Origin of the sequence: [Bacillus] enclensis (assembly GCF_001456935.1) — a bacterium.
Lineage (GTDB): Bacteria > Bacillota > Bacilli > Bacillales > Bacillaceae_B > Rossellomorea > Rossellomorea enclensis.
The window spans coordinates 341,628-456,970 of record NZ_KQ758485.1 but is presented as its reverse complement, the minus strand read 5'-3'; the positions used below and the strand labels follow the sequence as shown (position 1 = coordinate 456,970).

The following is a 115,343-nucleotide window of genomic DNA, read 5'->3' as shown; positions in this document are numbered from 1 at the left end:
GCCGTTCCGCCGAAGATGGCAATCCAAAGCAGGGCGATCATCGGCGGGATGACCAGCACCCCGATGATGAATTCCCTGATCGTCCTGCCCCTTGAGACGCGGGCGACGAACGCACCGACGAACGGAGACCAGGCGATTGCCCATGCCCAGTAGAAAATCGTCCAGTCCTGCACCCATGACCCACCCTGATAAGGGGTGAGGCGCAGGCTGTACCGGATGAAGTTGGTGATATAATCACCGATCCCCAGTGTGAACGTATTGAGTATGAAAACGGTCGGCCCTGCAATAAAGACGAACAGCATGAGCAGGAGCGCGAGTGACAGATTGAGATTGCTGAGCCACTTGATCCCCTTGTCTAGCCCCGTCGTCGAGGAAGTCAGGTAAAGGATCAGCAGTACAAGCACAATCAGCAGCTGGCTGAGGGTGCTGTCATCCATCCCGAATACGGTGTTCAATCCGCCGTTGATCTGAAGGATCCCAAGTCCCAGCGACGTGGCCACCCCCATGACGGTTGCGATGACGGCAAGGATATCGATTGTATTCTTGATGCCTTTAGCCCGTTTGCGTTTGCCGAACATCGGGGAAAGGGAAGTGGAGATCAAGCCGTTTTCCCCTTTCCTGAACTGGAAGTAAGCGATGATCAGGCCGACAATGGTGAAGACGGACCATTGGCTGACGCCCCAATGGAAAAAGGAATACGCCATCGAAAGCCGCGCTGCTTCTTTTGTCAGCGGTTCCGTCGAAGGGTAAGGCGTTTCGAAAAAATGGCTCATCGGTTCGGCTATTCCCCAGAAGACGAGTCCAATCCCGAATCCGGCTGAAAACAGCATCCCGATCCAGGTGAAGAATGGGTACTCAGGCCTTTCATCATCACGTCCAAGCCTGATTTTCCCGTATTTGCTTATGGCCAGTGCCACTAAAAATAAAACAAAAATAAGTACGGATAATAAGTAAAACCAGCCGAATGCATATGTAGTGAACCCGAATGCTGCATTTGCCCCTTTTGCAAACAGTTTGGGAAAGACGGCACCGAAAACAACTAAAATGGCGATTGCAACCGCCGAAATCCAAAAAACTTTATTTAAATTTTTACGATTCTCCAAATTAAGAATCCCTCCTTATGTTTTTTCTGCACACCTGCCTATTATTCTCATACCCCAATCACCCCCCTGTCATGCATGAACATTCAATATTTCTGTATAAAAGGCGCGAGAATGTCAAAAACAGGAGCGTTCTGATACAATGACTAAATAACAAATGCACAGAGAGCAAATGCTAAAGAAGAATAGAATGACAGCATGTGAAAAATACAGAAATGAAAGGTGTAGGATCATGATTACGAGCATTACAAGCGATATGGATGGAACATTATTAAATGAAAACCAGGAAATCTCGGAAGCGAATAAACAGGCGATCCTTGACGCTCAGAAGCAGGGAATCGAAGTGATCGTGGCAACGGGACGTTCCTATGAAGAGGCGCGTCACGTGCTTAAGGATGCCGGAATATCCTGCGATATCATCTGCGTGAACGGGGCGGAAGTCAGAAGTAAAGAAGGACAGATCGTCCATCAAGCGGGCATAGAGTCCTCTCATGCAAAGCAAATCGCAGCAGCCCTCAATGAGACTGGCATATACTTTGAAGTTTACACCGACAAGGGTACGTACACGGAAAACTATGATATGGGAATCGAACTGATCGTGGATATCTTTACGACAGCGAACCCCGATGTGACGGAGGAACAGGTGAGACAGGCGGCGCGTGAACGTTTTGAAAATGGTCATATCAGGCTCGTCGACGATTACGGTGCGATTTTCAATGACGATTCCCAGCTTGTTTATAAATTCCTCGTCTTCTCTTTTGACGATGAACAGCTGAAGGCAGCGAATGAAAAGCTGAAGAACATCGACGGAATCGCGGTCAGCTCATCCGGGAAAGAAAACCTTGAAGTGAACAGCATCGAGGCGCAGAAAGGCGTTGCATTGGAGAAAGTGTTAAAGGAAAAAGGACTTTCCCCGGAGGACGGGATGGCAATGGGGGACAACCTCAATGACCTGTCGATGATGAAAGTGGTCGGCCGTCCGGTCGCGATGGGCAATGCGCTCGCTCAAATCAAGGAATTCTGCACGTACCAGACAGCGGCAAACCGTGATGACGGAGTGGCAAAAGCCATCAGGGAGGCCATTCAATCTCCAGTGAAATAGGTTGAATTCTTCAATGGTTGTCCATACTGATGAAAAAATGATAAAGGAGACAGCGGCCGATGAGATCTTTTTTTAGTAAGAAAAGAATGATCCCGATGATCGGACTTCTGCTCATTCTCACATCATGCGGAGGACAACAGGAAGAAGAGAGCGAGTCGGTCAGCAAGCGTGAGACCCAACATAAAATACTTGCAGAGAACCTCTCCATCCCCTGGTCGATTGTGAAGGACGGGGGCGATTTCTACCTGACGGAGCGGACCGGCGGCATCGTGGAAATCAAGGAAGGCAGGCAGGCCAAGGTGAAAGTGAATCTCTCCAAGCCGCTTGCCAGCCAGCCCGAGGCAGGTTTCATGGGACTCGTCCCCCACCCTGATTTCAAAGAGAATCAACAGGCATTCGCCTACTATACGTACAACGCGGAGGACGGGACCCCCTATAACAGAGTCGTGGTGCTGAAAAGGTCGGGGGATGCGTGGGATGAAACCCGTGTACTCCTCGATAAGATCCCGAGCGGGGCACAGTACCATCACGGCGGCCGGCTGAAGATCGGCCCCGACGGGAAGCTGTATATCACGACGGGTGACGCCACGCAGGAAGAAAAAGCCCAGGAACTTTCCTTCCTCGGAGGCAAAATCCTGCGCATCAACCTCGACGGCAGCATTCCGGATGACAATCCGTTCGCTGATTCCCCGGTGTACACATATGGCCACCGCAATCCCCAGGGACTTGCCTGGAATGAAGCCGGGAAACTGTACGGAACGGAACACGGGCCGAACGGCTACGATGAGGTAAACCTGATCGTAGCCGGGAAGAATTACGGCTGGCCGGAGATCACGGGTGACGAAAAAGCCGAAGGCATGGTCTCACCGCTTGCCCATTCGGGAGAACCTTCATGGGCTCCGTCGGGTGCGGATTTCTGGAATGATAAGCTTGTGTTCGCGGCCCTTGGCGGCCAGAGCGTGAAGCTGTTTGACCCGGGGACGAAAGAGGTCAAAACTCTGATCAAAGGGTTCGGGCGTATCCGGGACGTGCTCGTGGAAGGGGACACTCTTTATTTCGTGTCAAATAACACGGACGGCAGGGGGCTCCCGAAAGAGAATGATGACAAGCTATATCAAGTGGACATGAATTCTTTAACACTGGAAGAATAAGATAAGAAAAGCCTTTCCCTTAATGAGCGGGAGAGGCTTTTTTGGTTGAAAAAACAACTTGTCCAGAAAATCAAGAAAAGTCACTGGACGGCCAGTTCAGAGGGGAGCCGGCGGGGTCATTCTCTTGTCAAAATGTCTAACAGATGGGCAGTGAAACGTTCGATGTTAAATGTGAAAGAAATCTTGGCGCGGCCTGTGCCGGTGCTGGTTTTATACATATTATGACCTCCTTTTATTTTATGATAAATAAGGAAGAAAGGCTTGTTTGAAAGTACTAGAATCTAGTAAAAGAGTTCTTTATATTTTCGTATAAAAAAAGAGAGGGAACCGGATTTGGCTCCCTCTCTTTTACAAGGCGGAAATACTATTTATCGCTCTTGCCTTCCTGTTTGGAGAAGGCTTTCGACAAGGCGTGGATGGCAAGCTCGAGCTGTTCGAGTTTCTTCTCAAGCTTGACGAGCAGAAAGAGAGTGACTGCAATCGGAAAACCGAAGTTACCCAGCAATTGTATGAACACTGAATATTCCATTGCGAGACCTCCTTAAAGATGGTGTGTGGTGCGGGGCCGGGGATAGCCTGTATAGGGGTTTAACTACCCGGAGCCAGGTCATAATCTAAATCAAGGCTGCAGGTTGACTGCTTTGGCGATCCCTGAGGCAATCGCCACGGCAAGATCCTGGATGAACGAGGCATTTTTTAAAAGTGAAGCATCGCCCTCATGGTCAATGAACAGATTTTCAAGCAGGATCGCAGGCATCGCGGTTTCCCTGAGGACGGCGAAGTTGGCTTCCTTCTGTCCGCGGTCACGGAGTCCGTAGCCCCCATAAAACTTCATGATTTCAGCATGAAGGACGTCCTGGCGCCTTCCTGTTTCCGTGCCCGACGTGCCGGGATAGATATAGCTTTCAAACCCGGTCCCGCCGCCGGCGTTGTGGTGGAAGGAGACGAAGTAATCAGCTCCGATTCCATTTGCGAACTGGGCCCGCTCTGATAGTCCGACATAGACATCCGAGGTCCGGGTCATGATGGCGTCCACGATATATTGTTCTTCAAGAAGTGTTTTTACCTTTGAAGCGATGGTAAGTGTCAGCTGTTTCTCCTGGAGACCGTTACCGGCTGCCCCGGGATCGTTCCCGCCGTGTCCGGGATCAAGTACAATCGTTGGCATACTGATCATCCTCCCTTCCTACGCCCAGTACCAGAATTGAGATCCGTATGGATATTCGATGCGGCTGTCGACATGGACGAACGTATTGTATTTGATGATGCCGCTGAATCCGCATGTTTTTGCGATTTCGGCTGTCTGGGAAGGCGTTTTTCCTGAAGGGTTTGTATCGGATGCCACGCCGTACAGGTGCATGCTGTTCGATGCGCCGCCTACGCTGCTGTTGTGGCTGATGCTCCTGAATCCTGAGTTGATCGTGATCGGCACGTTGCCAAGCTTTTTGCGGAGGGCTTCAAGCTTATACATCAAGCGGCGGACATTTTCTTTTACCTGTGTGGAACCGACCTTCCCTCCGGAAAATCCGCTGCCGTCTTTTGAATAAAATTCACTGAAGCTGAAGTGGGCGGTCGACCCGTCGCTGCTTTCCAGTGCATTTAACTGAGTGTGGGTAGCGGGACCGGCAATTCCGTCCGCTGAGAGCCCATACGCACGCTGGAACCTCTTCACGGCGGCCTCGGTTCCGGGACCGAATGCCCCGTCTACTGCTACTCTCGTCTGCGAAGGGGAATCTGCAGCCCAGCCTGCAACACGGATCTGAAGTTCCTTAACATCACTGCCGGAGTCACCATTTCTCATTGTTCTTGTCCAGTTCATCAAAACATCTCCCTTTTTTGGATTGCCCATCGCGCATTGTGAAGCGCTGAGGACGTGGTTTGGGTTGTGAGACATCCAAAAGGGATGCAGGATAAGAGCGGCCATCCCTGCCGCTTCTTACGCTGTTTTGTTTGCCTTACACCTTATAAAGAAGGAGAGGGGTGCTAATTTACAACCCGCTTCCGAAACTTTGTAAGAAAATCAAAAAGGACCAGTAAACACGAGGGGGAGACGTGTTTACTGGTCCTTTCGGGGCGCTTATTTTCGTAAATCAAACAATCCAGGAACGTCTTCGAGTGAATAACTGCGTACATATCCGATCACCTTGATCCTGAGTTCCTGTTCGAGATCTTCCCTGTTCTCCAGATGCGTCAGGCGCAGCGACTTTTTGATCTTCGGCTCGAAGCTCTGCACCACATTCACTTCATAAAGACTGTCATCCTGCGCTTCTTTTACCATGTCATAAAGTGCGTTCATTTCAGTTCTCCTTCCGTAATTCTTCTTTTAATTTTGCCAAGGCTTTTTTATGGGATTTCGAAACAGCCTGCTGTGATATGTTCAGGATTTCTGCGATTTCGGTATCGCTCAGCTCCCTGACATAAGCCAGGTCAAGGATCTCCTTCTGCCGGTCTGTGAGTTTTCTGTATGCATGGAGGAGGCTGTCATCCGTGATGGATTCTTCCAGGCTTTGTTCGGGCAAAGAGATCGGCTCACCGTGCCCCGGTATCATGTCCTTGAATGTACCGTCTTCATCACCGCCGAGCGGCTGATCGAGGGTCAAGAGCTGCCTGCCGCGGTGAAGGCGGATTTTTTTATCAAAATTGACGCTATGAAAATATAAGGATGAACTGACATAGGAAGTGAATCTGATTCCGAAATAATGGGCCTTGAATGCCTCATTCAGGCAATCCTCCGACGATGCACTCGGCGACGTCAAAAATTCTCTCAAAAGTTCCTGGTGTTCGGGCCGGTTCATAAACGATTCCACTGCTTTATTTCCCTTTAAATCCGGGTAGATACGGTAAAATCTTTCTTTCAATGAGTCCATTTTTTTCACCACCATTAGAACGTATGTTCGGTTAAATTGTTAAAAAAAAAGCGGCGGATCCTTCTCCTGCTTTTAGTATATAAAGAAACCTTCGTTAAAAAAATGACAACCTCATTGATTAATATCGTTCCAATGTACTATTCATTAAACCATAGAATGGATATTTTTGTGAAGAGCGGAAGGGACTAATTTTTGGACGGGGAGGATGGAGATGGGAGTATGGACGTATTAAGTGTGTGCGGCCGGGTCAGAGGGGTGGATTGGGACTGGCGGGCGACTTGATAATATATTTTAATTTTTGATAATAAAATGTCCGGTTTTGATAATATAATTGGATTCTTGATAATATAACCTCCGTTTTTGATAATAAACGTCCAGCCGGCGCTTGTTTCACTCCCAAATTCGCTGTATATGCTTCCTCACCAAACACAAAGGTCCGTCATTTCATCAAAAATGTGGCCGCTGCTATTGAAAACAGCGGTCACAACTCCAAAAAATCACCTCATCACGCTTCCGCCCGAGATCTTGACGGACTCGCCGACGATGTTTTCGGCTGCATCACTCAACAGATACACGATTGTGTTCGCCACTTCTTCAGGAGAAGTCAGCCGGCCGGACGGGATGCTTTCTTTTGCAAGTTCCAGCTGCTCCTCGTAGCTGCGGCCGTTGCGTTCACCTTTTGATTTGATGGCGTTCCGGCCCATTTCGGTATCCACATATCCCGGGCACACCGCATTGACGCGTACGCCGTGTTCAATCGCTTCAAGGGCGAACGCCTGCGTGAAGCCGACCACCGCGAACTTGGATGCACTGTATGCTGAGTTGCCGTGCGTACCCCGGAGCCCTGAGAGGGAAGCGATGTTGACGATCGATCCTTTTTCCTTGTCTTTCATGCCTTTATAAACGAGCTGCGTGAGTTCGACCAGAGAAAAATAATTGAGTTCCATGATGCCCCGCAGATCTTCTTCAGACAGGTTTTCAACGATGTCACCGCCGCCAATCCCGGCTGAATTGAGGAGGCCGGTGATTGGACCGAATTCGTTCGCGGCTGCCTCGACCAGCTGGTCGCGCGCCTGGGGCTTGGACAGATCCGCTCTGACCGCGAATACGTCGCCGTCCCCGCACTCCTGCTTCAACTCACTCAATTTCTCTTCATTTCGTCCCGTGATCGTCACCCGCGCACCGGCAGCGACGGCTGCTTTTGCCGCAGCATACCCGATTCCGCCGGTCGCCCCGGTGATTAAAATATGCTGTCCTTCCAGCGTTTTATCATGAAATGGAAAGTTCATCAGAATTCCTCCTTTAACTATGTAATGTATGTTACCCGTGAAACCCTGGCGTAAAACGGCATAAAAAAAGAGCCCCGGACGCAGCCGGAGCTCATTACGTTCTACTCTTTTCCCACACCATTCATGATCATCTGCACCGTCATCTCGATTTCCTTCTCGTCATCCCAGTCTTCCTCGGGGAGGAACACATAGCGGACGAGCAGCAGGCCGAAGATGCTGGTCGCCGAGAAGCGCACCACAGCAGGTGACGGAAGGTCGATGATCTGGCCTTTCTCTTTGTAGTGATCGACAAGGGCGGTGAATTTTTCGAAAATCTTACGCGCGATATGCTCCTTGAACTGTTCCTTCAGTTCAGGGTGGAACGGGATCTCCTGGATCAGGATTTTAAAGACGGTCATATTATCCTTCAGAAATTCCTGGCGGTTCAGGATCATCGCCTTCAGAAAATCTTCGTAGCGTTCGTATCTGGCGTCCAATACTTTGTTGATATCGCGGATCACGAACGGCGCGATCAGTTTGGCCATGGTCGGAGATACGATCGACAGAAGCAGATCCTTCTTCGTTTTATAATGACGGAAGATCGTTCCTTCGGCCACGCCTGCTTTCTTGGCGATCTGGCTTGTCGAAGTGGAGGCGTAGCCTTTTTCGGCAAACATCTCGATCGCGGCTTCCACGATCTTCTGCTGCTTCTCCGTGAACGGTTCCTCCTGTTCGAATAATTGCTTGAAAATATCTTTTTCCTCAGCCATGTGTAAACCCCTAACGTAGTCGTAGTACCTTATATTTTACGGTATTTTTTCAGCGCTGCAACATTGAGGATCATGAACAGCAGTGAAAATCCGGCAAGGACCGAGAGATTGAACAGCAGATCGCCGAAGCCAAACCCGCGGATCATCACATCCCGGAGCGCGCCGGCTGCATAATAGAGCGGCGTCAGCGGCCCCACCCAGCTGAGCCACTCCGAAATCGTGTCAAGGTTGAACAGCCCGGAAAAAAAGATCTGCGGAACCACGACGATCGGGATGAACTGCATCATCTGAAGCTCATTTTTCGCGAACGCCGACAGCAGGATCCCCAGCGTCAGTGCCGTGAACGAAAGCAGTACGATCACGATCAGTACGTTAAAAAAGCTGCCTGCCATCATCATATCGAGTATATAGATGGAAAACCAGGATATCAGCGCCGCCTGCAGCAGCGTCACAATCCCGAATCCGATCACATAGCTCAAGACCATCTCCCAAATTTTGATCGGCGAAGCCAGCAGCCTTTCAAGCGTGCCGGTCGTCCTTTCTCGTAAAAATGAGACCCCGCTAACCAGGAAGACGAAGAAGAACACGAAGAATCCAAGCAGCACCGGCCCGAACGAATCAAACATCCCCATGTCTTCATTTCCATATAAAAACGTTACCGAGTCAGCCAGATTCATAGATTGGGATGGGAAGAGGGTCTGGACCTTCTTCAGCACGGCCCCGTTAACCGACGGGTCGCTCCCTTCGACGGTGATATCAGGCGTTTTGGAATCGTCAAACGTGACGTATCCGTCCAGGTCCCCGTCCTTCATCGCAGAAAGTGCCTCATCTTTATTTTCAAAGCGCTCGAAATCATCAAGGTCAAGCTTTGCCTGGAGGGGCTGGGGTACATCGACCACGGCCACTTTCGGTTCATAATCCTCCGAGGAAAACACAAGCGAAAGCATCGTCAAAATTAAAAGAGGGGCGAGGAACATAAGCGCAAGCGTTCGTTTATCCCGAAAAAGCTGCCTGATGATGCGAACGACAAAACCGCTAATTCTCAAGAGAAACACCTCCATTTTTCAAAAATACGTCTTCGATGGAATCCACACCGTAAGCGGATTTGATAGCCCGGGGTGTGTCACTCGATATGATCTCCCCATGCTGCAGGAGCCCCAGGCGGTCGCAGCGCTCCGCTTCATCCATGACGTGGGTGGTGATGATGATGGTCCGGCCTTCGTCTTTGAGTTTATGAAATCCATCCCATATCTCTTTTCTGAGCACCGGGTCGATCCCGACAGTCGGTTCATCAAGGAAAAGGACATCCGGATCATGGAGTAGGGCGATCGCCAGCGACAGCCTTCTTTTCATGCCCCCGGAAAACTGATGCACAGGCTTCTCGAGATGGGGGAGGAGGTCGACCAGCTCCATCACTTTCTCGATCTGCTGCTTTCGCTGCGCTTTTTTCAGCCCGTAAAGCGAGGCAGTGAAATCGAGATTCTCCTTGGCGGTCAGCTCCTCATAGAGGGCATCAGACTGTGCCATGTAACCGATCGAGGGATACAAGGTCCTTGCTTTCAGTTCGCTTCCCTTGAAGGTCACGGTTCCTTCTGAAGGAAGCTCAAGGCCGATCATCATTTTGATCATCGTCGTCTTCCCTGAACCGGACGGGCCGAGAAGGCCGTAGATTTCGCCGGGTTCGATATCGAGGGAAACATTTTTCAATACATGCTGTGTTTTAAATGATTTTGAAACATCTTTTAATCGAATAATTGGGTTCATGATTTCACACCTTTCGTTGGTGATGTTTGGGTAGTGAGTGATTACTCACTTTTTAATATAAATGGTTTGGGTGGATTTGTAAAGTGAGTAATCACTCATTTATTTACCTTCGAATTCCGCTGTTGGTTTCCGTGAAAGACTTCGCTTTCCGCGGGTAGTCCGTGAGCCTCCTCGTCGCTTTCGCTCCTGCGGGGTCTCACATTAGCTACTCTTCCCGCAGGAGTCTTCGCCTTTCACTCCAACCAACAGCTGGAACAGGCTTAACAGAATGATTACAAACCACAACGTAACTTTGTATAAAATAAAAAGCATGAAACATTCATCGAATGTTCCATGCTTTGGTGTAGGCGCTCTGTTTTTTTATTGATTAATCTACTTTGTCATTTTCCCACTGATAGCTCCAGAAGACTTCGGTGGTGACCCATTTAAGGGCTTCCGGGTCGTTTGTTTTCAGGCCTTTTTCGAGATCCTGAAGCATCCAGGCTGTCTGGGAGATGTGGGCTTTCAGCGTTTCGATCTTTTGATCCCTTACTTGGGTGATGTCGTTGACGATATCCGGTTCGCCCAGTTCTTCGCGGCAATCCTTGGAGAACGCCAGGCAGTGCAGTTTCGGACGTGCATCCTTCGGCAGGCGGCGCACCGCACGGACGACCGCACGCGCCGTCGCTTCGTGGTCGGGATGGACCGAGTAGCCTGGGTAGAAGCTGATGATCAGCGACGGATCGAGTTCTTCGATCAGCTCCGTCACCATGTTGGCAAGCTTCTCATCGTTCTCAAATTCGAGCGTTTTATCTCGGTAGCCCATCATTCGGAGGTCTTTGATGCCCATCGCTTCGGCTGCTTTTTTGAGTTCTTTCTTACGGATGAGCGGCAGTGATTCACGGGTTGCAAACGGGGGATTCCCTAGATTGCGCCCCATTTCACCTAGTGTGAGGCATGCGTACGTCACAGGTGTGCCGCTGTTTATATGGGTTGAAATCGTTCCGGATACGCCGAATGCTTCATCATCCGGGTGAGGAAAGATGACCAGTACTTGTTTTTCTTTTTCCATTTTGGACTCTCCTTTCTTAATTAAACGGAGTCGGGCTGATCTCAAGTGCAACGGCAAGCTTTCCGTCAGCACCGTGACCGGCCATGAGCAGGCGGCCGTGCTCATCCATTTCGTAGTGGGTGAGGCCTTCTGCGTAAATCCAGCCAAGCTCGATCTTCAGACCGACACGGAAAGGTCCGTCCCCGATGATTTTCCCGTGTTCGTAATTGACCTTCGCATTGCGGATATAGGCGCCCGCATTGAAAAAGCCCTCGTTGAAATGAGCGGCGTACGCCCCGTTCGTCGTTTCCAAATGTATGTAGACATCCTGACGGGCGAATTGATTGATCAATCCCTGCGCGTCATCGATCTTGATCGGTTCCATTCCATTTCCTCCTTAGATACAGAAAAGACTCTTACGTATTATGTTCCATTTTACTAAAGTTTTTCGGTGAAAGCGAAAAGTCTGTTTAGAAGGCTGCCACGTTTTCAGATGGGGAGATGGGGGAAGCACCTGAGACAGCTTGGGTGGATGGAGAAGCTGGAATGAAAGGATATAAAGTCATTTTTAAATGGGTTTTGACAAATTTTCTTTTCTTTTAACCGAGCTGTACCTTTTTGCTTAAGGGAATGCCATTTTTAATACTATTCCTACTTTAAGCAGGCTATGAAAACACCCCTCAAAGCCTGGAATAATAATATAGTAATATTAATTGCGCCACTTTCGACATTATTGCGCCAAATTTTAATTAATTGCGCCACTATCTTGATAATTGCGCCGAATTCCAATTAATTGCGCCACTTGTCGAAAAATCGCGATCCAGTGCCGGTCCCAGCCCCGAACACAAAAAAGGTGCCAGGCACAAATCATCCAATCTGTGCCTGGCACCCATACCCTAAAAGCAAAATATTATTTTTCAAAACGATTATAAGCACCATGCATGACCGGGCCTACATATTCGTTTAGTTTAAAACCGTGCTTGATTGCAGCCGTGACGAATTTCTTCGCGTTTTGGACTGCTTCCTTCACATCCTGGCCGTTTGCAAGGTTGGATGTGATGGCCGCTGCGAACGTGCAGCCGGCGCCGTGGTTGTAGGATGTTTCCACTTTTTCTTCTTCCAGCAGCGTGAACTCTTTGCCGTCGTAGAAGAGGTCGAGTGCCTTGTCGTGTTCGAGCTGCTTGCCGCCTTTGATGATGACGTTCTTCGCGCCGAGGTCATGAATTTTCTTGGCGGCTTCTTTCATGCCGTCGATCGTTTTGATCGGGCCGGTCTGTGCAAGCTGGCCTGCTTCGAACAGGTTCGGCGTTACGACTGTCGCGCGCTGAAGGAGGTGCTCCCTCATGGCGTCGGTCGTTTCGGGGTTCAGTACTTCGTCTTCCCCTTTGCACACCATGACAGGGTCGATCACGACTTTATCCAAGCCGAATTGGTCGATTTTCTTAGCTGCAAGCTCGATGATTTCAACCGTTCCGAGCATGCCTGTCTTCATCGCGTCGATCCCGACGGAAAGGACCGTTTCCAACTGTGCTTCCAGTGTGTCGATAGAAAGCGGGTGGACATTATGATGCCAGTGGTTGTTAGGATCCATGGTGACGACCGTGGTCAGGGCGGTCATTCCGTACACGCCGTGTTCCTGGAATGTCTTCAGGTCCGCCTGGATTCCGGCGCCGCCGCTCGTATCGGATCCTGCGATTGTAAGGGTCTTTTTCAAAGTCATGGGTGATTACCTCCTATTGTCGTGTCCATTTTTTGTCTGAATAAAGGATATAATACTGCCGGCGTAATTACAAATGTTCAATCTTTTGAACCATGAAAAAAGCCCGTCCGTTATCGCGGGACGGGCTTTCAGTCAAATCAGAAAGGGCTGGCGTTATTCGCCCTTGCTTCTTTTGAAGCGACGATGACGAGTTTGCCTTTGTCGAGCTCTTCTTCGTAGGTGTCGGCTTCGGTCTGGTTCATGCCGACGGCTTTCATTTTCGTACGCAGTTCATCACCGCGGCTTTTGAACAGGTTACCCATGCTTTCGATCATGCCCTGTTCCTTTACGCCGATTGATTCGGTGTGTGTACCTTCAGTGATGTCCTCTGAACGTTTTTTGTCATGTGCGAAGACATAAATGTCATCCTTTGTGAAACCTTCCGTTGTCAGCGATTCGATTTTCGTTTTTGCTCCGACCACGTTTTCAACGACTTCTACTTTATACATATTTCTCAACCTCCTGAAAAGTTGTCTTTGATCCCGCAGATTATTTCCGTGGAAGACTTCGCTTTCCGCGGGTGGCCCGTGAGCCTCCTCGGTTTGGCTTATGACATGTGCCTCTAAGCCCTGTAGCTAGACAGGTCTCACTTTAGCCACTTCTCCCGCAGGAGTCTTCGTCTTCCCCTCCAATAATCTGCTGGGAACCACTAGTTAATATTTTTGAGTCCTAACAATGTGTTCTTGTTCCTGCTTTTCCCGCTCATTTCAAATTAAAACTTCCATAATCTAGCAATGTGTTTTAATAGAATAATTGTTTCCAAGATTCGACATATTTTCATATAATAGAGATAGAGGAAGGTGAAGGGCTTGAGTACCCAATATGAGAAGATCAGGCAGATGGAAGGGATTTTGGAAGAGTTGAAGGCGAGTGAGAGGGAAACAGGCGCGACGGCGGCTGTTCAACATAGAAGCAGGAGCGGGAGGAATTCATGGAAGGTGATGACGGGGGTTCTGTCGTTTTGGAAAAACAGATTTCTGCTCGTGCTGCTGGTGATTATTTTAGCAGTGGGAGGGACCGCGGCCTTCATGTATACGTGGCTGTCGGGCTCCACTTTCACGGAGGAGAAGGGCTCGTTTGTTGAACGGATCCAGGATATGAGCACGCTTGCGACCGCCCAGGGGTTCGTGAAGGCGGTCATCGAGCAGGAGGACAATCAGATTTTTGGAAAAGAAATCGGTGCGGATCTGCCCGGGACGAAGAGAAAGCTATTGATGGTGGTACCGGGGACGGTTCTCGCGGGTGTTGATTTACAGCAAGTTGATAAAAACGATATAGTGGTAGATGAAGAGAAAAAGGAAATCCAATTGACGCTTCCGCGTGCAGCGATCCTCCAGGCTCCGTCACTCGACACGGACAATATCAAGACGTTTTCCGTGGAGGGGATCTTCCGGAGCGACGTTGACTGGAATGAAGGCTTTGCCCTTGCCGAAGTGGCAAAGGATATGATCAGCCAGGAAGCGGTGGATCAGGGTCTTTTGCAGGCTGCGGAGAAAAATGCCGAAAAGTCGCTGAAAGGATTTTTTGAACAATTAGGCTATAAAGTGACCATCACGTACGAGAACTAGAAAGGATGTTCCGCGTTGTCAACTGCTGTTTTTAAAAATGACTGGTCTGAAGTCCTCGGTGAGGAGCTTCAGAAAGACTATTATCTGAATTTGAGAGAGTGGCTGAAGGGTGAATATCAGGCTTCGGCCACCCATCCATCGATGTACGATATCTTCAATGCGTTTCATTACACGCCGTATCAGGATGTGAAGGTCGTCCTCTTGGGGCAGGATCCTTATCACGGGCCGAATCAGGCGGAAGGGCTCAGCTTTTCCGTCAAAAAAGGCGTCAAGGTGCCTCCGTCGCTCCGCAATATGTATAAGGAGCTTCACGATGATATCGGGTGTGATATCCCGCAGCACGGGTCGCTCGTCAAGTGGGCGGAGCAGGGTGTCCTGCTCATGAATACCGTATTGACGGTGGAGGAAGGGAAAGCCCATTCTCACCAGGGCAAAGGCTGGGAGACGTTCACAGACAAGGTCATCACCCTGCTGAATGAACGCGAAAAGCCGATGGTGTTCCTGCTTTGGGGGAAACCGGCCCAGAAGAAACGTGCACTGATCGACGAATCAAGGCACAAAATCCTGGATGCCCCGCATCCGAGTCCGCTGTCTGCCCACCGCGGTTTCTTCGGGAGCAGGCCGTATTCAAAGGCGAATCAATTTTTAAAAGAACAAGGGATGGATGAAATCGACTGGTGCATTGAATAAGGCTCTTTTCGCATACATTGCTGCTTTCCACATAAGAAGTATTTTCAGCTTGTCCGTCTGTTTTTGAACTTGAGTTCGAAAAGAGCACGTCCAAAAGCTGCATTCAGGCTGCAAGCTGATTTAGAAAAGCAGCAATTTTTTAGAAAACAGCTTGGAATAAAGAAGTTGTTTCACGTGAAACATTCCTTAACCCCTCGACCGGCAAGCTCAAGAGGGGTTTTAGTCTTGCAGGGAGGCTTTAGTGTGGAGGAAAATGAAAAGCGGATCAACTGTTTCAAGTGCCGATACTTTTATACAACATGGGAACCCGCCCACCCGAGGGGATGCAGGGGATACGGCTTCAAGACGAAAGCGATGCCGTCCACGGTGGTCCTTCAGTCATCGGGGCGTCCGTGTTTGAAGTTTGTCAGGAAACCTCAATGAGGGCGCTGAACATATTTGATTATGCATCCATTTAGAAGTAGGATATAGATAATGAAACGAAAGCGTTGCGAAAGGAGGAAGCACGGAATGAATATTCCTCATCAGAGTATCATCAAACAAATGGAAAGGGAGCTCGCAAAGGCAAAATCTGCGGAAAAATCACAGCAGATCCGGGAGCATATCAACTCGATCAAAGTGCTGTGCGAAGTCCTGCTTGAAGAAAACAGCCAGGCAGGAAGCTTCACCGCTCCCATCCAGCCGCAGCAGACCGTCCCATACATCTCCGCCCAGCAGCAACAGCCTGAACGGCGGCCGGTGCAGATCCAGAAGGAAGAACCGATGGAGACAGACGATGGAGCAAACGGGGATTCATTGTTTGATTTTTAATAAAAACGGGGGCAACCCCCTAATTACAAGTGGAGGAGCAGAATCATGAAAACATTCATTATCATCGGAGCGCTCAGTGCGTTCTTATCGGTCGGCCTCGGTGCGTTCGGTGCCCATGCGCTCGAAGGCAAGATCTCTCAAAAATACATAGATACTTGGAATACTGGTGTCCTTTATCAAATGTTCCACGCAATCGGCATCATCATCATCGGTGTCCTGATGGGAACCGTCTCACCGACATCCCTCCTGTCATGGTCGGGATGGCTGATGGTGATCGGGACGATCCTGTTCTCCGGAAGCCTGTATGTCCTGAGCTTGTCCGGCATCAAGGTGCTTGGAGCGATCACACCACTCGGGGGAGTGAGCTTCCTTGCAGGATGGATCCTGCTTGTGATCTTTGCGGCGAAGACGATGTAGGCAATGGAATGAGAGATAAAAAAAGCTTGGGGAACTTCCCAAGCTTTTTTTAATCCTTATTCTCGTTAAGCTTCTCAATTAAATCCTTCCATAAATCATCCCAGGTACCATTAAATTCTTTCCATTGACCGTCCTCTAATACTTCTAACACTTTCCCTTTTCCTGAAATATACTCAATCGTCCTGTCACCGTCTTTGTATGTGACGATTGGCAATTCAACTTTGATTGTATTGATTTGAGGGTGCTTCCGTAAAAACATTTCGTAATCAGAAGCATCATCAAGTCCTTTTTGCACTTCCTCGCCTATCAGTGAATAGGTTTTTGAGTGCCGTAATTCTTGGGCCAATCCCCTTTGTTGATGCAGCGTCTCGAAAATGTCCTCAAACGTGATGACTCTTGTTTCGGTTGTGACTTTTTTATGTTGGTTGAATGAATACAGTTTCGTAAGGGCCATTATATGCGTGATATTTGCCAACACACCGATGAGTATGACCACGCCCAATAGGATACTGATTTTTTTCATCGATTTGTCCCCCTCGGATTGCTGCAACTTTTCCCTTTTTAAATAATGGCTACCTATATTTTACCATATGATGCTATCAATCTAGTGTTTTCCGAGTCGAATGAAAGGGGGATGCAAAATCCAAATAAAAAAAGTGTCCAAAATGAAATTTTGAACACTTGGGAATCTTCTTATCGCGGAGAGTAGTTTGTTAGTCCGCCGGTGCCGTTGAATGGATATTCGTATTCGATTTCTTCGTCGAAGGTGATGTAGTCGAGATAGATCATCGGAATCAGATAGCGCGTTCCCGACTGGGGATCGCTCAGGATGAGATGATCACGTCCGGCTGCCTCGATGACGCCTTTGAATATTTTTGCATTCCACTGTGTGTTGTTTTCGAAGGTCGTGTACACGGTCGCGACTTTGCCTTTGTTGAGGCGGAGGATGTTCTCGATATATGATTCTTCAACAGGCAGCATGCCGGGGATGTTCTGGGACGGTCCCGGGGCATTTTTTTGTGCAGGCGGCTGCATGGCATTATATTGAGCCTGCTGGCCCTGGCCCTGCATGCCGGTGCCGTAGTACTGACGATAAGGGTCGTACGCTTGATACCCCTGGTAATAAGGGTTGTATTCTTGATTTGACAAGTGATATACCTCCTTGAAAACATGGATTTTAACGCGTTCGGAGCCCTAATAGGCTTTTGGACAATCCGCCCTGGTCGGGATGAAGAAGCAGTGTGCCTTGAATCGGCCCGAGTTGGTCTGGTTATACCACTGTGGCGGACAATCTCCCTCCGGCCGGAAGAACCATAGCGCATTTGAAGCAGGATGGAATCTCTCACCTTTTATTGTCCTTCTGGCAAGATTGATATCTTTCTCCCTGGCACGCTGATAAAAGTAGCCTTTCTGCGTGGCCTCGAATCCGCCGGGCTTTTGGAACACCATGCGCTGGATCGTATTGATATCCTTGAAGTCCAGGCATCTCACCCGCACACGGTTGATCCCGGTGTTCCCGACCAACAGCATCCCGAGCTGACCATCACCCTCTCCTTCTGCCCTCATCAACCGGGCGAGGAGCTTCACTTCCTTCTCATTAAAGGGAACAACAGCCATCTTCCCACCTCACTTCAGAAGATGCTTTCTGTCTCACTAATTCATGTCTATGTCCGTATGGAAAAAGATATTCTTATATTTAGGGAGTGAAAGATGAATACCTGACCCGGCCCTTTTTCAAAATGGGCTCATTCTTACGTAACCGGACATTTTTCCAGCCGTCTAATGAAGTATAGGAAGAAGTAACAATGAGCAACATGAGAAAACATAATGGGGGATGAAGATGAAAAAAAGCAGCCTATTCAAATCAGCCGCACTCGCCCTGACCATCACGGCGCTGAGTGCATCAAGTGCAGGGGCCTCGGGATTCCATTTGATCAAGAAAGGAGACACACTATGGGGGTTATCGCAGAAATACGGGTTGACGGTGCACCAGCTGATGGACAGCAACAACCTCAGTTCAAGTTTGATCTATGCCGGTGATAAGCTCCGTTTTGAAAAAAGGATCACCATCGAAAAAGGGGACACCTTATGGAGCCTCGCGAAGAAACACCATACGACAGTCGGGCAGCTGAAACATATGAACGGACTGAAATCCGACACCATCTATGCCGGACAAAAACTGATCATTCCGGCGTTCGTGCTGGTCAGGACGGGGGATACATTATGGGGGATCAGCCAGACATACGGCTTGACCGTAGATGAATTGAAGAGGAATAACGGCTTGAAAAGCAGCCTTATTTTTACCGGGCAGGTCCTGAAAGTGAATAAAGTCACACCGGACAAATCGACGGGTTATGATGCCGACAAGATCATTCCCGGCTTGACACCGCGTCCGGGCTATTACTATACCGCGGAGGAGCCGAGGAAATTCATTCTTCAATCCGCCAACGACGATTATTATTTTACAAGAGTCGAAGTCATCGGTGCCGGTGCTGAGATCGGTTCCCTGAAAAAGCAGGCGCAGAATGAGCTCCGCCTGCTCGGCAAGGTGACCGAACTCCCTTCTGATAATTCACTGCCGTTTTACAAAGGGTCGGAATTCGTGATGCATGCCCATGACTCAGACGTACAGAAGAACATTGTGGTAAAAAGAGTGGACGGAGTCCTGCTGAAGTTTACGATTCATTTCCAGAATGCGGAGGAGTCGGAAGGAATCGTTCCTGAAATGCTGAAGATGCTGAATACGATCGAGATAAAATAAAGAAAAAAGCAGTCCGTCTGGGTTTGACCAAGCGGACTGCTTCTTTATTCTTTATACGTGAAGGAACTTCTCGATTCCTTCTTCTTCTAAAAGGTTGCCGACATAGAATGCACCGAATTCGCCGTAGCGTGCGCTGACTTCGTCGAAGCGCATTTCGTATACAAGCTTCTTGAATTGAAGAACGTCATCGGCAAACAGCGTAACGCCCCATTCATAGTCGTCAAAACCGACAGAACCGGTGATGATCTGCTTGACCTTGCCTGCGTATTGACGGCCGATCATGCCGTGGCTCTTCATCATCGCGCGGCGGTCTTCCATCGGAAGCATATACCAGTTGTCATTGCCCTGACGGCGCTTGTCCATCGGATAGAAGCAGACATGCTTCGCTTTCGGAAGGATCGGATAGATGCGCTCCTGAACATAAGGGTTCTCATAGGGATCGCCCTCAGTCGGCATGTAGTTTCCAAGCTCAACGACTGAAACGTAAGAAAATGTCGGGATCGTGAATTCAGCAATTTTCAGCTTGTTGAATTCGTTTTCGAGTTCATTCAATTCTTCCATCGTCGGACGAAGGATCATCATCATGAAGTCCGCTTTCTGCCCAACGATCGTGTAAAGGGCGTGGCTTCCTTCTTTTGCAGCCTGAGTCGTATTCAACTTATCTAAGAAACGGCGGTATTCAGCGATTGCCGCTGCTCGTTCTTCACTCGGAAGCATCTTCCATGAAGTCCAATCCATCGCGCGGAAATCATGCAGTGAATACCAACCATCCAATGTTTGTGCTGGTTCTGCCATGTTCAATCACTCCTTATATTCTATTTCCAATTGGGCTCTTTTCGCATTGGTTGCCGCTATAAACATAAGGGAATGGTTAATCGGTTATATGTCCGCAGCCTGTTTAAGGATCCTTTCGAAGAGAGCACGTCACGAGCTCCAATCAAATAAACAGAACAGGTGCGAAAAGCAACAACCCATTAAAAGAGCCTTGCATTTTCACTATATCATAGTTTGGTCAAAGAAGAAGAACGTGAAACCCAAATGTCGTTAAAATGGCACAATTATAGGATAGGAAGCGTTTTTACGGAACACACTAAAAGGTGTTACATAAGGGATTGTCTGCATGGTATACCGGGTATAGGAATGATGGATGTCGAAGGGGAATTTTTTGAAAACAAAGACTTTACCGGTGTAACCGAATACATTTTCCCTTTTCCTTGAATTCCTATATGAGTAGAGTATTCTAAGAATGGATATGTATAAATCAAGGAGGTTCCTCTATTGAGTAACTTATTTACGACACTGACGGATAAAATCAAAGGCAAAGAATTGAAGATCGTCTTCCCGGAAGGAAAAGACGAACGTATCGTACGCGCTGCTTCCCGTCTGGCAAGCGACGGCATCCTGACTCCGATCATCATCGGGAATGCGCTTGAAATCCAAACGGTTGCAGATCAATCAGGCGTGAAGCTTGACGGCTGCGAACTCGTGGATCCTGCATCCTTCGACGGCATGGACGACCTTGTAAAAAGCTTCGTCGAGCGCCGTAAAGGAAAAGCGACAGAAGAAGATGCGAAGAAGATCCTTCTGGACGGCAACTACTTCGGAACGATGCTGGTGTACACTGGACAGGCTCACGGCCTGGTGAGCGGCGCTGCCCACTCTACCGCTGACACGGTCCGCCCAGCGCTTCAGATCATCAAGACAAAAGAAGGCGTACGCAAAACATCTGGCGTGTTCATCATGGTGCGCGGCGATGAGAAATACGTATTCGCCGACTGTGCGATCAACATTACTCCTGACAGCCAGGACCTTGCTGAAATCGCAGTTGAAAGCGGAAAGACTGCAAGCATGTTCGACATCGATCCGCGCGTGGCGATGCTGAGCTTCTCCACGAAAGGATCTGCTAAATCAGCAGAAACTGAAAAAGTAGTAGAAGCAGTGACGATTGCAAAAGAAAAGTCTCCTGAGCTGACAGTAGACGGCGAATTCCAATTCGACGCAGCCTTCGTCCCATCCGTTGCAGAGAAAAAAGCACCTGGCGCAGACATCCAGGGTAACGCCAATGTATTTGTATTCCCAAGCCTTGAAGCAGGGAACATTGGCTACAAAATCGCCCAGCGCCTAGGAAACTTCGAAGCAGTAGGCCCGATCCTTCAGGGATTGAACGCCCCTGTGAACGACCTTTCCCGCGGATGCAACGAGGAAGACGTATATAAATTGGCATTGATTACGGCTGCTCAGGCGCTGTAAGGATTTGATTAGGGAAAGCTGGACTCTTTTTTTGAGGGTCCGGCTTTTTTTGTTGTGGGTTTGGTTTTGGGGTATACCTGGTACAGTAGGGGTGGTTTGTACCCGGTACAGGGTTGATGGATGGTACCATGTACAAAACGAGGTGAATGTACCAGATACAGGCGAGTAGATTTGTACCCGGTATACCAGTTAACCGGGGGCAGCGGGGTGCCTGGCTCGATTGGGTTAGTTTGAACCAGGCTCAATTTAAGTGATTTGAGCCAGGCTCGTTTTAGCCGGATTGAGCCAGGCTCAAAAAGGGAATCTGTGCCTGGCACAAATCAATGCCATTGTTCCTGGCACAAAATCGCCGTTCTGTGCCAGGAACAAATCCCGCCTGCTGTGCCTGGCACAATACACCCTATTTGTGCCAGGCACCGATCCCCGGCCTGCATCCGAACACGGATCCCAGTCCCAATCCCAAGCCACCCATGTGCCAGCCACCCCCCAACCAATTTATGATATAATAAACCCGCATGTTTTCAGTGAAGGAGAAGCGTTATGGATAAGGAAAAAACGTATGCACTGCTCCGTCAGGAACGGTGGAGGGTGATTGATCAGTCGAGTCTCGGGCCAATGTTCGGGGCGCTGCAGTCTTTTGCAATGGATGATACATTGTGTACGGCTGTGGGAGCTGACCAGTCCGATCCGGCTGCCCGTTCGTGGGTTCATCATCAGACGGTGGTGCTTGGTATACAGGATACGAAATTGCCGTTTCTTTCTGAGGCGTTACGCGTGTTGGAGGAAGCTGGTTATCAATATATTGTGAGGAATTCCGGAGGTTTGGCCGTTGTGCTGGATGAAGGGGTTCTGAATTTGTCACTCGTGTTCCCCGATTCGGAGAAAGGGATCGATATCAATAGAGGATATGATGCGATGTGGCTGCTCGTCCAGGAGATGTTTAAGGATTTCGGGGCGGAAATGGAAGCGAAGGAAATCACGGAATCGTACTGTCCGGGAAGCTATGATCTGAGCATCGGTGATCGGAAGTTTGCGGGGATTTCGCAGCGGCGGATCCGGAACGGTGTAGCGGTTCAGATTTATCTGTGTGTGAATGGAAGCGGCTCAGAGCGTGCGGAGCTGGTCCGCCGTTTTTATGAAACGGGGCTTAAGGGTGAACAGACGAAGTTTACGTTCCCGTCGATCCGCCCCGAGGTAATGGCTTCATTGTCGGAGCTCCTCGGTGTCGAGCTGAACGTGCAGGATGTGATGCTCCGCTTCCTGCAGGCGCTGAAGTCGTTCAGCGGTGGGATTTACGCCAGTGCCCTTCAGGGTGAAGAGTACACGATGTACGAAACGTATTACCAGAGAGTCGTGGAGCGGAATGAGAAGGTATTGGGTGAATAAGCATTGCAAAGATCAAATGGCACAGGTCCATTTGGTCTTTTTTATTTTAAAAAAAGCTGTTTTCTAAAAGATTGTTTCTTTTCGTAAATAGGCTTGTAGCCGGGTGGAGCTTGTGGACGTGCTCTTTTCGAACTCTAGTTCAAACTAGGGACGCGTGGACAACCCGAAAATACCCAATTTACGGTATTTTCTTGTATGTATAGCAACAAAGCATGCGAAAAGAGCCTAAAAAAAGACTATCCAAGAAGGATAGCCTCTGCCATTAGATCTCTTTTTTTGAAATGTACCAGTCGATATATTCTATATTTTCCTCTTCTGCCCGCTTTGCGGCTTCTTCCTGGGACTTCGGCGGGGAGACGACCACTTTTTCACCTTCCTGCCAGTTGGCCGGTGTGGACACCCCGTGTTCATCCGTTGCTTGAAGGGCTTTGACAAGCCTGAGGATTTCCTGCATGTTCCGTCCGGTTGTCAGCGGGTAATAGATGATTGACCGGATGGTTTGCTTGTCATCGATTACAAAGACCGCCCGGCTAGTTTCGACCTGGCTTTCTCCCGGCATGATCATCCCGTATTTCATGGCGACATTTCTATCAAGGTCGGCGATGACGGGGAATTCAATGGATGTATCGAAGTTTTCTTCAATACTCCGGATCCATGCAATGTGGGAGGAGACGCTATCCACACTCAAGCCCAGGAGCTCCGTGTTTAATTGTTTCAGCTCCGGATAAATTTCCTGAAAAGCAACGAATTCTGTTGTGCAGACAGGTGTGAAATCAGAAGGATGAGAGAATAAAACCACCCATTTCCCCTTGTAATCTTTCAAGCTGATATTTCCGCGGCTGGTTGCTGCTTCAAAAGCCGGGGCTGGATCCCCGATCCGTGGCATGGTCAACTGTTGCTGTTCTTGAATTTGTTCCATGTTTAATCCCTCCTGTGTGCTTACTAGACTACATAAGGATGAATACCACAATCTGGTTAAAAGTAATCAATTGGAGAGCGGATTGAATCGAAAGTCACGCCGCTTTCTTTTTAATTAAACTGGAAAAAATTGAAACTTTCCAGCTTCTCCTTCGTACTATTAGATACTATCTAATTTATGGAGGAGAACAGCTTGTATTTAACAGTTGATATAAACGAAGCAGGTTATGCAGGGAATACGAATGTGCTGAAGGATATCCGTTTCTCCGTCGGTCCCGGGGAGCTTGTCGGGTTGATCGGGCCGAACGGGGCGGGGAAGAGCTCCACGATCAAATCGATTCTCGGGATCCTCAAGCATGTGGACGGCAAGGTGGAGGTGGGGGATTATGCGTATATCCCGGAGCGGCCGATTTTTTATGACCGCCTCACGTTATGGGAGCATATTGATTTTCTCCTTTCCACGCTCGACGTCCCGGAAGAGGAATTCAAGCTGGAGGCGAAGAGGCTGCTGGAGTTTTTCCAGCTGTCGCAGCGGATTCACCACTATCCTGAGAGTTTTTCGAAAGGGATGCAGCAGAAGGTTATGCTGATCCTTGCGTTTTTGAAAAAGCCTGATCTGTATATTATTGATGAACCCTTTATGGGGCTTGATCCGAATGCGGTGAAGAAGCTGCTGCAGCTGATCGCCGATGAAAAGAAGCGCGGGGCCGGCATCCTGATGTCGACTCATGTACTGGATACGGCCGAGAAAATCTGCGACCGGTTTGTCCTGATTTCGAACGGGAAGCTTGTGTTGCAGGGGAAATTGGATGAGGTCCAGCGCGACAGCGGCCTTCGGGAAGGTTCGCTGTTTGATTGTTTTGATCTGCTGACGGAGCGTGACAGTCATGCGGGCTAGCACGTTGTTCAGGAGGAGGCTGGCTGCTGAATGGGGTTACCAGTGGGGCGTCATGAAGACGGTCCTGGACTGGACGATTGTCGTTTATCTGGTTATCCCGGTCATGATTGCGGCTCCTTTCGTCTACGCAGATATGTGGGAGCACAGCGGCCTCTACTGGAGCGGGCGTCTTCCCTTTACCGTTTTGTTCGTGCTGATTCTGCTGGTGACGGCCGGAGGGAATTTCAGGACCTACTTAATGGAGGCAGATCTTTTGTACCTCCTTCAGAAAAAGGAACTTCTTATTCTTTTTAAACGTCTGGGATTTTTATATTCTGCGGCGGGTTCGGTGATCGGGGTGTTGGCTGCAGGTGTCATTACGCTTCCTTTGTTCGCCGGCGTGTATGGGATGAAAGCCGTTGAGGTGCTGCCTTTGTTGGCAGCAGCGCTAGCGGTGAAGCTTGTTTTTATGACGGTAAAAAAGTTCTCTTCTAAGGGATCGGTTATATTTGCGGTGTTCGTGCTGCTCACGGCCGGAGCAGTGCTCATGGTGACGAACGCAGCCCCCGCTTTGGTCGGCGTCTTTAGTCTTTTCACTGCGGCCGCGGTCGTTTTCTACCATTTGAAACAGATGCCCCGCTCAAACCGCTGGTTCATGAAAGAAATCGAAATCGAGAATCGGGAAAAGGTCAAGTATATCAAGCTGATCCTGACGTACTCGATGGAAGTGGAAAAGGAACCTGTCAACCAGAGGAACAGGCCGCTCCTTATGTTCCGCGGCTCGAAGCGGATTTTTAAAGGAGAACGATCGAAAGAGGATGGCCTACTGGAGCTCGTGGTGAAGGGATTTTTGAGAAGGAACTATTTAACGCTTTATATCCAGATGTTCCTCTTGACGATGTCGGCGGTCATCGTACTGCCGATTTGGCTGAAATGGCTCGTCTTTGCCGGCTTCGCGCTTTTCATCCAGTCGTGGCTGAAAAGCCTGTTCAAGAAAATGCTGGACAGCCCGTTTTTCGCGGTCGTTCCTTATGATAAAAAGCTGGAAGATCCGGTCTGGGGGCGGTTTAGGAAACTGTTTGCCTTTCCGGTTATCGGACTGGCGGGGGCAGCGGTGGTTATATTCACAGTAATTGGACTGATCGTCTGACTGGATTGGAGAATGGTAGAATTTGAGGAGGCGGGGGTGAGATGAAGATTCAGCTGCATACCGGTCGGTGTATTTGTGCCGGCTATTCCTCCTGTTTCGCACATATAATTTAGGAGTTCGCTCATATATGGGAAATTTGGCACTTATATTCAATTTTCCGCACATAAATGAGGAGCTCCCGCACTTAAATCTGTCTGGTAGGCTGACAAAACAGGGAATACCCCCTTCCACAATAAAAGCCAGCACACCTTTTTTCAAAAAAAGGCATACTGGCTTGGGAACCCTATTAAAAGGGGGGCTCACATATAGAATTTACTCTGCGACCTTCTCCAGGTTACCGTTGCGATCCATCTTGAAGCGCGGTGCTTTGGCTTCGCCTTCCTCATCGAATAGTACAAGCTTCCTGGCACGGTTCATAATCTGCATAAGTGTTTCGTAGTCTTCCTGCATCGTGACAGAGTTGTTTTCGAGCTCTGCGACTTTCTTTTCAAGCTCTTTGTTTTCTCTCCTAATCTCAGCGATTTCGTGCTTCAATCTTTGATTCTCGATTTTTACGATATCCGAGTTCATGCTTGTTTGCGCCATGTTCTGCAGGAACGCGATCACTTTTTCGAGTGTGACTTCCCCGCGGAGGCCGGACGGATTCACCATATGCTTACTGGCCGGTGCCTGAGGAGCGGCGGTCTGCTCTTCGGCTTCCTCTGGAACTTCAGCTTCTGCCTGAGCGGCCTTCTGTGAAAGCTGCTCGGTTGCCGGTACATAATCCTCGAATTGGAACTCCATTTCCTCTTCCGCTTCTTCCATTGATAGAGACATAGCATCAAGCTCTTCCATAGAAGGTGTAGGCGGCCTGTATAATAGCTTCTTCTTTCCGCCCTGATCTTTCCCCAGCAGGCGGTGGCGCTGTTTGCGCTGTTTTTTTGCAAGCTGCAGTGCTTTTTCATACTGGTGGCGCACGACTGCATTCCAGCGGAACCCGCAGGCTGCGGATGTGCGGTTCAGTTTATCCCCGACTTCTTCGAATGCGTTCAACTGTGTGCTGCCTTCGCGTACGTGGCGCAGGACCGTTTCGGCTAAAAGCAGATCGTTTTCTTCGGTCCAGGCATCCTGTCTTGTTTTCATCATTCTCATCTCAACTCCCAACTTTTACTTGAAATTTGTTCGTTGGTAAAAGGATGGGCAGTTTTATAGATTTTTATACGAATATGTTAAAAATATTTTGAAGTTGGTAGTTTCGTTGTACATTTCTTCAATTGCCGCTTTTTGATTTCCGTGCAGGACTACGCTTTCCGCGGGTAGCCCGTGAGCCTCCTCGGCTTTGCCTGCGGGGTCTCACATAAGCTACTTTTCCCGCAGGAGTCTTCGTCCTGCACTCCAATCAAACGCTAGAGTTGAGTGTGATGACGACAACTACCACTATTTTTGATGCGGCAGATCTTTTTACTCGCAACCAATTCTTTGTTAAAAATCACCACAACCTGGAAATGACGCTCTCTTGCAAATCGCCCCGGAAAACGGTATTCTAGAAATCGATGTTTGTGTGAAAATAATTGATTCGATAGATAGAAAGGGTTGTTGGCAGGTGGCAAACGAATTTAGGGTTTGCGATGATTGTCAGGCCGTGAATTTAAAGACTTTGATTCCGAAATTAAAAGAGATGGATCCGGATGCACCGATTGATATTGCGTGTCAGTCCTATTGTGGTCCAGGACGCAAAAAGACATTCGCCTTTGTCAATAATCGTCCGGTAGCGGCATTGACGGAAGAAGAATTAATGGAAAAGATCGAAAAGAAAATGAAGAAATAAATGCGTGGTTCAGCAAACTTCCTTTAAGGGAGTTTTTTCTTTTCTCCGCTAAAGGACTGTCCTTTAGTGGTTTAATGCGATGAAAGCCCGTCCCTCCCGAATGTTTACCTGGTGTGTTTAAAGGAAATATTTAAGGGATGGAGAATGTTAAGAGGGTAAATGTTTTGTCAAGATGGTGTAAATGGATGAAATTTTTTTGAGGTGACGGAGTGCCCGGTATGCGTTGTTCAGGGGCCATTTTTATATTTTTTTCGACAAAATTCGAGATGAAGGCCGGGTACAAAGTCGCTATAATAGAAATATGCTAGTTTAGGAAGAGGGTAGAAGATGGAGTATTCCAAGCAGAAATTGCATGAAGAAAAAGTATTCAAAGACCCTGTTCATCGGTATGTTCATGTAAAGGACCGCGTGATTTGGGATCTCATCGGGACGAAGGAGTTCCAGCGCCTCAGACGGGTCAGGCAGCTTGGTACGACGTATCTGACCTTCCACGGGGCGGAGCACAGCCGCTTCAATCATTCACTCGGTGTCTATGAAATCATCCGCCGCATCGTGGATGATGTTTTTGACGGACGCCCGGAATGGGATCAGGGGGAGCGTCTTCTTTCCCTGTGTGCAGCCCTGCTCCATGACCTCGGACACGGGCCTTTTTCACATTCGTTTGAAAAGGTGTTCCACCTTGATCATGAGCATTTCACGCAGGCGATCATTTTGGGCGACACCGAAGTGAATGGGGTCCTTTCGAAAGTCGGGAAGGATTTTCCGAAGCATGTGGCAGAGGTCATCGCGAAGACCTATGAGAACAAGCTTGTTGTCAGCCTGATCTCGAGTCAGATCGATGCCGACCGCATGGATTATCTGCAGCGCGATGCCTATTTTACGGGTGTGAGCTACGGACACTTCGACATGGAACGCATCATGCGTGTGATGAGGCCGCGTGAAGATCAGGTCGTGATCAAGCAGAGCGGGATGCATGCTGTGGAGGATTACATCATGAGCCGCTATCAGATGTACTGGCAGGTCTACTTCCATCCGGTGACGCGGAGTGCGGAAGTGATCCTGACGAAGATTTTACATAGAGCGAAGGAGCTTCATGAAACGGGATACTCTTTCAAGCAGAAACCCCTTCATTTTTATTCACTTTTTACCGGCGATGTCGCACTTCAGGATTATTTGAAGCTCGATGAATCGGTGATCATGTATTATTTTCAGATCTGGCAGGAAGAAGAGGACGGCATCCTGCGCGATTTATGCGAGCGGTTTATGAACCGCAACCTCTTCAAATACGTGGAATTCGATCCTGCGAAGGAATACAAGAAGCACAGCGAGCTTGAGACCCTATTTAAAAAAGCGGGGATCGACCCTGAGTATTACTTGGTGGTGGACTCATCTTCCGACCTTCCATACGATTTTTACCGGCCAGGTGAGGAAGAGGAACGCCTTCCGATCCATCTTTTAATGAAAAACAACGAGCTTCGGGAGCTGTCGAGGGAATCGGATATCGTCGATTCCATCTCGGGCAAGCGCAGAACCGACCATAAATTATACTATCCAGTGGATTTACTATACGACGAATCAACGAAGAAGAATATAAAGAGACAGATACGGACGATTCTGGAACTTTCTTAGAAAAGGCTGTGAGGGTGAATGGCCCGCGCGATCGATGCGCAGGCTTCATCTCGAGGAGAGCCCCGACACCTATGCCAACGGAGAATCGCTTATGCAATACTAGGAGTAGGAGATGACGTACATTGTTGAAAGAACATGCAAAACTGATGAGTGCCTTTTTAGCGTCCGGTGAAGTGGTGGGAAGGAAGAAGCTGCAGAAGATGATCTTCATCGCCAAGAAGCTCGCTTTCCCGTTTCAGGAAAAATTCCAATTTCATTTTTACGGCCCTTATTCCGAGGAGCTGACCCTGCGCGTCGAGGAGCTGTGCAATATGGGGTTCATCTCGGAGGTGCGCGAGAAAAAGGGCGGCTATTACCAGTACCGCTACACCGTCACGAAGGAAGGGGAGGAATTCCTTTCGCTCTATGAAAAGGACATTCCGTCCCTGAAGGACTGCCTCACGGATATGAATACTCAGTCTGCACGCTTTTTGGAGCTTGTTTCAACGGTTTTATATTTTGATAATCTTACAAAAGAAGAAGTCTGCGAGAAGGTCTTCACGCTGAAGAGAAAGCAGAAGTATACCGAAGAAGAAATCGATGAGGCGTTTGCCTATATCGATGGGTTGAAGAAGATAAAGGTTGTTCAATAATTGGATGAAGGGCTGCTCTTAGGGGAAGGGCGGTCTTTTTATTTTAAAAATAGGAGGAAAAACTATATGCAGCATTATGATTTTACGGAGAGAGAGTTGTTTGTGAACAAGTTAAGGAAAGAAGGGAAAACATTTAGAGTCATCGGTGAAACACTTGGAGTAACTGGGAATAGGGCAAATCAAATTCATAAGGTATATAAAAAAAAGGAAAGATACCAATCTGTTGCCCGTGATTATCGAAATGGTGTAAGCAAGGAGACTATTGCAGAGAGGCTCGGATATCCGATGGCTTTGGTTGAATCCTTGATAAGGAGAGGAAGAAATAAAGCTCCAAAGCGATAACTTCAGAGCATCATATTTTTAGATTTACTGATCACTCAATCTCTTTCCGCCAACTGCGTAATGGCCCTTCGTCATTTCTTCAATGAAGACGACGATTTTGTCTTCTGGTGCACCGGTGGTTTCGCTGACGACCTGGGTAACTTTTTCGACGAGGGCTTTCTTTTGGTCCTCTGAACGTCCCTCGAGCATTTTTACGGTAATGTAAGGCATTATGATTCGCTCCTTATCGTTGATTTTGATACAATCGTGGGTAGAACCCCATCTTTACTGTAATCCTGCGGGTGCGGGGAAGCAAGCGTAAGTTGAAAGTCATGAGCAGGACTTTTTCTGTATACTATTGAATAAGAAAGTAAACCATTTTTAAAGGAGTACATAGTTTGGATACTTTTCGCAGTTTTTTTGAATCCATTTCGGTCTTTTCGCTTGAAGAGCTTCCGTTTGTGGTCATTGCATTGGTGCTCGCCTTCACGGTCCATGAGTTTGCCCATGCGTATGTTGCCTATAAATTCGGGGACACGACGGCAAAGGACCAGGGAAGGCTGACCCTGAATCCTGTGCAGCATCTGGATCCGTTCGGGACGATCTTGATCCTGATTGCAGGTTTCGGATGGGCGCGGCCGGTTCCCGTGATGCGTTCGCGCTTCAAGAATCCGCGGCTTGCAGGCATTCTCGTTTCTGCTGCAGGGCCGCTGAGCAACTTCCTGATCGCGTTCATCGCGTTCGGCTTATTTTATTTCTTTGTCGGTGTGACGGGAGGCGGGATTCCTCCGTTCGTCATCGATCTTCTGCAGATGATCGTCGAACTGAACATCCTTCTGTTTGTGTTTAACCTGCTGCCGTTCCCTCCGCTGGACGGCTACCGGATCATCGAGGATCTGTCTCCGCCGAATGTGAGGGTGAAAATGAGCCAGTTTGAACAATACGGCATCCTGCTGTTCCTGATCCTGGTGATCACACCGCTTGACCAATACACGATCTGGCCGTTCTTGAATACAGGCATGAGTGCAACGGGCCAGGCATTCAGCACGATATACGGAACAATCTTTTCAATTTTTAACTAAAGGAGTGGGTTTCGATGGAAAAGAAAAAGAACATCGGATTCAATATCATAAAAAGTGATCCGACGGACGGCCACGGGGGCTACGGTGTCGGATCGCTGAGCCTTGATAATGTTTCTCCTGTCATGATTGATGTCGAAGAAGGGGAAGCGACGATTGAAATCGGTGCCCTGCATGCGCGGAGCCCGATTGAAAAAAGGATCAAATTTACGAATAACCGCGAGGATTCAGCTGGCGGTAAACTGTACTGGCTGATCTGGGTGACGATCGATCTCATGGACGAAGGTCCATATTATGCGGGGGTGACAGCTTGTGAATTGGTGGTCAACCGAGAAAAGCGCAGAGGCTACAAGTCTATGCCTGAGCACGTGAATCATATGGATAAGTCCATCAAGCGTCACATCATCGTTGATCAAATGGACGATAAGTCAAAAGGGGTTCTCGCAGAATTCCTTAAAAACCATGACCAGGGCATGTGGGACCGTTCCAAGCCTGAACTGAAGGAAGCGTTGAAAGCTGAATAAAGGGAAGGGTCCGTTCTTCACTGCGCAATGCAGCGGGGGACGGGCTTTTTATTTTCGACAAAATCCGTACTTTGTGAACAAATTGTGACATTTATTTGAAAGTGACTTTCACATCTTGTACTTCTGTTGGAAAAAAAGTACACTTAAAGCACAGTTTGCACATAAACTAGGACATGAAAGACCCCGGGTTCGCACAAGCCCGGGGTTTTTCGTATTTATAGATGGCTGTTTTCTAAAAGATTGTTGCTCTTCGTAAATAGGCTTGTAACCTGAAAGCAGCTTGTGAACGTGCTCTTTTCGGACTCAAGTTTAAACCAGAGAAGGACGGACAAACCGAAAATACCCAAGTTCCGGTATTTTCTTGTCTGTATAGCAACAAAGGATGCGAAAAGAGCATTATAGAGTGATAGCAGCCGGTTTTGGCCTGGTGGCCTTATACCACTGCAGGCAAAGGATGAAAATGAGGATGATATCGATGGCGTCCCCTCCGTAATACATGAGCATGCTGCCTGCTTGTGCTTGATCTACCGGGACTCCTTGAGGGGGCCGGGCATATATGATCTTTGAAAGGATGCCGTGGGCAGCAAGGGCAGAGAGCAATGCCGCAGCCCGGTATGCATAGCTTTTACGGTGCGGGATTGGGTCGATATAGATCAAACTGACCGTGAAAAGGTAGCCGGCGAGGAATACATGCAGATGGATGAAAATATGCAGGAGGATATTCTCGTGCATCGCACTGTACAGGCTCGTCGTGTAAAGAAGCCACAAGCCCCCTATATTCAGAAACGAAGCAAAAAAAGGGTCGATCAAAACCTTTAGCTGCCTGCTTTTTAACAACAGCGAGAGCTTTCTTGCTTTATCCCTTGGAAGGGTGCGCAATGTGAGCATCATCGGTGCAGCCAGTGCCATCAGGAGCGGAGCAAGCATGCCGAGGAACAGATGCCCGAGCATATGTGTCTGGAAATCGTGATGTGCTTTCTCTGCAAGGGGACCCGCAACGGCAGCAACGGCCAGAAAAATTCCTGCGGACCAGAAAACTGTTCGGTATAATGGCCATTTTTTATAGCGGCGGTTTGTATAGATAACCGCCCACACATAGAGGATCAGGGCACAAACAAAAGGAAGGGCCAAGATCAATTGAGGTCCGGACCCCAAAAGGCTGCGGGCAGCTTCTTCGTGGACGTGATCCGTGCTCATTGGCTGAGTTCCGCCTTTGCCTTCCTGCCTGTATGGATCGTCACCATGATGCCGGCAATCAGCAGTGCGAGGGCAGTGCTATTCCAGATCAAATCGTAAACGAGTACATTTTCAACATAGCGGATTTCATGGATGCCCATGATCTTATGCTGGATTGTACCGTCGTACAATTGGAATCCGCCGGTGCCGAGCAGGACGCCGCCCCACCATCTCTTCTGCCAATAGGCGTTCCTCCGTCTCAGGTCTGCAAAAAGAAAAAATCCGCCGATCGTGGCAAACCAGCTGAATGCATGGAAAAAGCCATCCGATACCAAGCCGACATCCGTGGTGGATCGGTCATAAAAATGATGCCAGTGAAGCAGCTGGTGAAAGACCGTCTCATCAATGAAAGCCACCAGTCCCAGTCCGCATAGAAACCCCGATAACAGATTCCGCACGGAGTAAATGCTCCGTGTTCCCAGAACTTTAACCATCGCCAAACCTCCCCTTGATTTCTTGTCACCATTATTCCCTCATAAAAAAGCGATAAACTAAAGACCGGAAAAACCTCCTTAACGTACATATTCGGAAACATAAGGAAAACTTATGTATGAAGATAATGATCTTCTAATTAACTTATGACAGCTTGCCGGGTACGATGGTAGTAGATTGTTACAAAAAGGAGTGGCAGAGGTGGAGAGGGATATTACATTCAGATTAGCTGCAGAAGAGGACTTGGACCGGATTGTCCAGATGCTTGCGGATGATGTATTGGGAAAAGAAAGGGAACGTTATGAGGATCCACTGCCGGAAGGGTATCTGAAAGCCTTTAAGGCAATCGAGTCAGATACGAACAATGAACTGACAGTGGCCTGCCACGACAAAGAAATCATAGGTGTGATGCAAATAACGTTCACGCCGCATCTTACCCATCAGGGAAGCTGGCGGGCGACAATAGAAGGCGTTAGGACCTCTTCAGCGGTACGCGGTCAGGGAGTCGGCTCCAAGATGATCAACTGGGCGGTCGGTCGTGCCCGTGAACGCGGCTGCAGCCTCGTCCAGCTCACGACAGACAAACAGCGCTGGGAAGCTCTCAGGTTCTATCAGAAACTTGGTTTCACTGCGACACATGAAGGAATGAAAATGAAACTTTAACAGCTGAAGGCCCGTCCCTCAACGCTTTAAAGCGATGAGGGACGGGCCTTTAAATCAGAAGATCCAATCCTTCAGTTTTTTGTACCAAGGTTTACTGTCCTTTTTGGACGGCTGTTTTTCTTTTGGTGCTTCTTTTTCGCCAAGGTGTTCCTTGCAGTATTCGGTCGGTTCAGTGCCCTTCACGAAATAGGTGAAGCGCTGGACGGGGCAATCCTTGGTGGCAAGCTTGCCGTTATGGGGATTGACCGCGACCCCGACGACGCCCTTGGTCGGCTTGAACGCTTTTACGGGTTCGTCCTTCAGGGCTTCCTCCATGAAATGAACCCATATTTTCTTCGCGTAGAGCTTATCGTGGACAAGCGAGATGTCTTTCCCTTTGTCATAACCGGTCCATACCCCCGCTGTCAACTGTGGTGAGAAGCCGATCATCCAGTTGTCGGTGTTGGTCGTCCCGGATTTTCCCGCATAGTGCCTGGTTGCGTCTTTGCGGATCTGGATCCCGGTGACGGTGGAGTAATCATTCAGTTTCGGATCGAAAATCCCGCTCAGCATATGCGTCATCACGAACGCCTTGTCGGGATCCAGGACCTGCTCCTTTTTCACTTCTTTTTCATAAATGACCTTCCCCGACCAGTCTTCGACACGGGTGATGAATACCGGCTTCACTTTGTAGCCGCCGTTGGCGAATAGATTGTAGGCGTTCACCATGTCGATCACTCTCGCCCCCGATGTTCCGAGGGCGGAGGACGGAAATTTTTTGACCGGGGTGGTGAGGCCGAACTTCTCTTTCGCCGTTTTCCCCAGGGTATCCTGACCCATGAACAGATGCGTCTTCACGGCATAGACGTTATCGGAAAGCGCGATCGCCTGGGCAAGCGTGATATCATCATTCGCGTATTTGTTGTTGTAGTTGTGCGGTGCATATTTTTTATTATCGTCAAACGTGAACGTAGTGAGCTCGCTCTTCATCGTCGTTGCAGGTGTGAACCCCTGGTCGAGTGCTGAATAGTACAGGAGCGGCTTGATCGTCGAGCCAGGCTGGCGGATCGCCTGGACCGCCCGGTTGAATGGACTCTCTTCATAGCTCCTGCCCCCGACCATAGCGGTGACGTAGCCGTTCTTCGGATTCATCGAGACAAACCCGAGCTGGATGTCGGATCCTTCCCCAATCTGTTCATCGACCACTTTTTCAGCGATATCCTGGTGCTTCGTGTTCAGCGTCGTGAAGACTTTGAGTCCGCCCATCTCGATCGTCCGCTCATCGAGCCCCAGTTCGGTGCGGAGGATATTTTTCACCACATCCTGAAAATAAGGGGCCGTCTCCACCGTTTGATGCGCGTGTTCCCCGGTGATTTTGAGCGGCTTTGCCTTCGCGATCTCACTTTCCTCTCTCGTGATGAATCCGTCTTCCTTCATGGAATCAAGGATGAGCTCCTGACGATTCTTCGCATGCTCGGCCGATTTGAGAGGCGAATAGTAGGACGGCGCTTTCGGGATCCCGGCGAGCAGGGACGCCTCGGCAAGCGTCAGCCGGTCGGCATCCTTTCCGAAATAATATTGGCTTGCTGCCTGGACACCGTACGCACCATGACCGTAATAAATCGTATTCAGATATCCCTCAAGGATTTCTTTCTTGCTGTAATTCATTTCGATCCGGAGGGTATAAAGGGCTTCTGAGACCTTCCGCTTCCACGTTTTATCATGCGTCAAAAAGAGGTTCCGGGCATACTGCTGGGAAATGGTGCTCGCACCCTGGACCTTGCCCATCGCCTTTATGTCGGCGAGTGCGGCCCCTGCTATCCTCTTTAAATCAAATCCGTAATGCTGGTAAAAATTCTTGTCTTCTATTGAAATTGTCGCCTCGATAAGTGCCGGTGAAATCTTTTCGAGATCCACCCAATAGCGTTTCTCCCCAGTATTCGTCTCGCCGATCACCTTGCCGTCATCCCCGTAAATCAGCGTGGACTGAGGGACCGCAAGCGGAGGGGGACCCTGGAACTTAGCATACGTCAGCACCCCGATCAGCCCGATGAGCATAAGGACAGATAAGAAAAGAGACAAAATAACGGCCGCTCTCACATATTTTTTTGTTTTCTCCAATCCAGCACGAGTCATCAGTTCCATCCCCGATCCCGCCTTCTCCATAAAATAGTTTTCTATGAAAATCCATTCCCGAAGCCCGTCCCTCAACACATTAAAGCGGTGAGGGACGGGCCTTCCCGCAAACTGCAGCTCTATATAATCAGTATGAAAGGTTTGCAGAGATTTTAAACGTACTAGAGATAGAAAAAATTTCACTTGAATTTTTGCTAGATTCCACTATACTTTTTCTCATGTTTGTATTTATCATGATAGGGAAGGATAAAAATGACGTCTGTCCATGACGTTATTTATTTTGTACTCAATATCTGTGATGTTAAGTGACTTTTGCATTTGGAAACCTAAGCTGTTATTGGTTTTCAGTGATAAAAGTGTTTACAGCTAGAATAGACATACAAATTTTTAGTTTGTCCCATTATGTATTAACCGGATCCAGCGTTTGATTGGAGTGCAAGACGAAGACTCCTGCGGGAGAAGTGGCCAATGTGAGACCCCGGAGGCGAAGCCGAGGAGGCTCACGGGTCACCCGCGGAAAGCGTAGTCTTGCACGGAAATCAATAAGCGGCGATTAAGAGCCTATAAAAACAAAGAAGGGAAGTTGAAACAAAATGAGTGAACTTTGGTACACAGAAAAACAAACAGACAACTTCGGAATCACAATGAAAATCAAAAAGACTTTACATACAGAACAAACGGATTTTCAATACCTCGAAATGGCCGAAACAGAAGAATGGGGCAACATGCTCTTCCTTGACGGCATGGTCATGACAAGCCAAAAAGACGAATTCGTCTACCACGAAATGGTCGCACACGTACCATTATTCACACACCCGAATCCTGAAAACGTTCTTGTAGTAGGCGGCGGGGACGGCGGAGTCATCCGCGAAGTGCTGAAGCACCCAAGCGTGAAAAAAGCCGTATTGGTCGATATCGATGGAAAAGTCATCGAATACTCAAAGAAATACCTGCCGGAAATCGCGGGCGAGCTTGAAAACGAGCGCGTCGATGTCCAGGTGGGCGACGGATTCATGCATATCGCGAAAAGTGAAAATGAATACGACGTCATCATGGTCGATTCCACTGAGCCTGTCGGGCCGGCTGTAAATCTTTTCACTAAAGGTTTCTACGCAGGAATCTCAAAAGCTCTTAAAGAAGACGGGATCTTTGTCGCTCAATGTGACAACCCTTGGTTCAAAGCGGACCTTATCCGCCAGGTACAGCGTGATGTAAAGGAAATCTTCCCTGTTACACGCCTGTACACAGCGAATATCCCGACATACCCAAGCGGCATGTGGGCATTCACAATCGGATCGAAAAAACACGACCCAATCGAAGTGCCGGAAGAGCGTTTCCACGAAATCCAGACAAAATACTACACCCCGGAACTGCACAAAGCAGCATTCGTGCTTCCTAAATTCGTCAAAGACCTGACTGAATAATAGTAAGTAATCAAAGACCGGGGTCCCCCGGTCTTGTATTAAATAAAGGAGGACGGGCCTTCGGATGTCCGCCCCCGATAGAGAAAGGTTTGAATATGATGCGTTTTGATGAAGCTTATTCAGGTAATGTATTTATTAAGAGCCACCCTTCATACGAAGAAAGCTCAGTCGTGCTTTACGGGATGCCGATGGACTGGACAGTGAGCTATCGTCCGGGTTCACGTTTCGGCCCGACGCGTATCCGCGAAGTGTCGATCGGACTTGAAGAATACAGTGCCTATCTTGACCGCGAGCTTGAAGAAGTAAAATACTTCGATGCAGGCGATATCCCGCTTCCGTTCGGAAATGCGCAGCGCAGCATCGATATGATCGAGGATTACATCGACCAGGTTTTAGGCGACGGGAAAATCCCATTCGGCATGGGCGGGGAGCACCTCGTTTCATGGCCGGTCATGAAGGCAATCGCAAAGAAATATCCGGACCTGGGGATCATCCATATGGATGCCCACACGGATCTACGCGAAGAGTACGAGGGAGAACCGCTTTCCCACTCGACCCCGATCCGCAAGATCGCCGAGCATATCGGACCTGAGAACGTCTATTCATTCGGGATCCGTTCCGGCATGAAGGAAGAATTCCAATGGGCGAAGGAAAACGGCATGCACATCTCGAAATTCGAAGTGCTCGAGCCGCTTAAGGAAATCCTGCCGACGCTTGCGGGCCGTCCGGTATACGTCACCATCGACATCGACGTACTCGACCCGGCTCACGCGCCTGGAACAGGAACCGTGGACTGCGGAGGCATCACATCCAAGGAGCTGCTTGCATCCATCCACGCGATCGCACACTCCGACATCAACGTAGTAGGCGCCGACCTCGTCGAAGTAGCCCCAATCTACGACAACTCCGAACAAACAGCCAACACAGCCAGCAAACTCATCCGTGAAATGCTGCTGGGCTGGGTAAAATAATATTTTTAAAATAGGATTGCCTGTAAAAAGGTAATCCTTTTTCTTATATTGATGTTTAGAAGGTATGGGTGGCTGTTGATCTTCCTGTCTCAAAAATGAAAAGGGTGGGGAGGTCACTATACACAATTTACGAGGAGAAAAACTGAGTTTATATCCTATCCAGCAGTTGATTGGAGTGGAAGACGAAGACTCCTATCAGAAAAGCGGAGGGGCTTTGCTCAGAGGCGTGTGGCATAAGGCGAATCGGTCACGAAGGCGTTCTTTGCCTTCTTGGCCGGTTTGACTTATGACATGTGCCTCTAAGCCCTGTAGCTGGACAGTTCCTCCCCCAATGAAAAAGCAGGAGGCTCACCAATCGCCCGCGGAATGCGAAGTCTTCCACGGAAATAAACTGCGGCAATCAAAGGGAGGTAATTGTGTTTTTGCGGAGTGATATAACCCGACTTTCACAAACTTCCATCCCAAAACTCACCCCCACTCATTGCATTTTCCCCCAATACTTCTTATACTTAATAAGTTAGAGGAAGACCGTCCACCAAACCGGACGGACAGATTCCAGATCGGACCCTAAATAAGAAAAGGATGTGAGTGGTTTGACAGATTTCAACAGTGAATCCACGCCTGTCAAAATTCACTTAAAAACAACTATCACAGTCGGTGAAGAAAGCGACGCTTTTGAGCTCGTCTCATTCGGGCGATACTATGAAAAAGGGGATGCCTTTTTCCTTAAGTACGACGAAGTCCAGGAAGAAGGGACCATCCACACGATCGTCAAGGTCACCGACACCCAGGCACTGATCCTGAGGAGCGGTGCCGTCAAAATGCGAATGGTGTTCAACGAAGAGGAAGAGATGAACGGTTCCTATGAAAGCGAGCTGGGTACACTCTTGCTTACGACAAAGACTAAGAAACTTTCACATACGAAAAATCTCTCCAAGACAGAAGGGGATTTCAACCTTTCCTATGAGCTGATCATGCAGGGCAGCCCGGTCGGGGATTATGAGATGTCGATCAATTTTAAGGAGGAAGAATAGGCGCATGAATATCGTCGAGAAAGTACAAGAAAACCTGAAATCCGAAATCAAGGCAGCGGTCCTGAAGGCAGGGCTCGCTTCAGAGGACCAGCTTCCGGACATAATCCTGGAGACGCCGAAGGACAAGTCACACGGTGACTACTCCACCAACATGGCGATGCAGCTTGCACGTGTTGCGAAAAAAGCGCCGCGCATGATCGCGGAAGACATCATGAAGAACTTCGATCAGTCTAAGGCTTCCATTGAAAAAATGGACATCGCCGGCCCTGGATTCATCAACTTCTTCATGAACAATGACTACTTGACGGATCTCATCCCGCTGATCCTCGATCAAGATCACGAATACGGCCAGTCTGATGCCGGTAAAGGCGAACGCGTCAACGTCGAGTTCGTTTCTGCTAATCCGACAGGCGACCTTCACCTCGGCCATGCCCGCGGTGCCGCAGTCGGTGATTCACTCTGCAACGTTCTTGAAAAAGCAGGCTATAAGGTTACTCGCGAGTACTACATCAATGACGCCGGGAACCAGATCCATAACCTTGCGAAATCAGTGGAAGCACGCTACTTCCAGGCGCTTGGCCAGGATGTGGCGATGCCTGAAGACGGATATCACGGTGCCGACATCATCGGAATCGGGAAGCAGCTTGCGGAAGAATTCGGTTCCAAGTATGCGGAAGCAAGCGAAGACGAACGCTATAAATTTTTCCGTGAGTACGGTTTGAAAGTGGAAATGTCCAAGCTCCAGAAGGACCTTGAGATGTTCCGCGTGCCGTTTAATGTATGGTACTCAGAAACATCCCTTTACGAAAACGGAAAAATCGACGCTGCGCTTTCCAAGCTTCGTGAAAACGGTCATGTGTACGAAGAAGAAGGAGCGACCTGGTTCCGTTCGACTGAACTTGGCGACGATAAGGACCGCGTACTGATCAAGAACGACGGAACGTATACGTACCTGACTCCTGACATCTCTTACCACCAGGATAAATTCGAGCGCGGCCATGATGTGCTCATCAATATCTGGGGAGCGGACCACCACGGCTATATCCCTCGTATGAAAGCGGCGGTTGAGGCACTTGGTTTTGACCGTGAAAAGCTTGAAGTGGCCGTGATCCAGCTCGTCCATCTTTACAAAAATGGCGAGAAGATGAAGATGAGTAAACGTACCGGTAAAGCCGTGACGATGCGTGAACTAGTGGAAGAAGTCGGCCTCGATGCCGTTCGTTACTTCTTCGCGATGAGAAGCGCGGATACTCACATGGATTTCGACCTGGATCTTGCAGTGTCCCAGTCCAATGAAAACCCTGTATATTATGCTCAATATGCGCATGCGCGTATCTGCTCGATCCTGCGTCAGGCTGAAGAATCCGGTCTTGCATCCGAGGACCGCATCGATCTGAGCCTGATCGGAACGGAAAAAGAAATCGATTTATTGAAGAAGCTCGGTGAATTCCCGCAGATGATCGCTGATTCAGCTGAAAAGCGCACGCCGCACCGTGTCGCGAACTACATCAACGATCTTGCTTCGGCATTCCACAGCTTCTACAATGCCAACAAGGTACTTGATAACGAAAACCGGGAGCTGACAACAGCCCGCCTGGCACTCGTCAAAGCCGTGCGTGTCACGCTCCAAAACGCACTTGCCCTTATCGGCGTAGCTGCACCTGAAAAAATGTAATTGAATTGAAGGCCCGTCACTCGTTGCTTTAACGCAGAGAAGGACGGGCCTTCTTTTTAATATTTTCCTCCTCATAACGTATAATAATGGGTAGACATAGCTTAGGAGGTACCTCATGAAGACAGTTGTGCTGGCCATTGTGACCGGTTTTTTGGTAGGATTCATCTTTGCCCTGTTCAAGCTTCCCATCCCTGCTCCGCCTGCCCTCGCAGGAATCGCCGGAATCGTAGGGATTTACTTGGGATTCAAGGCATTCATGGCAATCCAGCCGTGGATTGAATCGGTGTTTAAGTAACTTTTACATAAAAATAGCTATAAAAGCTCGGACCTCAATGGTTCCGGGCTTTTGTAATTATTTTGAATTTATTGTTCAAAATATATTGAATATTAAATTCAATAATATTAGAATAAAGTCAACGATGATAAAGGGAGGCTATTTATTTTGAAACATTTACTGCAATCAGATGAAGCTGAATCCATATCCCTTGAGGTGGAATGGTCACCTGTATGGGAATCCATCCTTGGCATCTCAGGGTATACACATAAGCAGCTCAGGCACACCTTCGACATGGACAGGGAGTGGGCGGAAGCTTCGTCTTCCATGCCTCCAACCTTGGTGAAGAACCTGAATGAAATCGAAAAAACGAACTTCTGGTACTCCCTCATCATGCTTCAAGATAAATTTTCCGCAGAGACCGTTCAAGATTTTTCGAACAGACTGAATGAGCTTCCACAAGTTGATTTCTATGAAACCGTGCTGCCGTATAAAAGCAGAAATCTTGAGACAATGAGAGTGGAAACAGCTGAACAGCACAAGAAACTTGATCTGTTTGAGCAATACGCTGCCAATTTTGAAGGTCATGAATTTTTAGGGGGATATGTAAGTCATCTTGGACAGTATTCCTGCGAGGAAATCAAGGATTTGCTGATCACCATCATGGGTGAATGGACCAGCTGGATCAGTCAAAACGAAAACTGGGAAAAGTGGGTCAAGGCGCTGGATTATGAGAGTAAACAGCATCGCAGCCTTGATGCAAGAAATCCGGTAGAGGAAATTGAAAGAGTGACCGACGGGGTGAACTACCTCCCGGAACCGGGGGTATGGAAGGTCAAACTGATTCCCCATGCAGCCTACAGGCCGTGGAAATTGGAAAAACGGACCCCGGACACCAAAATTTTTTTCTATCCTTTAAAAGATGATTACCTTGCTTCTCCCGGCGAGCCATCTTCAGAATTAGTCCGCGGCCACAAAGCCCTGGGCGACGAGCTCCGTCTGAAGCTGCTGTACCAGCTTATGAAAGGGCCGTTATCGCTGCAGGAATTGAGTGTCAGGTTTCAAATGTCTAAAACGTCGCTTCATCATCAGCTTTCACTGTTAAAAGCGGCAAAATTTGTGGCCGCCGATAGAGGGGTTTATTCAGTGAACCCGCACAGAATCGAAACATTTTCTGAAAAACTGAATCAATTCCTGGATACCAAATGATGAAGAAATTCTCCAGATCATTCAAGGCGCTTTGGGCAGGGGAAGTCATTTCGGAATTCGGCGGGGCTGCCGGAGGGATCATTAACGGCTTGCTGCTATTTGAATTAACAGGCTCAAAAGAATGGATGGGCATCCTCTGGCTCGTTTACTTCATTCCTTCCTTGGTGTTGCAGGGAATCAGTGCCCCGTTTCTTAACCATGTCGTAAAAGAAAAGATGCTGAAGAGAATTCAATTAATCCGGGCGTTTGCTTATCTTCTTCCTTTAGCAGGCTATCTGACCGGCTCCACAGTTGGAATCATTTCAGGATTGGTCCTGCTGCAATGCCTCTTGGGATTGATACAGCCCATTTATGCCAGTCTATCCTTCTCCTTACTGCCCGATATTTGCAAGGATGATGAGCTCGCAGATGCAAACGGCTTACTCGACGGCACCATCAGGCTGATGAGTTTTCTGGCCCCGGGAGCCACTTCCTTATTACTTGTGGTCAGCCCGATGCATTTCATCTATGGTTTTTCCTCCATCATGTTTCTTGCCAGCTATTTCGCACTATCACGAATCCCTCAAACCAGTGAGAAAAAGGTGGCGGCATGGACAAAGAAGTTCTGGTGGGAAGAGATGAAGGAGGGATACAAAACCTTCTTTCAATATCCCCAACTTTTGCGTCTGACCATCCTTTCCTCTGCTGTACAGTTTGCGGTTGGAGCGGCACTGGTGTTGAGTGTCCCATTCATTCGCAGCGATCTGAATGGTGATGCCTGGCACTATGGGATTTTTTCCGGGGCATTTCCTGTCGGGTATGCTCTCGGCATGCTTTTACTGCCCCGTGTAACGAAAAACGCGCAAACGATGTATTTCGGCTTGATAGGCGGCGGACTTTCCTTCGTGTTTTTATACTTTGTCCACTCCATCCCATTTGCGTGGCTATGTGAATTATTCGGCGGCCTGACCTTTCCCCTTTTCAATGCCCAGAATGCCGCTCAGTTTCAAAGGGAAGCCCCGAGAGACCGCCTGTCACAGCTGAGTGCAGTGAGATTGCTATTTATCAGGGTGACAATGCCATTGGGGATCTTATTTGCCTCTTCTGTGGTGCTGAGTACAAGGCAGAGCTATATGTTAGTTGGGCTGGTCATCGTCATACCGGGATTATATTATTTCGTTACTTCATTTTTCAGGAGAGATTCCCGAATGCATATGGAAGATAACCAGAAGATTGGATGATCAAAAAACCGCCACCTTGTCTAAAAGGCGGCGGTTTTAAATCAAAACTCCAGCACACCCCCGCTGATCCGCTTGACACCGCGGATAGAGGCGAGGTCCTCGGTCAGTTTCAGCATGGCAAGATCCTTATACTTCGCTTCAATCATGAAGTCGACGTCCTGGCCGAATTTCTTAAGGGTTTTGAAAAATGGCTCCACGAAATCGGGGTCAACATAGTCTGCGTGGGAGCGGAACGCCTTATCCGATTTTGGTGAGGAGATATGTATCTTTGGAACAAGGTCGCGCCTGTCCCATGTTTTGAAAATATCCTCAAGACATTCCTCAAGCGGCAGACTGCCAAGGTTCGCTTCATGATGGTGGATATCAAGCACCATCGGTATATCTTCCTTTTGACAGGCGGCAAGCGTCTCTTCCACATTGTACGTCTTGTCATCGTTCTCGAGCGTCATGATTTCCTTCACCTCGGGCGGGATCGCATTCAAGTTTTCGTGAAACCGTTCGAGCGCTGCTTTTTTATCGCCGTAGGTCCCGCCGATATGAATATTGATCACCGCCTCCTTTTCAATCCCCATGTACTCAAGCATCCGGTAATGATATACCATGTCCTTCACCGCATTGTCGGTGACATGCTGCTTCGGGCTTGTGAACAGCGTGAATTGATTTGGATGAAAACTTGCCCTGATCCCGAACGACTTGATGAGATCCCCGAGTTCCTTCCATTCATTTTTAAAAGGAGAATGGAAGTCCCACTCGACATCCGGATGCGTCGCCAGGGGGACGAGGGAGCTCGAAAGGCGGTACAGCTCGATTTCGTGAGCGGCACAATAATAAAGGATCCGTTTAGTGTGTTTCAGATTCTTTCGAGTCACTTCAATCAGCTTCTCCATGCGCTCTTCATGAGGGAGTTCGGTGAACCGTCTGTAAGTCATTGTTTTGGAGGGACTTGAATCCCAAAGGGCAAGGGAATTTGCCACGAATCCCAGTCTCACTTTCATGCTGAATCCCTCCTATAAAAGAATCGAAATCGCAGATGCCACTTTTTCTTTTATGCGTGTGAACACAGAAACGGACTGCAAGTCACTTGCGGTAAGTCTGTCCGATTCCTTAATATCCTTCGCAACTTCTTTTTTTACTATATCAATAAAATTTTTGTCGTATATTAAATTGTTCAGTTCAAGATTGATGAAAAAACTGCGCTGATCGAAATTCGCTGTCCCGATATCACAGAAATGATCGTCGACAATCATGAGCTTCCCGTGATAAAAGCCGTTCATATATTGATATACCAGCGCCCCTTTTTCAAGGAGGGGCCTGAAATAGGGAAATGCCGCCTCTTTCACAAGGGCATGATCCGCCTGGTTCGGTACGATGATCTCCAGCTTGACGCCGCGGTCGAGAGCGGCGAGCAGCTTATCCATCAGATGGCTGGTCGGGATGAAATAAGGGGTCCCGATGACGATGGAATGCTTCGCATCATCGATGAACTCTCCGAAAAACTTCTCGATATTGACGCCCTCCGTGGGGAAAATCTGATGCCTTATCTCACCTTTAGCAGCAGGAGGGAAGTATAAGGGCTCGTTCTTCAATTCCTTCTGTGTCGCACGGTGCCAGTCAATGCTGAACTCGGCTTGAAGATCGAGGACGCCTTCACCTTCCATCCTCATATGATAGTCCCTCCACGGAGATAGTTCCGGCCGGTCATTTTCATCAATATATTCCTTGCCGACATTATATCCCCCGAGATAGCCTAGTTTTCCGTCAATCACCGTGATCTTCCGGTGATTCCTCTGCTGGGAGGTAAAGAAGAGATGAGGAAGCTTCACCTTTTGGGCGAAAGCAACTTCCGCTCCGGCCTGCTTCAGCAGCTTCACCTTCGACTTCGGCACCTGCGAGCTTCCGAGCTGATCCATCAGAAGCCTGACCTCCACACCCTGTTTTGCCTTCTCCTCAAGCACCTCTAAAAAACGGTGGCCGAGATGATCATTCTGGACAATATAAAACAGGATATGAATGGATGATTCCGCATTCTTAATATCATAAAACATTTTATCGAACAACTCCGGTCCGCGGGAAATCAACGTTATATCACTATAACGATCTCCGTAATTCCGTCTCGTGCGCGTCCTTATGAACCTGCTGCGTCCGAGCTTGAAATCGACCACCATCCAGGCGATCAAAACCCCGATAATCAAAATCACATAAACTAACCACATTCGTATCACTCTCTCATCGTCAATAAACTTAGTATGTCCGTCTACTTGCATTGTGTTCCATCTTTTTTTATTCCCTGAAATGACAGGCTTCGAAACCTTAAATCACTACTTTTTGACTATGGGAGAAAAAGGGACCTGCGAACCATCTGATGTTTTTAGATCATGCAGTCATGATTTCCAGGATAGCAGCAGTACTAGCGTTGATTGGAGTGCAGGACGAAGACTCCTGCGGGAAGAGTAGCTAATGTGAGACCCCGCAGGAACGAAGTGACGAGGAGGCTCACGGGCTGCCCGCGGAAAGCGAAGTCCTGCACGGAAATCATAAGCGGTGATCGGAGAGCTTTCTTTTAAAAAAACCGTTGACTGAATGCTCATTCATTATATAATGGACATAAGGATATTTTTCTGAATATTAATTTGGTTTGTAAAAGTTTGAACAAAGGGGAAGTTCATTTGCGAGCCGAAAAAGGGGGAGAGACTTGAGATGAATGGATTACTCATTCTCAATTGGATTGCGTTCATTTTTGTAACCGTTTACGCAGTGAGTCTGTTTGTGTATGTGGTCAAAACGAGAATTGAATATATCAAACTCGGCAAGAAAGTCGAATTCGACAAAAGATTCAAGGAACGCTTCGAAAAAATCATGGTCAACGTCTTCGGACAGAAAAAGCTCTTGAAGGATAAGAAAAGTGGAGCGATCCACGTCATGTTCTTCTACGGCTTCATCTTAGTACAATTCGGGGCAATCGACTTCATCATCAAAGGACTTGCTCCGGGGAACCATCTGCCGCTTGGACCTCTGTATCCGGGCTTCACGTTCTTCCAGGAACTCGTCACGCTGATGATCCTTGTCGCTGTCGTGTGGGCGTTCCACCGACGTTACGTGGAAAAGCTCGTTCGATTAAAAAGAGGCTTCAAATCTGGACTCGTTCTTTTATTCATCGGGGGCTTGATGCTTTCCGTGCTTGTAGGGAACGGGATGAGCCTGATCTGGCATGGTGAGGACCTTGCATGGACCGAGCCTGTTGCGTCAATGATCGGGGGAGCACTGGGTGCGATCGGTGAAACGGCATCCATCGTCATTTTCTACATCGCATGGTGGATCCATCTGATCTTCCTGCTCGCATTCTTGGTGTACGTGCCGCAGTCAAAGCACGCCCACTTGATCGCAGGACCAGCCAATGTATTTTTTAACCGCTTAGACAACCCTGGAAAACTAAAGCCGATCGACTTTGAAGACGAATCGGCAGAAAGCTTCGGGGTAGGAAAAATAGAAGAATTCACCCAGACGCAGATGATCGACTTCTACGCCTGCGTGGAATGCGGACGCTGTACGAATATGTGTCCCGCAACCGGCACAGGGAAAATGCTGTCGCCGATGGACCTGATCGTGAAACTGCGTGATCACCTGACAAATCATGGTGCTGCCGTGACACAGAAAAAACCGTGGGTGCCGACATTCGCATTCAACGGTACAAAAGGAAACCAGCTTGCGATGGCAGGTGCGACACAGGCAGCCGAAGAAGCGGCAGCCGGTGCGGCATACAGCCCATCCCTGATCGGAGACGTCATCACGGAAGAAGAAATCTGGGCATGTACGACATGCCGAAACTGTGAAGACCAATGCCCGGTCATGAACGAGCACGTCGACAAAATCATCGACCTTCGCCGTTATCTGGTCCTTACAGAAGGAAAAATGGATGCCGATGCCCAGCGTGCAATGCAGAACATCGAGCGCCAGGGCAACCCTTGGGGTCTTAACCGTAAAGAGCGCGAAAACTGGCGCGAAGCAAGGGAAGACGTTCACATCCCGACGGTGAAGGAAATGAAAAAAGCAGGGGAAGACTTCGAATATTTATTCTGGGTCGGATCCATGGGTTCATTCGATAACCGAAGCCAAAAAATCGCGCTTTCGTTTGCCAAAATGATGAACGAAGCCGGCGTCAAGTTCGCGATTTTAGGAAATAAAGAGAAAAACTCAGGCGATACTCCGCGCCGTCTTGGAAACGAATTCTTATTCCAGGAGCTTGCGACGAACAACATCGCCGAATTTGAAAAGCATGAGATCAAGAAAATCGTCACAATCGATCCGCATGCTTACAACATTTTCAAAAATGAATATCCGGACTTCGGACTCGAAGCGGAAGTCTACCACCACACCGAGCTTCTTTACGAACTTGTAAAGGAAGGACGTCTGAAGCCGAAGTATGAAGTGAACGAAACGATCACGTTCCATGATTCGTGTTACCTCGGCCGCTACAACGAAGTGTACGATCCGCCGCGTGAAATCCTTAAATCGATTTCCGGCGTCAAACTCGTTGAAATGGAACGGAACAAAGAAAAGGGAATGTGCTGCGGAGCCGGCGGAGGACTCATGTGGATGGAAGAAGACACAGGCCACCGCGTCAACGTATCCCGTACCGAGCAGGCACTTGCCGTCAGCCCGTCCGTCATCAGCTCCGGCTGCCCGTACTGCCTGACAATGCTTTCCGATGGAACGAAAGCGAAAGAAGTCGAAGAAAACGTCTCCACACTCGACGTTGCCGAGCTTCTTGAAAAAGCAGTCTGCGGCGATCATAAAGATGCAGTCGTTGCTTAATAGGTATTGATATGACAGCAGGAGTGAAACAACATAATCAGCATTATGGCGTTTCACTCCTGTTTTATTATTCTAAAATAGTAACTATAGCGAAAAATAAAAACTTTCTAAAAAATCATTACGTTTTACACAATTTTGAAGTACAATGGAAGTAGTGGAAAGGGACGGAATCTGTCCCTTCCTCTTTTGGCATTCGGTCGAGCGAGCGTTCAGTCAAGATCGCGGCAGCCCGTCTGAAAAGCCATTTTTCGTTCTGAATGACGAGTTCTTTATGAACGAGGGAAACACATGATACTTAGAATATTTTTTGAAAGCGTATACAAAATGAAGTACTCAAACTGAAAGAAAGAGGAGAGGATTTACATGGGAAAAACGGTCATTCTAGATGGAGCCAGAACTCCTTTCGGCAAGTTTGGAGGCGGATTGAGCAGTTTTACAGCTTCCGAGCTCGGCGGTTTTGCAGTGAAGGAAGCATTGAATAGAGCAGGTGTCAGCGGTGAAGATATCGACGAGGTGATCCTCGGCACCGTCCTTCAGGGAGGACAGGGACAGATCCCTTCCCGCCAGGCATCGCGTCACGCAGGTATTCCTTGGAACGTAAAAACAGAAACAATCAATAAAGTGTGCGCGTCCGGTATGAGGAGCGTCACGATGGCCGATCAGATCATCCGTGCAGGAGACGGGGAAGTGATCGTGGCCGGCGGAATGGAATCAATGTCGAATGCGCCATACATCCTGCCAAAAGCACGCTGGGGATTCAAAATGGGCGACTCAAGCTTCAAGGACTTGATGGTCCACGACGGACTGACTTGCTCCTTCAACAATGTCCACATGGGCACATACGGAAACGCTACAGCCAAAGAATTTGAACTTTCAAGGGAAGACCAGGACAACTGGGCACTCAGAAGCCACGAGCTTGCGGTGAAAGTGACAGAAGACGGGAAGCTCGGTGAAGAAATCGTGGCGGTGGAAGTGCCGCAGCGCAAAGGCGAACCGGTGGTGGTCGACCGCGACGAAGCACCTCGTAAGGATACATCCATTGAAGTATTGGCAAAACTCGGACCGGTATTCGGCTCCGACGGCACGATCACGGCAGGTAACGCACCGGGAGTCAACGACGGAGCAGCCGCCATGATCCTGATGAGCGAAGAGCGTGCTGAAAAAGAAGGCAAAAAACCATTGGCGACCATCCTCGGCCATACAGCAATCGCAGTGGAAGCAAAGGACTTCCCGCAGACGCCGGGCCTTGTCATCAATGAACTGTTGAAGAAAACAGGCAAATCACTCGAAGAAATCGACCTGTTCGAAATCAACGAAGCATTCGCGGCAGTCGCACTCGCAAGCGGCAAGATTGCCGGTCTCGATCCTGAAAAAATCAACGTTAACGGCGGCGCCGTAGCACTCGGCCACCCGATCGGGGCAAGCGGAGCGCGCATCATTTTAACTCTTGCATACGAACTGAAACGCCGCGGAGGCGGCATTGGGATAGCATCGATCTGCTCCGGAGGCGGACAGGGAGATGCGGTCATGATCGAGGTGCCGAAGCAGTAGGCTTGGGTTGTGGATTAGTAGATTGAGAGAGTTTTAGTTTAGGGTTGGCTGCCTTCAAGCGGGGTGCCTGGAGCCAGGGTCAAATGGTGTATCTTGAGCCAGGCTCGGATAAGGGAAATTGAGCCTGGCTCAAACCGGGTCATCTGAGCCAGGCACTACTTGAAAGTCGGGTGGTGCCAGGAACAAACAGACCATATTGTGCCAGGAACAATCGATGCAATTTGTGCCAGGCACAAAACAAGGATTCTGAGCCAGGCACCGCTCAGAAAACGCCAGTGTACCAGGTACTATCACACTCAAATGGACCCGGTACACCAAACCGGAATTTTTGATAAAACATTTATTGAAATATTACTAGTTCTAGCAGTTGGTTGGAGTGGAAGACGAAGACTCCTGCGGGAAGAGTAGCTGATGTGAGACCTGTCTAGCTTCAAGGCTTAGAGGCACATGTCATAAGTCAAACCGACCAAGAAGGCAAAGAACGCCTTCGTGGCCGATTCGCCTTATGCCACCCGCCTCTGACCAAAGCCTTTCCGCTTTTCTTCCCGCAGGAACGAAGTGACGAGGAGGCTCACGGGCTACCCGCGGAAAGCGAAGTCTTCCACGGAAACCAACTGCGGTATAGAGAGACCATTTTTCAAACAAAGGGGAGAAACAAAATGAACATAAAAAAAGTCATGGTCATCGGAGCCGGTCAAATGGGCTCGGGGATTGCCCAGGTATGTGCGCAGGCAGGATTTGACGTTTTCCTGAACGACCTCAAAGAAGAATTCGTCCAAAAAGGGATCGGCGTCATCACAAAAAACCTTTTCCGTTCGGTGGACAAAGGCCGTATGAGTGAAGACGAGAAAGCGGCAGCGCTGAACAGGCTGACGGCTTCCACGGATCTCAACGATGCCAAAGGCGTGGATATCGTGATCGAAGCAGCAGTTGAGAATATGGAGATCAAAACAAAAATCTTCGCTCAGCTTGATGAAATTGCTCCCGAGCATGCGATCCTTGCGACCAATACTTCTTCACTCCCGATAACGGAGATTGCAGCGGCGACGAATCGTCCCCAACAGGTGATCGGGATGCACTTCATGAACCCGGTACCGGTGATGAAGCTTGTTGAGATCATCCGCGGGCTTGCGACGACGGATGAGGTGTATCAGGCGATCGAGGATATGACGAAGTCACTGAGCAAAGTGCCGGTAGAAGTGGAAGACTTTCCGGGGTTCGTTTCAAACCGTATCCTGATGCCGATGATCAACGAAGCGGTCTACACGCTGTATGAAGGGGTGGCAAGCAAGGAAGCGATCGACGAGGTGATGAAGCTCGGCATGAATCATCCGATGGGGCCGCTGACGCTAGCCGACTTTATCGGACTCGACACTTGCCTGTACATCATGGAAACACTCCACGAAGGCTTCGGGGACGACAAATACCGTCCATGCCCGCTGCTCAGAAAATATGTCAAAGCAGGCTGGCTAGGTAAAAAGACAGGAAGAGGATTTTACTCTTACGAATAAGTGGATGTCGCATAAGGATTTCGTTAAAGCCGATTGATGATATTACCACTAAGTTGATTGAAGCGGAAGGCATTTGACTCCGACGGGATAAAGAGGAAAAGTCGAGACCCCGCAGGCGGGACGCCGAGGAGGCTCGACTTCCTCCCCGCGGAAAGCAAATGCCTGCAGCGGAAATCAACGGCCTTGTTGAAAGGGCCATGAGAAAGATCCTTGTAGTGCATGCGAACATCCGGGAGGGGACAATCATGAATTTACGATTCACGGAAGAACAGCAGATGATGCGCAAGATGGTGCGCGATTTTGCAGAAACAGAGATACAGCCTTTCGTTGAGAAAATGGAAGAGGGGCATTTTCCACGGGAGATTTTAAATAAAATGGCAGAGATTGGCCTGATGGGGATCACGATCCCTGAAAAGTACGGCGGCTCAGAGATGGATTTCACATCCTACATCATAGCGATTCACGAGCTGTCAAAAGTAAGCGCCACCATCGGGGTGATCCTGTCCGTCCACACTTCGGTCGGGACGAATCCGATCCTCTACTTTGGAAATGAGGAACAGAAGCAGAAGTACCTTCCGAAGCTTGCTTCAGGTGAATATTTAGGGGCATTCTGTCTGACGGAACCGAGTGCGGGGTCGGACGCGAAGAGCTTGAAGTCAAAAGCGGAAAAACGCGGCGATCACTATATCCTGAACGGTTCGAAGGTTTTCATCACGAACGGGGGCGAGGCGGATACATATATCGTGTTCGCCGTAACCGATCAGACGAAGGGAAGCCGCGGGGTATCGGCGTTCATCGTCGAAAAAGGTACACCCGGCCTGATCATCGGGAAAGACGAACACAAAATGGGGCTGCACGGTTCAAGAACTGTACAGCTGACATTTGAAGATATGAAAGTGCCTGTTGAAAACCTCCTTGGCGAGGAAGGGGAAGGCTTCAAGATCGCGATGGCGAACCTGGATGTCGGCCGCATCGGAATCGCAGCACAGGCCCTGGGGATCGCTGAAGGAGCGTTCGATTACGCAACGGCTTATGCAAAAGAACGCGTCCAGTTCGGCAAACCGATCGCCGCCCAGCAGGGTATCGGATTCAAGCTCGCCGACATGGCAACCGCGGTCGAAGGGGCAAAGCTTTTGGTCTACAGAGCGGCTGACCTCCGCGGGCAGGGCATCTCCTGCGGAAAAGAAGCCTCCATGGCCAAACTCTTCGCCTCAAAAACAGCCGTCGACGTCACAACCGAAGCCATCCAGGTATACGGAGGCTACGGCTACACGAAGGAATATCCAGTAGAGAGACTATTCCGCGATGCAAAAGTGACCGAAATCTACGAAGGCACCAGCGAGATTCAGAGAATGGTCATAGGGAAAAACTTATTGGTTTAAGAGGTTTTAAAGGAAATTGAATGGATGAAGCTTGAGCTTGTAAGTTGGGCAGTTCCAGCGTTGGTTGGAGTGCAAGACGAAGACTCCTGCGGGAGAAGTGGCCAATGTGAGACGTGTCCAGCTCCGGGGCTTAGAGGCACATGTCATAAGTCAAACCGTCCAAGAAGGCAAAGAACGCCTTCGTGGCCGTTTCGCCTTATGCCACCCCCCTCTGAACAAAGCCCCTCTGCTTTTCTTCCCGGAGGCGAAGCCGAGGAGGCTCACGGGTCACCCGCGGAAAGCGAAGTCTTGCACGGAAACCATAAGCGGTGGTTAATCTGTCCAAAATAGATTCCAACAAAGATGGGAGAAAAAATCATGAAATTTACATTATCTGAAGAACATGAAATGATTCGCAAGATGGTGCGCGATTTTGCGCGCAACGAGGTTGCTCCTACTGCCGCGGAACGCGACGAGGAAGAACGCTTCGATATGGATATCTTCAAAAAAATGGCGGAGCTCGGCTTGACCGGTATTCCTTGGCCGGAAGAGTACGGCGGGATCGGAAGCGACTATCTTGCTTACTGTATCGCAGTCGAGGAGCTTTCAAGAGTGTGTGCTTCTACGGGTGTAACGTTATCCGCCCACACTTCACTGGCAGGCTGGCCGGTATACAAATTCGGTACGGAAGAGCAGAAGCAGAAGTATCTCCGTCCGATGGCACAGGGTGAGAAAATCGGTGCGTACGGCTTGACTGAGCCGGGTTCGGGTTCCGATGCAGGCGGCATGAAAACGACTGCGCGCCTTGAAGGAGATCACTACGTTTTAAACGGATCTAAAATTTTCATCACAAACGGCGGAATCGCAGATACGTACATCGTATTTGCATTGACGGATCCATCGTCGCGCCAGCGCGGAACGAGTGCTTTCATTGTGGAGAAGGACTTCGAAGGATTCTCTGTCGGTAAAAAAGAGAAAAAGCTCGGCATCCGTTCATCTCCAACGACTGAAATCGTGTTCGAAGAGTGCAAGGTGCCGAAGGAAAATCTTCTCGGGAAAGAAGGGGAAGGCTTCAAGATTGCAATGATGACGCTTGACGGCGGACGTAACGGGATTGCTGCACAGGCTGTCGGGATCGCTCAGGGTGCGCTTGATGCGTCGGTCGACTATGCGAAGGAACGTGAGCAGTTCGGGAAGCCGATCGCTGCGAACCAGGGTATTTCTTTTAAAATTGCAGACATGGCGACATCCATCGAAGCTTCCCGTCTATTAACCTATCAGGCGGCTTGGCTTGAGTCTGAAGGACTTCCATACGGCAAAGAATCGGCGATGTCGAAACTGATGGCCGGGGATACGGCGATGAAGGTGACGACAGAAGCAGTCCAGATCTTCGGCGGTTACGGCTACACGAAGGATTATCCTGTCGAGCGCTATATGCGTGATGCGAAGATCACTCAGATCTATGAAGGAACGCAGGAAATCCAGCGCCTTGTCATTTCAAGGATGGTAACGAAGTAAGAAAGCGGTAAAAGGTTTAAAGGGGTATGTTTACCATATATATCCGCCTGACTCGTTGGGGGATGAAGCAGGCGGAGAACAACAGGGACAATGGGAGAATGAAATAAAGGCGGTCGGTAGAAGTGGAGAACAAAAGGGAAGTGCATGCTTCTGTCAAAGATGAACGTTTGGTGGAGAAAAGGCGCGATCAGATGATCCGGGGAGCCGTCTCTCTTTTTAAACAGAAGGGGTTTCACCGCACCACGACAAGGGAGATTGCCAAGGCCGCCGGGTTCAGCATCGGCACGCTTTATGAGTATATACGGACAAAGGAAGATGTATTGTATCTGGTCTGTGACAGCATTTATGAACAGGTTCGGCTGGAACTTGAGGAGCTGGATACGGATGAGGGGACGGTTGACGGCTTGAAGGTCGGCATCGCCCATTATTTTCAGGTGATGGACAGGATGCAGGACGAGGTCCTCGTCATGTATCAGGAGGCGAAGTCGCTTTCGAAGGACGCTTTGCCTTACGTCCTCCGGAAAGAGCTTGAAATGGTCGCGATGGTCGAGAAGCTGATCGTGCGCTGTGTCGAGACGGGGGAGCTCGAACTTGATGAGCACCAGATCCACATGCTCGCGCAGAATGTATTCGTCCAGGGGCAGATGTGGGGATTCCGCCGCTGGGCGCTTCAGAAGAGGTATTCGCTCCAGGAATACATCGATCTGCAGGTCGAACTGCTTTTTTCAGGAATCACGGGTTTTGAAAAACAAAGGAGAACAGGGGGAGTAGTATGAGCACGGTTGAAGTATACAAACCAAAGCACCATGTCCGATTCGTGACGGCGTCGAGCCTATTCGACGGACATGATGCATCGATCAACATAATGAGACGGATTATCCAGGCGAGCGGTTCAGAGGTCATTCACTTAGGTCATAACCGCTCCGTGGAAGAAGTTGTGAACGCTGCGATCCAGGAAGACGTACAGGGGATTGCGATTTCCTCCTATCAGGGCGGACACGTCGAATATTTTAAATACATGTATGATCTGCTGAACGAAAGAGGGGCTTCCCATATCCGCATTTACGGCGGGGGCGGCGGGGTCATCATCCCGCGCGAAATCAAGGAGCTTCATGAATACGGGATCGCCCGCATCTTCTCGCCGGAAGACGGCCGTCAGCACGGTCTGCAGGGGATGATCAACCAGATGATCGAGGAATGCGACTTCCCGACGATCAAAGACAGCGTCAACTCGGAAGTTGAAAAGCTTTCGAGTGGCGACGTGAATGCCGTTTCGAAGCTGATCTCACTAGCTGAGTATCAGGTTGGGGCGAATGAAGAGGTGGCCGCGACAGCACAGACGGTTTTCTCTGAGATTAAGACTCTTGCGAAAAAGGTGCCGGTACTCGGGATCACCGGAACCGGGGGCGCAGGGAAAAGTTCACTGACAGATGAACTGATCCGCCGCTTCATCAACGAGCTTCCAGAGAAAAAGATTGCGATTCTATCAATCGATCCGACGAAGCAGAAGACGGGCGGCGCGCTGCTAGGTGACCGTATCCGCATGAATGCGATCTTCAATCCGCGCGTCTACATGCGCAGCCTTGCTACGCGCGGCTCGAAAACGGAGCTGTCGTTAGCGATCAAGGATGCGATCAATGTTGTGAAAGCGGCCGGTTACGATCTCGTTGTCGTCGAGACGAGCGGAATCGGGCAGGGGGATGCAGAGATTGCTGAAATCTGTGACATGTCCATGTATGTGATGACGAGTGAATTCGGTGCGCCATCACAGCTTGAAAAGATCGATATGATCGATTTTGCCGACCTGATCGTCATCAACAAATTCGAGCGCAAAGGTTCAGAAGACGCACGCCGTCAGGTCCAGAAGCAGTATCAGCGCAGCCACATGCTGTTCGATAAAGACCTTGATGAGATGCCGGTGTACGGCACGATTGCAAGCCAGTTCAATGACCCGGGAACGAATGCGCTATTCGCGGCGATCGTGGAAACAGTGAATGAAAAGATGAAGCTTGATTGGAAAACAAGCTTTGGGAAAAACGTCGATGTTGAAAAACAGAACGTGATCATTCCGAACAACCGTCGCTATTATTTAAGGGAAATCGCGGAGACCGTCCGCAATTATCATAAAAAAGCGGAAGAGCAAGTGAATCTTGCACGCCGCCTATTCCAGCTCGAAGGTGCGATGGAAGCACTTAGTGAAAGAGAACAGAACGATGAAGTCCTTACTTCACTCAACACGTTGAAAGAAGAAGTGGAAAACAAGCTGACAGCGGAATCCAAGGATATTTTGGCTAAATGGGAAAACCTCAAGGATACGTACAGCAAGGACCAGTTCGTCACGAAGATCCGCGACAAGGAAATCGTCACCGAGCTTACTACAAAGAGTTTGTCGGGGCTGAATATTCCTAAAGTGGCCCTGCCTAAGTACAAGGATTACGGGGAGATCCTGAAATGGGTCTACAGGGAAAACGTACCGGGTTCATTCCCGTATACGGCCGGCGTGTTTCCTTTTAAACGAAAAGGGGAAGATCCGAAGCGCCAGTTCGCAGGCGAAGGGACTCCGGAACGTACGAACCGCCGTTTCCATTACCTGTCGAAGGACGATGATGCGAAGCGCCTGAGTACGGCGTTCGACTCTGTTACACTGTATGGTGAAGATCCTGATTACCGTCCGGACATCTACGGAAAAGTCGGCGAGAGCGGCGTCAGCATCTGTACGCTTGATGACATGAAGAAGCTGTATGCAGGCTTCGATCTATGTGCGCCTTCAACATCCGTGTCGATGACGATCAACGGTCCGGCACCGATCATCCTTGCGATGTACATGAACACGGCGATCGACCAGCAGATCCGCGCCAAGGAAGAAGAGCTTGGCCGCGTGCTGACAGTCGAAGAGTATGTAGAAGTGAAGGAACAGACGCTCCAGGTTGTCCGCGGAACGGTTCAGGCCGATATTTTAAAAGAAGATCAGGGCCAGAACACATGCATCTTCTCGACTGAGTTCGCGCTTCGCATGATGGGTGATATCCAGCAGTACTTCATCGATCATAAAGTGAGAAACTACTATTCTGTCTCGATTTCCGGCTACCACATCGCGGAAGCGGGAGCCAATCCGATTTCGCAGCTTGCGTTCACGCTCGCCAACGGCTTCACTTACGTCGAGTACTATTTGAGCCGCGGAATGGATATCAATAAGTTCGCGCCGAACCTGTCGTTCTTCTTCTCGAACGGACTCGATCCTGAATATACGGTGATCGGCCGCGTTGCCCGCCGAATCTGGTCGACGGTCATGAGGGATAAGTACGGTGCGGATGAGCGCAGCCAGAAGCTGAAGTATCACATCCAGACGTCCGGCCGCTCGCTGCATGCGCAGGAGATCGATTTCAACGATATTCGTACAACGCTTCAGGCACTGATGGCCCTTCAGGATAACTGTAACTCGCTTCACACGAATGCCTATGATGAAGCGATCACGACGCCGACGGAAGAATCCGTCCGCCGTGCGATGGCGATTCAGATGATCATCACGAAAGAACACGGTCTTTCTAAAAATGAAAATCCGCTTCAAGGGTCTTTCATCGTGGAAGAATTGACGGATCTCGTTGAAGAAATGGTGCTCACTGAGTTTGACCGCCTGAATGACCGCGGCGGTGTGCTCGGTTCCATGGAAACCCAGTATCAGCGCGGCAAGATCCAGGAAGAATCAATGTACTATGAAATGAAGAAACATAACGGCGAACTTCCGATTGTCGGCGTGAACACGTATCTGAACCCGAATCCTCCATCAGAGGAACAGATGGACAGCATGGAACTGGCGCGTGCGACGAAGGAAGAAAAAGAAACACAAATCAAGAACCTGCGCGACTTCCAGGCGAGAAACGAAAGTGATATCGATGAAGCACTTCAGCGTCTGAAAAAAGCGGCAGTAGACGGAGGCAACATCTTCGAAGAACTGATGGAAACCGTCAAAATCGCAAGCCTCGGGCAGATCACAAGAGCCCTGTACGAAGTCGGAGGCCAATACCGCCGGAATATGTAATAGAAAAAGAGAAGACTGCTGTCGTTTTGGACGGCAGTCTTTTCTTCATTTTTTAATGCAAGACCCCAGACAGGAAAGTAATTGACTGTAAAACTATCGTCATTTTTACATATCGATGTCTAGGACGGGAAGGTAATACGTGAAACGGATACTAACCAAAGTATAGATTTTATCTTCGTACCGTGTTCTTACCCTCTGTTCCATCAAGAAAAGAAGGATCAAGACAAACTAGAATAAATTACAGTCCATTTATTTAGGCTTAAGTTGTGTAAACTTATTCATATTCAAAACCGGTTACAGCGGTTGATTGTAGTGCAAAACGTAGACTCCTGCGGGAAAAGCGTGTTAGGTGAGACCCCGCAGGCGAAGCCGAGGAGGCTCACCAACCGCCCGCGGAAAGCGAAGTTTTGCACGGAAATCATTAGCGTGATGCATGGAATCAAACTGAGTTAAGAAGGCTAGAAGGAGCTTCTTGATTTTTAAGATTACCTGACGGGTCACCGGCGGAAAGCGAAGTCTTCCACGGAAACCAACTGCGTGGTTTAAAATCCAATAAAACTGTCCACACTGAATATACAGAAAAGTGACAATTCTTTACCGTATCGTAATAGTAGAACGCATCGTTTTGCTATATAATGGGTATTGGATAATTAGACTTTTAGACGACTTATACTGGATGTGAAATTGTGAGGACATTTATACGCTATATGCTCATTGCGGCCGGTATCTACGCTGCTGCCCTTCTTTACCACTTTCGGCTTGGGGCCATCCCGTTCCTTCTGCTCTCCTTCTACTTTTTCTATGAAGCGTACAAGGTGATCAGATATGATGTGAAGCGGGAAAGGGAAGAGGAAAGCAGCCTTCTGAATTCACAAAAATAAAAAATTGATAGAAATGCCAGATAAAGATAGCATAAAGTCTCTTCAATTGTTTATAATGGGTAATATGCTTAAAATGATAATGGCAGGATTGTGCCATTTTTTATCGAATGCTTTAACGGCTCTCCAAGCAGAGTGTGAAATAGAGAAAGGAAGTGCGTAACGTGAGTCTAAAACAGTTATCGAAGGAAGAATTGCGCCAAACATCTTTTATTGAATTGGCACACGAAATCATGACAGACAAGAAGCAGGCTGTGACGTTCCAGGAAGTGCTGAACGAAATTAAGAGTTTACTTGAAATCTCTGAATCAGAGGTTAAAAGCCGCATGGTTCAATTTTATACTGACCTTAACATCGACGGCCGTTTCATTGCGCTCGGCGAAAACCGCTGGGGGCTTCGCGAATGGTATCCGGTAGATCAAATTGAAGAGGAAACCGTCCCTACGATGAAATCTACCAAAAAGAAAAAGGCGAAGAAGAAAGTCGAAGAAGACCTTGATCTTGACGAGTTCGATGATCTTGATGATGAGGATCTCGATGAAGATCTGGATTATGACGATCTTGATGACACGGAAGATGATGAAGATCTGACGGATGATGACGATGATGAGGACATCGATGAAGATCTGGATGTCGATGACGATGAAGAAGAGTTGGAAATCGATGAGTTCGACGAACTAGATGATGAAGACGACGAAGAAGAAGAAACGGATGATGAAGAAGAGGACGAAAATCTTTAATTTTTCAGTGAATTAGGAAGATTTAACCCACCCTATTCTATGCTTGACTTCTTTCTTTGAGGAATGTAGTATTTTATTTGGGCTCCTTAAAAAAGGACGGATAGAGTATTCAAACGCTCCCCTTGCCATTCGGCGAGTGGGGCGTTTTTTATTTTTTACGGGCCGGAACCTGCACGGGATGCAGTCCGGCCGGGACTTCTCTTCCCCCTACAACTCACATTCATTTAGAAATAAGAGGCTGTCTTTTAGCAGATTTTTGACCATGAAGTTTTTTAGAAGGAATGGACTTCTCCTTCTTTGAACAAGATAACTTCATGACAAGGATACATAGGAGACACCCTCTACTTTTTTTGAACCAAATCATATTAAAAGGGGGACATATACATGACTAAGTATATATTCGTAACAGGCGGCGTTGTGTCGTCACTTGGAAAAGGGATCACAGCAGCGTCCCTTGGAAGACTATTAAAAAACCGCGGGGTTTCGGTGACAATCCAGAAATTCGATCCATACATCAACGTGGACCCGGGAACGATGAGCCCGTATCAGCACGGTGAAGTATTCGTGACGGATGACGGTGCGGAAACGGATCTTGACTTAGGTCACTATGAGCGTTTCGTCGACATCAACCTGACAAAATACAGCTCCGTGACGACTGGGAAAATCTATTCCACCGTTCTGAAAAAAGAGCGTCGCGGCGACTATCTTGGCGGAACGGTCCAGGTCATCCCGCATATCACAAATGAAATCAAGGAACGCGTCTACCGCGCAGGCCGCGAAACCAATTCGGATGTTGTCATCACAGAAATCGGCGGAACGGTAGGGGACATCGAATCTCTTCCATTCCTTGAAGCGATCCGTCAGATCAAAAGTGATGTAGGCCGCGACAATGTGATGTACATCCACTGTACATTGGTGCCTTACATCAAAGCTGCCGGCGAAATGAAAACAAAGCCGACCCAGCACAGTGTCAAAGAGCTTCGCAGCCTCGGGATTCAGCCGAATGTCATCGTCGTACGTACAGAAATGCCGATGACACAGGATATGAAAGATAAAATTGCGCTGTTCTGCGATATCGATAAAAATGCCGTCATCGAAGCAATGGATGCAGACACTCTTTACTCGATTCCGCTGTCCCTTCAGGATCAGAAGCTGGATGAGATCACTTGCCAGCACCTGAAATTGAACTGCCGTGAAGCCGATATGACCGAGTGGAACGAACTCGTTTCCCGCGTGACGAATCTGTCCCGCAAAACGAAGATCGCCCTCGTCGGAAAATATGTCGAGCTTCAGGATGCTTACATCTCAGTGGTGGAAGCCCTTCGTCATGCCGGCTATCAATTCGACAGCGACATCGAAGTGAAGTGGCTGAACTCAGAACTTGTGGATGCAGAAAATGTTGCCGAGAAACTTGGCGACGTCGACGGGATCCTTGTGCCTGGCGGCTTCGGTGACCGCGGAGTCGAAGGTAAGATCGCTGCGACTCAATATGCGCGTGAAAACAAAGTGCCTTTCCTTGGAATCTGCCTCGGCATGCAGCTAGCATCCGTTGAATATGCACGCAACGTGCTTGGTCTTGATGGCGCTCACTCTGCTGAATTGAACCCTGACACGCCGTACCCGGTCATCGATCTTCTTCCTGAACAAAAGGACATCGAAGATCTTGGCGGAACCCTTCGCCTCGGTTTATATCCATGTAAACTGACGAAAGGTTCAAAAGCATACGCAGCATACGACGGCGAAGTGGTATACGAACGTCACCGCCACCGCTTCGAATTCAACAATCACTACCGTGAGCAAATGGAAGACGCAGGCTTCATCTTCTCCGGTACAAGCCCTGACGGACGCCTTGTGGAGATCATCGAACTCGAAGATCACCCATGGTTTGTGGCATCCCAATTCCACCCGGAATTCACATCACGCCCGACACGTCCGCAGCCGCTGTTCCGCGACTTTGTTGAAGCAAGTCTTGCGTTTGGTGAGAAGTAATATTTAGGTTTAGGGCCGCTCTCCTGGTTTGGGGGGCGGTTTTTTTGTGTGTTGGTGAATACGGCGAGGGGAGCTATACATGAGTGTAAAGGTTTGTTGAGGAGGGTGTGTCGAATATTGTCGTTAAATCAGTAGTTCGCCCTTATATTTGATATTTCGCCCATAAAATCGAGATTGCGCCCTTAAAATGATATTATCGCCCATAAAGATGTTTAATTCGCCCATGAAAAATATGATACCCTTTTATAGGCTATAGGACTGCCGGTATTCCTCCTATCACCGTGTTGGAAATTCGACAGTTCGAGCATAACGAGGGAGTTTTCGAGCGCAAATAACCGAATTCCGAGCACAAAGGGGCTGTGTTCGAGCACAAATAACCGGATTTCGAGCTAAAACTGAAATCTCGAACTAAAAGAAGCCCGCCCTTCGATGCGTTAAAGCATCGCGGGACGGGCTTTCAACTATTATTCATATTCCTCAAGCATCTCCCGGATCACAAACCCGAGCGCAAAATAAATGTAGAGCGCGGCCATGCTTGTCGGCATGCACACCCGCTCGCCGATTTCCTCGCCTGGAAGCATCCCTTTAATCACTTTGGTATCGAGGTGAAGGTCGGCAAGTCCTGCAAGTCTTTCATCCTCTGCGACAAGACCGGATATTCCCACGAACGGCACTCCTTCATCCGCCAGACCGCGCGCAAATCGGACCGCTTCCTCATCCGATGACAAACGGGTCACTACAAGGACACGGTCCGCATCCGTCAGCATGGTCGACTCCTCATATTTTTTAACAGAAGGGAGGCGTTCAGCACCATAGAGTGCTTCTGCCGTCACCGCTTCCATCTCACCGAATGCCTTGATATAAATCGAGCCTTCTCCTACAGCCGCCTGAGCTAAAAGCCTCGCCGCATCCTCGATTTCAAACTCCTGCTTTTCAGATATACGTTTAAACAGACCCGATAACTGGGTCGTGAACATTTTGATCATCTTTCCACTCCTCCATTTGTCGAACATTAGCCTTCGACAATCTTTGCTGTATCGCTTATTATAAAGGAAAATGTACGCAAGTAAAATAATGGAGTATAAGCAGGAATTTTCACCGGAAAAAGAGAAGTACTAGAAGTGGGAAATGAGTAGATACGTTAAAGTAAATGTAAACCTGATTTGAAGTGCTGAAGCGGTTGATTTCCGTGCAAGCGCCCTGCGTAAAGCGGAGGCTTGCACGGAAATCAAAGAGGAGTATGACAGGGAAACGAGACAACAGACCGTCAAAGTCGGTTGGTTTTAATGTTCTTAAGCAAAAATCGGATTCTATTTAAAAAGGGGATAAGCCGTATGAATGAAAAGATTCTAATTGTAGATGATCAGTTCGGTATTCGAATTCTATTAAATGAAGTCCTGCAAAAGGAAGGCTATCAAACCTTCCAGGCGGCGAATGGCGTTCAGGCACTTGAAATCGCTGATAAGCATTCCCCTGATCTTGTCCTTCTGGATATGAAGATTCCCGGCATGGACGGAATCGAAATCCTGAAGAGAATGAAGAAGAAGAATCAGGATATCCGCGTCATCATCATGACCGCCTACGGGGAACTGGATATGATCCAGGAAGCGAAGGATCTGGGTGCATTGACGCATTTCGCGAAGCCGTTCGATATCGATGACATCAGACAGGCAGTAAGGCAGTACATTCCGGTTTGACCCAGAATTTAGAATAGTGAAAATAGTAGTATTTTTTACAAATGGCCTCATCAGTTGGTAAAATCATTTATGTTTTGGTATGATACAAGTGAAATTGTTAACAATGTTAATCAGTGTGAACACACTTCCATTATCGTTACCAAAAATGGCGCACTGACTGAATAAAAGGAGGAAAAACAATGCCTTTAGTTTCAATGAAAGACATGCTTATCCAAGCAAAAGAAAACAGCTATGCTGTTGGTCAATTCAACTTGAACAACCTTGAGTTCACTCAAGCGATCCTTCAAGCTGCTGAAGAAGAGAAATCACCTGTCATCCTTGGTGTCTCTGAAGGTGCAGCCCGTTACATGAGCGGTTTCAAAACAGTTGTAAAAATGGTGGAAGGTCTTATGGAAGACTTGAACATCACAGTACCTGTTGCGATCCACCTTGACCACGGTTCAAGCTATGATAAATGTAAAGAAGCAATCGATGCTGGTTTCACATCAGTCATGATCGACGCTTCTCACGGTCCTTTCGAAGAGAACATCGAAACCACTTCAAAAGTGGTTGAATATGCTCACTCTAAAGGTGTTTCTGTTGAAGCCGAGCTTGGTACTGTCGGCGGACAGGAAGATGACGTTGTTGCTGACGGCGTAATCTATGCTGACCCTAAAGAGTGCCAGGAAATGGTTGAACGCACTGGAATCGACACACTTGCTCCTGCACTTGGTTCAGTACACGGTCCTTACAAAGGCGAACCAAACCTTGGATTCAAAGAAATGGAAGAAATCGGAGCTGCTACAGGAGTACCACTAGTACTTCACGGCGGTACTGGTATCCCGACAAAAGATATCCAAAAAGCGATTTCTTACGGAACAGCTAAAATCAACGTAAATACTGAAAACCAAATCGCTTCTGCTAAAAAAGTACGCGAAGTACTTGCTGCAGATTCTGAAGTGTACGATCCACGTAAATACATGGGTCCTGCACGTGAAGCAATCAAAGCGACTGTTATCGGTAAAATGCGTGAATTCGGTTCTTCTAACCAAGCGTAAGCGGATAGAGGTAATGTCTGGAAAGTGACTGGAAACAGATTAGATCTTTTCAGGCGTGGTAGAAAAAGAATGAAGCAGTTGGAGAGGACTGGCACCAGGGAAGGTATTGCCTTTTTGGGTCAGTCCTCTCCGTTCATTATAAAAAGATTGAAAATTTTGTCGAAAAGGGGTAGGAGACTTGAAATTTTTCATCGATACAGCAAACATGGACGAAATCAGAGAAGCCTATGAATGGGGAATCGTGTCAGGAGTGACGACAAATCCTTCACTTGTGGCAAAAGAAAAAGGCGTCACATTCGAAGACCGCCTGAAGGAAATAACTGAGCTCGTACCGGGTTCGGTCAGTGCAGAAGTCATTGCGACAGACGCGGAAAGCATGATCAAAGAAGGGCGAGAGCTTGCTAAAATCGCTCCGAACATCACGATCAAGCTTCCGATGACTCCGGACGGCTTGACTGCTGCATCCACTTTTTCAAAAGAAGGGATCAAAACCAATGTCACGCTGATCTTCAGTGCGAATCAGGCGCTGCTTGCAGCACGTGCCGGTGCGACTTATGTGTCACCTTTCCTTGGAAGACTGGATGACATCGGACATGACGGTCTTGAGCTCGTTTCAAAGATCGCTGAAATCTTCGCGATCCACGGTCTTGAAACGGAAATCATCGCCGCATCGACACGCCACCCGCAGCATATCACCGAAGCTGCACTGAGAGGCGCGCATATTGCGACCGTCCCTCTTAAGGTTTTGAAGCAGTTATTCAACCACCCTCTTACGGATAAAGGGATCGAAGCATTCCTAAATGACTGGAATAACCGATAAACACAGGTCAAATGGACCAGTGAGAATAAAACCGAAAATCCTATACATGTTTTGACGAAATATGTATAAACTAGTAGACAATAACACTTCTTAGATCGTCTTCATATGGAAAAATAATCCTTTTTGTCCGGTTGCTGGGTTGAAGCAGCCACCGGGACAGTGGAAGGGAGATAAAAATGGAAAAGCTTAAGATTGCAGGTGGATATCCACTTGAAGGTACCATTAAAGTCAGTGGTGCAAAAAATAGCGCAGTCGCATTGATCCCGGCAACGATCCTTGCCGACTCGCCGGTAACGATCGAAGGACTGCCTGATATATCAGACGTCCGTACACTGCAGGATTTGCTTGAAGAAATCGGCGGAACGGTCAGTTTCGAAGATGGAGAAATGAGTGTGGACCCAAGCACGATGGTATCCATGCCGCTTCCCAGCGGAAAAGTGAAAAAGCTCCGCGCATCCTACTATCTGATGGGTGCGATGCTCGGCCGCTTCAAGAAAGCCGTCATCGGCCTTCCTGGCGGTTGTCATCTCGGCCCTCGTCCGATTGATCAGCATATCAAGGGATTCGAAGCACTTGGTGCCGAAGTGACGAATGAACAGGGTGCGATCTATCTTCGTGCCGATGAACTGAAGGGCGCGCGTATTTATCTTGATGTCGTCAGTGTAGGCGCTACCATCAACATCATGCTTGCCGCCGTCCGTGCCAAAGGACGTACGATCATCGAGAATGCGGCGAAAGAGCCTGAAATCATTGATGTTGCGACACTTCTCAGCAATATGGGAGCAAAGATCAAAGGAGCCGGAACGGACGTGATCCGCATCGATGGAGTCGACGAGCTTCACGGCTGCAGGCACACGATCATCCCCGACCGAATCGAAGCGGGTACGTTTATGATCCTTGCGGCGGCTGCAGGTAAAGGCGTCCTGATCGACAATGTCATTCCGTTACATATGGAATCAGTTATTGCGAAGCTACGCGAAATGGGCGTCCCGGTGGAAGCGAATGATGACCAGATCTTTATCGGAAAAGCGGACAAGCTAAAATCCGTCGATATCAAAACACTGGTTTATCCAGGCTTCCCGACCGATCTTCAGCAGCCGTTCACGGCGCTATTGAATCGAGCGGAAGGCTCTGCTGTCGTGACCGATACGATTTATTCCGCGCGTTTCAAGCATATCGATGAACTGAGACGCATGAATGCCACGATTAAAGTGGAAGGGCGTTCAGCCATCATCAACGGGCCTGTCCAGCTTCAGGGAGCGAAAGTAAAAGCAAGCGACCTCCGTGCAGGAGCGGCCCTTGTGATCGCCGGCCTGATGGCAGAGGGAGTCACCGAAGTCACCGGCCTTGAGCACATCGACCGCGGATACAGCGATTTGGTCGAGAAGCTTGAAGGACTCGGTGCGACAATCTGGCGCGAAAAAATGACGGCGGAAGAACTGGAACAATTAAAATCATAATCATGATTTGAAATAATTCTCAGCATTGAGAAGGATTGGACCCGCTTTTTTTGAAAAAATGTCTCTCTGAACCGATTAATGTGTTACAATAAATCTGTTAATATGTTATACAATTTAAATTTATTGTAGATAATGTTCCTTTCCATACGCTGCGGGCGCGCATGAGACCGGCAGTGGAAGGGACTCACACTAAAGGGAATTCGGGAGGCTGTATACATGGAAAGAAGTTTATCAATGGAACTGGTTCGTGTAACGGAAGGAGCGGCGCTTGCATCAGCGAGATGGATGGGCCGCGGCAAGAAGGATGAAGCGGATGATGCCGCTACTTCTGCCATGAGAGACGTTTTCGATACTGTACCGATGAAAGGAACTGTCGTGATCGGTGAAGGGGAAATGGACGAGGCACCGATGCTTTACATCGGCGAAAAGCTAGGAACGGGCTACGGCCCCCGCGTCGACGTGGCGGTGGATCCCCTTGAAGGGACGAACATCGTGGCATCCGGCGGCTGGAACGCGCTTGCGGTCCTTGCGGTTGCCGATCACGGGAACCTGTTGAACGCACCGGATATGTATATGGATAAAATTGCGGTTGGACCGGAAGCTGTCGGCAAAATCGACATCAATGCTTCCGTCATCGATAACCTGAAAGCAGTGGCCAAGGCGAAGAACAAGGATATTGAAGACGTCGTGGCTACGGTGCTGAACCGTGAGCGCCACGAGCACATCATCCAGCAGCTCCGAGAAGCGGGTGCCCGCATCAAGCTGATCAATGACGGAGATGTTGCCGGTGCGATGAACACAGCATTTGACCACACGGGAGTCGATATCTTATTCGGATCCGGCGGTGCCCCTGAAGGTGTCCTTGCCGCAGTGGCCCTTAAGTGCCTTGGCGGAGAGATCCAAGGGAAGCTTCTCCCTCAGAACGATGCCGAGCTTCAGCGCTGCATCAGCATGGGGCTTGATGTAGACAAAGTACTGCGCATGGAAGACCTCGTCTGCGGAGACGATGCCATCTTCGCCGCAACCGGCGTAACCGACGGCGAACTCCTGAGAGGCGTCCAGCTGAAAGGCACACACGGACTCACCCACTCCATCGTCATGCGTGCCAAATCCGGAACCGTCCGCTTCATCGACGGCCGCCACAGCCTTCAGAAAAAGCCGAACTTGGTTATTAGATAAAGTAGTAAGTTTTGGTGGGGAAGTGCTGCATTCTGAGCGTAACTTTGAATGATACTTTCCAGCGGTTGATTGGAGTGGAAGACGCAGACTCCTGCGGGAATAGTAGCTAATGTGAGACCCCGCAGGCGAAGCCGAGGAGGCTCACGGGCTACCCGCGGAAAGCGAAGTCTTCCACGGAAATCATTAGCGGCATTACAGCACCATACAAAAATAAAAGAGAAATCTTCAAAAAGATAGAGGGGAAGGTTCAGCCTTCCTCCTCACCATCTTATCACCCACACCTACCCTTCAAAGGTGACGCTGCCTTCCTATTTTCTCAAACACAAAACAATTCACCGAAAAAGCAAAAAGTCATGAACAGTTATCAACAGATGAAAAGGGTACCTTGCGCTTTTTCAGTAAGTATGGTTAAAATAGATAAGGTTTTTTCTTCAGCATTCTCTTTTAAATGCTTCAACTATATTTCTTCATTTTATTTACAGGGTCATTTTACATAGATTGTTTTGTCCTCACGAAGGGTAAACAAAGCAACATGCAAATCCCCTAAACTCAATTCACTTAATCAAAGCAGCAATCAAACTAATAAAGCGTGGTGTCATAATGGAAGAGTTAACAATCTCCAGCTTAGAGAACATGAAGCTGAAAGAGCTTTATGAGCTGGCTAAACGATACAAAGTTTCTTATTATAGTAAATTAACAAAAAAAGAATTAATCTTCGCGATCCTGAAAGTAAGGGCGGAGCAGGAAGGCTTCTTCTTCATGGAAGGTGTCCTTGAAATCATCCAATCTGAAGGATTCGGATTCCTGCGCCCAATCAATTATTCCCCAAGCTCTGAGGATATCTATATCTCTGCGTCGCAGATCCGCCGCTTCGACCTTCGTAACGGGGACAAAGTATCCGGTAAGGTACGCCCTCCGAAAGAAAACGAACGTTACTTCGGACTTCTGCATGTGGAAATGGTCAACGGCGAAGAGCCTGAAGCAGCGAAGGAACGCGTTCACTTCCCTGCCCTGACGCCTTTATATCCTGACCGTCAAATCACATTGGAAACAACACCGAACAGGATTTCAACACGGATCATGGATCTCATGGCACCCGTCGGTTTCGGCCAGCGCGGTCTGATCGTGGCACCGCCTAAAGCCGGTAAGACGATGCTTTTAAAAGAGATTGCGAATTCGATCACGACGAATAATCCTGAAGCGGAATTGATCATCCTCCTGATTGATGAACGTCCTGAAGAAGTGACCGACATCGAACGTTCAGTGGATGCGGAAGTCGTTTCTTCTACATTTGACGAAGTTCCTGAAAACCACATCAAAGTGGCCGAGCTCGTCCTTGAACGTGCGATGCGTCTTGTGGAGCACAAGCGTGACGTCGTCATCCTGATGGACAGCATCACCCGTCTGGCGCGTGCATACAATCTTGTCATCCCGCCAAGCGGACGTACATTGTCCGGGGGTATCGACCCGGCTGCATTCCACCGTCCGAAGCGATTCTTCGGTGCGGCTCGTAATATCGAAGAAGGCGGAAGCTTGACGGTACTTGCTACGGCACTGGTTGACACCGGTTCACGTATGGATGACGTCATTTATGAAGAATTCAAGGGGACGGGTAACATGGAACTTCACCTTGACCGTTCACTTGCCGAACGCCGTATCTTCCCTGCGATCGACATCCGCCGCTCCGGTACGCGTAAAGAAGAGCTTCTTATCCCGCAGGAGCACTTGGACAAACTGTGGGCGATCAGAAAGGCGATGTCCGATCAGCCTGATTTCGCAGAAAAGCTTATGCGCAAGCTGAAGCAGTCGAAGACGAATCACGAGTTTTTCGAAGTGTTGACAGAAGAAGCCAAGAAGCGTTAATCTATTGTTCGGGACGATTTTAAAGCCTGGCGTTTTCCAATTTATTAGGTTGCAAAAACGGCATGTCCTTGTTATAATATAATCAATGTGTTTTTAAAAATGGATGCGGTAAGGGGCTGGCTATTACTACCATGCTTATGCTCATATCGCATATATCTTCGTAATAAATTACTCTGTTTCAGATGATTCAGGGCGGAAGGAGATGAAAGTAATGAAATCAGGAATTCATCCTAAGTACAACACAATCAAAGTTAGTTGTGCATGCGGTAACGAATTTGAAACTGGTTCTGTAGCAGAAGAAATGCGCGTTGAGGTATGTTCTGAATGCCATCCATTCTACACAGGCCGTCAGAAATTCGCTGACGCTGGTGGACGTGTTGACCGTTTCAACAAAAAATACGGTCTTAAACAAAAACAACAATAATGAAGAACCAGAAGATGAGGGACGCCAATTCCGTTTATATGCCCAGCATATAGGTGGGAAAGGCTCCCGCAGTCTTCTCTTCACTGCATAAAAACAGGCAAGGAAATTCTGCTTGCCTGTTTTTTATTACGTAAAGACACAATCGAGGCGGTTTTTTTATAAGAGCTGAGCCTCTTTTTTTCTGTCAAATTCACATTCAAAGAGCATTTTTTCCGTACATAAAGGAATGCTTTATACTAATAGACAATCAGCGGCAGATGTCCTTTTTTGTCAGAATTCAGTCAGGGATTGTGTTTACTGAAAATTGCGAAAAGGGCGGCTGAGGGACCGCTTTTTAAATAAGATACTACTGCCTAAACTTGCCGATCTATATGATTTGGATCCAGCGGTTGATTGGAGTGCAAGACGAAGACTCCTGCGGGAAGAGTAGCTTATGTGAGACCCCGCAGGCTTGCCGGGAGGCTCACGAGCTACCCGCGGAAAGCGAAGTCTTGCACGGAAATCAGTAGCGGTTTTAGCAGGATTTTTAAAATGAGGGGTTAGAAAGGAGAGGCGCTTTCGTGTATGTCATGAAGCAAACCGGTTGGGTGGAAGTCATCTGCGGCAGCATGTTCTCTGGCAAGTCAGAAGAACTGATCCGCCGAGTAAGACGCACTCAATTTGCAAAGCAGGAAATTGCTGTGTATAAGCCAAAATTAGATAATCGCTACAGCGATGAATCGGTCGTATCCCACAATGGTACCTCGGTCATTGCAAAGGCAGTCGAGGGATCGGCAGTCATCCTTGAGGATCTGAATCCGAAGGTGGACGTCATCGCGATAGACGAAGTCCAATTTTTTGACGAGGGCATAGTCGACGTCGTACAAAAGCTTGCGAACAGCGGATACCGTGTGATCATTGCGGGACTCGATCAGGATTTCCGCGGCGAGCCATTCGGCCCGATGCCGGCGCTCATGTCCATTGCGGAACAAGTGACCAAGCTCCAGGCCGTCTGTGCCGTCTGCGGCTCTCCGGCGAGCAGGACCCAGCGCCTGATCAACGGCGAACCGGCAGGCTACGACGATCCAATCATCCTTGTCGGCGCATCCGAAGCCTACGAACCAAGATGCCGCCATCATCATGAGGTCCCAAAGGGCCTCAGCGTAACACCTGATATGGTGAAGGAATTATAATATAGTATTTGATTTTAATGAACCCGCTATCCTTTTTGGATGGCGGTTTTTCATATTTAAGGACCTGAGAAAGGCCCGTCCCGCTGTTGATTAATGCGTTGCAGTGGTGAGGGACGGGCGTTGGTATGGGTGTGCATCAGCCAAATTTCACCTTGTATAAGCACCTTCCTGAAGGAAAAAGTAACTACAGGAGGTGTTTTTGCATGATGAAAAGAATGATGCTTGCCCTGCTGTTCACGGTGATCTTTATCATCGCCACTGCTTGCGGCGTGAATCAGGAGTCCGAGTATGGTGCTCACAACGATAACGGCGGTGCGAAATTCATCGACAACCGCAAGCCTAAAATGGACAATCAGGACAATCCGCAAAACGTGGACAAAGGTGAGAGGATGAATCAAAACCCAAACCTGCCGAACCTGACGAATAATCCGAAGAATACATCGACGACAATGGGCCTATATGAAGATAAAGCAAGGGAAGTCGTAAGGGAATACTCATCTTTCAAGCCTGATGAAGTCTGGATCAACGGCGAACAAATGTGGGTCACCGCCCATACAAAAAAAGACATGAGCTCCGAGCAAACGGCGCAGGAAGAAGCAAAACTAAAGAAAAAACTTCAAAAAGCAATTCCCCGGTACGACGTAAATGTCAAAATTACCGAAAGATAAACAATCATATCAAGGCGAGTGGAAGATGGATTCTGCTTGCCTTTTTGTGGTTAAAAGAGCAGTGGAACTCAACTGATGATTGTATGAGAAGATCAGCTAGAGAATGAAAATAATTCAGTTCACCTATATTAGTTATATGTGCTAATCCAGCAGTTGTTGGAGGGTAAATTCACATTCAAATTTTTATCTTAAAAAATGCTTGCTCAATTATTAGTTGATTCCAGCAGTTGATTGTAGTGGAAGACGAAGACTCCTGCGGGAAGAGTAGCTAATGTGAGACCCCGCAGGGAGGTACGACCGAGGAGGCTCACGGGCTACCCGCGGAAAGCGAAGTCTTCCACGGAAATCAACTGCGGTATAAAATGTTCCTCCTTCATTTCCGGGAAATGATTTTACATAAAGCAAACATCAGCTGCCGCCGAACCTTCTTGTTTTTACCCACCCCATATAATATAATTAGACTGTTATGGATTAAAATTGAGGTGAATAGCTGTGTACGATCGTTTACAAGCAGTGGAAGATCGCTATGATAAGTTAAATGAACTACTAAGTGATCCTGAAATTGTGAATGACCCAAAGAAGCTAAGAGAATATTCAAAAGAGCAGTCAGATATCCAGGCGACGGTGGAAGCATACCGCGAATATAAAGACATCAGCCAGCAGTTCAAAGACGCAAAAGCGATGCTGGATGAAAAGATGGATGCTGACATGCGTGAAATGGTTAAAGAAGAAGTATCCGAGCTTGAAGAGCAGATTCATGCACTGGAAGAGCGTTTGAAAATATTATTGATTCCGAAAGACCCTAATGACGACAAGAACGTGATCATGGAGGTCCGCGGTGCAGCCGGTGGAGACGAAGCAGCACTATTTGCGGGCGATCTGTATCGCATGTACAGCCGCTATGCCGAATCCCAAGGCTGGAAGATCGAAGTGATGGAAGCGACATCAACGGGTGTAGGCGGTTATAAAGAGATCATCTTCATGATCACAGGTAACGGCGCCTATTCAAAAATGAAATACGAGAACGGCGCACACCGCGTGCAGCGTGTTCCTGAAACAGAGTCGGGCGGTCGTATCCATACGTCAACGGCAACGGTTGCATGTCTTCCGGAAGCGGAAGAAGTGGAAGTCGATATCCACGAAAAAGATATCCGTGTCGATACGTTTGCGTCAAGCGGACCAGGAGGACAGTCGGTTAATACGACGATGTCCGCTGTACGTCTGACTCACATGCCGACCGGCGTTGTGGTTTCCTGTCAGGATGAAAAATCCCAGATAAAGAACAAAGAGAAAGCGATGAAAGTTTTGCGTGCCCGCGTATATGATAAATTCCAACGTGAAGTTCAGGCTGAATACGATGCAAATCGTAAATCTGCCGTAGGGACGGGTGACCGTTCCGAGCGTATCCGTACGTACAACTTCCCGCAAAACCGCGTGACCGACCACCGTATCGGCCTGACGATCCAGAAGCTTGACCAGATCCTTGAAGGAAAAATGGATGAAGTCATCGATGCACTGATCATCGAAGACCAGTCCAAGCTCCTTGAAAGAATGGAAGAAGTATAAAATGAACGTGACTGTATTTGAAGCCCTGAAGTGGGCTTCTTCTTTTTTAATAGAACGTAAACGGGACGAAAACGCGGGTGAAATCTATTTGAGGCATCTGCTGGGCGTATCGCGTTCGCAATTGTTTGCCGAACAGCGGATGACGGTTCCTCAAGGTACATGGGAAGAGTTCCAGGAAGGTATCCGGCAGCATGCATCCGGTGTGCCGATTCAGCATATCATCGGGATTGAGGAGTTTTACGGCCGCGAGTTCAAGGTGAATGAGCATGTGCTGATTCCGAGGCCGGAGACAGAAGAGTTGATTTATTACGGCCTCGAGCGGATGAAGCGGCTGTTTCCACGAGGCGGGTCGCTTCGTGCTGCGGATATCGGGACCGGGAGCGGTGCGATTGCGGTGACGCTGAAGCTTGAATGTACGGATCAGGAACTTGAAGTGATGGCTGTGGATATTTCGGAGGAAGCACTGGCTGTCGCGCAGGATAACAGCCGCCGGTTGGGGGCCGAGATTGATTTTTACCAGGGGGATCTTCTGCAGCCTTTGGTGGATAAGGGCGTGAAGATTGATATCATGCTATCGAACCCGCCGTACATCCCATTGGGTGACCGTGAAACGATGTCCGAAGTGGTCGTCGACCATGAACCGCAGCTCGCTTTGTTTGGCGGGGAAGACGGCTATGATCTGTACAGGAGGTTTATGGAAGAGCTGCCTTTGGTGATGAATGACACGTTCCTGATCGGGTTCGAAGTCGGCGCCGGCCAGGGTGAGACTGTCCGGGACATGCTTCGCAGTGCGTTTCATGACGCCGAAGCTGAAGTGGTGTTTGATATTAATGGCAAGGACCGGATGGTTTTTTGCTGGAGGGAATAGACTTTGGAAAAGACTTCTTAAAGGAGTCTTTTTTTCTGCTATTTCACAACAGAAATAAAAAACAGCCATATCATTGCAGAATGGCTGTCCTCTTGTGGTCAATAGACGTTGTTGTAATGCGAATTATAAATGACACACTTACCGAAATGACAATTTAATCTCTCCCGATCCCCCGGTAAATAAAACTTCTGCAAATGCACCATTTATTAAAGTCATTTGAGGAGGTGTATGACCTATATCCAAATCATAAATGATTGGTTTGTTTAATTCTTCATTTAATTTATTGAAGGCATCCTCTAACGTGAAATCTCCAACATCTTTATATCCTTCCGGTCTGCCATAAAGGATTCCGTTGCAGTGCTCAAACCAGCCTGCTAATTTCATTTGATAAAGTGTTCTATAAATTTCTGAAGAATTCATATCACAACTCTCAAAATACCAAATTACCCCTTCAGACCTGAATTTTTCACAGAATTCATTTGCAGGGGCATAAGGAGTCCCTATCAGCTTGCTGATTGTATCCAAACATCCTCCGATAATTCTTCCGCTAAATTCCATACTTTTGAGGGGGAGAATCGATTTCCATATCACCTTTTCCGTTAAGTTGTATGGAGGGAAAAAATCATTCCGCATATCCAGCCACTCACTTTGGTACATTTCCATATTTTTTTGAGTGATTTCATCACCCGGTTGTTTGCTGAGAAAATGCAAAGCACTTAATACCGTGGGATCGATCGGCTGGTTTCCGAAGTCTAACAAATTTGGACCATGTGCAGTTGCAAAGAATTTCTTTAACGTTAATGAAAATAACAATGTGCTTATATCGGAAAAACCTAGAATCCACTTTGGTTTCTTTAGTTCTTCAAATGGAATAAAGGGTAAAATATCAATAGAAAATTGACCACCCCACGGAGGAATGATAGCTTTAACCTGTTCATTGTTATATAAATCCATAAACTCCTTTGCTCTTTGTGAAGCGTTTGTACTGACCAGTTTCTTATTCAGGCGCACTGATGGACTTTCAATACATTTATAGCCTAATTGTTCAATCTGCATAATTGCATGATTCAACTTCTTTTCAAAAATACCGGTTACACCGGATGATGGTGCCATTACCCCGATGCTGTCTCCCTTTTTAAGGGGTTCTGGATAGAAAATCATAGATATTACCTCCACTTATGTTGAAATTTCTTACTTCTTTTTCCGGTTTATTTAATAGTTGTATCATCATCTTGAGAAAACCAGTTGACTGATCATTTTCCTTTAAGGTGGAATCTATCCAATCGAGTTCTTGAGTTAAAAGGTTATTAATATAGTCAGCAGCCTTCTTGTGGGAGTCCGGCGTCACGTGATTATAGATCGTTTCCATGTGGTTACTTTTGTTCTTCGGGAGCAGTTTAGTTAGTGCTTTTAAACCTAATTCCGCACGAGCAGGGTAATATCTGTGCAGCAATACTTTTGATAGGTTAGTCAATACCTGTTGCAGCATATCAACTGCCCAGAGGTCATTTTTTCTTAATCTGGCTTTATTGTATTGAAATAAGTACCAGGCAACATTATATGAGCACTGCTCGAACTGCTCATCCGTTAGTTGTAAGTTTTGAGTGGGTAGAAATTGAGTTAACCTTTCCTCTGGATCAAATAACACCTTGAAATAATCCTTCTCTTTAAAGTTGGTTTCAGTAACGGTGAACAAATCAACATGAAGAAGGTTATCAAACACAGCTATGATTTGAGGAGCAATAATATAAACCTCTTCAAAAAATATCACTTTCCGATATGCTTCCAAATGCATTAATCTTTGGGCATGGAACGCAGCTTCATCACTTTCGTCCACCAAGCAGTATAAATCCAAATCCGAGAATTCATCATACTCCCCTCTCCCCACCGAACCTTTTAGATAAACAGCTTTGACTCGTACATCTTTTTTTAAACTCCCGGAGATTTTATGATTGGCTTCATCTTGTTTCATAGGATTCCCAACTTTCAAAAAATAGATATTACGCCATTATATTCCATTTAAGATTAGCCATCAACTATAATATTTAAAATTATAGAATACTAGATAGAAATTTTATCTTTTCAATCTAATTAATCTTAAGGGGAAGACGGACGGAGAAAACAAAGTCATTCCTGCAAAGAAATCAAAAGAGGCATAATAAGGTCCATAAAACGATAACAGTAAACTTAAACATTCCTGAAAAAATATCAATTTACTAGTTTACGATTCCCCTACCTTGTCCAGACTATGTTACTGAGGGGAAGGTGGAGAGAAAAATGAAAACAAAACACGCGGTATTATCTTATATTCTGATTCTTACTTTAGGGACAATCGTAAGTTTATATATTCCGAAACAGGAAATCACGACGGCCCAGGAGCCAATGGTCATCCCGCAGGAAGCAATCCGGCTTCGCATCCTTGCAAACAGTGACCTGGAAAAAGACCAGAACGTAAAACGTCTGGTGCGAGACGAAGTAAACAAAGAGATCACAAAATGGGTCGGCAATCTGACATCCCAAGAAGAAGCAAAGAAAGTCATCAAAGCGGGTCTTCCCGAGCTTCAAACAATCGCAGAAAACGTGTTGGCGGCAGAAGGTCTTGATCAAGATGTAAAAATCGACTTCGGCAAAGTGCAGTTCCCTACTAAACTCTATGGACAGTATCTGTATCCGGCAGGTGAATACGAAGCCGTCCTGATCACACTCGGAAAAGGCGAAGGAGCCAACTGGTGGTGCGTCCTCTACCCGCCGCTATGCTTCCTGGACTTTTCCACAGGCAACGCAGTAAGAAGCCCTGGATTTGAAACCACAGTAGAAGCAAGCGGTGATGTGGTCACAGAAGTAGACCCTGAAGATCAACTGGCAGCAGACCAACCGGCGGAAGAAACAGCGACTGAAGTTGTGGAAGAGAACGACGAGCAGGCAGAAGAAACCCATTCATCCGATGATGATGCAGAAGTCGTCGAGAAATCAGTGGAAGATGCAAAGGCGAAAGGCTCCATTGTAAAAGAAAATAAACTGATCGATGGATTCAACACGCAAGAAACGATTCAAAAAGAAGAAGCAGTTAATGAAAAAGTATTCGTGGAAGAAGGCGACCAAGAAGAAGTAGAAGTAAGATTCTTCGTAGTAGACCTTGTAAAAGGATTGTTTGATTGAACCGTTTGACTTCATCACATAGATGGAGTCATTTTTTTGATTAATAAGAAGACATGCCAGCGGTTGATTGGAGTGCAGGACGAAGACTCCTGCGGGAAAAGTAGCTAATGTGAGACCCCGCAGAAGCGAAGCGACGAGGAGGCTCACGAGCTACCCGCGGAAAGCGTAGTCCTGCACGGAAATCGATAGCGGTGATAAGATTCCCCTACTAAATATGCAGCCTCATAAGAAAAGAAATTCTACTAAACAAACAAATCTATCAAAAAAACAGTTCTAATCTTGCCTCCCTCTCATAAAGTTAAAGTAAAGATACTAGAACAGGGAGGAAGAAAAGATGACGAAAACAATCAGGCAGGCCACTCACGAAGATATCTATAAAGTAATCGGTTTTCTCGTAAAAGCGGGATTGAGCACAGAAGGGGTCAAAAACACGATAGATTGCTTCCTGCTTGTCGAAGACACGGAAGGGAATCTAATCGGGACGCTGGGAATCGAGATGCGGGACAGGACGGGGCTGCTCAGGTCGCTGGTTGTCACCCCTGCTTTTGACAGTGAGGAAATCTTCACCCTCTTTCAGGAGATTTTTAAACTGGCAAAAGAGAAAGACTTATCCCAACTGTATCTAATCACAAACAGAAGAGCTTCCTTGAACTTCTTTGAAATGCTTGGTTTTCAACAGGAGCCACAGGGACATGTGGATGAACTGAAGGATTTTGTGCATGCCAAACAGTTATCCACAGTGGATAACCTGCTGACGATGAGCCTGCATCTTCAGCCGTAAGCCTGAATTTTCGACAAAATGCGGATAAGACGCAGAGATATGAATATATTCCATGAGAAGGATCATTTTCTATAAAATGGTTCTTTTTTTCATATACACATTCGACAAAAAACGTGTTGGACAGAACCCGATGTCGAAAAGTCTCTTTTTTCAGAATTATTCACACTCGTCCACAGGGTTATCCACAAGGGAGATTCGTTTATGCACGTTTTGTGGACAATACTTGAGAAAATATCGGGATTCTTTTATACTTTCAAATGGGTATGATTGTGGAACACTTGTTAATTCTGTGTTTATCCACATTTATGTGAATAGATGTATGCTTGAAATAAAAAGGTGGACGAATGATATGATAAAACGCTGGATTGTGGAAAATGATGTGGATAACAAAGAAAGTTATCCACAAATTGTGGATGCAGCCCGAATTTTGCAGCAAAATGAGGTTGTGGCTTTTCCTACGGAGACGGTTTACGGGCTTGGAGCCAATGCAAAAAGTGATGAAGCCGTGGATAAAATTTTCAAGGCAAAAGGAAGGCCGTCCGATAATCCACTGATTGTCCACATTTCAAATAAAAATCAATTAAAAGAGCTGGTAGAAGAGGTTCCAGAAGCGGCAGAGAAGTTAATGACTGCCTACTGGCCAGGACCGTTGACGCTTATTTTTCAAAAAAAAGATGGCGTGCTTTCGGAAAAAGTGACGGCAGGACTTGATTCGGTCGGAATCCGGATGCCTGACCATCCCGTGGCGCTTGCCATCATTGAGGAAGCGGGCCTGCCGATTGCGGCACCGAGTGCGAACCGTTCTGGAAAACCAAGCCCGACGACGGCCCAGCACGTCATTGAAGATCTTGAGGGACGAATCATCGGTGTTGTGGACGGCGGTGAGACGGGCGTCGGTGTGGAATCGACGGTCGTCGACTGCACGGGAACAATTCCTGTCATCCTTCGCCCGGGCGGCGTGACGAAGGAGCAGCTTGAGGAAGTCGTCGGGGAAGTGAGTGTCGATCCTTCATTGAAAGAAGGAAAGGGTGCACCGAAATCACCGGGAATGAAATATACGCACTATGCACCGGACGCCCCTGTCTGGCTAGTCGATGGAACCCGGGAAGATGTGCAGAGGCTTGTGGATGAAAAAAGAAGCGAGGGATTGAAGGCTGGAGTGCTGACGACAGATGAATTTGCGGGTGATTACCGTGCGGATGTCGTATTTTCCGTCGGCCGGAGAGATGACCTGAATACGGTCGCCCATGGACTCTACGATAAACTGCGCGCCTTTAATAACAGTGATGTGGATATTATTTTCGCCGAGATGTTCCCTGAAGAAGGGGTCGGTCTGGCAATTATGAACCGGCTTCAGAAAGCAGCTGGTTACCGGGTGATTAAGCCCTGACTAAATAAGAATCAGCAAACCCCTGTATGGTCGCATGGATGGCGGCCGTCGGGGGTTTTTATATGAAACATTTTCATTCTATTTCACTTTGGACGTGCATACATTTTTCTTGAAGGCACGTCCAGAGGAGGAAAATGGAATGACGACACTTATCGGAGAACTGATAACCTTGATGTTGATGGCATTTGCGCTCGGGATGGATGCCTTTTCGATCGGAATAGGAATGGGGATGCTGCAGCTTCGGCTGAGGCAGATTTTTTACATAGGATTGACGGTGGGGTTGTTTCACGTCGTGATGCCGCTCTTCGGCATTGTGACGGGAAAATTCCTCTCGGATACATTCGGGTCATTTGCCACTTACGCAGGGGGTATCCTCCTGATTGTTCTCGGTATTCAGATGTTCATTTCCAGTTTTAAAGAGGAGGAAACGACACTCATTTCCCCGGTTGGATTCGGACTCCTGCTGTTTGCACTGAGCGTCAGCCTGGACAGCTTTTCAGTCGGCCTGACACTCGGGATATTCGGAGCGAGGACGGCTGTTGCGCTTGCTTGTTTCGGAATCGCCGCCACCATCCTCACCTGGACCGGCCTCCTGATCGGAAGGAAGTTTCAAGGCGTACTCGGCACCTACAGCGAGGCGCTTGGCGGCAGCATCCTCTTCGCCTTCGGGATCAAGCTGCTGCTGCCGATATGATATCAATATTCATCCCTCGCTACCTTATGTGGTGAGGAATTTTTTTGTATGCTAAATAAAAAATGGGGGCATGTGTGTTGTTAACCAGGTTTTTGACTTAGGCAATATGAAGCTCCGCCAGATATTGAGAAAAGCTTTTAATATTAGATAAGTCCAGCTATTGGTTGGAGTGCAAGACGAAGACTCCTGCGGGAAGAGTAGCTAATGTGAGACCCTCAGGAGCGTAAGCTCTGAGGAGGCTCACGGGCTGCCCGCGGAAAGCGAAGTCTTGCACGGAAACCAATAGCGGTATTGAAAGGTGGTTTCTTTTGTCCAGCTCCAGGGCTTCGAGGCACATGTCATAAGCCATACCGGTCAAGAAGGCAAAGAACGCCTTCCCGCCCGGTCCGTCTTATGCCACCCGCCTCTGAACAAAGCCCTTCCGCTTTTCTAGCTGTCCAGCTCCAGTGGTCTGCTCCCGTTTGAAAATTAACCTTCGGCTTTTGAGGCAAAAAACGCCTCTAAAGCCAAAGAACGTTTTTCAAAGGGAGCAAAACGCCCACTTCCGCTTTTCTTTTTGTATTCTTTGTGAATGTCCTATATGCTAATTGGAAAATATTTTATAATAGGCGTAAGGAGGATGAGATGATGAGAATCTTGTTTGTTTGTACGGGAAACACATGCCGCAGTCCGATGGCGGAAGCGGTGATGAGACATAGGGGGAAAGAGCAGTTTGAGGTGAAATCGTCGGGTGTTTTTGCGATGGACGGCAGCGATGCTTCATTTCAGGCTAAAGAAGTGTTGAAAGAGAACGATATAAAACATGAGCATGCATCCAGCACGCTGAGAAAAAAAGATATCGACTGGGCAGATTATGTGTTCACGATGACCGCTCACCATAAATGGGCGATCATGGACCAATATCCGGAGTCTTCGGATAAAGTGTTCACGCTGAAGGAATATGTGCTCGAGGATCCTGAGAACATGGACGTGTCCGATCCGTTCGGGGGCAGCGTCGATATTTACAGACATACATACAAGGAGCTGGATTCGCTGATCGTGCAATTGATCGGCAAGCTTAGTAAAGAGTGATTTTGAGGAGAGAAAAGGGATGGGGAAAGAGAGAAGGTATAAGACGGGTCTGAGAAAGAAATTGGTTTTCTTCACGACGATCCTGGCGTTGGTGACGTATTCGACATCGGCATTTTTCATTTATTTTATCAAGCCGGCATTTGCACCGGACATGAATGAATTCTTGTTTACAAGCATGACGCTCGGGATGGGAGTGTTCTGGTCCGGGCTGCTCGCATTCTTCGCGGCGCGGATCATTGTCAAACCGCTTCAGCGACTGGAACAGGCGGCTCTTAAAGCGGCTGAAGGAGATATTGCAGTCGAAGTAGAGGTGCCGAAATCGGATGATGAAATCCGTTCGCTCGGACTTGCGTTCAACCGCATGCTCCACAACCTCCGTGATATGGTGGCGAGCATTGACGAGAATTTCACAAAAACGAATGCACACGTCGTGGATTTGTCGAAGGCATCAGAAGTCGCCTCACATCAGGCAGAATCCATTTCACGCACGATCAGTGAAATTTCAGCGGGCGCAGAAAGCTCGGCAATGTCGATTCAGACAACGGCCGAATCGGTGGAGGATGTCATCGCGATCGCCCAGGAAGTGCAGAATCATTCCAAGTCTTCCGAGCAGCTTTCTAAAAATATGGTCACCGAGCTTCAAGGCAGCAGAGAGGTCATCCATTCACTTGTAGAAGGGATCACGACGCTTGCGAAAGGGAATGAAGAGTCACTGACGGTCGTCCGCCGTCTTGAAGATAACGCGAAAAAAGTGGAGCAGATCATCCAGCTCGTCGGTGATATCGCGAACCAGACGAATCTTCTCGCGCTGAATGCTTCCATCGAAGCGGCGCGTGCCGGTGAACACGGAAAAGGCTTCGCCGTTGTTGCCGAAGAAGTGCGGAAGCTTGCGGATGAAAGCGGGAAAGCAGTCCAGGGAATTTCAGAGCTGATCAAAAACATCCAAAATGAAGTAGGAAATGTGGTCGGACAGATTTCAAACCAGGTGACGACTGCCAATAAGGAAGCGGATAAAGGATCGAAAACGAATGAAGTGTTCGAAACGATGACGAACACGATTCATGAGGTAGCGGACTCTGTCCAAAAAATCTCGGGACTCGTCGACAGGCAGATGGAAAGCATCAGGGAAACGTCCCAGCAGTCACAGGAAGTGGCCGCCATCGCCGAAGAAACCTCCGCTGGAGCGGAAGAAGTATCGGAAGCGACCCGCGAACAGGCGTCTGTCATGGAGAATGTCGAGGAATTGGCACTGAACCTGAAGAAGCAGGCGGAATCGCTGAAGGGCACGATCACTCGTTTTCATTTATAAAAAGATTTGCAGACGGTACGGGCTTTCGGGTCCGTGCTTTTTTTTGCAGTGAATGGCCCGTACCGCCGTGCGGTGCCGTGGTAAAGGAGTGAGGGACGGGCCTCAAAGACGACTTTTTTCCTAAGATGAATAACTTTATCTATTCATAAGGGTATGTCAAAATAAAAGGAAACAAACACTAGTCAAAAATGGGGAGTGAAGTTGGATGAAAATCGCAATTGCATCAGATCACGGCGGGGTTCATATTCGTGAAGAAATCAAATCATTATTGGAAGAACTGGGTCTTGAATATGAGGATTTTGGCTGTGAATGCGGCACTTCAGTGGACTATCCTGATTATGCTGTACCGGTTGCCGAGAAAGTGGCTGCCGGCGAGTTCGACCGCGGCATTTTGATCTGCGGAACAGGCATCGGCATGAGCATTTCCGCCAATAAAGTAAAGGGCATCCGCTGTGCGCTTGTCCACGATGTATTCAGTGCGAAAGCGACGCGCGAACATAATGACAGCAACATCCTCGCGATGGGCGAACGCGTCATCGGACCGGGTCTTGCCCGTGAAATCGCCAAAACTTGGCTCGGGACTGAATTCGAAGGCGGACGCCACGCCAACCGCATCGGTAAGATCACGTCATACGAAGACAAACACTAGGGAGCGGTTTTCATGGAAATCACTCAATTGCAGGAACAGCTCCGAAGTATCCTGACTGAATTCAATGAAAAGGTCACGCTAAAAAAAGGACAGGTCTTTGTGGTCGGTTGTTCAACCTCGGAAGTCATCGGGGAACGGATCGGGACAGCTGGAACATTCGATGTGGCCGAAATGATTTATGCTGAATTAAAAACGTTCGCCGATTCCGTAGGAGTATCGCTTGCGTTCCAATGCTGTGAGCACTTGAACCGGGCGATCGTCCTTGAGCGTGAAACGGCAGAACGTCTGAGGCTCGATGAAGTGACCGTCATCCCGGCCCGGGCCGCCGGAGGAGCGATGGCGACCCACGCATACCGTTCATTTGATGACCCCGTCATGGTGGAATTCATCAAGGCGGACGCCGGGATCGACATCGGGGACACATTCATCGGGATGCAGCTGAAGCATGTGGCCGTGCCGGTCAGGGTTTCGCAGAAGAGCCTCGGCGGTGCGCATGTGACGCTCGCTAAGACTCGACCGAAGTTGATCGGCGGGATTCGGGCTGTTTATGAATAGGTTTGGAGAGGAGTTCCGTCTTTCAATGCATTAGTGCGTTGGGAGGCGGGCTTTTTTGGTTGTGGTGGTGTTCGTCGCTGTCTTTGGAAGGCATTTAAGTGTGGTATCTCCTGATTTAAGGGCGGAATTTTCCGGATAAGTGCGAAGTCTCTTGATTTCAGTGCGTTATTTTTTATATAAGTGCGAACTGGCGATTTTTCGACAATGCAGGAATTCAGTCTGGGGAGAATTCTTAATTGAGAACGTCACCTTCACCACTAAAACCGGAACAGCAGATTATTTCCCAAATCAGCTCTGCCCACTAAACCCCAAAACACGAACAATCCAATTTACCCACACGTTCTTATTTCGCGTTTTGCATAATCATGATAGAATGAAATTGAATGAATCAAGATGGCGCAGCTTAGAATGGGCCGATGAATAAAAGGGGGATATGTATGAGTAAGATTGCCAAGCAAGATCCGGAAATTTATGCAGCGATTCAAGATGAATTAGAGCGTCAACGCACGAAAATCGAGTTAATTGCATCTGAGAATTTTGTCAGTGAAGCCGTTATGGAAGCACAGGGTTCGGTCCTCACGAACAAGTATGCAGAAGGGTACCCAGGTCGTCGCTATTATGGCGGGTGTGAGCATGTCGACGTAGCGGAAAACTTAGCGCGCGACCGCGCAAAAGATTTATTCGGAGCGGAGCATGTGAACGTGCAGCCTCACTCGGGGGCGCAAGCCAATATGGCAGTCTACTTCACAATCCTTGAACATGGTGACACGGTTCTTGGGATGAACCTTTCACACGGGGGCCACCTCACGCACGGAAGCCCGGTCAACTTCAGCGGGATCCAGTATAACTTCGTAGAGTACGGAGTCGATAAGGAAAGCCATCTGATCAACTATGAAGATGTCCGCCAGAAGGCACTTGAGCACAAGCCAAAGCTGATCGTAGCGGGAGCGAGCGCGTATCCTAGAAAGATCGATTTTGCAAAATTCCGTGAAATCGCGGACGAAGTGGGAGCTTACCTGATGGTCGACATGGCGCATATCGCAGGCCTTGTTGCAGCCGGTCTTCACCAAAATCCGGTCCCTTACGCGGATTTCGTGACTACAACGACACACAAAACACTTCGCGGTCCACGCGGCGGGATGATCCTTTGTAAAGAAGAGTTCGGCAAGAAGATAGACAAGTCCATCTTCCCGGGTCTTCAAGGCGGTCCGTTGATGCACGTCATTTCTGCAAAAGCGGTATCGTTCGGTGAAGCACTGCAGGATTCTTTTAAAGAGTACGCACAGAACATCATCGACAACGCAGCGCGTCTCGGTGAGAGCCTTGGAAAAGAAGGCATCGACCTTGTTTCCGGCGGTTCGGACAACCACCTGTTATTAATCGATCTCCGTTCACTTGGGCTCACTGGTAAAATTGCCGAAAAGGTTCTTGATGATATCGGAATCACGGTCAACAAAAACACCATCCCATTCGATCCGGAAAGCCCATTCGTCACAAGCGGCATCCGCATCGGAACAGCAGCCGTAACGTCCCGAGGTTTTGCTAAGGAAGAAATGGACGAAATCGCGTCCATCATGGCCCTTACCCTCAAAAACCACGAAGACGAAACCAAGCTCGAAGAAGCGCGTAAACGCGTGACAGATTTAACAAGCAAGTTTTCTTTATACCCAGAAAGATAATAAATAGTAGAAACCTCTTCGAAAGAACTGATTCTTTTGGGGAGGTTTTTTTATGAGGAAAATATATTGATAGATACAGGTAAAAATGACTCTACTTGATATCGCAGGTTGATTGGTGATTAAAAAATAGGTAGTACAAATAAGTAAGTTTTAGTTATCCTTATTTGAGATTCTAAATTATGAATGAGTAGAATCCAGCGGTTGATTGGAGTGGAAGACGAAGACTCCTGCGGGAAAAGAAGCCAATGTGAGACCCCGCAGGAGCGCAGCGACGAGGAGGCTTACAGGCTTCCCGCGGAAAGCGAAGTCTTCCACGGAAATCAAAAGCGGTATAAGAATCACTCTCTTCTTCCATTTTTAATAAATCATCCATACAAAAAATAACGATTTCATTACACCTCCCAACTTTTATTGCCCTCAAAACTTCTTTTATGTACAATAGTCAGAGGTGTAAAACAGTAACTATCTATTTTTCACATAAATCGAAACCAAAAGGAGAGAGTCGAATGGGCAAAGTATACGTATTTGATCATCCATTAATCCAGCATAAGCTGACATTCATCCGTGATAAAAACACAGGTACAAAGGAATTCCGCGAACTTGTAGATGAAGTATCAACACTGATGGCATTCGAAATCACGCGTGAACTTCCGCTTGAAGATATCGAAATCGATACACCGGTAAGTAAAGCGAATGCAAAAACACTTACAGGTAAAAAACTGGGAATCGTTCCAATCTTGCGTGCAGGTCTTGGCATGGTCGACGGAATCCTCAAATTGATCCCGGCAGCGAAAGTCGGTCACGTCGGATTATACCGCGACCCGGAGACTCTAAAGCCGATTGAATATTACGTAAAACTTCCAAGCGACGTAGAAGAGCGCGACTTCATCCTGGTGGATCCGATGCTTGCAACAGGCGGTTCAGCCGTAGAAGCGATCAACTCACTGAAAAAACGCGGCGCGAAAAACATCACGTTCATGTGCCTTGTGGCATGTCCTGAAGGAGTGGAAGCCATTCAAGCTGAGCACCCGGACGTAGACATCTACATTGCAGCACTTGATGAAAAGCTGAACGAAAAAGGTTATATCGTTCCTGGACTGGGCGATGCGGGTGACCGTCTTTTCGGAACAAAATAAGGAAGGCAGTGTGAAAGCATGAGTACTCCCATTAAGGTAATGACGATTTTCGGAACAAGGCCGGAAGCAATCAAGATGGCTCCGCTCGTTCTTGAATTAAAAAAATACCCGGAAAGCTTTGAAACGATTGTGACCGTTACGGCACAGCACCGTGAAATGCTTGACCAAGTACTTTCAATCTTTGACATCACGCCAGATTACGACTTGAACATCATGAAAGACCGCCAGACATTGATTGATGTAACTACACGCGGGCTTGAGGGCCTTGATAAGATCATGAAGGAAGCAAAGCCTGATATCGTTCTTGTACATGGTGATACAACGACTACATTCGTTGCCAGTCTTGCAGCATTCTATAACCAGATTTCAGTCGGACACGTCGAAGCAGGTCTTCGTACGTGGAATAAGTACTCTCCATTCCCTGAGGAAATGAACAGACAGCTGACTGGTGTCATGGCTGATCTTCACTTCGCTCCTACTGAAAAGTCGGCTGAAAACCTGCTGAATGAAAGCAAGAAGGAAGACGGCATCTTCATCACAGGGAATACAGCGATTGATGCGCTGAAAACGACGGTTAAGGATGAGTACAAGCATGAGGTTCTTGAGAAGGTTGGGGACGACCGTCTTGTTTTATTGACTGCTCACCGCCGTGAAAATCTCGGCCAGCCGATGAGAAACATGTTCCGTGCGATCAAGCGTTTAGTGGAAGAACATGATGATATTCAAGTTGTGTATCCTGTTCACTTGAATCCTGCCGTCCGTGAAGTGGCGGATGAAGTACTGGGCAATGACAGCCGCATCCATTTGATCGAACCGCTTGACGTCATCGATTTCCATAACTTCGCTTCAAGGGCGCACTTGATCCTGACTGATTCAGGCGGTGTGCAGGAAGAGGCTCCTTCACTTGGTGTTCCGGTCCTTGTCCTTCGTGACACGACTGAGCGTCCGGAAGGAATCGAAGCCGGCACGCTGAAGCTTGCAGGAAACGAAGAAGAAAACATCTACAAGCTGGCAAAAGAGCTGCTGACAGACGAGCAGGCTCACAGCGAGATGTCCAAAGCGACAAATCCATACGGCGATGGACAGGCATCCTACCGAATTGCCCAGGCGATCCGCTACCAATTCGGCCAGCTGGATGAGCGTCCAAACTCGTTCAAGCCGGAATAACCTATATGAAAGCCCGTCCCCCACTGCAATTAAGCAGTGGGGGACGGGCTTTGTCTTATTTGCGAGAAAATATAGGAGGGGATTCTAAAAAAGTTAACTTTCTATCAAATCTCTTTGAAAAATAAGCTTGGCTAAGTGATTTTTTGAAAAAAGCTGTAGGTTTCAATGAGTTTATGAGGATTTAAAGGGGAAAAAGGTGTATTTTAACAGAGATCAGGGAGGCAGCCGCTTAAATATAATCCATTCTGAGAATATACGATCCAATTCCTCGATTTATGATCCCAAATCAAAATATATGATCCTGATCTCGGATTTACGATCCTAAATCAAAATATACGATCCTAATCTCGGATTTATGATCTTATAAGAATCATTCTAATCTGGACAAGGCAATCTAATCGCCCTGCAACTTGATCCGCAGGAAAAACAGCGATACAGGCGTATCAATAGGTATATGGATATATTTACATTAAAATGCAGGGTTTCTCGCGGGTGGCGGTTACTTTATAATGGAAGATGTGCGAAGAAGAGAGTCAAGTTTTTTGCTCAGCTGTGTCTGGTGTTAAATTTTACATATAATGTGGTGAACGGTTATGTCGAGGGGTACCCGCATTTTAGGTCGGTGTCTGGATCTGCCTGACTGGGCCAGCTCCGCTTTTCCAAGCGGTGTCCAGCTCCAGGGCTTAGAGGCACAGGTCATAAGCCAAACCGACCAAGAAGGCAAAGAGCGCCTTCACGGCCGATTCATCTTATGCTTTTGGGGGCTGATCAAGACGCCTCCGCATTTCGGATTGTCCAGCTCCGGCGGCTAGAGGCCCATGTCATAAGTCAAACCGGACCAAAAGGCAAAGAACGCCTTTCAGCCCGGTTCGCCTTATGCCACACGCCTCTGAGCAAGCCGCCTCCGCTTTTCTGACAAATGTGTAAAAAATGTGAACTTTCGACATACACGTGGCAAGGTTGTGAACTTTTTAACTTGAACTCATTGACATAGAATATGCCCTATTGTATGCTTACAAAGGATGTAAAATGATAAGGTTTTCACAACTTTCGAAACCTTGTAAACTCTGATTTCCTTCCATTTTACACAGCTTGCCTCACGTTCAAATTTCTTTTTGAATAGGAAGGGTTGAAATGGGTCAAAAAAATCAAAGCCCGTATAAGGCGATGGCGATTTATTCAGCGATTTTGTCGCAGCTTGTCGGCTCCATATTAGTGGGGATTTTTCTGGGCAGGTGGATTGACCAGCAAGCAGACTCTGCACCACTCTTTTTAATCATCGGATTACTTCTCGGGTTAGCGACGGGGATTTATGCGATGCTTCGTACCTTACGACATTTATCTTAGGAGAATATTAAGATATGCCGGAACTCCATCAAATGTTTAATAGACAGCGGAAGTACATAATTTGTTTGCTGGCTATTTACGTCCTGGGTTGGGGATTTACCGACCACAAATCAGTATTTTTAGGGTTGACGCTAGGAACGGCTTTGAGCCTGTATATGCACTGGGGCATGACGAAGAGAGTCAGCAAGTTCGGCGAGGCAGTGGTCCAGGGGAAGAAAGTGAGGTCCCTCGGAACGACGTCGCGGATGGCTGCAGCGGCCCTTGGCGTGATCATCGTGACCCGCTATCCAGAAATGTTTCATCTCCTAAGTCTAATTATTGGATTAATGACAGCTTACATTGTCATTATGATAGATTATTTTTTCAGCAGTTTCAAAATAAACAAATAGCGGGGAAGAGAGGTGAAGTATTTTGAATCATGAAGCACCTTTAGCCGATTTTATGGGCCTTACGTTCAACCTGGCCAACGTGATGATGATCACGATAGCATCTGCCATTGTGTTTCTCATCGCAGTTATTTCGACACGACGCTTAGCCCTTAAGCCTACCGGGATGCAGAACTTTTTCGAGTGGGTCATGGACTTTGTGAAAGGAATCATCAAGAGCAACATGGACTGGAAAACGGGTGGACGTTTTCATATCCTCGGGCTCACAATCATTATGTATATCTTTGTATCAAACATGCTGGGTCTTCCGTTCTCAGTTGTGTATGATCACGAACTATGGTGGAAATCACCAACAGCCGATCCGGCGGTCACATTGACTCTGGCGGTTATGATCGTGGCGCTGTCCCATTTCTATGGAATCAGGATGAAAGGGTTCGGTGCATACGGTAAGGACACCTTTTTCTCACCTATGTGGTGGCTATTCCCGTTGAAAGTCATTGAGGAGTTTGCAAACACTCTTACATTGGGTCTTCGTCTTTACGGGAACATCTATGCCGGTGAAATCCTGCTGGCACTTATCGCAGGCATGGCCGTTAACGGCGGTATCGGCGGTACAATCGGAGCCATCGCTCCAATGCTTGCTTGGCAAGGGTTCTCGATTTTCATCGGGGCAATCCAGGCTTTCATTTTCTGTATGTTAACGATGGTCTATCTATCTCATAAAGTTAGTCATGACCATTAATATATACCTGTTCATTCCAATGGACAAACATATATAAAAAAATATTTTCTTATAAATTAAGGAGGAACTTTAGAATGAGTCTTATCGCAGCAGCAATCGCAGTTGGTTTAGCAGCACTAGGAGCTGGTATTGGTAACGGTCTTATCGTAGGTCGTACAGTAGAAGGAATTGCACGTCAACCGGAATTAAGAGGTACACTTCAAACAACAATGTTCATCGGTATCGCACTAGTTGAGGCACTTCCGATCATCGGTGTAGTTATTGCCTTCATCGCTCTTGGAAGCTAATAGAACCGGCTTAATGTTAAATGGCGGAGTTTCGTCTTGACGATTATCTTCGCCATTCCTGTGTACTGAAAATTTTTTTGCAAGTATAGATTGTTCCATTTTATAAAAATAAGATCCGATCGATTCTTGAAGGGAGTGAATCGAGTATGTTAACGAACGCATTCGTTTTAGGTGCAGGCGGCGGACAATTCAACAGCGGGGATATCGTATTTCAGCTGATTATGTTCCTTATCCTTATGGCGCTTCTTAAGAAATTTGCCTGGGGACCGTTAATGGGAATCATGCAGCAGCGTGAAGACCATATCGCCGGTGAAATCACAGCGGCTGAAGCAAGCCGTGAAGAAGCAAACAAGATTCTTGAGGAGCAGCGTCAACTTCTTAAAGAAGCACGCACAGAAGCTCAAGCTATGATCGAGAATTCTAAAAAGCAAGGCGTGGAGCAGCGTGAAGAAATCATCGCTTCTGCCCGCCAGGAAGCTGAACGCTTGAAGGAATCTGCGAAGCGCGAGATCGAAACGCAGAAAGAACAAGCGGTTGCGGCACTTCAGAAACAAGTTGCATCACTATCCGTACTTATTGCTTCTAAGGTCATCGAGAAAGAACTTTCTGCCGACGATCAACAGAAGTTAATCAATGATTATATTCAAGAGGTAGGGGAAGAGCGATGAGCTACTCTACAGTTGCAAAGCGCTATGCGTTAGCTCTTTTCGATATTGCCAAAGAACATAATCAGCTTGAAGCGATCGAAGAGGAGCTGCGTACAGTAAGAGCGGTTTTCTTGGAGAACAGGGAGCTTAACGCTCTTTTCGAGAATCCGAAGTTTACGCTGGCGAAGAAGAAATCCATCATCCAGGAAGCTTTTCAAACGGCTTCTCCGTTTGTCATAAACACTCTGATGATCATGACGGACCGTCACCGTACGGGCGAGATCACAGGTCTTGTTGAGGCATACATCGAATTAACCAATGAAGCACGCGGAATCGCAGATGCGACTGTGTACTCCGTGCGTCCATTGTCAGAAGATGAGAAGTCAGCACTATCATCTTCTTTTGCTAAAAAAGTCGGAAAACAATCATTAAGAATTACCAATGTGACAGACGAAAATTTACTGGGCGGCATCAAGGTTCAAATCGGAACCCGCATTTATGATGGCAGCCTCCAAGGTAAATTGACTCGTCTTGAGCGTGAACTAATTCGTTAACTTTCGTATAAATGAGGGGTGAAATTCATGAGCATCAAGGCGGAAGAAATCAGCGCGCTGATAAAAAAGCAAATTGAAAACTACCAGTCTGAGATGAAAGTAAGCGACGTAGGTACAGTTATCCAAATCGGTGACGGTATCGCTCGTGCTCATGGCCTCGACAATGTCATGGCTGGAGAGCTTGTTGAATTTTCTAACGGTGTCATGGGTATGGCACAGAACTTAGAAGAAAACAACGTCGGTATCATCATTCTCGGACCATTCAGTGACATTCGTGAAGGCGATGAGGTTCGTCGTACTGGACGCATCATGGAAGTTCCAGTAGGAGAAGAACTGGTAGGTCGTGTAGTAAACTCACTTGGACAACCAGTCGACGGGTTAGGCCCGATTGCAACAACTAAAACACGTCCAATTGAAAGCGGAGCACCTGGTGTTATGGATCGTAAATCCGTACACGAGCCGCTTCAAACAGGTATCAAGGCGATCGACGCTCTAGTGCCAATCGGCCGCGGTCAACGTGAATTGATCATCGGAGACCGTCAAACAGGTAAAACATCTGTTGCGATCGACTCCATCTTGAACCAGAAAGATCAAGACATGATCTGTATCTATGTTGCGATCGGACAAAAAGAATCAACTGTACGTAACGCAGTTGAAACATTGCGTAAGCACGGTGCCCTTGATTACACAATCGTTGTAACGGCATCTGCAGCATCACCAGCTCCAATGCTATTCTTGGCACCTTACGCTGGTATCACAATGGGTGAAGAGTTCATGCATAACGGCAAGCACGTTCTTGTTGTTTATGATGATCTTTCCAAGCAGGCTTCTGCTTACCGTGAGCTTTCCCTATTATTACGCCGTCCTCCAGGCCGTGAAGCATTCCCTGGTGACGTATTCTACTTGCACTCCCGTTTACTTGAGCGTGCAGCGAAATTGAGTGATGCAAAAGGCGGCGGTTCCATCACAGCATTGCCATTCGTAGAAACACAAGCAGGAGATATCTCCGCTTATATCCCAACAAACGTTATCTCCATCACAGACGGACAGATCTTCTTGCAGTCTGACCTGTTCTTCTCCGGTGTACGTCCGGCGATCAACGCAGGTTTATCCGTATCACGTGTTGGGGGATCCGCACAGATCAAAGCGATGAAGAAGGTTTCCGGTACACTGCGTCTTGACCTTGCAGCATACCGTGAGCTTGAAGCATTTGCTCAGTTCGGATCAGATCTTGATGCAGCGACACAAGCGAAATTAAATCGTGGTGCGCGTACAGTAGAAGTACTGAAGCAGGATCTTAACAAACCGCTTAAAGTCGAAAAACAAGTCATGATCCTTTATGCATTGACTAAAGGTCATTTAGACGATATTCCAGTAACAGACATTCGCCGTTTCGAAGGTGAATTCCTAAGCTGGCTGGATCACAACCATGCAGAACTGTTAGACCAAATCCGCACGACGAAAGGTCTTCCTGAAGACGAGGCAATGGTTGCAGCGATCTCTGAATTCAAGAAGACATTCATCAAGTCCGAGTAAGGATAAGAGGCCATTTTTTTAAAAAAACAGGCTTTCGACCACAGGGGTCCGGGCCGCGTGCATTACCGGTTAATGCCGCGCCCCCCTGTGTCTAACAATATGTAAAGGGTGGTGAGAACCAGTGGCATCGTTACGCGATATACAAACTCGTATTACTTCTACCAAAAAGACTAGTCAGATCACAAAAGCAATGGAAATGGTATCTGCTTCCAAATTGAATCGTGCTGAGTCGAATGCGAAATCATTCGTCCCTTACATGAACAAGATCCAGGAAGTGGTCACGTCCGTTGCGGCAGGTAGTCAAGGTGTAAGGAATCCGATGCTAGTCTCCCGCCCCGTTAAAAAGACCGGGTACCTGTTAATCACTTCAGACCGCGGTTTGGCGGGGGCTTATAACAGTAACGTAATCCGTGCTGTAAGCAATCGAATTAAAGAGCGTCACAGCTCGAATGATGAATTTGCCATTATCGCTCTTGGCCGTGTTGGAGCCGACTTTTTCCGTAAAAAAGGCTTTAATGTCATCGAATCTGTCGTTGGTCTTCCGGATCAGCCGAGTTTCGCGGATGTTAAAGACATCGCTAACAAAGCGGTTGGTATGTTCTCTGCAGAGGCATACGATGAACTTTACCTGTTCTACAACCACTATGTAAGTGCCATCCAGCAGGATGTCACGGAGAAAAAAGTTCTTCCATTAACGGATCTTAATACTTCCGGCAAGCTTGTTTCCTATGAATTCGAGCCGTCTCCGGAAGAAATCCTTGAAGTACTGCTTCCTCAATACGCTGAAAGCTTGATTTACGGTGCACTTCTTGACGGTAAAGCAAGTGAGCATGCCGCTCGTATGACAGCGATGAGAAACGCAACAGATAATGCGAAAGAACTCATCAGCAATCTTACACTGAAATACAACCGTGCACGTCAGGCTGCGATCACTCAGGAAATCACTGAGATCGTCGGCGGGGCAGCTGCACTCGAATAGAACTTCATCGGTCTGTGATGACCGTCAATTTTTTATAAAGTTTTTGTTAAAAGCCAGTTAGGAGGGAAAGAGATGAACAAAGGACACGTTCTTCAAGTAATGGGTCCAGTTGTTGATGTCAAGTTCGCCAGCGGGCAGCTTCCAGATATCTACAACTCTTTAAAGGTCCAAATTGCAGATAGAGCTGAACTTACATTAGAGGTTGCCCTTCACCTAGGTGATGATTCTGTACGTACGATCGCGATGGCTTCAACGGACGGGTTGCAGCGTGGAGCAGACGTACTCGATACAGGAGCACCAATCTCTGTACCAGTAGGGGATGTAACGTTAGGTCGTGTATTCAACGTCCTTGGTGAATCAATCGATTTAGACGAGCCGCTTACAGAAGGCATCCGTCGCGATCCGATCCACAGACAAGCACCTACATTCGATCAACTTTCCACGGAAGTTGAGATTCTTGAAACAGGTATTAAAGTAGTAGACTTACTTGCTCCTTATATCAAGGGTGGTAAGATCGGTCTATTCGGTGGTGCCGGTGTAGGTAAAACCGTATTAATCCAGGAGCTTATCAACAACATCGCTCAAGAGCACGGCGGTATCTCGGTATTCGCAGGTGTAGGAGAGCGTACGCGTGAAGGTAATGACCTTTACCACGAGATGAGCGACTCCGGAGTTATCAAGAAAACAGCGATGGTATTCGGACAAATGAACGAGCCGCCTGGTGCACGTATGCGTGTTGCCTTGACGGGTCTTACAATGGCTGAGTACTTCCGTGATGAGCAAGGACAGGACGTACTTCTGTTCATCGATAACATCTTCCGTTTCACGCAAGCAGGTTCTGAGGTATCAGCCCTTCTAGGCCGTATGCCATCAGCCGTTGGTTACCAGCCGACACTTGCTACTGAAATGGGTCAATTGCAAGAGCGTATCACGTCTACAAACGTCGGTTCCGTTACATCGATCCAAGCGATCTATGTACCTGCCGATGACTACACGGATCCGGCTCCTGCAACAACATTCGCTCACTTAGATGCAACAACGAACCTTGAGCGTAAACTTTCTGAGATGGGTATCTACCCTGCGGTGGATCCACTTGCGTCAACTTCACGTGCGCTTTCTCCTGACATCGTCGGAGAAGAACACTATGATGTGGCACGTAGCGTACAGCAGACATTGCAGCGTTACAGAGAGCTTCAAGATATCATCGCGATCCTTGGAATGGACGAACTTTCAGATGACGATAAGCTGACGGTTGCACGTGCACGCCGCGTACAATTCTTCTTATCTCAAAACTTCCACGTTGCTGAACAGTTCACAGGACAAAAAGGATCTTACGTAGAAGTGAAAGACACGGTTAAAGGATTCAAAGATATCCTTGCCGGTAAATACGACCACATTCCTGAAGATGCTTTCCGTCTTGTAGGTCCGATCGAGGACGTACTGAAAGCAGCTAAAGAAATGGGCGTAGAGGTATAATCAGGGACCAGGAGGGAAGAAAATGAAGACATTAAAAGTCAATATTGTCACTCCCGATGGCCCAGTGTACGATTCAGAAGTGGAAATGGTGAGCACGAAAGCTCAAAGCGGTGAGCTTGGAATCTTACCTGGACACATTCCGATGGTTGCTCCACTACAAATCGGTGCTGTACGCCTCAAAAAAGGCGGTAACACTGAGCTTGTAGCTGTCAGCGGAGGATTCCTCGAGGTCCGCCCTGAACAGGTGACAATTCTAGCACAGTCTGCCGAAACGGCAGAAGCTATCGACGTACAACGCGCCAAAGAAGCAAAAGGCCGTGCCGAAAACCGCATGCAGGCACAAAAGGATGACGTAGACTTCCGCCGTGCCGAACTTGCCCTTAAGCGTGCCATGAACAGAATCAACGTTTCCGAACGTAATTTCTAATAATGGAGAAACACCCTTTCCTTTTTGGAGAGGGTGTTTTTTTGTTTTGGGATTTGGTTGTGGACTTAAGTGTAGGGCTAGAGACTTGGATTACGGCGATTTTATGGATTTGATAATAAATGTGGCGGTTTTGATAATATTGGTCTTCTGTCAAGAAAGTGGACATTACTAAATGAGAATTTTATGTCCTGAATTCCTACCGCACTTCGTTTGGTGGGGCATGAAAAACGATCAATCCAACACCAGGATTGCTCCTCTTTCACGCCAAATGGTTCATTTATGATATCTTCTCTGAGATTGACAGATGGTAATTTCGTTCAAAGTTGTTCGGAGAAAGATACCCAAGTGTCGAGTGCTTTCTTCGTTCGTTGTATCGGCTGGAAATGTAGTAGTTAATCGCTCTCGAAGCTTCAGCCCTGGTGTTGAATCGGAAGCGATAAATGAGTTCTTTTTTAATCGTCGCATGAAAGGATTCGATGCACGCGTTATCATACGGGTCTCCTTTTTTACTCATGCTAATTTCGATGCCAGCTTCTTGTAGTGCTTCCGTATAATTCTTTGAACAGTATTGAGTTCCTCGGTCTGAATGATGAATGAGGCCTTCAGGAGGTCGTCTTGTCGTTTTGGCCATCTCCAATGCAGCCAAAGTAAGCTCCTTTTTCATTGACGGCCCGAGACTCCACCCTATGATTTTTCGGGAAAACAAGTCCATGATCGACGCTAAATACATCCAGCCTTCAAGGGTACGTACATATGTGATGTCAGCTACCCATACCGTATTTGGACTGTCTACATTGAAGTTTCTCTTAACCAGGTTTGGATAGATCGCTAGATCGTGATTGGAGTCTGTCGTCACGACATACTTTACTTCCGGTGTAGCTTTTAGGCCCATTTCATGCATATATCTGGCGACTGTCTTTTGGGACACGGTGTATCCCCATTCAATCAAATCGTCATGTACCCGGGGACTTCCGTACGTCCCCAGGCTCTCATGGAAAGACTTCTTTATTTTTTGTTTCAATTCATTCTTTCTTTTTTCTCGATCTGTTTCACCACGACAATGTTTTGACTGCCACTTATAATAACCGCTGGAGGAGACCCCGAGTACGTTACACATCTTCAAAATGGGGTGTTCATCTTTATGAGCCTCAATGAATTCATACTTTACTTGGGCTTTTTCGTGAAGATGTGCATCGCCTTTTTTAAGATTTCGTTCTCCTCTTGAAGAGCATTCATCTCTTTTTCATGTTGTTTTTTCAGTTTCTCAAGCTCTGAAGGGGTAATGTATTCTTTTGACTGACCGGCAGTTTTTTTCTCTTTATAGTGTTTGACCCAGCGCTGGATCGAAGAGTATGGAATTTCTAGCTCATGAGCTAAATCTGTAGCCTTTTTATCTTCTTCTACAATCATCTTGGCTACATATTCCCGATACTCATTTGGATGATGTTTTCCCATAGTGAACACGTCCTTTTTAATGATAGTTATAGTGTACGAATTATCATTTTGGTGTGTCCACTTTTTAGACTAACTTTAATATATCTCTGTTTTTGATAATATAATTGGATTTTTGATAATAAGTTAGTCATTTTTGATAATATATGGTCAGGCAGGGCGGATGGGGATATGATTATGGCTGGTTGAGAGCTGGAACGGCGGTGTTTTGGATGCAAAATCCCTGAAATGGACAGAAAACAGGACTAATTTTAATAAAATAAGCCGAATATTTGTCGGAAATGACGCGATAATAATAACCCGCGCGAACCGATCATCCCCCCGCGACCCCTCAGCCCCAAGAAAGGGACACCAATCAAAACGTTAAGGTCCGTCCTTCTGCACATTAGTGCACAAAAGAACGGGCCTTACCAAAAGGAATCAAGGCTGATGCACGCTCTGTATATGCTGAAGGTTCAAATAGACCGTGCTGCCTTTTGCAGTGATGAGCTGGATGATGTTGCTTTCGACTTTTTCTATTTTCCCGATTGATTCTGCTTGGAGTCCGAGGTTGAAGACGACGAGGTTTCCGGTCAGTTTTTCAAGCTGGATTTCATAGGTCCTGGCGAGCGACAGCTGGCTCGGATTGACCGGCAGTTTATCCTTTCCGAGCGCATATGGAGAATGCGATCCCGAATAGGGGGTGAGCCATTTCAGGTGCTGCAGGGAGATGTACATCGTTTTGTAGACAGGCGAGTAGAAGGTAAAGTAATTGTTCATGATGCTTGTGATGTAGCCGTGAATGGATTGATTGCCCGTCAGGTAGATCTCGATGAACACCCCTTTGGCCGAGGTGAGGATTTTCCGGAGGGCAAGCTCGTCCTCCTGCTCAAGCTGCGGCCCGCTCGTGGGTTCTGCAATATCGAGTTCATCCACCGACACGACGCGAAGTGACCGGATATGGATACTCGATACATAAATATAATCTTCCCCGTTGAAGATGATCAGCACTTCGCTTCCGACATCGATTAGATAGCCGCTGACCTCTTTTTTACCGGTAAGCTCGACGGTCACTGCCTTTCCAATGAATGATGAATATGCTTTTTTCAAGTTTTCTACACTCCTTCCTTATTAAAATAACAGTTCGACCCAAAGATACAGACTCAGCAGGCTGACAATCAGGCCGATCGGCACGACGACGATCGTGACTCTCAAGTATCGGGCCCACGAGATTGAAACACCGTTTGTTTTTAAAATGTACATCCAGATCAAGGTTGCAAGTGTTCCGACGGGGGTCAGGAGCGCACCGATATCACTTCCGATGACGTTCGCAAGGTATGCAATCTGAAGCGTATGCGGGTCAAGGCCCATCTCGGTGATCGACAATGTCCCGATCATCACGGCCGGCAGGTTATTGAAGAGGTTTGAGGCCGCGGTCAGAAAGAGTCCCATGATCAGACTTGCATTGAGAGGCTGTCCAACAATCAGGTCCTTGAACTGGGCTACGATGAAATCATTCAGTCCGACATTTTTCAAACCATAGACGAGTACGTACATATTGAAAGCGAACAACAGGATGTGCCACGGTGTCTTTTTAAAAATATCCACGATTCCCGTTTGTGTTCGGAACCAGCGCACGAGTATAAGGATGGCTGCCCCGGTGAGGCCGATGACTTCGAGCGGGATCCCGAATGGTGTCAGGGCAAAGAATGCTGCACGCGTCAGGACGACGATCGCAAGGCATGCTTTGATCAGCCCCCAATCGACTTCCTTCTCGTTACCCGAGGAAGAGAGAGGGTGGGTGTAGGAATATTTTTGAGCCTGCGTTTTCCATTTGACCGAGACTTCCAGGATTTTATTGGGGATGTCTTTTTTAAAATAAACGAAGAGCAGGATGGCAATGACGAAGATCCCGATCATCGATGGGACGAACATCATTTCGATATAGTCCTGCAGGCTGAGCCCGACAATCTTAAGGGCGATCAGGTTTGAGATGTTACTGACGGCAATCGGTGCACTTGCTGCGGTCGCGATTAAAGCACCCGATAATAGGTAGGGGATTTTCTGGTGGTTTTTCAACTTTAAGAGTGACGTGATGTGAATGATGATGGGGGTGGTGATCAGGATGCTGCCATCATTGTTAAAGAACATCGTCATCATGAAGCACAGTAAGATGACGTAAAGATAAAGTCTTCTGCCGGAACCCCGTGACCGGTTGACGATATTGGCGGCGACGATTTTAAAAAAACCGATGCTTTCGAGCACGACCGACATCATGATCGTGGATATAATGGTAAGGGAAGCTCCGCTGACGATGGAGAAGATATTCAGGACATCCGAAAGCGGCACTATGCCGATCAGCAGCACAAGCGCTGCACCGATCGTGGTCGGAACCGTTTCGTTCACGTTGAACGGCCGCCACAGCATGACGATGATGGTGACGGAAAAGATGAGCACCATCAACATGAATGTGCTATCGTACATGCTGGTTCGCCTCTTTTATATAAGAAGGCAGAGGTGGTGCGTCGACGGGGCGTTCTCCGTACGGTTTGTCCTTTTTCGCTTCAGCAGAAGCAGATATGAAAAATAAATAAAACAAGCTTCCCAATACAATGAAATAGATGGTCATCAACAACATGTATCCTCCTCTCTGATATTCGATGAACAAAGGGTACCCGGCGTCTTTACTCTAAGATGAAGACTAACGCCGGGATTCATGCTGCTGCCCTTTGTTAACGATTAGAAGCATGAGTGAAGCAACCTGTCCGCTTTTAGAAATCCAAAGCTTCGATTTCGTAATAGTAGCGGTTAAGGTTTCTCTTGTTGTCGCTGTTGGAGTTCTTAGAGTTTTTGAAGTTACCGCTATTGTTGGAATTTGATTTGTTTTCAGAGGAGGATTGTTTTGAATTGCTGCTTTCCCCGCTGTCTTCAGCCTTATTTTCTTCTTTCTCTTCTTCTTTCTTCTTCACGGAAACAGCTACGCTCTTGACATGGTAAGAAGCAAGGCGGATGACTTCTTCTTTCAAGATGAGCGTGATATAATCCCCGTTTGCATCTTCCAGGACGCCCTCGATTTTCTCAGGCCCTCCGCGGTTAATGGTCACCCATTGATGCTTAAGTTCCCCAAGCATGGATGTGAAATCACCGGCGCTGCTCCATACCAGTGACTCAGAGCCTTCGCTTTCAAAATCGATGCCCTGTTTTGCATTTTCGGTAATACTCTTCACATGCTGGAAAGCAATATAAAGGACGCCTTCCTCTTTTGTCTGAAGGACGAAGTAATCGTCACCTGAAGATAACAATAGACCTGTCCGAGCTTCAGGACCACCACGGTTGATCTTAACGACTTTGCCGACCATACTCGACATTAACACTTTGTTCATACACTATTCCCTCCTGAATATAATAAACATTTACAATACATGTATATGTGTCATACCGTGACAAGGTACTAAGAAGATAGCCCTTTTTACTAGAGTAATAGTGGCAAAAACCCTGATTTAACAAGGAAATCCTGGAGGTTGTTCACAAATCCACTAGGTATATGCACCTTAATGCTAGAGAGAAAATGAAGAGTGGGTGAATCTACTAAATCAACCGCCTAAAAATGATAGGGAAGGGGATATATTAACAAGAGTTTTGAGGATCACTTTGGTAACGTGGTAAAGGCCCGTCCTTTAGCGCGTTAATTTAGCGTTGAACAGCTATCGGGGAAAATGACAGAGGCTTCAGTGAAGAGTCTACATAATAATAATGAAAGAAAGCGGATTATGTTAAAAAATAGTTTGTCCACACAAAAAAATTTCATATTAACTTAGAAATGATTGTGGTAAAATGAACTATGTGTGTGTAGAATTATTTATCGATTGGAGAGAAGCACTATGATGGACAGCTTCAGCCAGCAGGCATTAGTCAGCATGCTCGTTCATATATTTGTGTTCGGGGTGACATTTTGGGCACTGCAGGCGATCCAGCTTGATAAACTGCTGAAAAAGAACCGCGTCGCACAGGCAAGACTGCTTTTCATCCTGCTGACGATCGCGATCGGCTCCTCCGTAAGCCGATTCCTGCTCGATTATTATCTGTGGTCACAGCAGCTGCCGGCGTTCTTTCAATAAGGCTATCGTCACCGTTACATACTGATTGGTGCCGCATGATAAGAAGATCGAACGGGTGGAACCAAACATCTTACAAAATCAAGACAAAATGTTTACAAAAAATAGGACTTCCTGCATGTTTCCATTAGGACCTGTTTTGAGTAAGATTAATTTTGTATTTGCATGTTTGTGAAAAAGTTTCATTGTGAATCCGTTTTCATACATAAGCCTGTTCACGCCTGCCGGAGGAGTAAAGAATACCGTTTCCCCTCCTATCTGCGTGCGACGGGTTAAATTGTGAAAAAGGTTCAAACCGCTTGCACACGTAATCATCTGAAAATTCTTCACACGATGCAAGACAACAACGTTGAAAATGTTTTTTAATGATTACACCTGTATCCAGCTATTGATTGGAGTTCAAAACGAAGACTCCTGCAGGAAAAGCGAGACAGGTGAGACCCCGCAGGAGCATGAGCGACGAGGAGGCTCACCGGCCGCCCGCGGAAAGCGTAGTTTTGAACGGAAATCAATAGCGGTGTTCGCACTTACCCCACAACAAAAAATTGTAAAAAGATGACGACATTTTCGAAGTATGTTCTCCCCGTATAAGGAAAGACTTTTACCTAAGGGGAGGAATGGAAAATGAGACGGTATTTTTACATTTTGTTAATCTTTTTTGTTGGAATAGGTTTCCTGCCTATCATAAATGGGAAGAACACTATCGAAGCCAATCAATTATTGGACATCGAAAAGCTTGATCACGCCATTTCTCAAACGAACGGTGAAGTAAATGAATGGTCTCTATATGCAAGAGAAAATGTAAAAAGCTTCACGAATAAAGGATTTGCCCAATATAGTAAGAATATGCAAGAAACTTTTTCTGATTTCAACTGGTCCACTGAAGAGAAGGCTGAAGAGGTAATTGTTGTGGGATCGCGCAAGACCTCCCACGGGGAAGAAACAATTAAACTGCAGCGCACCCTCGGAAACGGACATTCCATTTCGTACGTTATGTATGAGATCCGTGGAAATCAGGAATCGATGGGAGAAAAGACATCGCAGTATCTAAAAAAACAGTTTATCCCAAACATGGAAATCATTTTTACTTCTAAACCTTTGATTTTCTCTTGTATAAAAGGCGAATTCAATGATACGCTTGAGAAAGTTTTGTCGAATCAGGCCGTCGAAATGATGTCGATTCTTGACGCAACCGAAACGGAGTCGCTGGAAGAAGAAGACTTCCATTCCGTTTCCGCCTACTCGAAGCAAATGTCACGGTCAATACCAACAAAAAATAACGAAATGAACATACAACTAGGTCTACGGAAAAGCGGAATGGGCACCAAGACAACCTTTGTTCTTGGCACACCCATCCTGACGATTGAATATTAATATAGAGAAATTGGACGCGGAGGGGAATACTCTTGGAAAAAATTATCGTCCGCGGCGGTCAGCGTTTAAGCGGTACTGTGCAAGTTGAAGGAGCAAAGAATGCCGTTTTACCTGTTCTCGCTGCTACATTATTAGCAAGTGAAGGAAAAAGCAAAATTACAAACGTACCACCACTCTCCGATGTATATACGATTAATCAAGTATTACGTCATTTAAATACAGATGTTGAGTTCCATAATGATGAAGTGGTCGTTAATGCATCAAGGGAGTTATTTGTAGAAGCCCCATTCGAATATGTCCGCAAAATGCGTGCATCCGTTCTTGTAATGGGATCGCTTCTTGGACGTACCGGAAAAGCAAGGGTGGCACTGCCAGGCGGATGTGCCATCGGTTCAAGACCAATCGACCAGCACCTTAAAGGCTTCGAAGCAATGGGAGCCAAAGTAAAGGTCGGTAACGGATTCATCGAAGCGGAAGTCGATGGACGATTGAAAGGCGCGAAAGTATACCTGGATTTCCCAAGCGTGGGTGCCACTGAGAACATCATGATGGCAGCAGCCCTGGCTGACGGGACTACGATCCTTGAGAACGTTGCAAAAGAACCTGAAATCGTCGACTTGGCAAACTTCATCAATAAAATGGGTGGAAACGTAGTCGGTGCAGGAACAGGAACGATCCGCATTGAAGGTGTGGAACGCCTTTACGGTGTCGAGCACAGCATCATTCCTGACCGCGTCGAAGCGGGAACATTCATGGTGGCTGCAGCCATCACAAAAGGGGACGTCCTTGTAAAAGGCGCGATTCCTGAGCATTTATCTTCTCTAGTTTCAAAAATGGAAGAAATGGGCGTTACCATCATTGACGAAGCTGAAGGTCTGCGTGTCATCGGACCTGACAAGTTGAAGTCCGTCGACATCAAGACGATGCCACACCCTGGGTTCCCGACGGATATGCAGTCACAAATGATGGCTCTGCTTCTAGCAGCGGAAGGTACAAGTGTACTCACCGAGACTGTCTTTGAAAACCGCTTCATGCACGTGGAAGAATTCCGCCGCATGGGAGCTGATATCAAGATTGAAGGCCGCTCTGTCATCATGCAGGGACCTACAGCCCTTCAAGGCGCTGAAGTTGCGGCTACCGATTTACGTGCGGCAGCTGCGCTTTCCATCGCTGGTCTGATCGCTGACGGCTACACTCGTGTAACCGAACTCAAGCACCTCGACCGCGGCTATGTAAACTTCCACCAGAAGCTTGCAGGCCTGGGCGCAGACATCGAGCGCGTAAAAGAAGTCGAAGAAAACGATGCAGCTGTTTCAGAACAGAGCATGTTAAAAGACGCATAATCGCAATTGTATAGATAGAAAAGGTAAGCTTTCCTGGTTTGGGGGGCTTGCCTTTTTTGTTTTGAGTGATAGCAGTTTAGCCAAGCCCGTCCTGTTATGAATTTCGATAATAAACCGGTCTGGTCGATTATAACTGGACAAATTCAATTTGAATCGGGTAATCTTCAATCATAACGAACTAATAGTGATAATAGAAAAAGTTGTTTCGATAATAAAAAGTTGATTTTCAATAATAAAACCCGAGTTTCCGATAATAAATTGTTAAATATCGATAATATCGCTGAAGAAGAGGCATAATTTATTGCTTAAGACAGGAGCATTTTATGCATTTCCCTCCATAGAGGTTTTTTTCAGGTCTAAGGAAAAGACAATAATAAGATTCCCGCTCCTTTTGATGACAAAAGAGCAGTTTTTGAGCAAAAAACGAAGAAAATAATATTAAGCTTAGCAGACAATGACCGAATAAAATCTCCACCCCATCAAAACAACTTTCAATCATAAAAGCTTGTCCACTACCATACATATGAAAAGGAATGGAGAAGTGTGAAAAGGCACTCTCCTATTTAATCTTTCATTGGAGGCAGCGAACATGACGCATTTAAAACCAGTACTGATCGTCTTCTCAATCTTCATTTGCATCATCTTTATCGTACCCACTCTGCTTGTGCTTCCGTTTTCATCGGACAAAGAAAAGACCAACCTGAATGAGAAACTGGAGGCCGGCCCCGGAATCGGTGAGCTCGCAGATTCAGTCGAGGTGGCGGTCTACCGGTCTGGCAAGGAAGTGATCGAAAAGCTGCCGCTTGAGCAGTATGTAGTAGGGGTGCTTGCTGGTGAAATGCCTGCAGATTTTGAGAAAGAAGCACTGAAAGCACAGGCGCTTGCAGCAAGGACATTCATCGTAAACAAAATGATGATGGGAGACTCATCCCTTCCTAAAGGAGCGGATGTCACCGATACCATTGACGATCAAGTTTTCAAAAATCCATCCGAACTTGCAAGCCTTTGGGGTGCGGATTCAGAATGGAAGCTGAAAAAGATATCGGAAGCGGTCCTCGAAACGAAGGGACAGGTGCTCACATATAACGGGAAGCCGATCACGGCGGCCTTCTTCTCGACAAGCAATGGATACACGGAAAATTCAGAAGCCTACTGGCAAAATGAAATCCCGTACCTAAGGAGCGTGAAAAGCCCCTGGGATGAGAAGTCTCCAAAGTTCACAGATCAAAAAATCATTCCGATCACAGAGTTTGAGCAGAAGCTAGGTGTAAAGCTTCCGAAGGACGGCTCGGTTGGCACGATCACATCGCGTACAGAAGGGAAGCGGGTCGCCAACGTCGACATCAACGGAACGTCATTCACCGGACGTGAAATAAGAGATAAGCTCGGTCTTAAATCCTCCGACTTCTCCTGGTACCTGAAAGACAGCCACATCGTCATCTCGACCAAAGGCTACGGCCATGGGGTCGGAATGAGCCAGTACGGTGCCAATGGCATGGCGAAGGAAGGAAAGGACTATAAGGAGATCGTGACCCACTATTATAAGGGAGTGAAGATCACGACATCGGAGAAGCTGCTGCAGAAGGTGACTGCGCAGCGGTAAGGATGATGAAGGGGAGGCGCTGATGCGGATTTCGTCGTGCCAAACTAGTGGTGCCAGGCACAGATTGGCGGATTTGTTCCTGGCACAGGAAGCCTGATATGTGCCAGGCACCGGGCAGGGATAGGGATATTAAGCCTGGCATCGAACGGGTATGTTGAGCCAGGCTCATTTCAGCGGTTTTGAGCCAGGCTCAAATCAATGGTCCTGAACCAGTCTCGATCAACCCCCATGTACCAGGTACACGCCCCAACCAACAAACCAACCAAAACCAAAAAAAGATGGATTCCTCCCACCCCGGGAGAATCCATCTTTTTTAATTAAAATACCCTTCAACCCTCTTCATATATCTCGTCAGCCCATGCCCCGAATTCCTGAAGTAAGTCCGGTTCACGATCCAGAACAGGGCGGTCACTCCGATCAAGTCCTTTGCAGCATCGATCATCGTCGCAGACCTGTATGGTACGAATGATTGATGGATTTCGTCGACGAACCCGTAAAATATCGCAATCAGTGCGACAGTGAAGTTTATGGTGTAGCCGAGCATGCCATGTGCGAGCAGTGCGAGTACGAATAATCCGTACAGGATCGCAAATTCGATGAGGTGGAGTGATTCCTTGATGAACCGGTCCCATCCGCTGTCAGGAAAGCGGATGACCGCGTCATCGGGGTTGCTGGACATGACCCACACCAGCATCATATATAGAAAAGGCGCAGCTGTAAGGGCGGATTTTAGCAGTGTTTTCACAGTCTATCGTCCTTTCATTTTACGTTAATTGTAAAAAATACTTCCTCATTGTATCATGTGAAAACGGTTCACCTGACGGCTAAATATTGCAGTTCTATGAAGATTCCTGAAAAAAGTTTGTGATTCTGTACATAATTCATTTCACTTTGTCGAAAGATAAGAATTAAAAATTTTTTTGGACATGCGTATATATTTTCAGAATTCTGTTCAGAATGATTGCTGAGGTGATGAAAATGAGAGAGGAAGAAAAGAAATACACTTCTCCAAAATTTTTGAAAAGACGTTGGGCATACCCAGCAATCTATCTGGCAAGTGCAGCAATCATTATCACAGGAATCCTGTGGTACCAGGCAGGGAATGATGACGAAAAGGCCGAGGATTACAGCTATGATGTTCCTACTGATAACGAGTTCAACCAGCCTGCAGAAGAAGTCAATCGTTCACTGGAAAACTTCGTAATGCCTGTTTCAAGTCCGGAAGACACAGTCATCGAAAAAAACTTCTACGATGCTGAAGCTTCTGCCGAAGAACAGGAAGCCGCTTTAGTCGTGTACGGCAATATGTACTATCCGAACCAAGGGATCGATATCTCGAAGGATGGGAAAGAATTCGACGTACTGGCTGCCATGAGTGGAACTGTCACAAAGGTTCAGGAAGATTCATTACTGGGCAACACAATTGAAATCGAACACAGCAAGGGTATCGTCACTCGTTACCAATCAGTCAAGGATTTTGAAGTAGCTGTCGGGGATGTAGTGGATCAAGGTCAAGCGATTGCAAAAGCAGGAAAATCTTTATTCAATGAAGATGCGGGTGTACACGTACACTTTGAAATCCGCAAAGACAGTGTGGCTGTCAATCCAATCAACTATTTCAACAAGTCTCTTGCCACTCTTCAAGAAGCCAAGCTTGATGAGCAGAAAGTTTCCGGCGATCAGCCTGAAGCCGAAGCCGCTCAGGAAGATGCAGTAAAAGAAGACGCTGCTGCACAAGATGAAGCTAAAGCTGAAGAAGGCGCTGAAGGTGCCGACGAAAAAGCAGACCCATCGGATGCTGAGCAGAAGGACAGTGAGTCCAATGCAGATGCACAAGATGAAGACGCTGAATCAAACGCTGACACAACTCAAGAAGACCAAGAATAATAAACGGACCGACCGGCATGGAGCCGGCCGGTTTTTTAGTGTTTATAAAAAAGTTTCGACCAGGTTCGACACCTTTATATTATGTTAGTAGAATATCGGATTCACGTAATTGACCATTCATCGCAATATTTTAGAGAAAATCCTTATAGTTATAAAATAGTCCCCTGCGGCGATAGCTGCTTTGTCGGAATTTAGTTATTGAAAAAGCTTTTCCATATAAAAGATAATGAGGGCACGAATAAATTTCAGAAAAGTTGAATAATTATGACAGCGGTTACATAACAGGAGGTGAAAGTTTGCTTTTTTTCATCGCGTTACTCCTGGTCACAGGAGCCAGCATCGTGTTTGCCATAAAGAAAAAAAGGGCCGTATTTTTAGTCCTGCCGTTCTTATCCATGTTTATTTATTTTATTGTTCAGATCGCTCTGGTTCCGATGCCGTTTTTTGAAACAGTGAAGTTTATCTTCAGTCTTAGATAGAGGCAGCTTTCTTAAAAAATGTTGATTTGCGTACAACACACCAAATTCTATTTGGGTGTGGATACGTGCTCTTTTCGAACTCGATATTCAACAAAGCTTGGCCTTAGCCAACGAAAATACCTAAGATCCGGTATTTTCTAGTTTGGAAAGCTCCAAAGTTTGCGAAAAGAGCCTAGATAAAAAAAGGGGGATTTATATGAAGAAGATTGACCGTGCGAAAGCGGATCAGTATTTCAAAGAGAAAAATCGTTATATGGCCTTATACCTTGTTATCTGGTTCATCAGTTCGTTTGTCATGGTATTCTTCGCGGAAAGTCTATCATCTTTCTCTATCAACGGGTTTCCGTTCCATTATTTCATGGGGGCACAAGGCTCGATATTGATCTTTATCATCCTTCTTTATGTGAATGCCGTCGTGGCCGACCGCATCGACCGTAAATATGGTATCGATGAAAGCAAGAATGAGCAGGTGAGTTACGGGAAAACACTTGATCATTGATCGTCATGTATAGAAAAACAGTCCTGGAAAAGGAGCAGCTGTAAAGTGGACCAGCCATGGCCGGCGAAAAATGGCCGGACTGAAGCCTGCTTAAAAACGATACAGGGCAATAGAGAAAGAACAGCAGACAAAAGGGGGAAATCGGTTAATGGATGTACAGTTTATCGTGTCAACGGCTATTATTCTTGCAACATTTGCATTGTATATCGGGATAGCGGTTTACAATAAAGCGAAGGCGACATCAGATTTCTATGTTGCCGGCCGCGGGGTGCCGCCTGTCTTCAACGGGATGGCGATCGGCGCGGACTGGATGAGTGCGGCTTCATTCATCGGGCTTGCCGGTACGGTCATGATCCTCGGCTATGATGGCCTTGCCTATATCATGGGTTGGACAGGCGGTTACTTACTGCTGACCTTCCTGCTTGCACCACAGCTCCGCAAATACGGGCGCTATACGGTGCCAGAGTTCATCGGTGACCGTTATAACAGTCATACGGCCCGCGTCATTGCGGCCCTCTGTACAATCATCATCAGTTTCACCTATTCGATCGGACAGCTTTCCGGTTCCGGGGTCGTCATCGGACGCCTATTTGAAATCGACGCGAAAGTCGGAACGCTGATCGGGGTCGTACTAATCGCCTTTTATTCTGCATTCGGCGGTATGAAAGGGATTACGTGGACCCAGGTGGCGCAATATATCGTGTTGATCATTGCGTATTTGATTCCGATCATTTTTATGTCCCTGCAGATCACGGGGAATCCGGCTCCATGGATATCATACGGTGAGCTCGTCGGGAAAATCGGGGAGCTTGACCGCGAGCTCGGGGTCTCGGAATACTTTGCTCCGTTTACTAACGGGACGAAGTGGCAGTTCCTCGCACTTATGTTTACATTGATGGCCGGGACGGCGGGTCTTCCGCACGTCATCGTCCGTTTCTATACGGTTTCCACGATGAAAGCGGCCCGCTGGTCGGGGGCCTGGGCACTTCTTTTCATCGGGCTTCTATATCTGTCGGCGCCTGCATATGCTGCGTTCTCCCGCTTCATTTTAATGACAAAGGTCGCGGGGAGTAAAATCAGTGAACTGCCTGCCTGGACGGCTTCCTGGGTGGATACAGGAAAGCTGCAGGTAGCGGATGCGAATGCTGACGGCATCCTGCAATGGAAGGAGATCGTCATCTCGAACGATATCGTCGTCATGGCGACGCCAGAAATCGCAAACCTCGGCGTGTTTGTCATAGGTCTAGTCGCAGCGGGTGCGATGGCAGCGGCATTATCGACTGCCGGCGGATTAATGATCGCCATATCGTCTTCATTCGCACACGATATTTACTACCGTGTATTCAAGCCGAATGCGACGGAAAAGAACCGTCTGGCCGTAGCCCGATGGACAATCGTCATCGCAACACTTGCTGCAGGTCTGGTGGCACTGAATCCTCCGGGAGTCATCACCCAGATCGTTGCGTGGGCCTTCGCGCTCGCCTCTGGAACCTTCTTCCCGGCTCTCATTCTCGGAGTCTGGTGGAAACGTTCCAACGCACAGGGGGTCATTGCCGGCCTCCTGGTCGGACTGGGCGTCACACTCACGTATATCTTCATGGCAAGGGCGGGAGTCAATGTGTTCGGCATCATTGATACAGGTGCAGGCGTATTCGGTGCCGCAGCCGGATTCATTGCGAATATCGTCGTCTCCTTGATGACGAAGGCGCCTGATCAAAAATACCAGGATGAAGTGACGAACCTTCGTTATCCTGAGCAAATGACATTCAAAAACGGGGACGTTTGGGTGGACGATGATGTCAACTTCAAAGCCTGATCAACCCTTTAAAGAAGCTGTACTGCTTCATCCCTTCTTCAAGGGGATGGAGCGCGGTACAGCTCTTTCCCTTTTTTCACGATGTAAAAAAGTGACCGCAGCGAGGGACGAGACCATCCTGAAAAGCGAGGAAAATCGTACAGGTCTCTACCTTGTCATTGAAGGGGAAGCAGAAGTCGTCGTTAAGAAGGATACCGAGGAAGTACTGGAAGTCATATCGGGAGGCGGCATCGTCGGTCTTTCCTCGCTCTATTCTTTTATGGAAAAAGAAGAAGTCGATGAAGGGGTCTACGCGTCTGTGGAAGTGAGAGCCAAGGAAGAGAGCCTGCTTTGCCTCGTCCCTTACAGCGGATTGAAGGAATGCTGGAAAGAACCGCATTTACAGGAATTTTTATTAACTGAAACGTCCAGGCGGCTCCAGGATATCTATTACTCTCTATCCGAAAGGGTCGGAGTATCGTACGGGCTTCAGGAACGTTCGACGATTTTAAAAAGAGTGAAAGAAATCATGATTGATAACGTCAAGACAGTGGACAGTGATGCGACGGTTCAGGAAGCGGCGCATATCATGGGAACATATCGGGTCAGTTCGGTTGTTGTACTTGATCACAGCGGGGTTGCCGGCATATTGACCGAGAGGGATATCGTCACCCGATACATAGCGGGGGACATCCCCCTTGCCGGAAAGGTGAAGGAAGGCATGACAGCACGGCCGGTCGTGATTGATCAGGAGGAATATCTGTACGAAGCGCTTGGGAAGATGCTGGATCATTCAATCAAGCACCTCCCTGTCACTGCAAAAGGAAAGCTGGTAGGGATCGTCACCCTCTACGATGTGATGAAGGCTAATCATATTGGGACTTTAACGAGTGCTCATAAGCTTGAAGATCGAACTTTCCCTTTGGTTAAAATAAATACTGCCATCGAATCGATCTTCCATCAATTGTGGAAGGCACACGCGCCGGTCTTTCACATATTGGATGTTATGTCAGGTCTCCTTGACAGGCTGTATAAGAGGATCCTGAATGAAACAGAAGAGGAGCTATTGGAAGAAGGAAATGCGAAGCCCTGCAGCTATGCCTTTTATGTGATGGGCTCTGCGGGAAGAAGAGAGCAATTCATGATGACGGATCAGGATCATTTCCTGGTATATGAAAAAGAGGGCGGTCGTTTTGATGATTATTTCAGATGTTTTTCCGAACGGGTGGTGAAAAAGCTGGAGGAAGCCGGGCTGAGGCGATGTGACGGGCAAATGATGTCCTCCGAGTCCGCCTGGAGAGGCAGTGTGAACCAGTGGGAAGAACGAGTCAGGCGCTGGTCAGTCCGGTCTTCTGAGGACACCTTGTTGAAGGCACAGAACTTCTTTTCTTTCAGGGTGATCGACGGAGATGGGCAGGTTCAGAAGGCATTTGAGGAAGCCCTGGAACGGCAATTGAGGAATGCGAAGATCCTGCTGGCAAGGATGGCCCAGGTCGAGAAGACAAAGCCTGTCCCGGTCCTGCACTCATCGATCCGGTCCCTGCTAGGGTTGCAGCGGAAGGAATTCTCACTGAAGAAAGAAATGCTTTTCCCATTCCATCACGCCCTTCAAATCCTGAACCTTTCGCATGGGAATCTGGCCGGGTCCACATTGGAGAAGATAGCGTTCCTGGTTAAGAAAGGCTCGATTACCCCCGCTTTTGGCGAAGATTTAAAAGATGCATTTGAGGAAGTGATGAAACTCAATATGGAGATGAAGCGAAATAAGAAAGGCGATACGGTACAGCTCTCCACCCTTACAACGAGGGAGAAGGAAAGCCTCTACCACAGCGTGAAAACGATACGGGAATTCCAGAACATGATGCTCTCCCATTACTCACTGGCATAGAAGGGAAGTGACTCCATTCATTTTTTCTAAAAAGAAACTCACCTGTCCTATTGTCTACGATACGATCCCGCTGAACAAGCCAATCGGGGAAATGACCTTCATTGTGTTCGACACTGAAACGACCGGATTCCGTGTCAACGCCGAAGACCGGCTCCTTGAAATCGGGGCAGTCCTGGTGGAGGGGAAAACAGTTAAAGAAAAAATAACCTTTCAAACATTTTCAAATCCCAATCGACTTATTTCTCGGGAAATAGCCGAATTGACTGGAATCACGGCAAATGATGTCGAACAAGCGCCGTCAGCCTTTGAGGCGATCTCAGCTTTCTTTGATTTCCTGGGCGAAAATAAAACGGATTGCCTTGCCGGTCACTACGTCAGCTTTGATGAGCTTGTGCTTAGGAGTGAACTGAAGCGAACAGGGTACAGCCTGAAAATGCCTCCAAGCATCGATACACTGAACCTCATCGGATACCTGGCCCCATCCTATGACATGCGGGATCTCGAGCGATACGCTCAAATCTTCGGCACCCGCATGTACCCGAGGCACCGGGCCGTCAACGATGCACTCACCACAGCCTATCTATTCGTCGAACTCCTCGAACTGCTTAACGACCGAAAAATAGATACATGGGGAGAGCTGCTGAGAGTAAGCGGGTCGGGGGGACAGGTCCCTTGACCCGTTATTTTTTTGTGGGGTCTTTGTGTTGATGTTGGTGCCTGGCTCAATTCAGGGGTTTTGAGCCAGGCTCAGTATGGGTGATCTGAGCCTGGCTCGTCTTAACCAGATTAAGCCAGGCACCAGGGGGAAGCACCGGTCGAATTGGTGGATTGGCGAGTGTACATGGTACAAATTCACCTCTGTGGACCAGGTACATATCGCCTTGCTTGTACCAGGTGTAAACGGCTGCAAATATTACCTGATACCCGGATCTGCAGCCAGCAAAAGAACATATGCCTGATTTATTTATCAGAAAATTCCCGGCAAACCTTGTCCTTATTGTCTTTTTTGTGCATATATGGGGACCTCGGCTAATAAAATGAAACAAACCTATCAAAATAGAGAGTGTTTGAGGTGAGGAATCGTTTCAACCTACTACTTCCACAGAGCCGGGGAATTTGTCCATACGCTGCAAGATCAGGAAGCCCAGCATTAAATAAAGCTTTCTGCCGCTGATTGCGGTCTATACTATTTCATTATTGATCCAGCGAGTCTCATTTCACACTTCTCACATCCAATTCAGGGAGGTCGAGTGGTGTGCACGATTACATCAAAGAGAGAACAATCAAGATTGGAAAGTATATCGTGGAGACGAAGAAAACCGTTCGTGTCATTGCGAAGGAGTTTGGCGTGTCCAAAAGTACTGTTCACAAGGATCTAACAGAACGCCTGCCAGAGATTAATCCGGAACTAGCAAACGAAGTCAAAACGATACTTGATTATCATAAATCAATCCGACATCTGCGAGGCGGTGAAGCCACCAAACAAAAGTACAAAAAAGAAGAGCTCCACAGCTGACCAAAATACGCCAAGCTACGCATCTTTGCGCTTGGTGTGTTTTTATTTTGGTCCGGAAAAGCGGTGCTTGGCACAAATAGGCGGCTTTGTGGCAGGCACCGCTTTTTATTGAGAAGATTCTTTGACCGAGCGCTCAGTCACCAACCGGAAGTTGGCTGGGGGTTGGTTGGGATTTGATGGGGTGAGAAAAAATATGTAATTCCCCTCACCAGAAGTAGATTGGAGTGGAAGGCGGAGACTCCTGCGGGAAAAGCAGCTAATGTGAGACTTGTCCAGCTCCGGAGGCTAGCCCCTCGAGGTCATAAGCTAAATGGACCAAGAAGGCAAAAAGCGCCTTCCAGGCCCATTCATCTTATGCTTGTCGGGGCTGGGCAAGCCTCCTCCGCTTTTCCGCCCGCAGGCGAAT

At 47.7% G+C, this 115,343-nt stretch carries 116 protein-coding genes (1 of these 116 only partly in view); 80 read left to right on the top strand and 36 right to left on the bottom strand.

Translation table 11 applies throughout. The features are described from left to right. Positions 1–1,103: the 5' portion of a BCCT family transporter gene (locus AS034_RS17250; RefSeq protein WP_074440053.1), read on the bottom strand. 427 nt of this gene lie to the left of the window's left edge; 1,103 of the gene's 1,530 nt are visible here — the first part of the coding sequence; its start codon is at positions 1,101–1,103; the stop codon falls past the left edge of the window. Positions 1,104–1,332: 229 nt separating this feature from the next. Between AS034_RS17250 and AS034_RS17245 the strand changes: the two genes are divergently transcribed. Then, the gene (locus tag AS034_RS17245; protein ID WP_032087002.1) at positions 1,333–2,202 is read left to right on the top strand and encodes a Cof-type HAD-IIB family hydrolase; all 870 of its coding nucleotides are present in this window, start codon (positions 1,333–1,335) and stop codon (positions 2,200–2,202) included. A gap of 59 nt (positions 2,203–2,261) precedes the next feature. Further along, entirely contained in the window at positions 2,262–3,353 is a 1,092-nt protein-coding gene (locus AS034_RS17240; RefSeq protein ID WP_058299492.1) for a PQQ-dependent sugar dehydrogenase, read from the top strand. A 364-nt stretch (positions 3,354–3,717) separates the two neighbouring features. Here the strand turns inward: AS034_RS17240 and AS034_RS17235 are convergent, their stop codons facing one another. The 13 genes from AS034_RS17235 to AS034_RS17175 all read right to left on the bottom strand — a co-directional run bounded on the left by AS034_RS17235 (position 3,718) and on the right by AS034_RS17175 (position 13,260). Further along, positions 3,718–3,882, bottom strand: coding sequence for a YvrJ family protein (locus AS034_RS17235; RefSeq protein WP_141771974.1), 165 nt, complete (start codon positions 3,880–3,882; stop codon positions 3,718–3,720). Positions 3,883–3,972: 90 nt separating this feature from the next. After that, positions 3,973–4,521 carry an N-acetylmuramoyl-L-alanine amidase family protein gene (locus AS034_RS17230; RefSeq protein ID WP_058299491.1) on the bottom strand — a complete coding sequence of 183 codons (549 nt, stop codon included), beginning with the start codon at positions 4,519–4,521 and terminating at the stop codon, positions 3,973–3,975. A gap of 18 nt (positions 4,522–4,539) precedes the next feature. Then, on the bottom strand, positions 4,540–5,172 hold the full coding sequence (locus tag AS034_RS17225; RefSeq protein ID WP_058299490.1) for a D-Ala-D-Ala carboxypeptidase family metallohydrolase: 633 nt from the start codon (positions 5,170–5,172) through the stop codon (positions 4,540–4,542). Positions 5,173–5,430: 258 nt separating this feature from the next. Then, complete coding sequence (locus AS034_RS17220; protein WP_032086997.1) at positions 5,431–5,649, bottom strand: hypothetical protein; 219 nt, start codon at positions 5,647–5,649, stop codon at positions 5,431–5,433. A gap of 1 nt (position 5,650) precedes the next feature. Next, entirely contained in the window at positions 5,651–6,220 is a 570-nt protein-coding gene (locus tag AS034_RS17215) for a sigma-70 family RNA polymerase sigma factor (protein ID WP_058299489.1), read from the bottom strand. Positions 6,221–6,717: 497 nt separating this feature from the next. Then, positions 6,718–7,509, bottom strand: coding sequence for an SDR family NAD(P)-dependent oxidoreductase (locus tag AS034_RS17210; RefSeq protein WP_058299488.1), 792 nt, complete (start codon positions 7,507–7,509; stop codon positions 6,718–6,720). A gap of 101 nt (positions 7,510–7,610) precedes the next feature. After that, positions 7,611–8,258 (bottom strand): TetR/AcrR family transcriptional regulator, encoded by a 648-nt coding sequence (locus tag AS034_RS17205; protein WP_058299487.1) that lies wholly within the window; start codon positions 8,256–8,258, stop codon positions 7,611–7,613. 29 nt (positions 8,259–8,287) lie between these two features. Next, positions 8,288–9,304 carry an ABC transporter permease gene (locus tag AS034_RS17200; RefSeq protein ID WP_058299486.1) on the bottom strand — a complete coding sequence of 339 codons (1,017 nt, stop codon included), beginning with the start codon at positions 9,302–9,304 and terminating at the stop codon, positions 8,288–8,290. Continuing rightward, the gene (locus AS034_RS17195) at positions 9,294–10,022 is read right to left on the bottom strand and encodes an ABC transporter ATP-binding protein (RefSeq protein ID WP_058299485.1); all 729 of its coding nucleotides are present in this window, start codon (positions 10,020–10,022) and stop codon (positions 9,294–9,296) included. The genes AS034_RS17200 and AS034_RS17195 overlap by 11 nt, the downstream gene beginning before the upstream one ends. Before the next feature lie 367 nt (positions 10,023–10,389). After that, positions 10,390–11,073 carry a bacillithiol biosynthesis deacetylase BshB2 gene (gene bshB2, locus AS034_RS17190; RefSeq protein WP_032086992.1) on the bottom strand — a complete coding sequence of 228 codons (684 nt, stop codon included), beginning with the start codon at positions 11,071–11,073 and terminating at the stop codon, positions 10,390–10,392. A gap of 16 nt (positions 11,074–11,089) precedes the next feature. Continuing rightward, a complete protein-coding gene (locus AS034_RS17185) occupies positions 11,090–11,437 on the bottom strand; it encodes a YojF family protein (protein WP_032086991.1) in 348 nt (115 codons plus the stop codon). A gap of 525 nt (positions 11,438–11,962) precedes the next feature. Continuing rightward, complete coding sequence (gene pdxK, locus AS034_RS17180) at positions 11,963–12,772, bottom strand: pyridoxine/pyridoxal/pyridoxamine kinase (RefSeq protein WP_032086990.1); 810 nt, start codon at positions 12,770–12,772, stop codon at positions 11,963–11,965. A 137-nt stretch (positions 12,773–12,909) separates the two neighbouring features. Continuing rightward, positions 12,910–13,260, bottom strand: coding sequence for a YflT domain-containing protein (locus AS034_RS17175; protein WP_032086989.1), 351 nt, complete (start codon positions 13,258–13,260; stop codon positions 12,910–12,912). Between the two features lie 351 nt (positions 13,261–13,611). On the opposite strand from AS034_RS17175, the gene AS034_RS17170 reads away from it, so the two are divergent. From AS034_RS17170 to AS034_RS17150, 5 genes are all read left to right on the top strand, one after another. Beyond that, positions 13,612–14,379, top strand: coding sequence for a DUF4230 domain-containing protein (locus AS034_RS17170; RefSeq protein ID WP_419184990.1), 768 nt, complete (start codon positions 13,612–13,614; stop codon positions 14,377–14,379). A 15-nt stretch (positions 14,380–14,394) separates the two neighbouring features. After that, positions 14,395–15,069, top strand: coding sequence for a uracil-DNA glycosylase (locus AS034_RS17165; protein WP_058299484.1), 675 nt, complete (start codon positions 14,395–14,397; stop codon positions 15,067–15,069). A 243-nt stretch (positions 15,070–15,312) separates the two neighbouring features. Continuing rightward, a complete protein-coding gene (locus AS034_RS17160; RefSeq protein ID WP_032086986.1) occupies positions 15,313–15,492 on the top strand; it encodes a hypothetical protein in 180 nt (59 codons plus the stop codon). An 87-nt stretch (positions 15,493–15,579) separates the two neighbouring features. Beyond that, positions 15,580–15,879, top strand: coding sequence for a YwdI family protein (locus tag AS034_RS17155; RefSeq protein WP_058299482.1), 300 nt, complete (start codon positions 15,580–15,582; stop codon positions 15,877–15,879). A 45-nt stretch (positions 15,880–15,924) separates the two neighbouring features. Beyond that, positions 15,925–16,296: a DUF423 domain-containing protein gene (locus tag AS034_RS17150; RefSeq protein WP_032086984.1), complete on the top strand. Its 372-nt coding sequence runs from the start codon at positions 15,925–15,927 to the stop codon at positions 16,294–16,296. Positions 16,297–16,345: 49 nt separating this feature from the next. On the opposite strand, the gene AS034_RS17145 is transcribed toward AS034_RS17150, so the two are convergent. From AS034_RS17145 to AS034_RS17135, 3 genes are all read right to left on the bottom strand, one after another. After that, a complete protein-coding gene (locus AS034_RS17145) occupies positions 16,346–16,819 on the bottom strand; it encodes a hypothetical protein (protein WP_058299481.1) in 474 nt (157 codons plus the stop codon). A gap of 170 nt (positions 16,820–16,989) precedes the next feature. Then, on the bottom strand, positions 16,990–17,445 hold the full coding sequence (gene gerQ, locus AS034_RS17140; protein WP_058299480.1) for a spore coat protein GerQ: 456 nt from the start codon (positions 17,443–17,445) through the stop codon (positions 16,990–16,992). A gap of 45 nt (positions 17,446–17,490) precedes the next feature. Further along, complete coding sequence (locus tag AS034_RS17135; RefSeq protein ID WP_058299479.1) at positions 17,491–17,913, bottom strand: cell wall hydrolase; 423 nt, start codon at positions 17,911–17,913, stop codon at positions 17,491–17,493. A gap of 223 nt (positions 17,914–18,136) precedes the next feature. Here AS034_RS17135 and AS034_RS17130 point away from each other — a divergent pair, with 223 nt between their 5' ends. Then, positions 18,137–19,057 (top strand): LysM peptidoglycan-binding domain-containing protein, encoded by a 921-nt coding sequence (locus AS034_RS17130; protein ID WP_058299478.1) that lies wholly within the window; start codon positions 18,137–18,139, stop codon positions 19,055–19,057. A gap of 51 nt (positions 19,058–19,108) precedes the next feature. On the opposite strand, the gene hemQ is transcribed toward AS034_RS17130, so the two are convergent. Next, positions 19,109–19,852, bottom strand: a complete 744-nt coding sequence (gene hemQ, locus AS034_RS17125) for a hydrogen peroxide-dependent heme synthase (protein WP_058299477.1) — start codon at positions 19,850–19,852, stop codon at positions 19,109–19,111. 483 nt (positions 19,853–20,335) lie between these two features. Here hemQ and pta point away from each other — a divergent pair, with 483 nt between their 5' ends. Together pta and lipL are read left to right on the top strand one after the other, a co-directional pair. Beyond that, positions 20,336–21,307: a phosphate acetyltransferase gene (gene pta / locus AS034_RS17120; RefSeq protein ID WP_058299476.1), complete on the top strand. Its 972-nt coding sequence runs from the start codon at positions 20,336–20,338 to the stop codon at positions 21,305–21,307. A gap of 540 nt (positions 21,308–21,847) precedes the next feature. Beyond that, entirely contained in the window at positions 21,848–22,693 is an 846-nt protein-coding gene (gene lipL / locus AS034_RS17115; protein WP_058299475.1) for an octanoyl-[GcvH]:protein N-octanoyltransferase, read from the top strand. A gap of 262 nt (positions 22,694–22,955) precedes the next feature. On the opposite strand, the gene AS034_RS17110 is transcribed toward lipL, so the two are convergent. Next, positions 22,956–23,612, bottom strand: coding sequence for a peroxiredoxin (locus tag AS034_RS17110; RefSeq protein ID WP_058299474.1), 657 nt, complete (start codon positions 23,610–23,612; stop codon positions 22,956–22,958). A 192-nt stretch (positions 23,613–23,804) separates the two neighbouring features. Here AS034_RS17110 and AS034_RS17105 point away from each other — a divergent pair, with 192 nt between their 5' ends. Continuing rightward, a complete protein-coding gene (locus AS034_RS17105) occupies positions 23,805–24,509 on the top strand; it encodes an ABC transporter ATP-binding protein (RefSeq protein ID WP_058299473.1) in 705 nt (234 codons plus the stop codon). Then, complete coding sequence (locus AS034_RS17100; RefSeq protein WP_074440051.1) at positions 24,499–25,638, top strand: ABC transporter permease; 1,140 nt, start codon at positions 24,499–24,501, stop codon at positions 25,636–25,638. Before AS034_RS17105 ends, AS034_RS17100 begins: the two co-directional genes overlap by 11 nt. Positions 25,639–25,950: 312 nt before the next feature. Here AS034_RS17100 and AS034_RS17095 read toward each other — a convergent pair whose 3' ends face one another. Beyond that, positions 25,951–26,760, bottom strand: coding sequence for an RsfA family transcriptional regulator (locus AS034_RS17095; protein ID WP_058299535.1), 810 nt, complete (start codon positions 26,758–26,760; stop codon positions 25,951–25,953). 460 nt (positions 26,761–27,220) lie between these two features. Here AS034_RS17095 and AS034_RS17090 point away from each other — a divergent pair, with 460 nt between their 5' ends. From AS034_RS17090 to AS034_RS17075, 4 genes are all read left to right on the top strand, one after another. Continuing rightward, positions 27,221–27,445: a YuzB family protein gene (locus AS034_RS17090; protein WP_032087215.1), complete on the top strand. Its 225-nt coding sequence runs from the start codon at positions 27,221–27,223 to the stop codon at positions 27,443–27,445. A gap of 327 nt (positions 27,446–27,772) precedes the next feature. After that, positions 27,773–29,074, top strand: coding sequence for an HD domain-containing protein (locus AS034_RS17085; protein ID WP_058299471.1), 1,302 nt, complete (start codon positions 27,773–27,775; stop codon positions 29,072–29,074). Between the two features lie 122 nt (positions 29,075–29,196). Next, entirely contained in the window at positions 29,197–29,706 is a 510-nt protein-coding gene (locus tag AS034_RS17080) for a YwgA family protein (protein ID WP_058299470.1), read from the top strand. A 66-nt stretch (positions 29,707–29,772) separates the two neighbouring features. Further along, positions 29,773–30,048: a hypothetical protein gene (locus AS034_RS17075; protein WP_058299469.1), complete on the top strand. Its 276-nt coding sequence runs from the start codon at positions 29,773–29,775 to the stop codon at positions 30,046–30,048. 24 nt (positions 30,049–30,072) lie between these two features. Here AS034_RS17075 and AS034_RS17070 read toward each other — a convergent pair whose 3' ends face one another. After that, on the bottom strand, positions 30,073–30,258 hold the full coding sequence (locus tag AS034_RS17070; protein ID WP_058299468.1) for a 2-hydroxymuconate tautomerase: 186 nt from the start codon (positions 30,256–30,258) through the stop codon (positions 30,073–30,075). Between the two features lie 167 nt (positions 30,259–30,425). Between AS034_RS17070 and AS034_RS17065 the strand changes: the two genes are divergently transcribed. Further along, on the top strand, positions 30,426–31,109 hold the full coding sequence (locus AS034_RS17065) for a site-2 protease family protein (RefSeq protein ID WP_232353820.1): 684 nt from the start codon (positions 30,426–30,428) through the stop codon (positions 31,107–31,109). A 14-nt stretch (positions 31,110–31,123) separates the two neighbouring features. Beyond that, positions 31,124–31,630 carry a YwhD family protein gene (locus tag AS034_RS17060; RefSeq protein ID WP_058299467.1) on the top strand — a complete coding sequence of 169 codons (507 nt, stop codon included), beginning with the start codon at positions 31,124–31,126 and terminating at the stop codon, positions 31,628–31,630. A 396-nt stretch (positions 31,631–32,026) separates the two neighbouring features. On the opposite strand, the gene AS034_RS17055 is transcribed toward AS034_RS17060, so the two are convergent. Together AS034_RS17055 and AS034_RS17050 are read right to left on the bottom strand one after the other, a co-directional pair. Next, positions 32,027–32,827: a cytochrome c oxidase assembly protein gene (locus AS034_RS17055; RefSeq protein WP_058299466.1), complete on the bottom strand. Its 801-nt coding sequence runs from the start codon at positions 32,825–32,827 to the stop codon at positions 32,027–32,029. Further along, complete coding sequence (locus AS034_RS17050; protein WP_058299465.1) at positions 32,824–33,300, bottom strand: DUF2243 domain-containing protein; 477 nt, start codon at positions 33,298–33,300, stop codon at positions 32,824–32,826. The genes AS034_RS17055 and AS034_RS17050 overlap by 4 nt, the downstream gene beginning before the upstream one ends. Before the next feature lie 175 nt (positions 33,301–33,475). On the opposite strand from AS034_RS17050, the gene AS034_RS17045 reads away from it, so the two are divergent. Further along, positions 33,476–33,961, top strand: coding sequence for a GNAT family N-acetyltransferase (locus tag AS034_RS17045; RefSeq protein WP_419184989.1), 486 nt, complete (start codon positions 33,476–33,478; stop codon positions 33,959–33,961). Between the two features lie 54 nt (positions 33,962–34,015). On the opposite strand, the gene AS034_RS17040 is transcribed toward AS034_RS17045, so the two are convergent. Beyond that, complete coding sequence (locus AS034_RS17040) at positions 34,016–36,085, bottom strand: transglycosylase domain-containing protein (RefSeq protein ID WP_058299464.1); 2,070 nt, start codon at positions 36,083–36,085, stop codon at positions 34,016–34,018. Between the two features lie 584 nt (positions 36,086–36,669). Between AS034_RS17040 and speE the strand changes: the two genes are divergently transcribed. The 7 genes from speE to AS034_RS17005 all read left to right on the top strand — a co-directional run bounded on the left by speE (position 36,670) and on the right by AS034_RS17005 (position 43,883). Continuing rightward, positions 36,670–37,500, top strand: coding sequence for a spermidine synthase (gene speE / locus AS034_RS17035; protein ID WP_032086966.1), 831 nt, complete (start codon positions 36,670–36,672; stop codon positions 37,498–37,500). Between the two features lie 98 nt (positions 37,501–37,598). Continuing rightward, entirely contained in the window at positions 37,599–38,471 is an 873-nt protein-coding gene (gene speB, locus AS034_RS17030) for an agmatinase (RefSeq protein ID WP_058299533.1), read from the top strand. A gap of 584 nt (positions 38,472–39,055) precedes the next feature. Next, on the top strand, positions 39,056–39,505 hold the full coding sequence (locus AS034_RS17025) for a YwiB family protein (RefSeq protein WP_058299463.1): 450 nt from the start codon (positions 39,056–39,058) through the stop codon (positions 39,503–39,505). Positions 39,506–39,509: 4 nt separating this feature from the next. After that, a complete protein-coding gene (gene argS, locus AS034_RS17020) occupies positions 39,510–41,180 on the top strand; it encodes an arginine--tRNA ligase (RefSeq protein WP_032086964.1) in 1,671 nt (556 codons plus the stop codon). A gap of 115 nt (positions 41,181–41,295) precedes the next feature. Further along, a complete protein-coding gene (locus tag AS034_RS17015; protein ID WP_032086963.1) occupies positions 41,296–41,475 on the top strand; it encodes a XapX domain-containing protein in 180 nt (59 codons plus the stop codon). Positions 41,476–41,622: 147 nt separating this feature from the next. Then, complete coding sequence (locus AS034_RS17010; RefSeq protein WP_058299462.1) at positions 41,623–42,663, top strand: ArsR/SmtB family transcription factor; 1,041 nt, start codon at positions 41,623–41,625, stop codon at positions 42,661–42,663. Next, positions 42,663–43,883: an MFS transporter gene (locus AS034_RS17005; protein ID WP_058299461.1), complete on the top strand. Its 1,221-nt coding sequence runs from the start codon at positions 42,663–42,665 to the stop codon at positions 43,881–43,883. The genes AS034_RS17010 and AS034_RS17005 overlap by 1 nt, the downstream gene beginning before the upstream one ends. A gap of 41 nt (positions 43,884–43,924) precedes the next feature. Here the strand turns inward: AS034_RS17005 and uvsE are convergent, their stop codons facing one another. Next, positions 43,925–44,878 carry a UV DNA damage repair endonuclease UvsE gene (gene uvsE / locus AS034_RS17000; RefSeq protein WP_058299460.1) on the bottom strand — a complete coding sequence of 318 codons (954 nt, stop codon included), beginning with the start codon at positions 44,876–44,878 and terminating at the stop codon, positions 43,925–43,927. A gap of 12 nt (positions 44,879–44,890) precedes the next feature. Beyond that, entirely contained in the window at positions 44,891–46,096 is a 1,206-nt protein-coding gene (gene cls, locus AS034_RS16995) for a cardiolipin synthase (protein ID WP_058299459.1), read from the bottom strand. Positions 46,097–46,580: 484 nt separating this feature from the next. Here cls and AS034_RS16990 point away from each other — a divergent pair, with 484 nt between their 5' ends. The 10 genes from AS034_RS16990 (at position 46,581) to AS034_RS16945 (ending at position 62,282) form a co-directional block, all read left to right on the top strand. Beyond that, on the top strand, positions 46,581–48,695 hold the full coding sequence (locus tag AS034_RS16990) for a 4Fe-4S dicluster domain-containing protein (RefSeq protein ID WP_058299458.1): 2,115 nt from the start codon (positions 46,581–46,583) through the stop codon (positions 48,693–48,695). Positions 48,696–49,058: 363 nt separating this feature from the next. Then, the gene (locus AS034_RS16985) at positions 49,059–50,246 is read left to right on the top strand and encodes an acetyl-CoA C-acetyltransferase (protein ID WP_058299457.1); all 1,188 of its coding nucleotides are present in this window, start codon (positions 49,059–49,061) and stop codon (positions 50,244–50,246) included. A gap of 659 nt (positions 50,247–50,905) precedes the next feature. Further along, on the top strand, positions 50,906–51,757 hold the full coding sequence (locus AS034_RS16980; RefSeq protein WP_058299456.1) for a 3-hydroxybutyryl-CoA dehydrogenase: 852 nt from the start codon (positions 50,906–50,908) through the stop codon (positions 51,755–51,757). A 245-nt stretch (positions 51,758–52,002) separates the two neighbouring features. Further along, positions 52,003–53,139, top strand: a complete 1,137-nt coding sequence (locus AS034_RS16975; protein WP_058299532.1) for an acyl-CoA dehydrogenase — start codon at positions 52,003–52,005, stop codon at positions 53,137–53,139. Between the two features lie 357 nt (positions 53,140–53,496). Continuing rightward, entirely contained in the window at positions 53,497–54,636 is a 1,140-nt protein-coding gene (locus tag AS034_RS16970; protein ID WP_032086954.1) for an acyl-CoA dehydrogenase, read from the top strand. A gap of 122 nt (positions 54,637–54,758) precedes the next feature. Then, on the top strand, positions 54,759–55,412 hold the full coding sequence (locus AS034_RS16965; protein ID WP_032086953.1) for a TetR/AcrR family transcriptional regulator: 654 nt from the start codon (positions 54,759–54,761) through the stop codon (positions 55,410–55,412). After that, positions 55,409–58,675, top strand: a complete 3,267-nt coding sequence (gene icmF / locus AS034_RS16960) for a fused isobutyryl-CoA mutase/GTPase IcmF (protein WP_058299455.1) — start codon at positions 55,409–55,411, stop codon at positions 58,673–58,675. The genes AS034_RS16965 and icmF overlap by 4 nt, the downstream gene beginning before the upstream one ends. A gap of 686 nt (positions 58,676–59,361) precedes the next feature. After that, positions 59,362–59,556, top strand: a complete 195-nt coding sequence (locus AS034_RS16955; RefSeq protein ID WP_032086951.1) for a hypothetical protein — start codon at positions 59,362–59,364, stop codon at positions 59,554–59,556. Between the two features lie 161 nt (positions 59,557–59,717). Further along, positions 59,718–60,293, top strand: coding sequence for a DNA-directed RNA polymerase subunit delta (rpoE, locus tag AS034_RS16950; protein ID WP_058299454.1), 576 nt, complete (start codon positions 59,718–59,720; stop codon positions 60,291–60,293). 384 nt (positions 60,294–60,677) lie between these two features. Then, positions 60,678–62,282, top strand: a complete 1,605-nt coding sequence (locus AS034_RS16945; RefSeq protein WP_058299453.1) for a CTP synthase — start codon at positions 60,678–60,680, stop codon at positions 62,280–62,282. Between the two features lie 464 nt (positions 62,283–62,746). Here the strand turns inward: AS034_RS16945 and AS034_RS16940 are convergent, their stop codons facing one another. Next, on the bottom strand, positions 62,747–63,268 hold the full coding sequence (locus AS034_RS16940) for a DUF2529 domain-containing protein (RefSeq protein WP_058299452.1): 522 nt from the start codon (positions 63,266–63,268) through the stop codon (positions 62,747–62,749). 348 nt (positions 63,269–63,616) lie between these two features. Between AS034_RS16940 and AS034_RS16935 the strand changes: the two genes are divergently transcribed. The 11 genes from AS034_RS16935 to prmC all read left to right on the top strand — a co-directional run bounded on the left by AS034_RS16935 (position 63,617) and on the right by prmC (position 75,036). Next, on the top strand, positions 63,617–63,979 hold the full coding sequence (locus AS034_RS16935; protein ID WP_032086947.1) for a response regulator: 363 nt from the start codon (positions 63,617–63,619) through the stop codon (positions 63,977–63,979). 179 nt (positions 63,980–64,158) lie between these two features. Further along, positions 64,159–65,016, top strand: coding sequence for a class IIb fructose-bisphosphate aldolase FdaB (fdaB, locus tag AS034_RS16930; RefSeq protein ID WP_058299451.1), 858 nt, complete (start codon positions 64,159–64,161; stop codon positions 65,014–65,016). Positions 65,017–65,194: 178 nt separating this feature from the next. Further along, a complete protein-coding gene (gene fsa / locus AS034_RS16925; protein WP_058299450.1) occupies positions 65,195–65,836 on the top strand; it encodes a fructose-6-phosphate aldolase in 642 nt (213 codons plus the stop codon). 176 nt (positions 65,837–66,012) lie between these two features. Then, positions 66,013–67,296: a UDP-N-acetylglucosamine 1-carboxyvinyltransferase gene (locus AS034_RS16920; protein ID WP_032086944.1), complete on the top strand. Its 1,284-nt coding sequence runs from the start codon at positions 66,013–66,015 to the stop codon at positions 67,294–67,296. A gap of 216 nt (positions 67,297–67,512) precedes the next feature. Continuing rightward, positions 67,513–68,475: a class II fructose-bisphosphatase gene (gene glpX, locus AS034_RS16915; RefSeq protein ID WP_032086943.1), complete on the top strand. Its 963-nt coding sequence runs from the start codon at positions 67,513–67,515 to the stop codon at positions 68,473–68,475. Between the two features lie 600 nt (positions 68,476–69,075). Further along, positions 69,076–70,338, top strand: a complete 1,263-nt coding sequence (rho, locus tag AS034_RS16910; RefSeq protein WP_058299449.1) for a transcription termination factor Rho — start codon at positions 69,076–69,078, stop codon at positions 70,336–70,338. A gap of 211 nt (positions 70,339–70,549) precedes the next feature. Then, complete coding sequence (rpmE, locus tag AS034_RS22455; RefSeq protein ID WP_071620406.1) at positions 70,550–70,762, top strand: 50S ribosomal protein L31; 213 nt, start codon at positions 70,550–70,552, stop codon at positions 70,760–70,762. A 560-nt stretch (positions 70,763–71,322) separates the two neighbouring features. Then, a complete protein-coding gene (locus tag AS034_RS16900) occupies positions 71,323–71,934 on the top strand; it encodes a thymidine kinase (protein WP_058299447.1) in 612 nt (203 codons plus the stop codon). A 203-nt stretch (positions 71,935–72,137) separates the two neighbouring features. Continuing rightward, on the top strand, positions 72,138–72,602 hold the full coding sequence (locus AS034_RS16895) for a hypothetical protein (protein ID WP_052011459.1): 465 nt from the start codon (positions 72,138–72,140) through the stop codon (positions 72,600–72,602). Positions 72,603–73,094: 492 nt separating this feature from the next. Then, on the top strand, positions 73,095–74,168 hold the full coding sequence (prfA, locus tag AS034_RS16890; protein WP_032086939.1) for a peptide chain release factor 1: 1,074 nt from the start codon (positions 73,095–73,097) through the stop codon (positions 74,166–74,168). A gap of 1 nt (position 74,169) precedes the next feature. Next, positions 74,170–75,036, top strand: coding sequence for a peptide chain release factor N(5)-glutamine methyltransferase (gene prmC, locus AS034_RS16885; protein WP_272867410.1), 867 nt, complete (start codon positions 74,170–74,172; stop codon positions 75,034–75,036). 138 nt (positions 75,037–75,174) lie between these two features. Here prmC and AS034_RS16880 read toward each other — a convergent pair whose 3' ends face one another. Then, complete coding sequence (locus tag AS034_RS16880) at positions 75,175–76,197, bottom strand: S66 family peptidase (RefSeq protein WP_058299446.1); 1,023 nt, start codon at positions 76,195–76,197, stop codon at positions 75,175–75,177. Continuing rightward, complete coding sequence (locus AS034_RS16875) at positions 76,172–77,008, bottom strand: nucleotidyltransferase domain-containing protein (RefSeq protein WP_058299445.1); 837 nt, start codon at positions 77,006–77,008, stop codon at positions 76,172–76,174. The genes AS034_RS16880 and AS034_RS16875 overlap by 26 nt, the downstream gene beginning before the upstream one ends. Before the next feature lie 305 nt (positions 77,009–77,313). Here AS034_RS16875 and spoIIR point away from each other — a divergent pair, with 305 nt between their 5' ends. The 22 genes from spoIIR to AS034_RS16765 all read left to right on the top strand — a co-directional run bounded on the left by spoIIR (position 77,314) and on the right by AS034_RS16765 (position 97,007). Then, entirely contained in the window at positions 77,314–78,195 is an 882-nt protein-coding gene (spoIIR, locus tag AS034_RS16870) for a stage II sporulation protein R (RefSeq protein WP_058299444.1), read from the top strand. Between the two features lie 334 nt (positions 78,196–78,529). Further along, complete coding sequence (locus AS034_RS16865) at positions 78,530–78,976, top strand: GNAT family N-acetyltransferase (protein WP_058299443.1); 447 nt, start codon at positions 78,530–78,532, stop codon at positions 78,974–78,976. A 349-nt stretch (positions 78,977–79,325) separates the two neighbouring features. Continuing rightward, positions 79,326–80,366 carry an L-threonylcarbamoyladenylate synthase gene (locus AS034_RS16860; protein WP_058299442.1) on the top strand — a complete coding sequence of 347 codons (1,041 nt, stop codon included), beginning with the start codon at positions 79,326–79,328 and terminating at the stop codon, positions 80,364–80,366. A 139-nt stretch (positions 80,367–80,505) separates the two neighbouring features. Further along, positions 80,506–81,060 (top strand): manganese efflux pump MntP, encoded by a 555-nt coding sequence (locus AS034_RS16855; protein ID WP_058299441.1) that lies wholly within the window; start codon positions 80,506–80,508, stop codon positions 81,058–81,060. Between the two features lie 627 nt (positions 81,061–81,687). Continuing rightward, the gene (locus AS034_RS16850) at positions 81,688–82,131 is read left to right on the top strand and encodes a low molecular weight protein arginine phosphatase (RefSeq protein ID WP_336433375.1); all 444 of its coding nucleotides are present in this window, start codon (positions 81,688–81,690) and stop codon (positions 82,129–82,131) included. A gap of 19 nt (positions 82,132–82,150) precedes the next feature. Further along, a complete protein-coding gene (locus AS034_RS16845) occupies positions 82,151–83,440 on the top strand; it encodes a methyl-accepting chemotaxis protein (RefSeq protein ID WP_032086932.1) in 1,290 nt (429 codons plus the stop codon). Between the two features lie 205 nt (positions 83,441–83,645). Continuing rightward, the gene (rpiB, locus tag AS034_RS16840) at positions 83,646–84,089 is read left to right on the top strand and encodes a ribose 5-phosphate isomerase B (protein WP_032086931.1); all 444 of its coding nucleotides are present in this window, start codon (positions 83,646–83,648) and stop codon (positions 84,087–84,089) included. A 12-nt stretch (positions 84,090–84,101) separates the two neighbouring features. Beyond that, positions 84,102–84,644, top strand: a complete 543-nt coding sequence (locus tag AS034_RS16835; protein WP_058299439.1) for a TIGR01440 family protein — start codon at positions 84,102–84,104, stop codon at positions 84,642–84,644. Between the two features lie 437 nt (positions 84,645–85,081). Beyond that, positions 85,082–86,323 (top strand): serine hydroxymethyltransferase, encoded by a 1,242-nt coding sequence (locus AS034_RS16830; RefSeq protein ID WP_058299438.1) that lies wholly within the window; start codon positions 85,082–85,084, stop codon positions 86,321–86,323. 506 nt (positions 86,324–86,829) lie between these two features. Beyond that, on the top strand, positions 86,830–87,459 hold the full coding sequence (gene upp / locus AS034_RS16825; protein ID WP_032086928.1) for a uracil phosphoribosyltransferase: 630 nt from the start codon (positions 86,830–86,832) through the stop codon (positions 87,457–87,459). 18 nt (positions 87,460–87,477) lie between these two features. Continuing rightward, positions 87,478–88,626, top strand: coding sequence for a non-hydrolyzing UDP-N-acetylglucosamine 2-epimerase (gene wecB, locus AS034_RS16820; RefSeq protein WP_058299437.1), 1,149 nt, complete (start codon positions 87,478–87,480; stop codon positions 88,624–88,626). Between the two features lie 593 nt (positions 88,627–89,219). Next, positions 89,220–89,438: a hypothetical protein gene (locus tag AS034_RS16815; RefSeq protein ID WP_058299436.1), complete on the top strand. Its 219-nt coding sequence runs from the start codon at positions 89,220–89,222 to the stop codon at positions 89,436–89,438. 322 nt (positions 89,439–89,760) lie between these two features. Further along, entirely contained in the window at positions 89,761–89,973 is a 213-nt protein-coding gene (locus AS034_RS16810; protein ID WP_032086926.1) for an AtpZ/AtpI family protein, read from the top strand. Between the two features lie 14 nt (positions 89,974–89,987). After that, the gene (locus tag AS034_RS16805) at positions 89,988–90,362 is read left to right on the top strand and encodes an ATP synthase subunit I (protein ID WP_058299435.1); all 375 of its coding nucleotides are present in this window, start codon (positions 89,988–89,990) and stop codon (positions 90,360–90,362) included. Positions 90,363–90,384: 22 nt separating this feature from the next. Then, positions 90,385–91,101 (top strand): F0F1 ATP synthase subunit A, encoded by a 717-nt coding sequence (gene atpB / locus AS034_RS16800; protein ID WP_058299434.1) that lies wholly within the window; start codon positions 90,385–90,387, stop codon positions 91,099–91,101. 74 nt (positions 91,102–91,175) lie between these two features. Beyond that, the gene (gene atpE / locus AS034_RS16795; RefSeq protein WP_032086923.1) at positions 91,176–91,388 is read left to right on the top strand and encodes a F0F1 ATP synthase subunit C; all 213 of its coding nucleotides are present in this window, start codon (positions 91,176–91,178) and stop codon (positions 91,386–91,388) included. Positions 91,389–91,534: 146 nt separating this feature from the next. Further along, positions 91,535–92,056 carry a F0F1 ATP synthase subunit B gene (locus AS034_RS16790; RefSeq protein ID WP_032086922.1) on the top strand — a complete coding sequence of 174 codons (522 nt, stop codon included), beginning with the start codon at positions 91,535–91,537 and terminating at the stop codon, positions 92,054–92,056. Then, on the top strand, positions 92,053–92,589 hold the full coding sequence (locus tag AS034_RS16785) for a F0F1 ATP synthase subunit delta (protein ID WP_058299433.1): 537 nt from the start codon (positions 92,053–92,055) through the stop codon (positions 92,587–92,589). The genes AS034_RS16790 and AS034_RS16785 overlap by 4 nt, the downstream gene beginning before the upstream one ends. Positions 92,590–92,616: 27 nt before the next feature. Further along, entirely contained in the window at positions 92,617–94,125 is a 1,509-nt protein-coding gene (gene atpA, locus AS034_RS16780; RefSeq protein ID WP_058299432.1) for a F0F1 ATP synthase subunit alpha, read from the top strand. Positions 94,126–94,246: 121 nt separating this feature from the next. After that, the gene (locus tag AS034_RS16775) at positions 94,247–95,104 is read left to right on the top strand and encodes a F0F1 ATP synthase subunit gamma (RefSeq protein ID WP_032086919.1); all 858 of its coding nucleotides are present in this window, start codon (positions 94,247–94,249) and stop codon (positions 95,102–95,104) included. 72 nt (positions 95,105–95,176) lie between these two features. Next, a complete protein-coding gene (gene atpD, locus AS034_RS16770) occupies positions 95,177–96,580 on the top strand; it encodes a F0F1 ATP synthase subunit beta (protein WP_032086918.1) in 1,404 nt (467 codons plus the stop codon). A gap of 22 nt (positions 96,581–96,602) precedes the next feature. Next, entirely contained in the window at positions 96,603–97,007 is a 405-nt protein-coding gene (locus AS034_RS16765) for a F0F1 ATP synthase subunit epsilon (RefSeq protein ID WP_032086917.1), read from the top strand. 277 nt (positions 97,008–97,284) lie between these two features. Here the strand turns inward: AS034_RS16765 and AS034_RS16760 are convergent, their stop codons facing one another. The 6 genes from AS034_RS16760 to AS034_RS16740 all read right to left on the bottom strand — a co-directional run bounded on the left by AS034_RS16760 (position 97,285) and on the right by AS034_RS16740 (position 101,821). Beyond that, a complete protein-coding gene (locus tag AS034_RS16760) occupies positions 97,285–98,160 on the bottom strand; it encodes an IS3 family transposase (protein WP_244888194.1) in 876 nt (291 codons plus the stop codon). A gap of 11 nt (positions 98,161–98,171) precedes the next feature. Next, positions 98,172–98,462, bottom strand: a complete 291-nt coding sequence (locus AS034_RS16755; RefSeq protein ID WP_058299431.1) for a transposase — start codon at positions 98,460–98,462, stop codon at positions 98,172–98,174. A 417-nt stretch (positions 98,463–98,879) separates the two neighbouring features. Beyond that, positions 98,880–99,548 carry a DUF2642 domain-containing protein gene (locus AS034_RS16750; protein WP_074440047.1) on the bottom strand — a complete coding sequence of 223 codons (669 nt, stop codon included), beginning with the start codon at positions 99,546–99,548 and terminating at the stop codon, positions 98,880–98,882. A 21-nt stretch (positions 99,549–99,569) separates the two neighbouring features. Continuing rightward, a complete protein-coding gene (locus AS034_RS16745; RefSeq protein WP_058299430.1) occupies positions 99,570–100,922 on the bottom strand; it encodes an arsenic transporter in 1,353 nt (450 codons plus the stop codon). Further along, positions 100,912–101,073, bottom strand: coding sequence for a hypothetical protein (locus AS034_RS22815; RefSeq protein WP_156416152.1), 162 nt, complete (start codon positions 101,071–101,073; stop codon positions 100,912–100,914). The genes AS034_RS16745 and AS034_RS22815 overlap by 11 nt, the downstream gene beginning before the upstream one ends. Positions 101,074–101,209: 136 nt before the next feature. After that, on the bottom strand, positions 101,210–101,821 hold the full coding sequence (locus tag AS034_RS16740; RefSeq protein ID WP_058299429.1) for a hypothetical protein: 612 nt from the start codon (positions 101,819–101,821) through the stop codon (positions 101,210–101,212). Positions 101,822–102,319: 498 nt separating this feature from the next. Between AS034_RS16740 and AS034_RS16735 the strand changes: the two genes are divergently transcribed. The 4 genes from AS034_RS16735 to spoIID all read left to right on the top strand — a co-directional run bounded on the left by AS034_RS16735 (position 102,320) and on the right by spoIID (position 106,873). Then, complete coding sequence (locus AS034_RS16735; RefSeq protein ID WP_032086914.1) at positions 102,320–102,556, top strand: DUF1146 family protein; 237 nt, start codon at positions 102,320–102,322, stop codon at positions 102,554–102,556. Between the two features lie 621 nt (positions 102,557–103,177). Beyond that, positions 103,178–103,927 (top strand): YwmB family TATA-box binding protein, encoded by a 750-nt coding sequence (locus AS034_RS16725; protein WP_058299427.1) that lies wholly within the window; start codon positions 103,178–103,180, stop codon positions 103,925–103,927. Between the two features lie 32 nt (positions 103,928–103,959). Then, a complete protein-coding gene (gene murA / locus AS034_RS16720) occupies positions 103,960–105,270 on the top strand; it encodes a UDP-N-acetylglucosamine 1-carboxyvinyltransferase (RefSeq protein ID WP_032086913.1) in 1,311 nt (436 codons plus the stop codon). A gap of 589 nt (positions 105,271–105,859) precedes the next feature. Continuing rightward, positions 105,860–106,873 (top strand): stage II sporulation protein D, encoded by a 1,014-nt coding sequence (gene spoIID, locus AS034_RS16715; RefSeq protein WP_058299426.1) that lies wholly within the window; start codon positions 105,860–105,862, stop codon positions 106,871–106,873. A 313-nt stretch (positions 106,874–107,186) separates the two neighbouring features. Here the strand turns inward: spoIID and AS034_RS16710 are convergent, their stop codons facing one another. Further along, positions 107,187–107,618: a VanZ family protein gene (locus AS034_RS16710; RefSeq protein WP_032086911.1), complete on the bottom strand. Its 432-nt coding sequence runs from the start codon at positions 107,616–107,618 to the stop codon at positions 107,187–107,189. A gap of 233 nt (positions 107,619–107,851) precedes the next feature. Between AS034_RS16710 and AS034_RS16705 the strand changes: the two genes are divergently transcribed. The 7 genes from AS034_RS16705 to spoIIID all read left to right on the top strand — a co-directional run bounded on the left by AS034_RS16705 (position 107,852) and on the right by spoIIID (position 114,937). Further along, positions 107,852–108,760: a stage II sporulation protein SpoIIQ gene (locus AS034_RS16705; RefSeq protein ID WP_058299425.1), complete on the top strand. Its 909-nt coding sequence runs from the start codon at positions 107,852–107,854 to the stop codon at positions 108,758–108,760. Positions 108,761–109,056: 296 nt separating this feature from the next. Then, positions 109,057–109,239 carry a hypothetical protein gene (locus AS034_RS16700; RefSeq protein WP_058299424.1) on the top strand — a complete coding sequence of 61 codons (183 nt, stop codon included), beginning with the start codon at positions 109,057–109,059 and terminating at the stop codon, positions 109,237–109,239. A 196-nt stretch (positions 109,240–109,435) separates the two neighbouring features. Beyond that, positions 109,436–109,738, top strand: a complete 303-nt coding sequence (locus tag AS034_RS16695) for a DUF4212 domain-containing protein (protein WP_032086908.1) — start codon at positions 109,436–109,438, stop codon at positions 109,736–109,738. A gap of 148 nt (positions 109,739–109,886) precedes the next feature. Further along, the gene (locus AS034_RS16690; RefSeq protein ID WP_058299423.1) at positions 109,887–111,554 is read left to right on the top strand and encodes a sodium:solute symporter family protein; all 1,668 of its coding nucleotides are present in this window, start codon (positions 109,887–109,889) and stop codon (positions 111,552–111,554) included. Beyond that, on the top strand, positions 111,535–113,421 hold the full coding sequence (locus tag AS034_RS16685; RefSeq protein ID WP_058299422.1) for a DUF294 nucleotidyltransferase-like domain-containing protein: 1,887 nt from the start codon (positions 111,535–111,537) through the stop codon (positions 113,419–113,421). The genes AS034_RS16690 and AS034_RS16685 overlap by 20 nt, the downstream gene beginning before the upstream one ends. Before the next feature lie 7 nt (positions 113,422–113,428). Further along, positions 113,429–114,097 carry a 3'-5' exonuclease gene (locus tag AS034_RS16680; protein WP_244888183.1) on the top strand — a complete coding sequence of 223 codons (669 nt, stop codon included), beginning with the start codon at positions 113,429–113,431 and terminating at the stop codon, positions 114,095–114,097. Between the two features lie 579 nt (positions 114,098–114,676). Then, a complete protein-coding gene (gene spoIIID, locus AS034_RS16675) occupies positions 114,677–114,937 on the top strand; it encodes a sporulation transcriptional regulator SpoIIID (protein WP_032086905.1) in 261 nt (86 codons plus the stop codon). Positions 114,938–115,343 lie beyond the last annotated feature (406 nt).

What these genes read in the sequence shown, in the direction of transcription:
- AS034_RS17245 (WP_032087002.1), top strand. Translation starts at nt 1,333, where the DNA reads ATGATTACGAGCATTACAAGCGATATGGATGGAACATTATTAAATGAA.
- AS034_RS17240 (WP_058299492.1), top strand. Translation starts at nt 2,262, where the DNA reads ATGAGATCTTTTTTTAGTAAGAAAAGAATGATCCCGATGATCGGACTT.
- AS034_RS17235 (WP_141771974.1), bottom strand. Translation starts at nt 3,882, where the DNA reads ATGGAATATTCAGTGTTCATACAATTGCTGGGTAACTTCGGTTTTCCG.
- AS034_RS17230 (WP_058299491.1), bottom strand. Translation starts at nt 4,521, where the DNA reads ATGCCAACGATTGTACTTGATCCCGGACACGGCGGGAACGATCCCGGG.
- AS034_RS17225 (WP_058299490.1), bottom strand. Translation starts at nt 5,172, where the DNA reads ATGAACTGGACAAGAACAATGAGAAATGGTGACTCCGGCAGTGATGTT.
- AS034_RS17220 (WP_032086997.1), bottom strand. Translation starts at nt 5,649, where the DNA reads ATGAACGCACTTTATGACATGGTAAAAGAAGCGCAGGATGACAGTCTT.
- AS034_RS17215 (WP_058299489.1), bottom strand. Translation starts at nt 6,220, where the DNA reads ATGGACTCATTGAAAGAAAGATTTTACCGTATCTACCCGGATTTAAAG.
- AS034_RS17210 (WP_058299488.1), bottom strand. Translation starts at nt 7,509, where the DNA reads ATGAACTTTCCATTTCATGATAAAACGCTGGAAGGACAGCATATTTTA.
- AS034_RS17205 (WP_058299487.1), bottom strand. Translation starts at nt 8,258, where the DNA reads ATGGCTGAGGAAAAAGATATTTTCAAGCAATTATTCGAACAGGAGGAA.
- AS034_RS17195 (WP_058299485.1), bottom strand. Translation starts at nt 10,022, where the DNA reads ATGAACCCAATTATTCGATTAAAAGATGTTTCAAAATCATTTAAAACA.
- bshB2 (WP_032086992.1), bottom strand. Translation starts at nt 11,073, where the DNA reads ATGGAAAAAGAAAAACAAGTACTGGTCATCTTTCCTCACCCGGATGAT.
- AS034_RS17185 (WP_032086991.1), bottom strand. Translation starts at nt 11,437, where the DNA reads ATGGAACCGATCAAGATCGATGACGCGCAGGGATTGATCAATCAATTC.
- pdxK (WP_032086990.1), bottom strand. Translation starts at nt 12,772, where the DNA reads ATGACTTTGAAAAAGACCCTTACAATCGCAGGATCCGATACGAGCGGC.
- AS034_RS17175 (WP_032086989.1), bottom strand. Translation starts at nt 13,260, where the DNA reads ATGTATAAAGTAGAAGTCGTTGAAAACGTGGTCGGAGCAAAAACGAAA.
- AS034_RS17155 (WP_058299482.1), top strand. Translation starts at nt 15,580, where the DNA reads ATGAATATTCCTCATCAGAGTATCATCAAACAAATGGAAAGGGAGCTC.
- AS034_RS17150 (WP_032086984.1), top strand. Translation starts at nt 15,925, where the DNA reads ATGAAAACATTCATTATCATCGGAGCGCTCAGTGCGTTCTTATCGGTC.
- AS034_RS17145 (WP_058299481.1), bottom strand. Translation starts at nt 16,819, where the DNA reads ATGAAAAAAATCAGTATCCTATTGGGCGTGGTCATACTCATCGGTGTG.
- AS034_RS17135 (WP_058299479.1), bottom strand. Translation starts at nt 17,913, where the DNA reads ATGGCTGTTGTTCCCTTTAATGAGAAGGAAGTGAAGCTCCTCGCCCGG.
- AS034_RS17130 (WP_058299478.1), top strand. Translation starts at nt 18,137, where the DNA reads ATGAAAAAAAGCAGCCTATTCAAATCAGCCGCACTCGCCCTGACCATC.
- hemQ (WP_058299477.1), bottom strand. Translation starts at nt 19,852, where the DNA reads ATGGCAGAACCAGCACAAACATTGGATGGTTGGTATTCACTGCATGAT.
- lipL (WP_058299475.1), top strand. Translation starts at nt 21,848, where the DNA reads ATGGATAAGGAAAAAACGTATGCACTGCTCCGTCAGGAACGGTGGAGG.
- AS034_RS17110 (WP_058299474.1), bottom strand. Translation starts at nt 23,612, where the DNA reads ATGGAACAAATTCAAGAACAGCAACAGTTGACCATGCCACGGATCGGG.
- AS034_RS17100 (WP_074440051.1), top strand. Translation starts at nt 24,499, where the DNA reads ATGCGGGCTAGCACGTTGTTCAGGAGGAGGCTGGCTGCTGAATGGGGT.
- AS034_RS17095 (WP_058299535.1), bottom strand. Translation starts at nt 26,760, where the DNA reads ATGAAAACAAGACAGGATGCCTGGACCGAAGAAAACGATCTGCTTTTA.
- AS034_RS17085 (WP_058299471.1), top strand. Translation starts at nt 27,773, where the DNA reads ATGGAGTATTCCAAGCAGAAATTGCATGAAGAAAAAGTATTCAAAGAC.
- AS034_RS17075 (WP_058299469.1), top strand. Translation starts at nt 29,773, where the DNA reads ATGCAGCATTATGATTTTACGGAGAGAGAGTTGTTTGTGAACAAGTTA.
- AS034_RS17070 (WP_058299468.1), bottom strand. Translation starts at nt 30,258, where the DNA reads ATGCCTTACATTACCGTAAAAATGCTCGAGGGACGTTCAGAGGACCAA.
- AS034_RS17060 (WP_058299467.1), top strand. Translation starts at nt 31,124, where the DNA reads ATGGAAAAGAAAAAGAACATCGGATTCAATATCATAAAAAGTGATCCG.
- AS034_RS17055 (WP_058299466.1), bottom strand. Translation starts at nt 32,827, where the DNA reads ATGAGCACGGATCACGTCCACGAAGAAGCTGCCCGCAGCCTTTTGGGG.
- AS034_RS17050 (WP_058299465.1), bottom strand. Translation starts at nt 33,300, where the DNA reads ATGGTTAAAGTTCTGGGAACACGGAGCATTTACTCCGTGCGGAATCTG.
- AS034_RS17040 (WP_058299464.1), bottom strand. Translation starts at nt 36,085, where the DNA reads ATGGAACTGATGACTCGTGCTGGATTGGAGAAAACAAAAAAATATGTG.
- speE (WP_032086966.1), top strand. Translation starts at nt 36,670, where the DNA reads ATGAGTGAACTTTGGTACACAGAAAAACAAACAGACAACTTCGGAATC.
- speB (WP_058299533.1), top strand. Translation starts at nt 37,599, where the DNA reads ATGCGTTTTGATGAAGCTTATTCAGGTAATGTATTTATTAAGAGCCAC.
- argS (WP_032086964.1), top strand. Translation starts at nt 39,510, where the DNA reads ATGAATATCGTCGAGAAAGTACAAGAAAACCTGAAATCCGAAATCAAG.
- AS034_RS17015 (WP_032086963.1), top strand. Translation starts at nt 41,296, where the DNA reads ATGAAGACAGTTGTGCTGGCCATTGTGACCGGTTTTTTGGTAGGATTC.
- AS034_RS17005 (WP_058299461.1), top strand. Translation starts at nt 42,663, where the DNA reads ATGAAGAAATTCTCCAGATCATTCAAGGCGCTTTGGGCAGGGGAAGTC.
- uvsE (WP_058299460.1), bottom strand. Translation starts at nt 44,878, where the DNA reads ATGAAAGTGAGACTGGGATTCGTGGCAAATTCCCTTGCCCTTTGGGAT.
- cls (WP_058299459.1), bottom strand. Translation starts at nt 46,096, where the DNA reads ATGTGGTTAGTTTATGTGATTTTGATTATCGGGGTTTTGATCGCCTGG.
- AS034_RS16990 (WP_058299458.1), top strand. Translation starts at nt 46,581, where the DNA reads ATGAATGGATTACTCATTCTCAATTGGATTGCGTTCATTTTTGTAACC.
- AS034_RS16985 (WP_058299457.1), top strand. Translation starts at nt 49,059, where the DNA reads ATGGGAAAAACGGTCATTCTAGATGGAGCCAGAACTCCTTTCGGCAAG.
- AS034_RS16980 (WP_058299456.1), top strand. Translation starts at nt 50,906, where the DNA reads ATGAACATAAAAAAAGTCATGGTCATCGGAGCCGGTCAAATGGGCTCG.
- AS034_RS16975 (WP_058299532.1), top strand. Translation starts at nt 52,003, where the DNA reads ATGAATTTACGATTCACGGAAGAACAGCAGATGATGCGCAAGATGGTG.
- AS034_RS16970 (WP_032086954.1), top strand. Translation starts at nt 53,497, where the DNA reads ATGAAATTTACATTATCTGAAGAACATGAAATGATTCGCAAGATGGTG.
- icmF (WP_058299455.1), top strand. Translation starts at nt 55,409, where the DNA reads ATGAGCACGGTTGAAGTATACAAACCAAAGCACCATGTCCGATTCGTG.
- AS034_RS16945 (WP_058299453.1), top strand. Translation starts at nt 60,678, where the DNA reads ATGACTAAGTATATATTCGTAACAGGCGGCGTTGTGTCGTCACTTGGA.
- AS034_RS16940 (WP_058299452.1), bottom strand. Translation starts at nt 63,268, where the DNA reads ATGATCAAAATGTTCACGACCCAGTTATCGGGTCTGTTTAAACGTATA.
- AS034_RS16935 (WP_032086947.1), top strand. Translation starts at nt 63,617, where the DNA reads ATGAATGAAAAGATTCTAATTGTAGATGATCAGTTCGGTATTCGAATT.
- fdaB (WP_058299451.1), top strand. Translation starts at nt 64,159, where the DNA reads ATGCCTTTAGTTTCAATGAAAGACATGCTTATCCAAGCAAAAGAAAAC.
- AS034_RS16920 (WP_032086944.1), top strand. Translation starts at nt 66,013, where the DNA reads ATGGAAAAGCTTAAGATTGCAGGTGGATATCCACTTGAAGGTACCATT.
- glpX (WP_032086943.1), top strand. Translation starts at nt 67,513, where the DNA reads ATGGAAAGAAGTTTATCAATGGAACTGGTTCGTGTAACGGAAGGAGCG.
- rho (WP_058299449.1), top strand. Translation starts at nt 69,076, where the DNA reads ATGGAAGAGTTAACAATCTCCAGCTTAGAGAACATGAAGCTGAAAGAG.
- rpmE (WP_071620406.1), top strand. Translation starts at nt 70,550, where the DNA reads ATGAAATCAGGAATTCATCCTAAGTACAACACAATCAAAGTTAGTTGT.
- AS034_RS16895 (WP_052011459.1), top strand. Translation starts at nt 72,138, where the DNA reads ATGATGAAAAGAATGATGCTTGCCCTGCTGTTCACGGTGATCTTTATC.
- prmC (WP_272867410.1), top strand. Translation starts at nt 74,170, where the DNA reads ATGAACGTGACTGTATTTGAAGCCCTGAAGTGGGCTTCTTCTTTTTTA.
- AS034_RS16880 (WP_058299446.1), bottom strand. Translation starts at nt 76,197, where the DNA reads ATGATTTTCTATCCAGAACCCCTTAAAAAGGGAGACAGCATCGGGGTA.
- AS034_RS16875 (WP_058299445.1), bottom strand. Translation starts at nt 77,008, where the DNA reads ATGAAACAAGATGAAGCCAATCATAAAATCTCCGGGAGTTTAAAAAAA.
- spoIIR (WP_058299444.1), top strand. Translation starts at nt 77,314, where the DNA reads ATGAAAACAAAACACGCGGTATTATCTTATATTCTGATTCTTACTTTA.
- AS034_RS16865 (WP_058299443.1), top strand. Translation starts at nt 78,530, where the DNA reads ATGACGAAAACAATCAGGCAGGCCACTCACGAAGATATCTATAAAGTA.
- AS034_RS16860 (WP_058299442.1), top strand. Translation starts at nt 79,326, where the DNA reads ATGATAAAACGCTGGATTGTGGAAAATGATGTGGATAACAAAGAAAGT.
- AS034_RS16855 (WP_058299441.1), top strand. Translation starts at nt 80,506, where the DNA reads ATGACGACACTTATCGGAGAACTGATAACCTTGATGTTGATGGCATTT.
- AS034_RS16850 (WP_336433375.1), top strand. Translation starts at nt 81,688, where the DNA reads ATGAGAATCTTGTTTGTTTGTACGGGAAACACATGCCGCAGTCCGATG.
- AS034_RS16845 (WP_032086932.1), top strand. Translation starts at nt 82,151, where the DNA reads ATGGGGAAAGAGAGAAGGTATAAGACGGGTCTGAGAAAGAAATTGGTT.
- rpiB (WP_032086931.1), top strand. Translation starts at nt 83,646, where the DNA reads ATGAAAATCGCAATTGCATCAGATCACGGCGGGGTTCATATTCGTGAA.
- AS034_RS16835 (WP_058299439.1), top strand. Translation starts at nt 84,102, where the DNA reads ATGGAAATCACTCAATTGCAGGAACAGCTCCGAAGTATCCTGACTGAA.
- AS034_RS16830 (WP_058299438.1), top strand. Translation starts at nt 85,082, where the DNA reads ATGAGTAAGATTGCCAAGCAAGATCCGGAAATTTATGCAGCGATTCAA.
- upp (WP_032086928.1), top strand. Translation starts at nt 86,830, where the DNA reads ATGGGCAAAGTATACGTATTTGATCATCCATTAATCCAGCATAAGCTG.
- wecB (WP_058299437.1), top strand. Translation starts at nt 87,478, where the DNA reads ATGAGTACTCCCATTAAGGTAATGACGATTTTCGGAACAAGGCCGGAA.
- AS034_RS16815 (WP_058299436.1), top strand. Translation starts at nt 89,220, where the DNA reads ATGTCGAGGGGTACCCGCATTTTAGGTCGGTGTCTGGATCTGCCTGAC.
- AS034_RS16810 (WP_032086926.1), top strand. Translation starts at nt 89,761, where the DNA reads ATGGGTCAAAAAAATCAAAGCCCGTATAAGGCGATGGCGATTTATTCA.
- AS034_RS16805 (WP_058299435.1), top strand. Translation starts at nt 89,988, where the DNA reads ATGCCGGAACTCCATCAAATGTTTAATAGACAGCGGAAGTACATAATT.
- atpE (WP_032086923.1), top strand. Translation starts at nt 91,176, where the DNA reads ATGAGTCTTATCGCAGCAGCAATCGCAGTTGGTTTAGCAGCACTAGGA.
- AS034_RS16790 (WP_032086922.1), top strand. Translation starts at nt 91,535, where the DNA reads ATGTTAACGAACGCATTCGTTTTAGGTGCAGGCGGCGGACAATTCAAC.
- AS034_RS16785 (WP_058299433.1), top strand. Translation starts at nt 92,053, where the DNA reads ATGAGCTACTCTACAGTTGCAAAGCGCTATGCGTTAGCTCTTTTCGAT.
- atpA (WP_058299432.1), top strand. Translation starts at nt 92,617, where the DNA reads ATGAGCATCAAGGCGGAAGAAATCAGCGCGCTGATAAAAAAGCAAATT.
- atpD (WP_032086918.1), top strand. Translation starts at nt 95,177, where the DNA reads ATGAACAAAGGACACGTTCTTCAAGTAATGGGTCCAGTTGTTGATGTC.
- AS034_RS16765 (WP_032086917.1), top strand. Translation starts at nt 96,603, where the DNA reads ATGAAGACATTAAAAGTCAATATTGTCACTCCCGATGGCCCAGTGTAC.
- AS034_RS16755 (WP_058299431.1), bottom strand. Translation starts at nt 98,462, where the DNA reads ATGGGAAAACATCATCCAAATGAGTATCGGGAATATGTAGCCAAGATG.
- AS034_RS16745 (WP_058299430.1), bottom strand. Translation starts at nt 100,922, where the DNA reads ATGTACGATAGCACATTCATGTTGATGGTGCTCATCTTTTCCGTCACC.
- AS034_RS16740 (WP_058299429.1), bottom strand. Translation starts at nt 101,821, where the DNA reads ATGAACAAAGTGTTAATGTCGAGTATGGTCGGCAAAGTCGTTAAGATC.
- AS034_RS16735 (WP_032086914.1), top strand. Translation starts at nt 102,320, where the DNA reads ATGATGGACAGCTTCAGCCAGCAGGCATTAGTCAGCATGCTCGTTCAT.
- AS034_RS16725 (WP_058299427.1), top strand. Translation starts at nt 103,178, where the DNA reads ATGAGACGGTATTTTTACATTTTGTTAATCTTTTTTGTTGGAATAGGT.
- spoIID (WP_058299426.1), top strand. Translation starts at nt 105,860, where the DNA reads ATGACGCATTTAAAACCAGTACTGATCGTCTTCTCAATCTTCATTTGC.
- AS034_RS16705 (WP_058299425.1), top strand. Translation starts at nt 107,852, where the DNA reads ATGAGAGAGGAAGAAAAGAAATACACTTCTCCAAAATTTTTGAAAAGA.
- AS034_RS16695 (WP_032086908.1), top strand. Translation starts at nt 109,436, where the DNA reads ATGAAGAAGATTGACCGTGCGAAAGCGGATCAGTATTTCAAAGAGAAA.
- AS034_RS16690 (WP_058299423.1), top strand. Translation starts at nt 109,887, where the DNA reads ATGGATGTACAGTTTATCGTGTCAACGGCTATTATTCTTGCAACATTT.
- AS034_RS16685 (WP_058299422.1), top strand. Translation starts at nt 111,535, where the DNA reads ATGTCAACTTCAAAGCCTGATCAACCCTTTAAAGAAGCTGTACTGCTT.